Origin of the sequence: Streptosporangium sp. NPDC049376 (assembly GCF_044466505.1) — a bacterium.
Classification (GTDB): Bacteria; Actinomycetota; Actinomycetes; order Streptosporangiales; family Streptosporangiaceae; genus Streptosporangium.
This window is the reverse complement of the sequence record NZ_JBITMT010000009.1, coordinates 1-110,629: the sequence shown is the minus strand read 5'-3', so window position 1 is coordinate 110,629 and position 110,629 is coordinate 1. Positions and strand designations below refer to the sequence as shown.

Here is a 110,629-nt window from a genome sequence, read left to right as displayed (position 1 = left end):
GATCTGGACCGACACGCTGGTGCTGGCCTTCTGCGCCAACCGTCCCGCGCCCGGGGTGCCCAGGGCCCTGGCCGACATGTGGGACGAACCACCGCCCAGGAGACGCGAGTGCATGCTGGCCACGGCCGTCGAGCGCAGCGTCGGGCGCAGGGCCTGGTCGCTGCGGACCATCGGTGACCCGGCGAAACTGACCGAACAGGTCGCGGTGGCGGCCACCCGGCTGCTCGGCCCCGACAGGGAGCCCGGCGAACGCCCCGGACCCGCGTGGGTCATCCCGCAGGTCCGCTGGTTGCACGAGGTGGACAAACTCTTCCCGTACGGCCGGCCCGCCCCCAACCCGCGCGGCGCCGCCCCGGTCATGGAGTACGCCCTGTTCAGTCGCCAGCACAACGGCACCGAACTGCTCGGCCACCGGGCCAAGGCACTGCGCCACCACCCGCTGTCCATGGAGGTCGAACGCAACAGGGCACTGGCCTGGCGGGTCATCCTCGGCGACGACGAGCACGAAGGGGTCGAACGGGACATCCTCACCGTGACGATCGGTATCGACCCCGCCGAACGGCTACGCCATGTGGCGCAGACCATGGGGGCGGGGTGGTTGGAGAGCGTGCTGTCGTGGCCACGGCGCTTCGTGCTGCCCTTCGACGCGGCCTCGGCGGAGAGCGCGGAACTGGCCTTCAGCGAGTGAGGCGGCCCGTGACGGGGAACGCGTTCCCCGAGAGGTTTCCAGGGGTGCCTCCAGGGTGGTTTCCCCAGGTCAATCCGTAATATCGGACAGGTGGCGACCACCTGCTTCGAATAGGGATACGACGGTGCCGCCACCCAACCACGGCTAGGATCGGCGGCATGAACGATTCGGCTATCCCGGGCTTTCCGGCTGCCGGATCGTCCTGCGACGGGTCGCTACGCGAGGAGACGGCATGACTCAGCTTCCGCTGCGGGCGCAGCTCGCGAGCGCTCTCGGCCGGACGGCCGCGACCCTGTCCAGGGCGACGGGCAGAGGCGACGGATCAGTGATCGGCGGCCGGATCGGCCTGGCGCTGGAACCCGACCTGCTGCGCAAGCTCGCGCAGGACCGCAAGCTCGCGCTGGTCAGCGCGACCAACGGCAAGACGACGACCACCCGGCTGATCACCTCGGCGCTGCAGGAGCTCGGCGAGGTCGCGACCAACGCCTTCGGCGCCAACATGCCCGCCGGGCACGTCTCGGCGCTGTCCTCGGCCAAGCACGCCCCTTACGGCGTCCTGGAGGTCGACGAGAAGTACCTCCCCGAGGTGATCGACACCACCGGTGCCGGGGTGGTCGTCCTGATGAACCTCAGCCGCGACCAGATGGACCGGGCGGGTGAGATCTGGCTGCTCGCCCAGAAGTGGCGGCGGGCGCTGGCGAACAGGCCGGTCCACGTGATCGCCAACGCCGACGACCCCCTGGTGACCTGGGGCGCCTCGACCGTTCCCGGCGTGACCTGGGTCTCCGCGGGGCAGCCGTGGAAGGAAGACTCCTGGTGCTGCCCCGAGTGCGGCGGCCCGCTCGACCGCAAGGGCATGGACTACGTCCCGCCGGGCAGCGCGGCCCCCGGCCCCGTCCCGGCCGCCGCCCACGGCGGGATCGTCTCCCGCGCCGCCGAGAACGACTGGGCCTGCCGCGAGTGCGCCTTCCGGCGCCCCCAGCCGAGCTGGTTCCTCGACGACGACGCGGTGATCGACCCGCGCGGGCAGCGCTGGGTGCTGGACATCCAGCTTCCCGGCCGGGCGAACCGGGCCAACGCCGTGATCGCCCTGGCCACCGCGGAGGCCTTCGGCCTTCCGATCCAGCGGGCGCTGCCCCGGCTGCGCGAGGTCACCTCCGTCGCGGGCCGCTACACGGTCGTCCAGCGCGACGGCAGGCACGCCCGGCTGCTGCTGGCCAAGAACCCGGCGGGCTGGCTTGAGGCGTTCGACGTCCTGGACCGCTCCCTGCCGGTGATCCTCTCGGTGAACGCCCAGGGCCCCGACGGCCGCGACACCTCCTGGCTGTGGGACGTGGACTACCGCGTGCTGCGCGGCGGCCCTGTCTACGTCACCGGGGAACGCAGACTCGACCTGGCCCTCAGGCTGGACATCGCGGGCGTGCCGTTCCAGCTGACGAACTCCTTCGAGGAGGCGCTGGCCCTCCAGCCGCCCGGCAAGGTAGACGTGATCGCCAACTACACCGCCTTCCAGCAGATCCGATCGGAGTTCGGTCGTGCCGTCTGACAGCATCCTGCGAATCGTCTGGATCTACCCGGACCTGCTGAGCACCTACGGTGACCAGGGCAACGTGCTGGTCCTCGAACAGCGCGCCCAGCGCCGTGGCATCCCGGTCGAGACCTACCACGTGCGCTCGGCCGACCCGGTGCCCGAGGGCGGCGACATCTACCTCATCGGCGGCGGCGAGGACCGCCCGCAGATCCTGGCCGCCGAACGGCTGCGCAGGGACGGCGGGCTGCACCGCGCCATCGCCCGCGGAGCCTGCCTGCTGGCCGTCTGCGCTGGCTACCAGATCATGGGTACCACGTTCGGCGGCGAGGAAGGACAGCCGGTCGACGGCCTCGGCCTGATCGACATCTCCAGCGGACGCGGCACCGCCCGCGCCGTCGGCGAACTGGCGGGCGAGGCCGACTCCGTGCTCGGCATCCCGACGCTGACCGGTTTCGAGAACCACATGGGCGTCACCCGCCTCGGCCCCGGCGTACGGCCACTGGCCCGCACGACCGTCGGCACGGGAAACGGCGACGGAACCGAGGGCTGTCACGTCGGCAAGGTCGTGGGAACCTACCTGCACGGCCCCGCGCTGGCCCGCAACCCCGGCCTGGCCGACCTGCTGCTGACCTGGGCCGTCGGATTCCAGCTCCCGCCGCTCGACGACACCTGGTTCGACCAGCTCCGCAGGGAGCGGCTGACGGCCGTACTGCCCGGCTGAACGGCACGTGACGTACGGCCCCGTCCTCGCGGCGGGGCCGTACGCGTGAGGACCGTCAGTAGACGAGGGCCTGGACCCCCTCGCCGAGCACCTCCTCGACGAAGGTCGAGGCGCCCGCGATGCGCACGCCCTCGATCACGTCGTCGACCGTGATGTTCCGCCTGGCCGCGCACTGCGTGCACAGCGTCATCCGGCCGCTCGCCAGGACCACGTCGACCAGGTCGCCGAGCTGGGCGGCGTGCGGAAGGGCGAACTCCTTGGCGCGTCCGGGGAGGGCGAACCACGAGGCCTCCCCCGTCAGCCAGAGCGAGACCGGGACCCCGCTCGCCAGTGCCGCCGCCGCGACTGTGAACGCCTGGTTGCATCGCTCGGGCGCGTCCGCGCCGGCGGTCACCTTGATCACCAGTGATCGTGCCATACCCCGAAGCCTATGAGGCCGGTGTCGCGGGCGCGAGCCGTACCGGGGCGGCTCTAGGCTCGGATGCATGGACGTTCCCGAACTGCACTCCGCCCTTGAGCCGATCGCCTTTCTCCTGGGCCGGTGGGAAGGTGCCGGGGTTGGTGGATATCCGACGATCGAGAGCTTCAACTTCGGCCAGGAGATCGTCTTCGGTCACAACGGTAAGCCGTTCCTGACCTATGAGAGCCGGACGTGGCTGCTGGACAAGGAAGGCAACAAGGTACGGCCGCTGGGCACGGAGACCGGCTTCTGGCGTGCCCTGCCCGAGCGCAGACTTGAGGTGTGCCTGTCGCACCCGACCGGCATCGTGGAGATCTACGTCGGCGAGGTCGTCTTCCACAAGATCGAGTTGCAGACCGACGTGGTCGCCCGCACCGCGACCGCCAAGGAGTACACCGCGGGCCACCGCCTTTACGGCCTGGTCAACGGCAACCTGATGTGGGCCTACGACATGGCCGCCATGGGCGAACCCCTCCAGTCCCACCTGTCGGCGGAGCTGAAGAAGGTGTAGCTGTGGTGCTTTGCGGCGCCTTCGGCGTCGCGGGGCTGTGTCTCTTTGCTCCGCCTGCGGCGTCGCGGGCTTGGGCGCCCTGGGTCGGTGCTTTCCCTCGTCTCTCCGTCGCTGCGCTCCTGCGTTCCTCAGTCCAAGCACCGACGCGCCCAAGCCGAAACTCCTCACTCCTGAAGCCGGGTTCCGGTGAATAGGAGGAGGACTAGGGCGCTTAGGGCCAGGAGGGACTGGCCGGTCAGGTTCAGGGGGGTCGTGTCGCCTTCCAGGGACAGCAGGACGAAGCCGCCCCAGACGTAGGTCAGCAGCGCGCCACCGGCCAGGTGGAGCCGGTGTGCCGGGCCCCATCCCGTACGGCGTGACCAGCGGGAGACCGTGACGGCGGAGACGGCCGGCAGACCGGACGCCAGAGCGACCCCCGGCCAGTCCTCCGTCCCGACGAAGAACAGGCCGGAGGCGGCGAAGGCCGCGAGACCGACCAGCCACGGGCGGGGAGCGGCGCCGGGAACCGGGGGACGCGGACGGCGGCCGAGGGCGAAGGCCGTACCGGCCAGGAGGACGACCACGACGGCGGCGCCGATCCGCCGTGGGGCGGGGGCGACGAACCCGCCCTCGGCGAGCATGCTCTGGAAGACGACGAGCGAGCCGAGGACGAACAGGACACCGGTGACGGCCAGGCCGGGCAGGCCGAGCCAGGGGACGGTGCTCCGGCGGGGTGTCAGGGATTCGGCGAGAGCGATCGGCACACCGATGCTCCAGATCACGTGACCGCCGACGAAGCTCAGCGCGTAGTGGGCGCTGACGCCCAGCCACGGGATCGGCGTGACGCTCTGGAAGTCGTGTCCCTCGAACGACGGGTTGAACAGCGACTGGTCGATCAGGCACGCCTCAAGCACGCCGTACGCCGCCGCCAGGAGGATCATCGTGGGCCAGCCACGTCCGGTACGGCGGGCGGCCTCCCTGATCAGGAGGGCGCCGCCGCCGTACATCGGGGCGAGCACGAGCAGGCCGCCGATGTCGGCCACCGGGACGTTGCCGAGCAGGTATTCGGCGACCAGCGGTGCCAGGAGGAACAGTCCGGCGGCGGGTGCCAGCCGCCGTGTCACGCCCTCTCGTGTCCGAGGTGCGCCTTGCCGTGTCACGTGGGAATCCCGCGTCACGTCTGGGCCCCGCTTCGCGTGGCGGCGAGCATCAGGCCGCCCAGGGCGGCCAGGGCGAGGTTCGCGAACAGTTCGTAGCCGGTCAGGAAGTCCAGACGTCCGACGATCACCCGGTCGAAGAAGTTGAGGAAGAAGTTCATGAAGGGCTGGACGGCCACCCGGTCGATGGCCCCGCTGACCCCTTCCAGGAGGAAGAACAGCCCCAGGATTCTGGTGAGTTCGCGCATGTCTGAACGCTAGGAATCCCGGGCCACCTCGCGGATCGGTCGTCGGGATGCTCCACGCCGACGGACGTCTCCCCGGCCGGGCCCGGCGCGCGACGAAGGTGTTCGTCCCGCCGACTTTGGTATCGCGGGGGGCCGGGGCGGGGACGGGCGACCCTAGGCTCGTTGGGGATGGACGAATCGACGACCGCGCCGAGGCGTGGACCGCACGACTGGCTGGTCGACGCCTGCCTGTTCCTGGTGGCGGTGCTCTCCGGGCTGATCCTGGCCGGGCTGCGCCTCGACACCTCCCCGAGACCGCCCAGGTGGCTGTTCGATCTCGACCAGGTGACCGCCGTGGTCGGCTGCGCCGCGCTGTGGCTGCGCCGTGGCCGGCCGACGGAGCTGGCCGTCGTGCTGATCGTGCTCTCGACGTTCTCCGAGCTGATCACGGGGGCGGTGCTGATCGCGCTGTTCACGGTCGCGGTGCACCGCCCGCCGAGGACCACGATGATCGTCTCCGTGGCGGGCCTGGTCGCGGGCGTCGTCTACGTGCTGCTGCGGCCCGAGCCGGACATGCCCCGGCTGGCGCTGTGGGTCATGGGAGGCGCGATCCAGGGGGCCGTGGTCGGCTGGGGCCTGTACGTCCACCACCGGCGCAAACTCGCCGCCGCGATGCGGGAACGGGCGGCCCGGATGGAGACCGAGGCGCGTCTGCGGGCGGAACAGGCCGGTCAGGAGGCCCGTACGGCGATCGCCAGGGAGATCCACGACGTTCTCGGGCACCGTCTCTCACTGCTGAGCGTGCACGCCGGGGCCCTCGAATACCATCCCGACGCCCCGAGCGAGGAGATCGCCCACGCGGCCAGGGTGATCAGGGAGAGCGCCCACCAGGCGTTGCAGGACCTGCGTGAGGTCATCGGGGTGCTGCGCGCTCCGGTCGGGGAACTGCCCCAGCCGACCTACGCCGACCTCAGGCAGCTGGTCGCCGAGTCCGACCGGGCCGGGATGCGGGTGACCATGGTCGAGGAGCACACCGGGACCGTGCCCGACCGGCTCGGCCGTACCACCTATCGGATCGTGCAGGAGGCGCTGACCAACGTGCGCAGGCACGCGCGGGGGGCGCCGGTGCGGGTGTCGATCGCGGGGGCGCCGGGGGCGGAGCTGGTCGTCGAGATCGTCAACGACGCCGGACCGGCCGGGGCCGCCGGATTTTCTGGAGCCCGGCCGGGACGGGGGCTGATCGGCCTGGCGGAGCGGGTCGCGCTGGTCGAGGGACGCCTGGAGTACGGTCCCACGACGTCGGGAGGCTGGCGTCTGGGGGCCCGGCTTCCCTGGCCGGAGTGAAGCGGTGCCGACGTCCGGGTGGGGCGAGCCGGGGCGTCCGGGTGGGGCGAGCCGGGGGCGGCCGACGTGGCGGGAGTCTGTCGCGCGGCCCTGCGGGAGGGCGAGTTGGGGTGCTGTGGTGCGGTCCTGCGGGAGGGTCGGGGGAATACCATCACGGGCATGAGCACTCCTTTCACCCCTGATGTGGTCGAGGCGATCAAGCGCCACATGAACGACGACCACGCCGACGACTCGCTGCTGATCTGCCGGGCCCTGGGCGGCCGGCCCGAGGCGACCAGCGCGGTCACGTCGGGGGTGGACGCCGAGGCGATCGAGTTCCTCGCGACGGTCGAGGGGCGGGAGGTCACGGTCAGGGTGCCGTGGAGCACGACGCTGACCGAGCGCGCCCAGGTCCGCACGGAGGTCGTCAGGCTGTACCGGGAGGCGTGCGCCGCCCTCGGAGTCCCGGCCCGCGGCGAGCACTGAGACGCGGGGAGTCGGAGCCGCTCCTCGGACGGGCCCTGGGAAGCGCGGGGACGCTCTTCGGGAGCGTCCCGGGGCTCCTTGGGAGACGCGGGGAGACCGGGAAGGCTCGAAGGCATTGAGAGGCGCCGGGCTTCGGAAGCGGGGGCCGAAGGAACCGGGCCGGAAAAGGGAAGAACCCCGGGTCTGTTCCTCCCGTGGGTGGGAGGGCCAAGGGGACCAAAGGCGGGAGAGCACTCCCACCACCCTGGCGGACCCGGGGTTCCGGTGATTGCCGTGAATTCGCCGAACGTCACCAGACGTCCGGACGGAGTCCGGAAGCTGGGGCGTCCTAGCGGACAGCCACCTCGCTAGCCCTATGATCAACCATTGTTCGGACCACCTCCTTTCAGCGTGCTTGTACGTTATGAAATCTCCGCAGCCAGGGCAAACGATTATTTTCGCCCGGTTGCCCCCGCCCCCTCGGACACGCCCTGACCTCGGAGGAAGGGCCTCGAAGGCGGCGTGCCGCGAACGGTCTCCGTACCGGGTGGGGTGGGCCCGGTAGGGCGGAGGCGCCGGGGAGGGCTTCGGTGTCCGGGGGCTGCCCACGGGCGGGCACGCCCTCCCGCGCCCTGACCGCAAATAGATCTCTTTTTCGTCACATGGCCTGATTTATCCCGCTTGGAACGGTCCTTCCTGGCACTCTGGTCGCGCCGCCTCACGATCTTCGTGTCCATCCCCCTCTTTCTATGGAGTCTCCACTCATGCGATCGAAGACGCCTGCCGCGCTCTTGGGCGCCGTTGTCCTTCTGGTGGGTCTGTCGAGCGTCACCACCGCCTCGGCGGCCACCTCGGCCGCCGCTCCGACGACCTTCTGTGTCAACAAGACCACGAAGGTCGTCCGTGCGCTCACGAGGTGCAACCCGAAGACCGAGCGGGTGCTGACCCTCCAGGAGGCCCAGCAGGGCATCGCCTCCCAGGGACCGGCCGGCCCGCGTGGCCCGCAGGGCCCCCAGGGTGAGCGGGGAGTCGCCGGCCAGCGGGGTCCCCAGGGCGAGCGAGGCGCCGCAGGTCAGCAGGGGCCGCGAGGCGAGACGGGCAAGACCGGACCCCAGGGTCCCGAGGGCTCGACCGGGCCTCAGGGCCCCGAGGGTCCGGCCGGGCCGCAGGGCCCCGCCGGTCAGGGCGGCGGCCTGCCCGAGGTCTACGCCTACAAGGTCGGTCCCGTCTGGACGACCTGCACGCTGCTGGACGGCTACACGATCGCCGCCTACGACTGCAAGGTCACCAGGGCGCCGGGAAGGACCCCGAGGACCGCCGCGTCGCCGAGCTCGTCTCCCTCGGCCTCCTGATCGTCCGGCGGTAGGGGCGACCACCACCGGACATGTTCGAAGGGCCGCCGTCCGTGGGGCGGCGGCCCCTCGTGTTCACGGGACCTCGGAGCCCGTGGGCCCGGACCCGGGGGCCGGGGTCCTGCCAGGTCTCTCCCGTGCCGTGAGGCCGGTCCTCTCCGGGGCGGTGGCGGTTGCCCGTCCAACCGGATATCCGTCGGCCGATCGTTAGCATGAACCAGGTGATTACCGATCAAGCAGGACGGCGGGGCCGGCTGGCCTGGCTTGACGCCATACGAGGATTCGCGGCGCTGGCGGTGGTCTTCGAACACGTGCTGTCGCCGCTGCTGCCCGAGATCCGCTTTCCTTTCAAGGAGACCTTCGAGCCCGGGTGGTACGGGGTCATGGTGTTCTTCCTGGTGAGCGGCTACATCGTGCCGGCTTCGCTGGAGCGGCGGGGTGACCTGCGGGCCTTCTGGATCTCCCGGGTCTTCCGGCTCTACCCGATGCTGGGCGTCTGCGCGGTGGGGGTGGCGCTGCTGATCGCCGCGGGATGGGACGGCCTGCACCCCTGGTGGGGGAGCCGTCCCCTGTCGCTGACGCTGGGCCATCTGACGATGCTGCAGGACCTGCTGTACATGCCGAACACGGTCAACGTGATGTGGACGCTCTCCTACGAGATGGCCTTCTACCTGCTGCTGAGCTCGATGTTCACCCTCGGGGTGAACCGGGCGAGCCGTACGGCGGCGCTCGGGTTCGCCGTGGCGGCCGTGCTGGGGGCGGGCGTGCTGCCGACCAAGCTGCTCTCGTACGGCGACGGGACGCGGATGCTGACGGTCACACTGACGGTGGTCGCGCTGGTGGTGGTCGGAACGGCCATGACGCTCATGGGGCCCCTCGCGGTGCGGCGGGCGGGCGCCGTCGCGGCCGGGGGCACCGTGCTGGTGCTGCTGGCGGTCAACCAGGAGTATCCCGGCACCTGGCAGGGGCTGCTGATCCTGGCCACGATGTTCTCCGGCACCGTGCTGTACCGGGCGGAACAGGGCGAGATCACCTGGGCGCGGGCCGGGTGGGTGCTCCTGGTTCCGGCGGCCGGGATCTGGCTGACGAGGGACACGCCCGGCCTGTGGCTGGCGCTGGTCGCGGCCTGGCTGACCTTCGCCGTGGGGATGGCGCTGCGCGACCGTGAGCTGCCCCGGGTGCTGCCCTGGCTCGGGCTGGTCAGCTACTCGGTCTATCTGCTCCATCCGCTGCTGTTGAAGGTGGTTCAGATGACCTGGCCGGAGCCACTGGCCGTACCGCTCGGGGCTCGGTTGGTCGCGCTGGTCGGCCTGGTCGGGGCGCTGCTCGGGATCAGTGCGCTGACCTGGCGTTTCGTCGAGGCGCCCGCGCAGCGGCTGGGCAGGCGCCTGGTGAGGGGCTCCTCAGCGGCCGTCCCTCCGCGTCCAGCAGAGGACGCGCTCCGTCAGGGCTGAGGGATCCGCACCGCCGTCGAAGGCCGTCGGGACGAGCGCGCGGGCCTGGGCCGCGTCCTCCGTCGCCTCGTCGATCCGGTTCCGGGGCCGGTTCCTGGCCGTCGGACGGTCGAGCCGTACGGTGTCGGGGCAGTCGAGCAGCGCCCAGTGGGCCGGGGTGCTCCAGCGGGTGCCGGGGACCAGGTCCTCGGGGGAGGGGACCGGGGCAGCCTAACCTGCGGGAAACCGTGCGTAGTGGGCGATTTGTTGGTGTTTGTGGCGACCCCAGTAGGGCTGGTCTGCTCGTAGACTCTGTGCATGGCCGAGACGTCATGGCATGAGCAACTGCGGGCGCACGGTTACCGGATCACCCCGCAGCGCCAGCTGGTGCTTGAGGCGGTCAAGGCCCTTGAGCACGCCACCCCGGAGGAGATCTGCGGCAAGGTGCGGGAGACCGCCCGCGGGGTCAACATCTCAACCGTCTACCGCACGCTCGAACTCCTCGAAGAGCTCGGCATGGTCACCCACAACCATCTCGGGCACGGCGCGCCGACCTACCACCTGGCCGAGGACGCCGACCACGTCCACCTGGTCTGCCACGACTGCGGGGAGCTCAACGAGATCCGCCCCGAGCTGGTCGACGACTTCGTGACCAAGCTGGACGAGGAGTTCGGCTTCGCCGTCAACGTGCACCATCTCACGGTCTTCGGCCGCTGCAGGAAGTGCCGCTGAGGCCTCGTAGGCTTGGAGCCATGCGAAGCCCTCTGCTGGACACCCCGGGCGCGGTCGCGGCCGAGGCCCCCGACGCCGGCGTTGCCGGACACTACGGCGACCCGTTCGCCGAGCAGCGCGCCCTCCTCGCCGGAGAGGCGATGGTCGACCGGAGCAACCGTGAGGTCGTCCGGATCTCCGGCCCCGACAGGCTGAGCTGGCTCAACAGCCTGAGCTCGCAGAAACTCGACGACCTCAAACCCGGTCAACCGACCCAGACGCTGTTCCTGGACGCCCAGGGCAGGGTCGAGCACCACCTCACGCTCGTCGACGACGGCGAGGCCGTGTGGGGGCACGTCGAGCCGGGCACCGGGGCCGACCTCGTCGCCTTCCTCGACAAGATGCGCTTCATGCTCAGGGTCGAGGTGGCCGACGTCACGGCCGAATACGCCGTGGTCTCCGTCGCCGACGCCAGCCGCGTCACCCCGCCGGAGGGGACGATCGTCATCGGCGACGACCTGCTCCTGCCGCGTGACCTGCTGACCGAGCGTCTCGGCGGCATGCGCCCGGCCGGGCTGTGGGCCTACGAGGCGCTGCGCATCGAGGAGCACAGCCCCCGGCTCGGCTTCGAGACCGACCACAAGACCATCCCCCACGAGGTCGGCTGGATCGGTACGGCCCTGCACCTGAGCAAGGGCTGCTACAAGGGTCAGGAGACCGTCGCCCGGGTCCACAACCTCGGGCACCCGCCCCGCCGTCTGGTCTTCCTGCACCTCGACGGCAGCGCCGACATCCTGCCCGGGCACGGCACCCCCGTTCTCAACGGGGGCGAGGAGGTCGGCTTCGTGGGCAGTTCGGCCCGTCACCACGAGCTCGGCCCGATCGCGCTGGCCGTGGTCAAGCGGACCGTCCCGGTCGAGGTCCCCCTTGAGGCGGGCGGGGTCGCGGCCTCCCAGGAGGTCGTCGTGCCGCCAGACGCGGGCCGCAACGTCCAGATCGACCCGGCGCTGCGCCGCCGCATCCGCTGAGCGGACCCGCGCGCCGTGCCCTCGACGGGGTACGGCGCGCGGGCCCGGCGGGAATCAGCCCTTGGTCCAGATGGCGGTGTAGGCGCCGCCCTCGGTGTCGAGCAGAGTGGGCAGGAAGCCCTTGCCCTTCAGCTCGTCGAAGCGCTTCTGGTAACCGCCGGGGGTCATGCCGGTGTACTCGTACCAGGCGGAGCCGGAGTCCTTGACCCAGACGCTCGTGTAGGACTCGTCGGGGCCGACGGTGACCAGCGAGGGCCGTTCGCCCTTCTTGGTCCTGGCGAGGAACTCCGCGTGGTGCTCGTCGAAGGACTTGCCGACGGTGACGGACCAGGACTGCGAGCCCTGCGTCCAGACGGCGGCGTAGCGCGGGTCGTCGGCGGTGCCGTAGGCGTTGGCCGCGGTGAGCACGTAGCCCCGCTTGGCGGCGTCGGCGTTGGCGGCCGTGAACTGGCCGGTGGTGAGGTTGTGCTTGGCGAAGAACTTGCCCGGGACCTTCTCGAAGATCGCGGCGAAGACGGCGTCGTTCCCCGAGCCGGTGGCGCTCACCGAGGTCGGGCGGTACCCCTGGGAGAGGTAGCTGTCGAACCTCTTCTGGTAACCGCTCGCCGACATGCCCTGGATCATCGCCCAGGCCGGGCCGGACCGCTTGACCCAGACGGCGCCGTAACGCGGTGCGGACGCGTCGTCGACCGTGAAGGTGATCGGCCGGTAGCCCTGGCCGCGCAGCGTGTTGAAGCGTTCGGTCTGCTGCTGGCCGGTGACGCCGTGGTAGGCGCTGAACGCGGGCGTGGCCTGGGCGCCGGTCTGGGTGCTGACCTGGGCGCCGGCCGCCGATCCGGCGGTGGTGACCAGGGCGGCGGTGGCGACGGACGCGACGGCGATGGACGCGAAGATGCGCATGACCCTCCCCAAGGGTGCGACTTTTCGGGTGTTTCATCACGGATGAACGGATTCATCGCGGACAAGCGGTTACCCTAGCGGATCATCGCGGTCGGTGATCGTGGTATCGGTCCGGGAATCAGACCTCCAAGATCAGGGTGATCGGGCCGTCGTTGGTCAGGGAGACCTTCATGTCCGCGCCGAAGACGCCCGTCTCGACGTGCGCGCCCAACGCGCGGAGCTCGGCGCAGACGGCCTCGACCAGGGGTTCCGCCACCGGTCCCGGGGCCGCCGCGTGCCAGGTCGGACGGCGGCCCCTGCGGGCGTCGCCGTACAGGGTGAACTGGCTGATCACCAGCAGCGGGGCACCGACGTCGGAACAGGACTTCTCGCCCGACAGGACGCGCAGGCCCCAGAGCTTGGCGGCGAGTTTGGCCGCCTGCTGCCGGGTGTCGTCGTGGGTCACCCCGACCAGCACCAGCAGTCCGGGCTCGTCGATCGCGCCGACCGTCTCGCCGTCAACCGTCACCGACGCGGAACTCACCCGCTGCACCACCGCACGCATGCGTCCATCATCCCGGTTGTTGCGACCGCGCCGGAAACCGGTGTTTCCGCCCTCCGTAGAATCCACGCGAAGGGAGCTGAGGTGTCTGCTGAGTCGCTGGTCGTGGAGGTCGTCCGTTCCGGGTTCGTGGAGTCCACCCACCGGGCCCGCATGCTGGCCGTCGACGCGGCCGGTTCGCCGGTGCGGGTGCACGGGGCCGTCGACGTCCTGGTTTCCCCGCGTTCCTCGCTGAAGCCGCTGCAGGGGCTCGGCATGGTGCGCGCCGGGCTCGGGCTCGACGGCGAACTGCTCGCCCTGGCGTGCGCCAGCCACACGGGGGAGCCCTTCCACGTCGAGGGGGCCCGCCGCGTCCTGGCCGGGGCGGGGCTCGACGAGAGCGCGCTGCGCTGCCCGGCGGACCTGCCGGAGGACGCCGCCTCCCGCGAGCGGGTGCTGCGTTCAGGAGGCGCTCCCTCACCGCTCTACATGAACTGCTCGGGCAAGCACTCGGCGATGCTCGCCACCTGCGCGGCCAACGACTGGCAGCTGGAGACCTACCTGAGCCCGGCGCACCCGCTGCAGAAGGCGCTGCGTGACACGGTCGAGGAACTCACCGGGGAGCGGGTCGCGGCCACCGGGGTCGACGGCTGCGGCGCGCCGCTGTTCTTCGTGTCGATGGTCGGTGTGACCAGGGCCTTCCGCTCCCTCGTACTGGCCGAGGAGGGCACGCCCGAGCGCCGGATCGCCGACGCCTTCCGCGCGCACCCCGAGTGGACCTCGGGCACGACCAAGCCAGAGGCCCGGCTGATGCGGGCGCTTCCCGGGCTGATGCTCAAGTCGGGCGCCGAGGCGTTCGACGCCTTCGCCTTCGCGGACGGCAGGGCAGGGGCCGTCAAGATCGAGGACGGCGGCTACCGGGCCAGGATGCCCGTCACCGTCGAGGCCCTTCGGGCGCTGGGTTTCGAGGCCGAGGTGCTTGAGGAACTGGCCGTCGGCGTGCTGCTCGGCGGTGGCCGCCCGGTCGGCGAGGTACGGCTGCGCCGCTGAGACCCGCGCGGACCGAGGGCCGCGCACGTGGAGCGGGGCGCGCGGGAGTGGGGGACGGGGCCTGACGGGAGCTGGAGGACGGGGCTGAGGGCCGGCGAAGCCGTACGGTCAGGGACGGCAGAGCTCCTCGGCGACCAGGCTCGTCCCGATGCCCAGCAGCCAGACGTCCTTGGCGACGCCGATGCCCTCCTGGGAGGGGCGCAGGCTGCCCTCCTGGCGCAGGCTTGGGGTGCGCAGGTAGAGGCCGACCAGCCCGCCGGCGAAGGCGGTCAGCGCCGCGCCCGCGACCAGTGAGGGCACCACCGGGACCAGCAGGGCCGCGCCCACGGCGATCTCGGTCTTCGACAGCAGCCAGACGAACGTCCTGGGGCTCATCTTCTTCAGGAACGGGTAGGCGTTGGCGGCCATCCCGTGGACGGCGGCGGCGCTGCCCTCGTCCCCGGCGGCCATGGACAGCCCGGCGTTCAGGACGTAGGCGCCGGTGGCGAGCCGTACGGGGAGCTGGTGCGGGCGAGCCAAGATCCTCATAAGTGCTCACAAGGGTTGAATGGTCCGGGAATCATGCTCCTTCCCGTTGTTTGTCCGCTTCACCCGGGAGGTGGTTCTTTCTTGACGGTCCTTGACCCGGGCCGGGGCCAGGTCCGGGAACCGGCCGGGCTCAGGCCTCGGTGGCCTCGCACCAGTGGCTGAGGCAGTTGCCGAGCCAGCCGTCGCCCTCGCCGTTCTTCATCGCCCGCGCCGCGCCGACGAGATGGCCGTGGCGCGCGTTGAGTTCGAGGACAAGCCGGGGGCTGTTCACCCGCGCGTCCTCGGTCGGCAGCTGCAGCGGCGCGCTGACCCGCAGGTCCCAGTCGTCGGAGGCCGCGACCACGTCCGCCGGGACCATCGGCCCGCCGTCGAGCCCGACCTCGGCGCCGGAGTCGGGCAGCACCCGCAGCAGCAGCGGCACGGACCCCTCCTCGGTGCGCACGTGCCCCTCCCAGAGTCCCTGCGGGACCGCGACCGCCCGTTCGGGCAGGAAGCTCGGTGGCAGGGACGCGGACGGGTGGTCCGGCACCAGTTCCGCCATGACGCGGTTGACGACCGAGGTGCGGACCTCGCCCCCGGTCTGGTTGGCGAGCACGCAGATCGAGAGTTCGAGCTCGGGCACGACCGCGAGCATCGCCGAGACACCGCCCATGCCGCCGCTGTGCGCGACCACCTGGTGCGGCCCGCCGCGTGAGACGAACCAGCCAAGGCCGTAACCCTGCTCCGCGGTGATCGGCAGCGCGGTGCGGGTGGCCGCGGCCGTCTCCGGCTTCAGCACCCCGGGGCCGCCCGCCTGCAGCAGTCCGAACATCGCCAGGTCGGAGGCGCTCGCCCAGCCGAGGGAGGCGCCGTGGTGGGTGGTGTCGTAGTCGGGGTACGGCCTGCCGTCGGCCGAGTAACGCAGCGCCCGAGGCCGTTCGCCCTCGTAGGAGAGGCCGATCTGGCAGGCGTTCAGCCCGAGCGGCGCGAAGACCTGCTCGGCGGTGAAGTCGGCGGCGCTACGGCCGGTCGCCTTCTCCAGGACCGCGTCGAGGACGCCGTATCCGAGGTTGGAGTATTCGAACCGGGACCCGGGCTCGCGGTACAGCGTCGAGTAGTGCTCGACGCCGTGCCGGATCGCGGGCAGCCCGGCGTAGGCGAAGTCGTAGTGCCCGCCGAACCCGGCCCGGTGCTGGAGGACCTGGCGCAGGGTCGGCTCGCTGTAGTCGCGGTATCTGGGCAGGCGGAAGCCGGAGAGATACTTCTCGACCGGGTCGTCGAGGTTCAGCAGCCCCCGGTCGGCGGCGACGCAGACCGCGGTCGCCGTGATCGGCTTGGTCACCGAGGCGATCGAGTAGACGGTATCCGGGGTGGCCGCCACCCCGCGCGCCACATCCGCCAGGCCGTACGCCTCGGCGAAGACCACGCGGTCGCGATGGGCGACCGCGACGGAGACCGAGGCGCAGCCATGGGTGGTGAGCGCCTGCGCGCAGTGCTGGGAGAGTCCCTCAAGCATGATCGAACATCCCTTCCGCCGTGCCGACTCAGACTTTAGGCCCCGCGACCGGTGCGCCGGGCATCGTACCGATGACGACGTTCGCCCCCAGTTCCTCGCAGTCGGCCACTCTCGCCGCCAATCCCGCCCGTTCCATGGTCTCGACGGTCCCGGGAGCCTGCCGCAGGCTCGTCTCCACCAGGAGGTGGCCGCCGGGCGCCAGCCACCGGGGCGCCGTCCGCGCCACCCGCCGCACCACGTCGAGGCCGTCCACGCCGCCGTCGAGCGCCACCATCGGCTCGTGGACACGGGCCTCGGCGGGCAACAGCCTGATCGCCTCGGTCGGCACGTACGGCGGGCTGGCCACCAGCAGGCCGACCCTGCCCCGGAGCCCGGCCGGCAACGGGTCGTACAGGTCGCCCTCGTGGACCCGCCCGCCGACGGCGGCGAGGTTGCGGCGGGCGCACCGCACCGCGGCGGGATCGATGTCCACCGCGTGCAGTTCCACGGCCACGCCGAGGGCCGTACCCGGCGCAGTACCCGACACGGTGGTCGGCGCAGTGGTCGGCGCAGTGCCCAGCGCGGTGGCCAGTGCGGCGCCCAGCGCGCCCGAGCCGCAGCACAGGTCGACCACGACGGCCGGTCCGCCCCGGGCCAGGCCGATCGCCTGCCGGACAAGGAACTCGGTACGGCGCCGCGGGACGAAGACCCCGGGATCGACGTCTATCCGCAGGCCGCAGAACTCGGCCCAGCCGAGGACGTGTTCGAGGGGCAGCCCGTGGGCGCGTCGTTCGACCATGAGGGCCAGTTCCTCAGGGGCGCGCGCGGCCGAGACGAGGAGTTCGGCCTCGTCCTCGGCGAAGACACAGCCCGCCGCCCGCAGGGTGGCGGCGACGGTGGAAAGGGAGGCAGCAGGAGACACTAGGAGCCTTTCGGGATGCCGACGGGCGCTCCCTGGGCCACCTGCGTCAGATGGACCGAGCGGTCGCGAGGGAGAGCGCCCGACCTGGTGTGGGAATCGGACTCACCTCCTCGACGCGTTCACCACTGGGGCGGGTAACACTACCCGATCCCCTCGGACAGCGGGCCGTACCCGTGCTCGGCGGAGGCGTCGAACCGCGGTTGGGGTTCGGTCTCGGGCCAGGACGCGGCAGGCGCTACAGCATGTCCAGCAGGACGGGGGCGGCGTTGATCGCGCCGTGAACAGTGAGGATGGGCCACATCAGCCGGTACCGGCTCCACAGGTAGCCGAGGAACAGGCCCAGTACCCCCTGGTGAACGAAGACCGAGGTGAGGTCGGTGAGAAGGTGGCCGGTACCGTGGATGCCGATGTGCCAGGCAGCGAAGGACAGGCTCGTCAACACGATGGCGGGCCAGCGGCCGATGACGTGCTCCCATCGGGTCTGGAGCCAACGCCGGTAGAAGACCTCTTCGAGCAGGGCGTTGACGGCGAAGCCCACGATCATGGTGATCAACAGTGCGGCGGGGCCGGAGTCCGCCGCCCAGGCGTTGTCGCCGGGCGGCCGGGCGAACGGTCCGGCGTGGTGGAGGACGAGCCAGGCCGCCACCGGCACCACCGGCCCGTAGCGGCGCCAGGCCTCGATCCGCCCGCGCACCGGTTCTCGACGGGTGGCGCCGTGGCGTGTTAACCGGAATACCAGCACCGGTACGGCCAGCAGCAGAACGAGCTTCAAGATGGTGTGTGCCGGCTCGGCGTCGTAACCGTTGTCCGTCACGATTCGCAGCGCCGCCGCGAACAGTACGGCCGACGCCAGGAGGGCGCCCGCCTGCCGGTGAAGCTCTCGCGGTGCCGGTGCTCCGTCCACCGGGGCCGCCCGGGATGGCAAAGGCGTCAACCGGGTGAGTGCCAGTCCGACGAGGGCGGGGATCCATACGTGCCACATGGGCCTGGTGCCGGCGTGGTCGGCCGTGTAGCGGATCTCGCCGACGGTGGTCAGCGCCAGCCACAACGCTGATCCGAGGATCACGGCCAGTCCGGCGATCAGCACGCCCAGGCTCGGCGTGCGGTGGTACGGCATTCGCTGCGGCACCTTATTCAGCACACTTGTACTTTATAGTAAACCGTACAACCGTGCGATTATGGGAACATGCCGAAGATCGTCGACCACGAGCAGCGGCGCGACGAGCTCGTCCGCGCCGTATGGGAGGTCATCAGCAGGGAAGGCATCGAGGGCGCCACGGTCCGCAAGGTCGCCGAGGCGGCGGGCGTCTCGGTCGGCGGGCTGCGCCACTATTTCGACAACCAGCGTGGCCTGCTCGTCTTCGCCGCGTACGCGATCGGCAGAAGCGTCACCGCACGTGTCGCCGGACACCTGCACGCGGACCTGCCAGGGCTGGAGCGCGCTCAGCTCATGCTCGAAGAACTTCTTCCGCTGGATGACAACCGCCGCGTCGAAGCCGACGTGTGGCTGGCGTGCCTGGTGCGCTCACGCGTCGAGGAGTCTCTGGCGGAGTCGCGTGGCACCGCCTGGGCGGGCGAACGTCACATCTGCCGTCTTGCGGTCGCCTCCTGCCACGACACACCGTTGCCCGATATCGGGCAGGAGCTCGCCGACGCCGTCCTGGAACGGCAGGCCGTGCGGCTTCACACGTTCATGGACGGTCTGACGTTGCAGACGGTGACCTGCCCGCACAACTTCACCCCGCGAGGCATCCGGGCGATCGTCCGTGAAGAGCTACGTCTGCTGACCGAGGTGTGACGACCTCCGGCCGGGAGGTCCGGGGCCGGTGACCTCCACGGCCTGCCGGCCCCGGACCCCCCGGCCGAACGACCGGCGGTCGCGCACGACGACCTTTTTGCACCGCGGACCACGACGCTCCTGACAGCCCCCTCCTTGCCGTCCCCCGAACTCCTGCACGGATGATCAAAGGGGACATGCTCTCCACCCGCACTGCAACCTCACGTCCTCCCAGGTCCCAGGCCTGGTCACTCGCCGAGCAGGCCCGCCTCGCGGGCGGCGATCGCCGCCTGTACCCGGTTCTCCAGGCCGAGCCGGGTGAGGATGCGGTTGACGCGGCTCTTCACCCCCGTCTCGGAGAGCCCGAGGTCACGGGCGATCCTGGCGTTCGACAGGCCCCTGGCGACCAGCACGAGCACTTCGAGCTCACGCCGGGTCAGCTCACCGAGCGCCCCGGCGCGGAGGGAGGGGGACGGTTCGACCAGCGCGGGCGGCAGCGCGGTGAAGGCGCCGATGAGACGGCTGGTCACGCTCGGCGCGAGCATGGCCTCTCCCGAGGAGACCACCCGGATGGCGTCGGCGAGCTGGTCGGGGGAGACGTTCTTCAGGATGAACCCGGCGGCCCCGGCCCGCAGGCAGGCGTGCACGTACTCGTCGAGGTCGAAGGTGGTCAGCACCAGCACCCGGGGGTGCGGCTGTTCGTGCGGCCACCGCCCGACGATGTGCCGGGTCGCCTCGACGCCGGTCATGCCGGGCATGCGCACGTCCATCAGCACCACGTCCGGGCGCAGGTCGAGGGCGAGGGCGACGGCCTCCTCGCCGTCCGCGGCCTCCCCGACGACAAGCAGGTCGGCGCGCCGGTCGAGCATGATCCGCAGCGCGGCGCGCACCAGCTCCTGGTCGTCGGCGATCAGCACGCGGACGGGGTTCACCCGGCCTCCCCGTAGCGGAAGACGGCCTCGACCAGCCAGCCGCCGTCCTGGTCGCGGGGACCGGCCCGCAGGCTGCCGCCGAACAGCGCGGCCCGCTCACGCATGCCGACCAGCCCGAGCCCGGAACCGGCGAGGGGCCGGTGGCCCGGCGCGGCGGGGCCGTTCTCCACCGTGACGACGAGCTGATCGGCGGCCCGCCGTACGGCGATCCTGACGTCGGTCGCGCCCGCGTGCCGCAGGACGTTGGTGAGCGCCTCCTGGACGACCCGGTAGGCGGAGACCTGCACCGCCGCCGGGACCTCGGGGCCCGGTCCCGTGCTGACCTCGACCCGGCACCCGGCGGCGCGGGCGGTCGTGGCGAGCCGGTCGAGATGGCGCAGCGACGGCTCCGGGTCGCCGGGACCGGCTGGGGCGTCGTCGGCGAGCAGCCCGAGCAGCCGGCGCATCTCGACCAGGGCGGCGTCGGCGGCCGTGCCGATCCCGGTCACCCCCCGCCGGGCCAGATGGGGGTCCTCCGCCATCACCTCCGCGGTCGCCCGCGCCTGCATGGCGATCGCGCTGACGTGGTGGGCGACCAGGTCGTGCAGGTCACGGGCGATCCTGGCCCGCTCGGCCGTGACCGCCCGCCGGGCGCTGACCTCCTGCTCGGCGCGCAGCCGGGCGGTCAGGTCACGCAGCCGGGCGGCGTCGGCGTGGATGTGCCGCTGGGAGACGCCCAGCAGCCACGGCGCCAGCGACAGACCGGCGATCATGATCATCTCGAAGAGGGTGGGCCGGAACTCGGCGGGGAACGGCAGGCCGAGTGGCGAACGCAGCAGGTCGGGGGCCACCACCGTCACCCCGGCCACGACGACGGCCACGACGCTCGCCGGTGGCCGGGCGTAGCGGGCCACGGCGTAGGCGGCGAACATGACGTACAGGCCGTCCCTGAGCGCGACCATGGGGTCGACCAGCTCGTAGACCACGTAGGTGACGCTCACCGCCACCATGACCGGCCACGGGTGCGTCCTGCGCCAGGCCAGCGGTACGGCCTGCGTGAGCAGCAGGGCCGTCACCAGGACGGCGGTCGCCGGGTCGTCGGGAACACCCTCGCTCAGCCTGAGCATCAGCGCCGCGACCGTCAGCGCCAGGGCGAACAGGACGTCGGCGATCCGGGGCCTGGCGGCGAGCCACCGTCTCATCCCGTCGATGTGATCCCGCACCGTCGCACCGCCCCCGTCTCCTCCGCCCAAGGGTAGGCGCGGCCGTGACCTGCACGGAGCCGGAGACAACCAAAGTTGCGCCGTCCGGGGCGGATTCCTCCCCAGGGGGCATCGCGGAGCCGGGCCAATGGCCGATGTCCCGGCGGGCTCCGATTTCTAGGGTTGAAATGTGCGCCGGAATATCCCGGTCTGTCACCTTTTAGGAGGATTTATGCGTCCCTTCGGTGCCCCTGTACGACGTGCGGCGCTGCTGGCCGTGGTCGCGGCCCTGGCCACCACGACTGTGGTCTCCCCTGCCGCCGCGGCGAGCCCTGCGGACGCTCCGGCGCGGGTCTCGACGTACGGCAAGGCCGACCTGCAACGTGACGTGGACGCCCTGCGCGCGATCGGCACCAGCGGCGTCCAAGCGCGCGTGACCACCTCCGACGGCCGTCAGCTGGTCGCGACGAGCGGGGTCGCCGCACTCGGGAGCAGGCGCCCGGTCCCGGCGAACGGCTACGTCAGGATCGCCAGCACCACCAAGTCGTTCGTGGCCACGGTGGCCCTCCAGCTCGTCGCGGAGGGCAAGCTCTCCCTGGACGACACCGTGGAGAGCAGACTGCCCGGCGTGGTCAAGGGCAACGGCAACGACGGCAACAAGATCACGGTCAGGCAGCTCCTGCAGCACACCAGCGGCATCCACGAGGGCTACCCGGCCCACACCTCCGTCGAGGAGTTCCTCAAGCACCGCGACGAGCCGTTCACCAGCGAGCAGATCGTGGCAGAGGCCGTCAAGCACGCGCCGAACTTCGAGCCGGGCAAGAAGTGGATGTACTCCAACACCGGATACGTGCTGATCAGCATGATCATCGAGAAGGTGACCGGGCGTCCCTGGCACGAGGAGGTCGACCGGCGCATCAGCAGGCCGCTGGGGCTCAGCCGTACGCTGTGGTCGGGCCGTTCCCTCGACGTGCCGAACCCGCACGCCAAGGGCTACCTGGTGCTGCCGCCCCGCAAGCCGGTCGACGCCACCCGGCACTTCGACGGGGACGCCGCCGGTGGCCTGCTGTCCACGACCAGGGACGTCAACCGCTTCTTCATGGCGCTGCTCGGCGGCAGGCTGCTGCCCGCCGAGCAGCTCGCGCAGATGCGGAAGACCGTCGTGGCCCCGCTGTGGCAGCAGACCTGGCCGGGGGCCCGCTACGGCCTGGGCCTCAGTTCCCGTCCGCTGTCCTGCGGCGGGGTCTACTGGCATCACGGCGGCGACGACTACGGGTACAAGACGAGGACGGGCGTCAGCGCGGACGGCAGGCGCAGCGTCACGATCTCGCTGACCACGCAGTTCGGCGACGAGCGTTCCGAGCGCCAGGAGAAGGTCGCGGGCGAGGTCGTCGACCGGGTGCTGTGCAGCGAGTAGTCCCTCTCCGGCCGGGACCCCGTCGCAGGGGATCCCGGCCGGACCGGTGTCTCAGAGGCGACCGAGACGGTCGTACAGGACACGCCACCGGTCGGGGTGGACGTGCGCGACGACCGTCCCCTCCGGGACGCCCGCGGCGGCGAAGGCGGCCCCGACCAGGGCGGCCGGGTGCCTCAGCCGCATGGTCGCGTCCAGGGAACCGCCCAGGCCGGTGAAGCCGTAGTCGACGAAGGCCTCGTAACCCGGCAGGTCCGGCGTCTCGGCCCGGCGTTCGATCCGCAGGATCGCCGAGTCGACCGAGGGCACCGGCCGGAACGCCTCCCGGCCGATGTGCCCGAGCATCTCCCAGCGGAACCACGGCCAGGTCCGCACGGTCAGCGCGCTCCAGCGGCCGAAGTCGCCGGTGCGCTTGCGGACGTACTCAAGCTGGGCGACGAGCGTCGCCGAGGTCAGCCCGGGTGCCCCCAGACACCAGTCGACGATCTTCGAGGTGATCGAGTACGGGATGTTCCCGACGACCGCGAACGGCTCACGCGGCGCGCGGGCGGTCAGGAAGTCCCCCCTGACGACCCGGACGCGGGCGTCGTCGCGGGTGCGGACGGTCAGCCTGCCCGCCAGCAGCGGGTCGATCTCGTAGGCGACGACCTGGTCGCAGGTCTCGGCCAGCGCCAGGGTCAGGACGCCCTCGCCCGCCCCCGGCTCGACGACCAGCCCGTGCGCCCCCGCCGCCTCGGCGACGAGCCGTACGGCCTGGCGGTCCACCATGAGGTTCTGCGAGAGGGTGCGCCTGGCCTGGTCGCGGGCTGTCCTGCCGCCCTTGCTCGCGACCTTCTTCTGGGTGTGTGAATGATCTCCGTGTGCGAAAGAACGCGCCACAGTCTTGCCCCTTCGGGTCCGAGATGAAGTGGTCTCGGAAGATCCGGGGCACGCGCGGAGAAGTGAGATTCTCTAGCGGCCCTGGATCGGGCCGCGGCGCATACGGATGTAGTACGAAGGAATACGACACATGTGGCTCACCCTAGGAGAGCCCGGGTGAGCGGCACAAACGGTTTTCCCGCCTCCCCGGAGCAGGGGAGACGGGAAGCGCGCGAGGTGTCTACAGGGAGCGGAACTGCCGGGTCGAGGAGATGGCTCCCGACGTGGTCATGGTGAAGGTCCGCATCGAGTCGGCGAACTTCGACAGGTCCCACTCGGCGGGGCCCTGGTACCAGTACAGGTGGTCGGCCTGCCTGCCGTTGCCGGTGATCGAGGAGACGACACGGGCCCAGCGGTCCACGCTGTCGAAGATCACGGCATAGGGCAGATAACGGGAGAACAGCTCGACCCGCTGGGCGGGAGGGATGTCGCCACCGCCGTCGCCGGAGGCCAGATACTCACGGAAGCCCAGCGTGTGAGCCAGGGCCGCGGCGCCCTTCGCGGTCTTGGCGGGCATGTACTGTCCGCCGACGGCCAGCGCGGCCCCGGCGATGATCACGGCCAGGCCGAGCAGGCCGTACGTGGTGAACCAGGCCAGCGCGACGGTGCCGATGACGCCGGCGACGGTGAGCAGCACGCCGAGGGTCGTCCAGCGGGTCCGCACGGTGTCCGGGCGCCGGGCGAACCAGCCCTGCGCGACCACGTCCCGGTAGAGGGCGTCGCGGACCTTGCTGAGCTTGGAGGTGAAGGAGCCCTTCAGGTGCGAGAGCGGGATCGCGTCGCGGCCGTCGAAGATCGCGTCGTAGAGGGCGCGCTCATAGGACTGCAGCGCCTTGAGGTCGGCGTTGGGCATCCGCACCAGGACCCAGTCGGGTGTGTCGTAGGTCTGCCTGGGCTGCTCGTCGATCCTGAGGTAGCCCCGCACCGCGAGGTCGACGATCGTGGCGGTCACGTCGATCACGTCGGCCTGCTCGTCGATGAGCGTGCCGATCTGGCCGGGCCGTACGCCGTCGGGCGGGGAGAAGTGGCCGTTGCTGACCCCGCTGACCGCGCCCGACTCGTGGCCGACCACCCGGGCGTCACGACCCCGGGTCCAGTACAGCAGGCCGACGCCGCCCAGCAGCAGGACCAGCAGGCCGGCCAGGGCGCCGCCGGTGACCGTGTTCAGGGTGAAGGCGTTGGACAGCTCGAAGCGGCGCTCCAGGATGGGCTCGCCCTTGGTCACGCCGCTCGGGTAGCCGATGACCACCGTGAGGACCTCGTCGACCCCCAGGCCCTGCTGCTCGAACTCGGCCTCGACCCCGGTGTGGTCCGGCGAGGCGGTGGTGCAGCCGATCGCCGAGGTCAGCGCCCCGGCGAAGCAGGACAGGCTCTGCAGCTGCGCGGGGCCGGTCACCTTGGCCTTGGCCAGCTCGACGGGTGCCGACCAGCCGCCCGCGGCGTACCAGCGCAGCTCCTGGACGTCGCCGAGCGGGGTGATGGTCCCCTTGACGTCGTATTCGAACTTGGCGGTTCCCGAGCCCTTCAACGTGATCGTGGAACCGGTCAGGGTGGCGTCGCCCTTGAGGTTGACGACCTGGTAGAGCCGGTCGTTGCCGTCGTCGTAGCGCGTCCGGTCGACCAGCTTCCTCGTCGGCGCGGTGCCGTCGAACGTGACCGTCTCCTTGACGTGCAGTACGCCGTCCTGTCGCAGTTCGATTTCGAGCGCGTCACTCTTGATCTTGCCTGCCGAAGTGGCGGCCTTACCCGGTGACGTGTGCGCCGTACCGGCCGCGAGGGCGGGGGAGGCGCTGAGGGCCAACGCGCAGGTGGCGATCGTGGCCACGCTTCCGACCGCCCGGCACACGTTCGCGGCCGTTCGGTGCAATAGGGATGCCGACATGGCCCGGGAGCCTACCGATAACCACCCACACATGACTGCAGCGACCCTTTCAGGTTTTTCGGACAATCACGTTTATGTGCCGAAATCCGCTAGATTGCCGCCCGGAGATCAGCAGTTCGGAGAGGTGGTCGCATGCGTCCGCGGAGGTCAAGCCCTCTGGCCTTTGGTGTTTTCGGGGTCCTCGCCCTGACCTTCGCGGTGGTCGTCGTGATCGCCGGTCTGGTCAAGGGGAACGAAACAGGGGTTCCGGCCGGGCCGGAGACGGGTCCCGTGGCGACCGGAGGCGGCAGGTCCATGCCGTCCGGCGGCACCGAGGTGGCCCCGCCCGAGGTGAAGCCTCCGTCGCCGATCAAGCTCGGCGACGAGAACGGCGCGGGCGGCACCGCGATCACCCTGGCCTCCGCCCAGTCGGGCACGAGCTTCGACCTGCGTAACATGCGGCGTTCGGACACCACCGCCAGGCTCAAGCGCAACCCCCTATACGGTGCCGGCGTCATGGGATCGGTCGCCTGCCGCGCGCCGCGGCCCTCGACCCAGCCCGCCGCCATGTACAGCTATCTCAACGCCGTCACCGGCTGCCTGGACCGGGCGTGGGCGGGCAAGTTCGCCCAGGCCCGGGCGACCTTCCTGGCCCCGCGCCGGGTCTACTGGAACCGTCCGGGGCGGGGGCCGTGCGGCACCTACCCGTCGTCCGGGGCCGCCGCCTACTACTGCCCGTCCAACCGCGGCATGTACATCGGCCTGACCCACGTCATCAGGCAGAGCGGCGACGTCGACCCGGCGGAGAACCACGTCCCCTACCTGGCCGTTCTCGCCCACGAATACGGTCATCACGTGCAGTCCATGGCGGGCATCGGCGGAGCCTGGTGGTGGGAGGTCGCCAACCGCTCGAAGAGCGCCCAGGACGCGCACTCCCGCCGCGCGGAGCTCCAGGCCCAGTGCCTGTCCGGGATCTTCGTCCGCGCCGTCCGGACTCCCCTGGCCGTCACCGCCGACCGCTGGCAGTCGCTGCTGCGTACGGACTACGGCCGGGGCGACGACCAGAACGGCCTGGGCAAGCGTGACCACGGCAACGGCGACCACTACGCGGGCTGGCTCAACCAGGGCTGGAAGTACTCCAGGCTCGCCTACTGCAACACCTGGAGCGTGCCCGCCTCCTACGTGAGCTGACCGTTAGCCGACGCCGGGGGCTTGGGACGATCTCCGGGTCGTCCCTTCCCACACGGATAGAATGCCGACCTGCTCAAGACGATCTCCCCGGACGGTGATTTCGCCGTGCTCGTCTGGGGGATCGACTCTCATATCGGCAGTCCGAATCTCCCCGGAGTGGCATGCGCGGGCCTGTGCGCCGACGTTCCCGAGCATCCGTGCTCGCAGCTTCTGTGGTGATTTTCTGTCTTATTTCGGGATGTGCCAGCGGGGACGCGGCCGGGCCGATCCCGGTCCTCAACCCACCCACCGCGCAGGAGAACCCGCAGCAGGACAGCCCGGTCAGGGCCCCGGTGGTCATGGTGCTCGGCGACAGCTTCACCGCCGGGTCGGGACCGGTCCCCCGCTGGGAGAGCTACGCGGCGCGGGCCGCCCGTACGCTCGGCTGGCAGCTCGTCACGGCGGGCGCCGCGGGGACGGGCTTCGTCAACCCCGGCCGGGTGCGCAGGACGTTCCAGCAGTCCTTCGACGCGGAACTCTCCTGGCGTCCCGCCCCCGACCTGCTGATCCTCTCCGGCGGGCACAACGACCACACCACCCCCGGCAGGGTGTACGGCGCCGCCAGACGCCTGCTCATGACGGCCAGGACCCGCTGGCCACGGACCAGGGTCGTGGTGATCGGCCCCATCTGGATGGGCCGGGAGCCCCGCTGGGTCCCCGCGGTCAGGGACGCGATCGCGGTCGCCGCCGACGAGGAGGCGACCGTCTTCCTCGACCCGCTCGATCACCCCTGGGGGCGGGGGGCGATCCTGCCCGACGGTGTCCACCCCACCTTCCTGGGGCACAGGAGGCTGGCGAACTGGCTGGTCACGGCACTGCGCGAGCACGGCGCCGAGCCGGACGGCTGAGTTCGGCCAGCGTCGCGGCCACCCCCTCCCGATAGGACGGGTAACGCGGCTCGAAGCCCGTCTCCGTCAGCGCCGAGACGTCGGCGACGACGTCGAGCGTGAGCGTCCGCACGGCGACCCCGCCCGCGAACGCCGCCGTCAGCCACCTGGGCAGCCTGCGGGGCCTGGCCGCGCCGAGCATCCCGGCCGTCTCGTCGAACAGCTCGCCCAGCGTCGTGACCGTGCCGTCGGTCGCCACGAAGCTCCGTCCCGCGACGCCGGGCAGCCCCGCCACGTGCACCAGCGCCCGGGCGGCGTCCTCCACGTGGATGATCGGCAGCCGGTTGCGCCCCGTCCCGGGAACCGGCATCCGGCCCCTGGCCAGGCCGGGCACGATCATGTCGCCGAACCCCTTGCCGGGGCCGTACACCATGTTCCCCAGGCAGACGTGTACGGCGGGCGTTCCCGACGCCTCGACCATCCGCCGCACCGGCAGCCCCACGTGGGCGAACCCCACCGGGACGGAGCGCGGAGGCGACAGGTGCGAGACCGTACGGCCGGGCCCGGGGGCGAGGTCGTCCATCCCGCTGACCGAGACCAGCAGGGGCCGTTCCCCGGCGGGCAGGGAGAGCAGGGTCCGCAGCACCCCCTCGGTGGTCTCCCTGCGGACGGCGGCGATCCGGTCGATGGCCCGCCTCGTCAGCCGCCCCGGCAGGCTCGGCTGGATGAGGTCGAGGACGGCGTGCGCCCCCCTGGCGGTCTCGGCCCAGGTGGCGGGGTCACCGACGGAGAAGTGGCAGGGTGTGCCGCCCGCCCGCCGTACGCGCTGGGCGGCCTCGTCGTTCCTGACCAGGCCGACGACCTCCCAGCCCGCGACGACGGCCTCGCGGACCGCGGTGCGCCCGATGAAGCCTCCGGCGCCGAGAACGAGCAGTTTCATGATCCCTCCAGGGGTGATGCGGTTAGCATTTGCTAACTCAATGGGTGTGAAAAAGGCCCCGGGAGCCGGGGCCGGGTTCTACGGGGTGATCATGCGGGTGACCAGGGGACGCAGGGCGGCCGGCGCCGCTCCCCTGGGCAGTTCGTCGAAGTGACGCATCCTGGCGTACTGCGCCACGGTGCCGGAGAGCGCGGCCACCAGCAGATCGACCGGGATCTCCGCGGTGACCTCGCCCGAGGCGACCCCGTCGCCGATCAGCCCGCGCAGCAGACCGAGCAGGGACGGCCCGCGCTCCTCGGCGGAGAGCCTGGGCAGGTAGAGCCGGAGGTTGTCCTGTGTGAAGAGCAGGACCTCGGGCTCCTCGTCGAGGAGTTCGCCGAAGGCCCGCATCAGCGCGTCGAGCCGCTCACCGAACGGCCGCCCCGGCGCGGTGGCCGACGCGGCCCGCTCACCGAGCCGGGTGTAGCACCTGGCGAACAGGTGCAGTGCGAGTTCCTCCTTCGAGGCGAAGAACTTGAACAGCGCGGGATTGCTGTAACCGCTGGCCGCGGCGATGTCGCGCACGGTCGTGCCGTCCACGCCCCGCTCGACGAACAACCGCAACGCCTCGACCAGCATCCGCCGCTTCGACGGCGGATCCCGGTCGTCCACCAGGAACCCCTCGACCCCTGTCACACCACGAAGTTAGCAACTGCTAACCACCTGCCGCCAGGGCCGAAGGTCCCGGACTCATCGGTACGGCAGGGCGGAGGCGGCCGCGGGAGCCGGGGAGGCCGTGGAGGCGGCGGCGCGCGCGGGCGTCGCGGGAAGGGTGACCAGCACCAGGAAGACCGGCAGGAGCGTGGCGAGCCTCGCGCGTCGTGTTCTCATGACCTACCTCGATGGGGGAGTCGCCGACGGCCCCGGGGCCGCCGGAAGGCCGGGTCGCCTTGCGGAGGTGGTGCCAGGGCGCGGACGGAACACGCCAGGGGCCATGAGAGGCGACAGAAGGCTTCACGAACCCCGATAACGGTCAGAATAGGATCCATCACCCTCCGATGGAAGATGGGAGATCCAATCTCGCCTGGTTTGTGACCCTCAGCCCTGGTTGAGCAGCAGCAGGCTGTAGGCGGCGAGGCTGCAACTCTCCACGATCACTCCCTCACGGATCATGCTCTCCACCTCCCGTCGGGGGAACCACCGCTGCCGCAGGTCCTGCTCCTCGACCTCCCGCTCGGCCTGCCCCTGCCGCAACCCGGTCGCCACGAACACGTCGTAGCCCTGGACGGTCATCCCGGGCGCGCAGTGCAGATGCCCGAGGTGGCGCATGGAGGCCGCCGTCAGGCCCGTCTCCTGGCGCAGCTCCTCCCGGGCGAGGTGCTCGGGGTCGGCGGTCGCCAGGTCGGGCATCGTGCCCTGCGGGAACTCCCACGACCTCCGCCCGATCGGATAGCGGTACTGCTCCACCAGGTGGAAGCCGTCGTTCTCCATCGGGATGACCAGTGCGAAGTCCGGCTTGTCGACGTAGGAGTACACCCCCAGAGACCCGTCGGCACGCCGGATCTCGTCATGACGCAACCGCATGTAACGCGTCTCGTGCACCACGGTGCTGGAAAGCCGCTCGATGTCACCCAACCCAAACCTCCAGAACAGCCCACGACGTCTCCCTGATTCTCACCCGATCCGTGTGGGTCTGGAGGAAGTGACCTCCCTGGGTGCCCGGCCGATGCCCCCCGCATCAGACCGGGCACCCTCACCCCCTACCCGCCTGGCCGGGTCACATCCCGGTGGCGGGCCGGTCGGGGGCCAGGACGGACATCACGACGGCGTCGTGCCAGCGGCCGTCCCACAGGAGGGCGTCACGGCGCACGCCCTCCTCGACGAAGCCGACCTTGCGGTAGACGTGGGCGGCGCGATCGTTGAAGGCGAAGACCTCAAGCTCGATCCGGTGCAGGTCGGTGGTGGCGAAGGCATGGTCGAGCACCAGCCGGATCGCCTCGGTGCCGTAGCCCCTGCCGTACACCCGGGGGCCGGACAGGGCGATGCGCAGATTGCACGAGAGGTTGTGCGTGTCCAGGTCGTTGAGCACGACCTCGCCCACGTAGGCGTCGTCGTCCACGGCGCAGATCGCCAGGTCGAGACGGTCGTCCTGGTCCGCGCGCGTGCGGCACCACAGGTCGATCGCCGCGCGGTCCATGACGCCGTGCGAACCGGTGAGGCGGGTGGTCTCCGGATCGTTGACCAGCCCCCAGAGGCCGTCGGCGTGCTCGGGGCCGACCGGCCTGAGGGTCACGCGGCTGCCGTACAGGGTGGGTTTCCTTGCGAACAACGTCACCCGAGGTTGTCTACCCGGTCCGTACGACCGGGGGCAACAGGTTTCACCAGGGGCCGTAGGGGCCCTGGTTGCCGCCCTTGCCGATCTCGCTCACCGCGGGCTTCACGTCGGCCAGGTAGATCCCGGAGGCGACGACCGACGCGATGGCGAAGATGTTGAGCTGCCCGAGGCCGATCCCGAAGTAACCGACGGCGGAGGCGAAGGAGAACAGCGCCGCCAGCCCCAGGACGATCAGCCAGAACCTCTTGGACTGCTTGCCGGTCACGGCGAACGCGCGGACGGGGGTGCGCGTCGCGTGGAACAGCGCCCAGGCGGACATGCCGAAGGCGATGATGCTGAGAACCCAGAAGATGAGGTCCAGCCCTACGGAAATCATCGTCGTCACTCCACCGTGCTCGCCCTGCTGACAGCAACCACCCTAATGCCGGAAGTCTTCCCGCGGCGGGCCTCCTTCCGGGCGAACCGGCCGGGGCCTTTTCGTACGGCCCCGCACCCGCAGGCCCGCACCGAGAGACCCCGCACCCGGAACCGAGGGGCCGCCCCGGTGCACCGGGGCGGCCCCTCGTGGGGTTCCAGGGAAGACCCCGAGGTCAGGACTTCGCCGACGAGCCGTTCCTGCTCTTCCTGGCGGGCTTGGCGGCCGTGGAGACCTGCTCAAGCTCGCGGGAGGTCTCGCCGCTCGCCTTGGAGACGACCTTGCGGCCCCGGGAGGCGAACTCCTCGTACAGCCTGGCGGCCCTGTCGCTGACCTGGTCGGCATAGCCGCGGGCCCGGCCGGGGAACTCCCTGGCGTAGACCTCGGCCCTGTCGGCCAGCTCCCTCGCCTTCTCCGGCAGGTCCTTGGCGGCCTCCCTGGCGGCCTCGCGGATGTCCTCCTGGCGGCCCTGGATGCGCTGCAGGTGCTCGGGCAGTTCGCGGAGCTTCTCGACCGCGTAGTCGCCCGCGCCCGCGACGGCGTAGAACGGCTTGGTCTCGGCCAGTTTCTTCACTTCGGTGGCAAGAGTCATGGATGTTAACCTTCCTTGGATTCCGGTGTGACGTTCTGGCTGTCCACGGGGGCCGCGTAGGGCTTCAACGCGGCGAGATACCCCTCGGGCAGCGGATGCGCGTCGCCCCCTTGGGGCTCCGGTGCGGAAGGCGCGTTCTGGGAGGTCTGCGCTTCCTCATCCGGGGCCCCGACCCGGTTCTCCCGGCGGAACGACTCGTAGATGTCGATCAGCACCTGGCGCTGACGTTCGGTGATGAGATGGTCTGCCCTGATCGCGGCAAGCACGTCGCTGTCCGGCTCGCGCTCCTCGATGAGACCGGCCTGGACGTACAGGGCCTGCGAGGAGATGTGCAGTCCCTTGGCGATCTGGTTGAGGATCTCCGCACTCGGTTTGCGCAGTCCTCGCTCGATCTGGCTGAGATAGGGGTTGGAGACCCCCGCCGCCGCCGCGAGCTGGCGCAGCGAGATCTTCGCGTGGGTGCGCTGCTCCCGGATGTACTCGCCGATCGAGCCGACCTTCGGTAGTGCCATGCCGGCAGTCTACCCCCGATGCTTGCAATTGCAAACGCGATGGCTAACAGTTGCAAGCGTCAGTGGGGGATCAGCCAGAGCAACGGAGCCGAGGCCGTCAGGGTGACGGAGAAGGCGACGATGGCGTAACGGATCTGCCTGGGAAGGTCGGGGCCGGGGCTGACCAGGCGTTCGACCCGGGCCATCACCGCGGATCCCGCCGTCTCCGAGACGCCGAGGGCGCCCTGCGGGGTCGGGGCGGCGCCCGCCGTACCGAAACGGAGCAGGGCGGTGGCCAGGCGGCGTGGCGAGCAGTAGCGGCGGGCGACGTCGTCGGCGGCCATCTCGACCAGCAGGCCGACCTCGCTCTGCACCCTGCCGACGACCCGTGACCAGGGCAGCGCCCTGTGCAGCGCGGCGAACGGCAGCAGCACCAGGTCGTGGCGCTCGCGGACGTGCGCGGCCTCGTGGGCGAGCACCGCGGTCAGCTCGGCGGGGGACAGCAGCCTGAGTGTCCCCTCGCTGACCACGACCTCGGAGCGCAGTCCGGGGACGCAGTAGGCGGCCGGGCCCGGGTGGTCGACGACCCTGACCCCGGGGACCTCGGGGTCCTCACGGGCGACCAGGGCCAGCAGCGTGCGGTGCCTGCGCCGGGCGCGGAGCGTCTGCGCGCCCGCGGTGAGCAGCACGACGACCAGGATGGTCAGCGCGGTCAGACCGGCGATGAGGGCGAGGATTCTCGGCAGCGTGAAGGACTCGGCGGGGCCGTAGCCCCCGTTCGTCGCCGAGACGACGAAGGCGCCCAGCCCCTGGAGCACGCCCTGCCCGTAGGGTTCGAGGGCGTAGGAGAGAAGCGCTCCCGTCCCGGCCAGACCCCAGGTGACCCCGAGTGCCTGCCACAGGACGATGGCCACGTGCGGGGCGCGGTAGGTCCACCGTGCCCGCGTGAACCGCCAGGCTCCGACCGCGCAGACCAGGGCGAGGGTCGCCAGGGCTGCCGCGGTGATCACTCGTCCTCCAGCTCCGTCAATGCTTTGAGCAGGATCTCGGCCTCGCTGCCCGAGACGGCCTGGGCGAACCGGGTGAGGGCGGCGGACCGGTCTCCGGTCAGGTCCAACGCCTCAAGCATAAGCTCAGCGACGTACGCGTCACGGCTCTCGGCCGGTTCGTAGCGCCAGGCCCGCCCGTCCCGGGTCCGCTGCAGGAACCCTTTGCGGGTCAGCCGGTCGAGCACGGTCATCACCGTGGTCGGCGCGAGGTCGCGATCGGCGATCAGACGCCCTACCTCCCGCGCCGTCACGGGGGATGACTGCGCCCAGATGATGTCCATGATGCTGCGTTCAAGCTCGCCCAGACCCTTCACACAACCAAGCCTAACTCCCGCACCACGAGGGGTAGTACTACGGGTTGTCGAGTGATTTCCGTCACAGCTGAAGAACCATGTAGATCTCGTCGCGGTCGTCCCCGTCGGACAGCCGGATGGCGCCGGGGACCCGGCCGACCTCCGTGTAGCCGAACCGCGCGTAGAAGGACTCGGTCCCGGTGCCGCCGCGCACCGTCAGGTGCAGCGCCTCGGCCTCCAGACCACGGGCCGCCTCCTCGGCCGCGCGCATGAGCAGCGCGCCGTACCCGCGGCCCTGGTGCTTGGGGTGGACCATCACGCGCAGCACCCAGCGCCAGTGCGCGCGCAGCCGGGATCCGGCGTCGGCCAGGACCAGCCAGCACGCCACCCGCCCGTCCTCGTCGAAACCGGCGAGAAGATGGTCGGGGCCGTTCGCGCCGCAGCGGGCGAAGGTCGGCAGGGCCAGCTCGCGGACCTCGGCGGCGGTGACCGGCGGCACGAAGCCGACCGCTCCGCCCGCGTTGCTCACCTCGGTCCAGCACTCGATCAGTTCGTCGACGAGCTCCCCGGTCAGTTCGGGATCTGTCACGAAACGAGGGGACATGCCGACGACCCTAACCGCCGCTTCGGGGCCCCGGGCGCGCGGGGTCAGCGGTCCAGGGCGGACCAGGGGAGAGTGAGTTCGCCGAGCCGCCAGCGGGCCCGGCCGCCCAGCGGAGGGCGCGTCGCGACCGGCCAGGTCCGCGCCAGCGTCCGTGCCGTGGCGATCCACCGCTGGCGGAAGCCGTAGGCCCCCAGGGGGGCGTTGACCGCCCAGGCGTGGTCGAAATCACGCAGGAAGGCGTGGATCGGCTCTCCGGGGACGTTGCGGTGGATCAGCGTCTTGGGCAGCCGCTCGGCCAGGTCGGAGGGGCGTTCGAACCCGCCGAACCGGGCCGAGAAGGTCAGCGTCCTGGGGCCCGTGGCGTCGAGCCCGGCCCACACGGCCCGGTGGCCGACCTCCGAGCAGGTGCCCTCGACGATCACCCCGTCGGGGGCGATCCGCCGGCGGAGCATCGCCCAGTACTCCCACGCCTCGGCCTCGCCGTACTGTCTGAGCACGTTGAAGGCCCTGACCAGGGTCGGCGGCCTGCCCACAGGCAGCTCGAAGCCGCCGAGCACGAAGGACAACCCCTCCCGCCCGTACGGCCTGGCCGCCGCGACCCTGGCCGGGTCGATCTCGACGCCGACGACCTCGACCGAGGGACAGACCCTCCGCAGCCGCGAGAACAGTTCGAGGGTCGTGGTGTGCGAGGCGCCGTAGCCCAGGTCGACCACCAGGGGACGTTCCACCGAGCGCAGCAGGCGGCCGTGCACGGCGACCACCCAGCGGTCGGCCCGCCTGAGCCGGTTGTGGCCCGTCGTGCCCCTGGTGATCTCCCCGATCGGCTTCGGCACGGCTCAGACGCGGTGGATCTTGTGCTGGGCGGCCTGCGCGCGGGGACGGATGACCAGGCGGTCCACGTTCACGTGCGCGGGCCTGGTCACGCACCAGGCGATGGCGTCGGCCACGTCGTCGGCCGTCAGCGGGTCGGGAACGCCCTGGTAGACGCGGTCCGCCGCGGCGGAGTCACCGCGGAAGCGGTTGAGGGAGAACTCCTCGGTGTGCACCATGCCGGGGGCGACCTCGACGACCCTGACCGGTTCGCCGCACAGTTCGAGCCTGAGCACCTCGGTCATCGCGGTCTGCGCGTGCTTGGCCGCGTTGTAGCCGCCACCGCCCTCGTAGGAGACCAGCCCGGCGACCGAGGTCAACATGACCAGCACGCCGTCGCCAGAGGCGACCAGCCGGGGCAGCAGGGCCTTGGTGAGCCGCAGCGAGCCGAGCACGTTCGTGTCGTACATCCGCTGCCAGTCGGCCACGCCGCCGTTCGCCACGGTCTCAAGGCCGATCGCCCCGCCCGCGTTGTTGACCAGCACGTCACAGCGCTCCAACGAGGCCGCCAGGGCGTCTACCGACTCCTGGGAGGTGACGTCGAGGGTCACGGCGCGGACGCCGGGCACCTCGGCGGCCAGTTTGTCGAGCCGGTCCCGGCGCCGCGCCGCGGCCACCACGTCGAATCCCTCGGCGGCCAGCCGGCGGGCGGTCGCCTCGCCGATCCCGCTGCTGGCGCCCGTAACCACTGCTGTCCTGTCCATGACCCCCCATCCTGCCAGGACACCGGGCCACGACGGCACCGCCTCCCAAGCCCCCGGGGGGCGGGAATGACGCGAACTATTGGGTGGTTATATCCCTCTCGGAGGTGGTGCCGGTGATGCGGCGGGGTAGACGACGGGTCAGCCGGGTCGCGACGATCAGCATGCACACGTCCCCGCTTGACCAGCCGGGGACCGGGGACGCGGGCGGCATGAACGTCTACGTCGTCGAAGTGGCCAAACGCCTGGCGGGACTGGGCGTCGAAGTGGAGATCTTCACCAGGCAGACCGCGCGTGACCTGCCTCCGGTCGCCGAGATCGTCCCGGGGGTATCGGTCCGTCACATCACGGCGGGGCCGTACGAGGAACTGGACAAGGGCGACCTGCCCGGCCAGCTCTGCGGCTTCCTGTCCGGCGTGCTGCGCACCGAGGCGATGTACGAGCCGGGCCGCTACGACGTCATCCACTCCCACTACTGGCTGTCCGGGCAGGTGGGCTGGCTGGCCAAGGAGCGCTGGGGCGTCCCCCTGGTGCACACCATGCACACCATGGCCAAGGTGAAGAACCTCCTGCTCGCCGACGACGACAACCCGGAACCCCAGATCCGGGTCGCCGGTGAGCAGCAGGTCGTGGACATCGCCGACCGCCTGGTCGCCAACACCCCCACCGAGGCCAGGGAACTGGTCGAGCTGTACGGCGCCGCCCCCGGCCGCGTCGAGGTCGTCAGCCCCGGGGTGAACCTCACCGTCTTCCAGCCCGCCTCCCAGAGCGCGGCCAGGCACCGCCTCGGGCTGCCGGACGACGCGCACGTGCTGCTCTTCGTCGGCAGGGTGCAGCCGCTCAAGGCCCCCGACGTGCTGCTGCGCGCCGCCGCCCTGATGCTCGCCGAGGACCCGGCTCTCAGGTCGCGGCTGGTCGTCGCCTGCGTCGGCGGCCCCAGCGGCAACGGGCTCGCCCGGCCGTCCTACCTGACCGAGGTGGCCGCCTCGCTGGGCATCTCCGACGTGGTCAGGATCGTGCCGCCCGCTCCGCAGCACGAACTGGCCGACTGGTACCGCGCCGCCGACGTGACCGTGGTCCCCTCGCACAGCGAGTCCTTCGGGCTCGTCGCCCTGGAGTCCCAGGCGTGCGGGACACCGGTCGCCGCCGCCTCGGTCGGCGGGTTGCGCACCGCCGTACGGGACGGGGTCTCCGGGGTGCTCGTCGAGGGGCACGACCCGCACGACTGGGCCAGGGTGCTCAGCCGGTTCGTGCACCAGCCCGCCTGGCGCGACGCCCTGGCCGCGGGGGCGGTGACCCAGGCGGCCTCCTTCGGCTGGTCGGCGACCGCCTCAAGGCTCGCCGACGTCTACGCGCGGGCCATGACGCACCTGAGCGAGGTGCCGGTCGCGGCGGGCTCGTAGGGTGGGCGCATGCGTGAGGTGATCGAGGCGGCGCTGCGGGCCGCCGAGGCGTCCTTCGAGGAGCCCAGGCCGGGCGCCTTCCTGGTACGGCTCCCCGGCCAGCACAAACTCGCGACCATGACCTGGCTCATCGTCGGCGACCACGTCCTGCACGTGGAGGCGTTCTTCTGCCGTCAGCCCGACGAGAACCACGCCGAGTTCTACCGCTGGCTGCTGACCAAGAACGGCTCGACGTACGGCGTGCACTTCGCCCTGGACCCGGTCGGCGACGTCTACCTCGTCGGCCGCGTCCCGCTGGCCGCGGTCTCCGACGAGGAGATCGACCGGGTGCTCGGCTGCGTGCTCACCTACGCCGACGAGGGCTTCGACCGGGCGCTCGAACTCGGCTTCGCCTCCTCCATCCGCAGGGAGTGGGAGTGGCGGGCCAAACGCGGCGAGTCGCTCGCCAACCTCCAGGCCTTCGCCAGGTTCGCCGACCCCGCCCGCTGACCCGCCGCGCCGGGGCCGTGCCGGGTGTCTCGCCTGTTGAGCGTCCCCGGGGAGGTGCCGAGGGGCCCCACTAAGCTTGGCCGCATGGCGACATTGGTGCTGCTTCGGCATGGTGAGAGTGAGTGGAACGCTAAGGGCCTGTTCACCGGATGGGTGGACGCCGGGCTCTCCGCCAAGGGCGAGGAGGAGGCACGGCGCGGCGGGCGGCTGCTGAACGACGCGGGAGTGCGGCCGGACGTGGTCCACACCTCGGTGCTGACCCGCGCGATCCAGACGGCCAACTTCGCGCTCGGCGCCGCCGACCTGCTGTGGCTGCCGGTCGTCAGGTCCTGGCGGCTCAACGAGCGTCACTACGGCGCGCTGCAGGGCAAGGACAAGGCGCAGACCCGCGCCGAGTTCGGCGACGAGCAGTTCATGCTCTGGCGCCGCTCCTACGACACCCCGCCGCCCCCGATCGCCGACGACGACGAGTTCTCCCAGGCGGGCGACGCCCGGTACGCGCTGCTTCCCGGTGAACTGCTGCCGAAGACCGAGTGCCTCAAGGACGTCGTCGAGCGCATGCTGCCGTACTGGTACGACGCGATCGTGCCCGACCTGGCCTCGGGAAGGACCGTCCTCGTCGTGGCGCACGGCAACTCGCTCAGGGCGCTGGTCAAGCACCTGGACAAGATCGGCGACGACGAGATCGCGGGACTCAACATCCCCACCGGCATCCCGCTCGTCTACGACCTGGACGAGAACTTCACCCCGGTGACCAGGGGAGGCCGCTACCTCGACCCCGAGGCCGCGAAGGCGGCGATCGAGGCCGTGGCCAACCAGGGCAGGTAACCCCCGGACAACCTCGGACACGTCGAAGGGGCCCGCCGGTCGGCGGGCCCCTTTCGCGTTGCCTGCGGCCTTGGACGGGCCTGAACGGGGTCTAGGCGAGGTCTGCGAGGTCGGCGGCGTCGGGCGAGCGGGTGCCGGTCACCAGGTACACCACGTCGCGGGCGACGCGCACCGCGTGGTCGGCGTAACGCTCGTAGTAACGCCCGATCAACGTCACGTCGATGGCGGGCTCGACGCCGTGCTTCCAGTCGGGGGCCATCAGGACCTTGAACAGCCTGCGGTGCAGTTTGTCCATCGCGTCGTCGTCGTCCTCAAGCTCAAGGGCGGCGTCCACATCGCGGGAGGCGATGCAACTGCCGGCCTTGGTGACCAGGCGCTCGGCGATCTGGCCCATCTCAACGATCGTGGCGCGAACCTCCGCCGGGATCGCCGACTCGGGGTGCCGCAGCCGCGCCACCTTGGCCACGTGCTCGGCCAGGTCGCCCATCCGTTCGAGGTCGGTACCCATACGCAGCGCCGCGATGACCACCCGCAGGTCGACGGCCACCGGTTGCTGGGTGGCCATCAGGCCGAAGATCGAAGCCTCGATCTCGGAGAAGATCCGGTCGACCTCCTCGTCTTGGGAGATCACGCTCTCGGCGAGTTGAAGATCGGAGTCCAGGAGTGCGGTGGTGGCCCGGGAGATCGCCGACCTCACGAGTCGGGTCATCTCCACCAGCCGGCCCGTGAGGGCGTCGAGCTCATCATGGTAGGCGTCGCGCATGGCCCTCACCGTATGTGTGTAACAGTGAACGAACCTCGACCGTAAAGTGAACTTTGCGGGAAAGGCCTTGGTCATGCCCCCATGAGCTGCCCCAATGGGGAAAGCCCCGCCTACCATCAAGGACGTTGAAGCGGACAGGAGGAGCATGTGAGTGAACTGATGGCGAGTCTGGCCGCCCTGGCCGGGTTCGTCGTGGGGGCGCTGGCCGTGATGGTCGTCCGTCAGAACGTGGGACGGGGAGCTCCCACGGCGTCGGACTCACCCGAGCCCGCCACGCTGCCGCAGGGCGTCGCCTCGGTGCTGGCTGTCCTGCCGTCGTCGGCGGTCGTGCTCGACAAGGAGGACCGGGTGCTGCGGGCCAGTTCCGCCGCGCGGGCGTTCGGCCTGGTGAGGGGCGAGAACCTGATGGCGGCCGAACTGCTCGCGCTGGCCAGGCAGGTGCGCAGGGACGGCGAGATCCGCGAGAGCGAGATCGAGGTCGCCGGCCACAAGTTCGGCCAGGACTCGACGAGCTTCGCCGTACGGGTGGCCCCGCTCGGGTCGCACGGGCAGGTGCTGGTGCTGGCCGAGGACCAGACCGAGCACCGCAGGGTCGAGGCCGTACGGCGTGACTTCGTCGCCAACGTCAGCCACGAGCTCAAGACGCCGGTCGGCGCGCTCTCGCTGCTCGCGGAGACCATCCAGGACGCCGCGGACGACCCCGAGGCCGTCACCCGGTTCGCCGGGCGCATGCAGCACGAGGCCGCCCGGCTCACCTACCTCGTTCAGGACCTCATCACCCTGTCCCGCATCCAGGGGGCCGAACCCATCCCCACCCCGGGCCCCGTCCCCGTGGACGAGGTCGTGCACGAGGCCATCGACCGCTGCAACACCACGGCCGCGGCCAAGGACATCACCCTCGTCGCGGGAGGCGCGGAGGGGCTGCGCATATGGGGCGACGACGACCTCCTCGTCACCGCGCTGCGCAACCTCATCGACAACGCCGTCGCCTACAGCCCCGAGCACACCCGCGTCGTGGTCAGCGCGCGGACCGCCGGGCCGCACAGCGACTCGATCGAGATAAGCGTCAGCGACCAGGGCATCGGCATCCCGGAGAGCGCCCAGGAGCGGATCTTCGAGCGGTTCTTCCGCGTGGACGCCGCCCGGTCACGCGCGACCGGAGGCACGGGCCTGGGCCTGGCCATCGTCAAACACGTCGCCGCCGCCCACAACGGCACGGTGACGGTGTGGAGCAAGGAAGGGTCGGGCTCCACCTTCACACTTCGCCTGCCCGCCTTCGGCGGCGCGGCGGCTGCCGTACCCGGTAACACCACCATCCCCTTGGAGGCCGCGCAGTGACTCGCGTGCTTGTTGTCGAGGACGAGGAGTCCTTCTCGGACGCCCTGTCGTACATGCTGCGCAAGGAGGGCTTCGAGGTCGCGGTCGCGGCCACGGGCCCCGAGGCGCTGGACACCTTCGACCGCAACGGCGCGGACCTGGTGCTGCTCGACCTGATGCTGCCGGGACTGCCCGGCACGGAGGTCTGCCGTTCCCTCCGTCAGCGTTCCAACGTCCCGGTGATCATGCTCACCGCCAAGGACAGTGAGATCGACAAGGTCGTCGGGCTGGAACTCGGCGCCGACGACTACGTGACCAAGCCGTTCTCCTCAAGGGAACTGGTCGCCCGCATCCGCGCGGTACTGCGCCGCCAGGGCGACGTCGAGGAGCTCGAATCGGCCGTCCTGTCGGCCGGTCCCGTCAGGATGGACGTGGACCGCCACATCGTCGCCGTCCGCGGCGACCAGGTGCAGCTCCCGCTGAAGGAGTTCGAGCTGCTGGAGGTCCTGCTGCGCAACGCGGGCCGGGTGCTCACCAGAGGCCAGCTCATCGACCGCGTCTGGGGCGCCGACTACGTCGGTGACACCAAGACCCTGGACGTACACGTGAAGCGCCTGCGCGCCAAGGTGGAGGCCGACCCCTCCAACCCCCGCTGCATCCTCACCGTACGGGGCCTCGGCTACAAGTTCGACCCCGCCGAGGATTAACCAAAAATCCGGAAAGGGGCACAACCCAAACGGGTTGTGCCCCTTTCCGGATTTATCGTTATATTCCCAGGCCTCGAACGCTGAGCGTTTTCCACCCCGTGCTTTACCGGCGCCAAACAGAAGAGTTTCGCTCTTGTGCTTTACCGGCCCTCAGCGTGAGGAGTTTCAGCTTGGGCGCCGACGGCGCCCAAGCCCGCGACGCCGAAGGCGGAGCAGGGAAACCCGGTTCGGGCGCGCCGACGCTTGGACTGAGGAACGCAGGAGCGCAGCGACGAGGGAAAGCACCGACGCGCCCAAGCCCGCGACGCCGAAGGCGGCGCGAAGAGACACGGTTCGGGCGCGCCGACGCTTGGACTGAGGAACGCGGGAGCGAAGCGACGGAGTGACGGAGTGACGAGGGAAAGCGTCGGCTCGAAGCGCCCGAACCCGCGACGCCGAAGGCGTCGCAAAGAGTCAGGGCGCGCTGGTGGCCGGAGCCGTAGGCTCGGCAGGATCGCTGGGGTCCGCGGGCGCGGCGTCGGTCGCGCCGGCCGAGGGACTCGTGCTCGGCGAGGGGCTCGCACTGGCTGAGGGGCTCGCGCCGGCGGTCGAGGCGGGCGCCTGCGGCAGGTCGGCGAACTCGCGGCTGCGGGTGATGACCGGGACCGTCAGGGTGATGACGCCCGCTCTGGCGAACTGCAGCTGCACCGGGATGCTCTCGCCGCCGCTGAGCGGCTTCTTGAGGCCCTCGATCATGATCGTCGGGGTCGGCTTGCCGACGTTGACGCGCTGCTGGACGGGCAGGTTCACCGGGGAGACGACCTTGGCGGTGCCGAAGGCGGGGTCGACGCCGAGGCCCATGAGCTGGTCGGCCTCCTTGGTGGTGTTCAGCAGCGACAGGTAGAGCGGCGTGGCGCCGCCCTCGGCCAGCTTCGAGCCGGAGTCGGGGCCCAGGAAGAACGCCTGGGAGACGGCGATGCCCTTGACCTGGACGCTGAGGGCCTCGGTCGGGGTGTAGGGCATGCTGGTGATCGCGTCCGACCCGGCACCGCAGCCGGCCAGGACCGGGGCGGCTGCGAGGAACGCGGCGGCGGCGATCGCCCAGTGACGGCTGTTGCGGGTCACGGTGCGGGTACTCCTTGTCAAACACGAGGCTATGGCAGAGCCAACCCTATCCGTGGACTTCGCCAGGTTTTCCGCCGACCCGCCCCATCGTGGGGAGGTGTGGTCCGCAGGTCGCGGAGGCCTTTCACAGCGCTGATTCACAGAGTCGAACACTTGTCAAGCCTTAATATGCGGCTTTGACCTGCAGTTATGGTGATTTCACTGTTCCGGGAGGCTGTGGATACGTGGTACTCTTGAGTACAGCGGAAGGGGTACTTGTCACATGACTTTCCAGGTCGGCGACACTGTCGTCTACCCCCACCACGGGGCTGCTCGGATCGAGGCCATCACGACCCGAACCATCAAGGGTGAGGAAAGGACCTACCTGGTTCTCAAGGTCGACAAGGGCGACCTTACCGTCCAGGTGCCGGCTGACAACGCCGAACTCGTCGGTGTTCGCGATGTCGTCGGCCAGGAGGGCCTTGAGCGCGTCTTCGACGTGCTTCGCATGCCTCACACCGAAGAGCCCACCAACTGGTCCCGCCGCTACAAGGCCAACCTGGAGAAGTTGGCGTCCGGTGACGTCAACAAGGTGGCCGAGGTCGTTCGCGACCTGTGGCGGCGTGACAAGGAGCGCGGGCTCTCCGCAGGAGAGAAGCGTATGCTCGCCAAGGCGAGGCAGATCCTGGTAAGCGAGCTCGCGCTCGCCGAGAAGACCAACGAAGACAAGGCCGAGGCCCTGCTCGACGAGGTTCTCAACTCCTGAACACAACATTTCCACGGGTGGGCGTCGGGGTCGACGTCCACCCGTTCGCATCGGGCCGCGAGTTGCACCTCGCGGGACTTCACTGGCCGGGCGAAACCGGTCTGGCCGGGCACTCGGACGGCGACGCCGCGGCTCACGCAGCCTGCGACGCGTTGCTGTCGGCCGCGGGCCTGGGCGACATCGGCGGTCTCTTCGGCACCGCGGATCCTCGCTGGGCGGGCGCCTCCGGCGTCGTCCTCCTTCAGGAGACCGCGAGGCAGGTGCGCGCAGCGGGCTTCGAGATCGGCAACGTGGCCGTCCAGATCGTGGGGAACCGTCCCAAGCTGGCGCCACGCCGTACGGAGGCTGAGAGGGCGCTCAGCGCCGCCGTGGGGGCACCGGTGAGCGTCAGCGCCACCACCACCGACGGTCTCGGGCTGACGGGGCGTGGCGAGGGCGTCGCGGCCATCGCGACCGCGATAGTGGTCAACCACTCTCCGGAGCCGGGCGTCTCCTGATACGGAGCGCGAAAGCGTTCCGGCGGGTGGCGCGTGAAGACCCGTCGCCGCATTCGAGGTGGCCCGTTTACTGGCGCGGTACGGGCCACCTTCTTTTCCGGAATGATCGGCGAATGTCCTGGGTAACCCCTTATTGACCATGTCTCGTCATCGGGGGGAGCCGGACATGATTGGCTCGATCATCGCCGCGATCGTCATTGGTGCCATCATCGGTGCCCTCGCCCGTCTGATAGTTCCCGGGCGGCAGAACCTGTCGATAGGTCTGACGCTCATCGTGGGTATCGTCGCGGCACTCATCGGCACCGCCATCGCGGCGGCGCTCGGACTGACCCACACCAGGGGCATCAACTGGTGGGAGCACATCATCCAGCTCGCGCTCGCGGTGATCGGAGTGCTGCTGGTGGTTCAGATGCAGGCGAGGAAGACGCACTGAGCCGGAATTTTGCCGTTCCTAGGAATATCCGTGACGTAGGGGGTAGCCGATCTCCCGTGAGCGTGAAGGTCACCTCACTGGGAGGTTCACGATATGACCATCGCATCCATTCTCGGGGCCATCGTCATCGGCGCCGTCGTCGGCGCCCTGGGTCGTCTCCTGCTTCCCGGTAGACAGCCGATCGGATGGGTCCTGACCGTCGTGGTCGGCATCGTCGCCGCGCTGATCGGCACAGCCATCGCCCAGGTGCTCGGGGTGGCGACCACGAACGGGATCGACTGGATCGAACTCGTCATGCAGGTCGTCCTCGCCGCCGTAGGCGTCGGCCTGGTCGCGAGCATGAGGCGATCCAGGGTCTGACCCACGCGGGGACGACACCGTCCGCGTCAACGCGGCCCCCAGACCGGGCCGGCTCCTCCAAGGCCCCGGAGCCGGCCCGATTCGCCTGTTCCCGAAGCTATTCCTGCGGCGGGACGGGAGTGCTGCGCATCCGCCCGGAGGGCGGCGCGGCGCTCTCCTCGCCGGGCACGACCTCCAGGTCGGGCATCGTGGTGTCCAGGTCGTCGTCATCGACGACGGTCGCACGCCGCCTCCTGGCGTCGCCGGGCTCATCCGGTTCGTCGGTCGCCGCGGCCATCGGCTGGGTGTCCTCGCCCGGATCCTCGTCGCCGGGCCGCTCGTCCTCCTCTGTGGCCTTCCCCGTGGTCTCCTCCGGAGACTTCTCGGAGGCCTTCTCCGGGGCCTGGCCGGGGTGCTCGGCCTCCCAGGTCTCGACCCGCTCGCTGACCCGCCCTCCGGGCTCCTCCAGGGCGTCCTGTACGGCGGAGCGCGGCGGGTGGACGAGCTGGTCGCCGGGGTGAGGCCGTACCAGATCGCCCCAGCGGAGCGGCCTGTCCGGGTCGGCCTCCGCGCGGGGGGCGGGGACCGGATCGGGGGTCTCCGGCGCGGTGGGGACCTCGGGAGTCTCCGGGGCGGCCGTCGGGCCGACGACCGGGTCGGAGGCGGGAGGCGCGGCGGACGGGGCGTGGTGCGGCGCCGGATCAAGAGGGGGAGCGGCCTGCGGGTCGAGCACCACCTCGGAAGGCCGGTGGTGCACCGGCTCCTCGTGCCACCCCGGGTGGTCCCGATGCTCCGGCCGGGCGAGTGGGACGGGGTACTCGGCGGTCGGCAGGTCTCCGTCGGGGAAGGGCACGATGTCGCCGGTACCGCTCTCCGGCGTCGTGTCCACGGCGTTCGCCGCCGCCCGTCTGGCCGCCGCGTGGTTGATCAGCAGCAGCCAGAGCCACAGGGCGAGCAACAGCGCCACCCAGGGGAAGACGGCCACGACCACTGCGGCACGCCGTACGTCGATCGTGGCCCGTACGGCGGTGGCCGTCTCGGCCGCAACCGCGCCCGCGAAGAGCAGGACCAGGACCGCGCCCGCCTGCAGCCGGATCGGCCAGCGCGCGCCCCGCAGCAGGGGCAGGGCGATCAGCGCGACGGCCAGCAGCGCGTCGAAGGCGGCGGGATAGAGGTAGGCGAGGTCCGCGGGGGCCTCACCGGTGATCGCGAGGGCCCGCAGGTCCTCGAAGGAGAGCACACACGCCGCCGCGGCGAGCGCGGCGACACCGACACCGACCAGGGCGATCCCGGTACGGCGCAGCGCGACGGCGGTCCTGCTCGGCTGGGCGGGCGGGATCGAGGACGGGCGGGAGGCGGGGCCTGCCGCCGCGGGGGATTTCACGTCCATGGCGCTCCGAGCCTACAGAATCGACACCTGGCATGATCTGTGCATCGAAGCACGACAAGGAGGAAAGTTGTCCGAACTATCCGATGGCGTGCGGGCGCTCTTCGACGCGGCGAACTTCGCCACCGTGACGAGTCTGAACGAGGACGGCAGCCCGCAGGCCAGCGTGATCTGGGTGAAGACCGACGGTGACGACATCGTGTTCTCCACGGTCAGGGGGCGGCGCAAGGACCGTAACTTCGCCCGCGACCCCAGGACCGCCGTCGTGGTGATCGACCACGCCAACCCCTACCGCTACGCGGAGGTGCGCGGGAGGGTCACGGTGACGGAGGACCCGACGGGCTCTCTCATCCAGGAGCTGGCGCACAAATACACCGGCAAGGCCTGGGAGGAATCTCGTCCTGACACGCAGCGGCTGATCGTCCGAGTGATCCCGGAAAAGGTGCATCTGCACGGGTGACCGGGGAATGCGTGGGGCGACATTCGCCCTCGTTGCCATAAAAAGTGCCGTCGCTAAGCCCCAACGTCTCGTAACACGGCTTGTGAGGTGAGGTAAGGCGTTAGCCTTTCCTCCGTGAGCCTGCACCTATACGACACCAGCGCACGTACGGTCCGCGAGTTCGTTCCGGTCGAATCCGGCCGGGCGTCGATCTACCTGTGTGGTGCCACCGTGCAGGCTCCTCCGCACATCGGGCACATCCGCTCCGGCGTCAACTTCGACGTGCTGCGCCGGTGGATGATCCGGTCGGGGTACGACGTCACGTTCTGCCGCAACGTCACCGACATCGATGACAAGATCATCAGGGTCGCGGCCGCCGAGGGCGTGCCGTGGTTCGTCGTCGCCGAGCGCAACCAGCGCGCCTTCACCTGGGCCTACCAGGTGCTCGGCTGCCTGCCGCCGACCGTCGAGCCCAGGGCGACCGGCCACGTGCCCGAGATGATCGAGCTGATGGAGCGGCTCATCGCCGCCGGCCACGCCTACGCCTCGAACGGAGACGTCTACTTCGACGTCGTCTCCTACGCCGACCGGTACGGCTCGCTGTCCAACCAGCGCCTGGAGAACATGTGGGCGGCCGGTGACACCGACACCGACTCCGCCAAGCGCGACCCGCGCGACTTCGCGCTGTGGAAGGGCGAGAAGCCCGGCGAGCCGACCTGGCCGACCCCCTGGGGGCGCGGCCGTCCCGGCTGGCACCTGGAGTGCTCCGCCATGGCGACCAAGTATCTCGGCCCGACCTTCGACATCCACGGCGGCGGCGTCGACCTGATCTTCCCGCACCACGAGAACGAGCTGACCCAGTCGCAGGCGGCCGGGGACGGCTTCGCCCGCTACTGGATGCACAACGGGATGCTCAAGATCGGCGCGGAGAAGATGAGCAAGTCGCTCGGCAACTCCCTGCTGATCCCCGAGGTGACCAAGAAGGTCCGCCCGGTCGAGCTGCGTTACTACCTGGCCGCCCCGCACTACCGCTCCGCGATCGAATACTCCGAGGAGGCGCTGGCCGAGGCCGCCGCCGCCTACCAGCGCATCGAGGGGTTCGTCACCAGGGCGGCCGAGGTGATCCACGACGTGGACGCCCACGCGCCGCTGCCCCAGGCGTTCGCCGACGCGCTCGACGACGACCTGGGCACCCCGCAGGCGTTGGCGGTCGTGCACGAGGTGGTCAAGGAGGGCAACGTCGCCCTGGCCCAGGGCAACAAGGAGCAGGTGGCCAGGCTCCTGGCCGAGACGCAGAACATGCTCGACGTGCTCGGTCTCGACCCGCGCTCCGAGCAGTGGCGCTCCTCCGGCGACGACTCCGGCCTGCGTACGACCGTGGACGCGCTGGTCAGGGTGGCCCTTGAGCAGCGTCAGGCGGCCAGGGCCCGTAAGGACTTCGTGGCGGCCGACGGCATCCGTGACCAGTTGGCCCAGGCGGGCATCCTCGTCGAGGACACCCCCCAGGGACCGCGCTGGGAACTTTCCCGGTAGGCGCAGGCCATACCCTAGACACCATGGCTGCTGGCGGTAGAGGGTCCGGACGACCCGCGAAGAAGAAGAGTCCGACCAAGGGCACGGGCGGTAACAAGCGCCGAAGCCTTGAGGGCAAGGGGGCGACCCCGCCGGCGCACATGAGGCACTGGCACAAGGACAAGGCCAGGGCCGAGCGGGTCGAGCGGGAGGAGCGCACCGGCAGGACCACCTCCCAGCGCCCGCAGACGCGTGCCAGGCGCAGCGAGGACGCCCCCGAGTACATCGGCGGGCGCAACCCCGTCCTGGAGGCGCTACGCGCTGGTGTGCCCGCCTCCGCCATGTATGTCGCCCTGCGCATCGACAACGACGACCGCGTCAAGGAGGCCGTACGGCTCGCCGCCGAGCGGGGCATCGCGCTGCTTGAGGTCGGCAGGGAGAAGCTGGACCGGCTCACCGAAGGCGGCATCCACCAGGGCGTCGCCCTGCAGATCCCGCCGTACGAGTACGCCCACCCCGACGACCTCGTGCGCATCGCCCAGGAGGCCGGGGAGGTGCCGCTGATCGTCGCGCTCGACGGTGTCACCGACCCGCGTAACCTCGGCGCCATCGCCCGTTCGGCCACCGCCTTCGGCGCCCACGGCCTGCTGGTTCCCTCCCGCCGCTCGGCCGGGGTCACCGGAGGGGCCTGGAAGACCTCGGCGGGCACGCTGGCCACCCTGACCGTCGCCCGGGCCTCCAACCTGACCTCCGCCCTGCGGGAGTACCGCGAGGCGGGCCTGTTCGTCGTCGGCCTCGACGGCGAGGGCAGCGTTGACCTGGAGAAGGCCAACCTCCTCGACGGTCCCCTGGTCGTCGTGGTCGGCTCGGAGGGCAAGGGCCTGTCCCGCCTGGTCGCCGAGTCCTGCGACCTGGTGGTGCGCATCCCCATGCACGCCGCCGCCGAGTCGCTCAACGCGGGTGTCGCCGCGGGCATCGCCCTGTACGAGGTGGCCCGCCACCGCCGCCGCTGACCTTTCCCAGCCGGGGTGGCGTCCGCCCGTCCTGTACCGCTCCGGCTGTCTCTTGGCCGTCGCAGTCTCGCGGCGGCCTGACTGTACGGAAATCGGCGTTTCGGGGGCTCCGTCGGTGACGTCCACGGTGCGGGCCGACTACACTCATCAGTTGACCATGCCGACGTAGCTCAATCGGCAGAGCAACAGTCTTGTAAACTGTAGGTCAGGGGTTCGATTCCCCTCGTCGGCTCATAGACAGAAGGCCAGGTCGCCGTCATTCGGCTGACCTGGCCTTCTGCTGTTCAGCGGGACTTCATGACCTCCTGTGCCGGAGGGCTTCCCGCGTCCGTTCGTCCGCGCCGTCTCGAAAGTGAGTGATGACCCGATCCTGACCGGCGTGCGGGCGGATCGGCGCCGCCTGGTGGATGGGTGGCCAGTTCGCCCCTCAGCGGCCGCACCAGGGTGATCTCCGGATTCAGAGTCTCTGCGTACGCTCTCGACCATGACTCTCAACACACTTGAGTGGGGCGACGGTGACCGTACGGCGGTGCTCATTCACGGCATGATGGGGGATTCGCGTTCCTGGTGGGAGGTCGGCCCGGCTCTCGCGGAGCGCGGCTACCACGTGGTCGCCGTCGACCTCCCCGGACACGGGAAGTCCGAGCGTAATCCTGACGGTGATATCGAATGGTTCGCCGCCTCGGTGCTGGAGTCAGTCCCCCCACGTCCCGCCTTTGCGATGGGCCATTCACTGGGCGGCTCGGTTTTGGCCGCCGCCGTCTCCAGACTGCGACCGGAGCGCGTTGTCTACGTGGAGACGCCGTTCGGTCCTGGCCGTGCCCATCTCGACGTCGCCGCGTTCGCCGCTGGACTGGAGGAGAGCAAGTCCGCCCGAACGGTGGAGAGCCTGCGGCGGGAAAGGCCCTGGTGGAGCGAGCGTGACATCGAGGTCGAAGCGGATGCGGCCAAGCTGTTCGACGTCGCCACGACCGTGAGCCTGCACGCCAGGCGCGTGGGGGGTCCGGACAACACCCCTCCTCTTGTCGCTCCCTCACTCATGATTCGCGCCGAGCCCAGTCAGTACATCTCTCAGGAGGCCGCTGACCACCTCCGTGCCCGCGGGTTCGCGGTGCGCTCGGTCACGGAAGCCGGCCACAGCGTGTGGTACGGCCGACATGAGGAGTTCATGGCGACTCTGGACGGTTGGGTGTGAGTCACCGGCATCCACCGCCGAATCGCCGCACTACGACAGCATTCACGATCGGCTCATCTGGATCGTGTGGGCGGAGGTGGCGGCGCCCTTACCGAAACACTGGGCGATCGATCGACTACTTTTGATCATGGCTGGTTATGTTCCGTGAGGTCATCCACCTCATGGAAGGACCATCTCGTGCGCCTGACCCGCCCTCTGTTCACCACCGCCCTGGCCACCGTCGTCGCCGCCACGGCCGTGGTCGTGGTTCCGTCCGGCTCGGCCTGGGCGGCGAAGGGCACGCTGTGGATCAACGGCCGTCGCCACCACAACCCCAGCGGCTGCTACACCGTCATGGGGCGGCTCTCGGCGACCAACCGGACCAACACGGCGGCCATCCTCTACAGAGGAGACAGGTGCAACAGCCGGATACTCGGTGCTCTCGGGCCCGAGCAGCGCAACACGTGGGAGTTCATCGGCAGCGTCTCCATCCAGTAGCCGGGAGTCGGTGACGCGTGCCGTAGCCGCCGTTCGGTCAGCGTGCGGGGCGGCCAGGCCCGGTCGGCGGGAACCACACCGGTTCCACTTCCGGAGCCTTCGGCGTATCGGGCGGGCTCGGGGGCGGAGGCTCCGGTCACGCCTGGCCTGGGGAGGGACTCGTCAGGATCGCTCCTTCCTGCCCGACGCGGGATGCCGAGAGACGCACGGCTCATGCTTCGGATCCGGGGCGGACGATCATCATGATCACGACGACCGCCCAGATCAGGTTGTACAGCCCGGCGAGCATGGACAGCCTGCGCAGTGGTGCTGCCGGGCCGGGGGTGTCGAGTGCCGCACGTTGGCGCGGGACGATCTGGGTGACCAGCAGGCCCGCCGCTCCTGCGGTGAGGACCATCGACAGGGTGATCCAGATCTCTCCCGTCCGGCCCTGCACGGCCGCGAGGACGAGACCGGCCACGGGAACGGCGAGACCGGCCACGGCGTAGCCCCGGGTGATGCGGTGCATCGCGGTCGCGACAGCGGGACTGCGTTCTCCCTGGTCGGATGGGGCGTCTGGGGGAACGGCCGCGGCGAGAGGCGCGTAGCGGGGGAACAGGCTCGTCGCGACGGCGGAGCCGCCGACGAACACGATGGCGGCCAGGACATGTACCACCAACAGGACGTCTTCCAGCACGGATGTCTCCCTTCAGCCTTCAGGTTAACTGAAGCCTAGACCATGCTTCAGTCAGCCTGAAAGATGAGGTTCGCAGACGTACGGCGGTCAGGCCGCCGAGGAGGGATCAGCCGGCGGTACGGAAGGCTGCCCGGATGGCCTCGCCCACCCGTCGGCGCGTCGGGTCGGAGTCCGGGCCGAACAGGTGCTCGTCCACCTGGTCTGCCGCTTCCTGCGCCGCTCGTAGCAGGCGCGCGCCTTCGGCTGTCACCTCGATGACCGACGCGGAGCCGGCACGGGCACTGCTGTCGCGCACCAGTCCCGCTCGTTCCAGCGTCTTCACCGCCGTGTGCACGCTCTGCACGGTGATTCCCGACATGCGTGCCAGGTCGCTGAACGACACCCCGGGCACGGCCTTGATGTGCGCCAGCAGCCCCAGCCTGCTCACCGTCAGATCCAACGGCGCCAGAGCCCTGTTCAGCTCCGCCTCGACCTGGTGCGCCAACGTCAGGACCACGATCGAGACGTTGGTCACGGGCGGCGCGGGACGGGAGGTCTCAGACACCGTTCCAGTGTCCCCGGTCGGGCAGGCACTTCGCACGGACATGGGGTCACCGCCGCCGTGTCGGAACGACCTGGCCGCGGGCCGTCGTGGGCGAAGGGCCGAGGACGCCGGGACTTCCCGATCGAGCCGCGACCCGGCCGAAGGGGAGGGCTCACCGGAACGTCCAGAGGGCGGCGGTGGCGTCGTCGTGGGTTTTGTGGCGGGGCCGGTGCGAGCCGTACGGGTCGTCGTGTTCGGCGGCGCGGACCTGGGCGATCAGTCCTTGCGGGCCGTCGCGGGTGAGGAGGTCGAGGAGCTGTCGCCAGGTGGCCAGGCCGAAGAGGTCGGTCAGGCGGGAGGCGCCGTCGCTGAGCAGGGCCGCGGACCGTACCCGTTCGGCGGGGACGGATCCGGTCAGGGAGCGTGCGGCGGCGAGGGGGTCGGCCGAGGCGACCCAGAAGCCGCCCTCACGGTTGCGGTGGCCGCGCATGATCTCGATGTAGCGGCGTAGCGCCTCGGAGTGTTCGGGGGTTCCGTTCGTCAGGGCGTCCAGTTCGGTCCGGTGGAGCACGCCGGTCCGTTCGAGCCGGTCGTCGCTGAGCACGGTCGGCTCCGCCGTACCGGTGTCGATGATGATCACGGAGTCGGCCAGCACCAGCCATTCCAGGGCGTCGTCCGTACGGCGCAGCATCGCGACCGTGGCCGAGGGGGTGCCGGGGTGGGACAGGTCGCAGGTGAAGTCGTGCAGCGAGACGACGGTCTTGATCGACCTGGTGAGCAGTTCGGCCAGGGGAGCGGCGCTCTGGGTCACCTCGGCCAGCAGGGTGGAGCCGAGCGTGCGGGCGTACCAGGCGACCCCGTGTGAGCAGCCGGACTCCATGCCGCTCGGGACGCCCGCCCCGTCCAGGAGAACCACCGCGCCGGAGGTGACCCCGACGAAGTCCTCGTTGGGGCGGTCCGGGGAGGCGGGGTCGGTGGCGAGGGTGAGCCGCATGTCCGTCGTCCTCGTGTCGTGGTCGGATGGAGGCGTACTCGACGCCGGATGGCATGCCCGCGAATAGCGGGAAATATGCGGTTTTGGGGTTCGGGGTAGTCGTGAGGCGAACGCCCCGGAACCGGCTGCGGTGGTTCCGGGGTTCGGGGTCAGGTCGCGGGTGCGGTGCGGCGGCCACGGCGGGCCACCTCGCGCTCCAGATACCACTCCACGATCAGCAGCGGGACCGTCCAGCCGAGCCAGCCGGACAGGCCGGAGATCGTCCACGCCATCAGGTCGGGGTCGCCGTGGAAGACGGTGTCCTGCAGCGGGGGCAGGACGATGATCAGAATCGCGGTCCACACCCGGTTGGTGATGATGGAGTAGGTCAGCACGGTGCTGCGCAGCATCCAGCGCCGGTGACCGGCGTACCGGCGGGCGCGGGCGGCGCGCCAGCCCGCCACGGTGAAGGCGAGCCACAGCAGGGCGAGGATCACGTCGCTGACCGCGAGGAACAGCCCGAACGGGGAGCGCGCCCCGATGACCAGGCCGGTCAGCCCGGCCGGTAACACTCCGGCGAACACGTAGGCCCGTCCGGCGCGCCGGTGCCACACCGGGTGCCGCCTGCGAAACCACGGCCACACCTGGAAGAACGCGGTGACCATGGCGATCGTGGCGAACAGCACGTGCGCCACGAGCAGCGGGTAGTGCAGGCCGAACCCCTCCGGCTGCGGCACCCGGGACTGCGACGGGTCGCCGGTCAGGTACGGCGGCAGCGAGAACGCGAGGAACCCGGCCATGACCAGACCGAGGGGCGCCGTCCAGGGGCGTCTCCACCACGGACGGCGGCGGGCCGGTGCCGGTTGGGGGCTGTCGATCGTCGTGTGCATGACGACTCCAAGGGGGTTGAGTGGGATGCGTATGACATACGCTTATTGCGTACCTTATACGCAAGGCGTATGACCTACGCAAGGCGTATGTCATACGCAAACTGATAGGCTCCTGGAATGCGGGACGACACCGGAAACGAGCTGCCGCACGCGCTGAACGTGTTGTGGGGGCGGGCCAAGCCGAAGGGGCGGGGACGCGCGCCCGCGCTCAGCCTGGAGCGGATCGTGGCGGCGGCCGTCGCCCTCGCCGACGAGGAGGGGCTGGTCGCGCTGTCCATGGCCCGGCTCGCCGAGCGGCTCGGCTGCGCGCCCATGTCGCTGTACCGGCATGTGGCGGGCAAGGACGACCTGCGGCTGTTCATGCTGGACGCCGCCCCCGGCCCGCCGCCGGAGTTCGAAACGGCACCGGCCGACTGGCGCGGCTCACTCACCCGGTGGGCCGTCGAGCTGTTCGGCGTCTACGCGCGGCATCCGTGGATCGTCCAGCTGGTGAACTCCCCGCCTGCCGATCCCGGCCAGCTCGCCTGGCTGGACGCCGCGCTGCGCACCCTCGGCGGCACACCGCTGGACCTGCGGACCCGGATCTCGGTGGTCATGCTGGTGACGCACTACGTGCGTGGCGCGGCCCAGCTCCTGACGTCCATGGCCGCAGAACCGGGGGAGGGGGCCGACGAGGCGTACGCCGTCCTGCTCACCGAGCTGGTCGACCCCGGCCGGTTCCCCGCGCTGGCCGGCGCCGTGCGGGCCGGGGCGTTCGCCCCCAACCCGGGGGCCGGTCCTGACGACGACTTCCGCGCCGGCCTGGACCACCTGCTCGACGGGGTGGGGGTGGCGATCGAACGCGCCGCCCGGAGCTGAGCCGGGTCAGCCGGGGGGAGGGGTCATGGGGCCGGTGATGACGGCGACGAGCACCGTGCCGGGCGGGAAGACGCCGTCCTCGGTCATCGTGAAGATCGCCCGCATCATCTTGGCCACGTATATCCGGTCCAGGCGCAGGCCGTGCCGGGCGGTGAAGTCGGTGACGAACGCGTCGAGGGCGGCGTCGCTCCTGGCGTAACCGCCCGAGTGGAAGTCGAGGGCGATCGACCAGTTGCCGGAGGCGTGGCCGTACGCCTCGGTCTGCAGGCGGGTGACCTCCTCGGTGAGGAACCCTCCGCCGCGCAGCACCGAGACGCCGAGCGCCCGCCGTCCGGGCTCCAGACCTGCGGCGATGCCCGCGAGCGTGCCGCCGGTGCCGACCGGGCAGCAGACGACGTCGTACGGCACGGCGATCTCCCCGGGCAGTTCGGCACAGCCGTGTACGGCCTGCGCGTTGCTGCCGCCCTCGGGCAGCAGGTAGAACCGGCCGAACCGTTCCCGCAGCGTCTCGATCACGGGGGCGGTGTGTTTGGCCCGGTAGGTGGTGCGGTCGAGGTAGGTCAGCCGCATCCCGCGCCCGACGGCGAAGGCCAGGACCTCGTTGAGCGGCAGGTGCTCCTCCCCGCGCACGACCCCGACGGTCCGGAACCCGAAGCGGGCACCGGCCGCGGCGACGGCCCGCAGGTGGTTGGAGTAGGCGCCCCCGAAGGTCAGCAGCGTGTCGTGCCCCAGTTCGGCGGCCCGTGTCAGGTTGTATCGGAGCTTGCGCCACTTGTTGCCCGGAAGATCGGGGTGGATGAGATCATCACGTTTGAGGAGCAGCCGTACACCGGCCCCGGCGAGGCGGGGGTCGCACAGCTCGGTGAGGGGCGAGGGAGCCACGGGCGAGACCCCGGAGGCCGTCGGGAGATCGGTTCCGGAGACGGTCGCGGGGGTGATCCCGGAGGAGGCCGTGGGAGGGGGCGGAGGGAGGGACGGCCTTGGGCGGATCACCGCATCAGGATGCCATCTCGTACGGTGCCCTTCCATTCGGAAGGTGAAAGCCGCAATGTAAGCACCAATCAGCACCTATATCCAGATACACCCGTTGATACGGCATTCCTTTGCCCCGCTGTACGCCGTCATCATGGGGGAACCAGCGGCCCGCACCTCGCCGCGGCCGGTTCGCAGCCCACGTGTGAAGAGAGAGACGTATGACCCACTCGTTGAGAACCGGCCTGTCGATCCAGGAGATGCAGGAGGAGGCGCTGCGGCGCGACGCGGAGGATCCCGGCAACCGGGACCTCTTCCTCGTCCCGCCGGCGGAGGGCGGGGACTACCCGGAGAGCGCCTACCTGGCGGGCAACTCACTCGGCCTGCAGCCGAGGGCGACCAGGACGGAGCTGCTCGCCGACCTGGAGGCCTGGGCGAGACTCGGCGTCGAGGGTCACATGGAGGCCGAACGCCCCTGGCTGCCCTACCACGAACTGCTCACCGAGCCCGCCGCCCGTCTGGTCGGCGCGCTGCCCGAGGAGACCGTGGTGATGAACTCGCTGACGGTCAACCTGCACCTGCTGATGGTGTCGTTCTACCGGCCCGAGGGGCGGCGCACCAAGATCGTCATCGAGGACACGGCCTTCCCCTCGGACAGTTACGCGGTGCGCAGCCAGGCCCGTTTCCACGGCCTCGACCCGGAGACCACGGTGGTACGGCTCCGCGACGGGCGGCAGGTCCTCGACTTCCTGGCCAGGGAGGGCGAGACGGTCGCGCTGGTGATGCTCGGCGGGGTGAACTACCTGACCGGCGAGCTGATGGACATCCCCGCGATCACCGCGGCCGGGCACGCGGCCGGGGCGGTCGTGGGCTGGGACCTGGCGCACGCCGCAGGGAACGTTCCGCTGAGCCTGCACGAGTGGGGGCCGGACTTCGCCGCCTGGTGCTCCTACAAGTACCTCAACTCCGGGCCCGGCGCCCTCGGCGGCGTCTTCGTCCACCAGCGGCACCTGGGCGACCCCACGCTGCCGCGCTTCGAGGGCTGGTGGAGCACCGAGCAGGAGACCCGCTTCCAGATGGCCCCGGTCTCCCGGCCGCCCGCGACCGCCGACGCCTGGCAGATCTCCAACCCGCCGATCTACGCCATGGGCCCGGTGCGCACCTCGCTCGAACTGTTCGACCAGGTCGGGATGGCCGAGCTGCGGGCCCGGAGCGTGCGGCTCACCGGATACCTGGAGAGCCTGCTCGACGTGGTCGTCCCCTCCCGGCCGCTCAGCGTGGTCACCCCGCGGGAGCCGGGGCGCCGGGGCTGCCAGCTCTCCCTGCGGATCGGGAGCGGCAGCGCCGCGGAGCTGGCCTGGCGGCTGCGCCGGGAGCACGGGGTCGTCACCGACGCCCGTGAGCCGGACATCGTCCGGATGGCGCCGACCCCGCTCTACTCGACCTACCACGACTGCTGGCGCGCCGCCGTCGCGCTGGCCGACTGTGTCCAGGAGGAGTCGTGACCGTTGCCGTCGTCGGCGCCGGGCTCACCGGCTGCCTGCTCGCCTGTTATCTGGCCCGTCGCGGCCTCGACGTGACCGTCTACGAGCGCCGCCCCGACCCGCGTACCGGTAAGCCGGAGCGCGGCCGGTCGATCAACCTGGCCATCTCCGAGCGCGGCAGGGACGCCCTGCGCAGGATCGGCCTTGAGGAGCGGGTCATGGCCGACGCGCTGCCGATGCGCGGCCGGATGATCCACCCGGTGAGCGGCCCGCTCGACTTCCAGCCCTACAGCCACGACGGCGAGATGGCGATCAACTCGATCAGCCGGGGAGCGCTCAACAACACGCTGCTGGACGCCGCGGAGGCCGCCCCCGGGGTGAAGGTCTTCTTCGGCCACCGGCTGACCGGGCTCGACCCGGCGACCGGGGCGATGACCTTCGAGACGGCCGACGGGCCGGTCGAGACGGTCGCCGACGTCGTGCTCGGCGCGGACGGGGCGGGCTCCGCCGTACGGGGGCAGCTGCTCGCGCACCGGGACATCGAGGAGAGCCTGGACTTCCTCGACTACGGCTACAAGGAGCTGACGATCCCCGCGGTCGACGGGGAGTTCGCGCTGGACCCGGGCGCGCTGCACATCTGGCCGCGCGGCACGTCCATGATGATCGCGCTGCCCAACCCCGACCGATCCTTCACCTGCACGATGTTCTGGCCGACCGGCGGCACCGGGAGCTTCGCCTCGCTGAGCAGCCCGGCGGCCGTCGAACGTCACTTCCGCGCCAACTACCCGGACGTGGTGCCGCTGGCGCCGACCCTGGTCGACGACTACACGCACAACCCGGTCGGCCTGCTCGGCACGGTCCGCTGCGCGCCCTGGCAGTCGGACGGCAGGGTCGGCCTGATCGGTGACGCGGCGCACGCGATCGTGCCGTTCTACGGCCAGGGAGCCAACTGCGGCTTCGAGGACGTGGTCGTGCTCGACCAGTGTCTCGACGAGACCGGCGGTTCCTGGTCCAGCGCCCTGCCGCTGTTCGAACGGCGGCGCAAGGAGAACGCCGACGCGATCGCCGAGATGGCCCTGGACAACTTCATCGAGATGCGCGACAAGGTCGCCTCTCCGGTGTTCCGGCTGGTCAAGGGGGTCGAGCACCGGCTGGAGCGGGCGCTGCCCGGCCGCTACGTGTCCCGGTACGAGCTGGTCTCCTTCTCCACGGTGCCCTACGCCCAGGTCAGGCGCCGGGTGCGCGCCCAGCAGCGGCTGCTCGCCGGGGCGGCGGCCGTACTGGCCGGGGCGGTCGTCGCGGGCCTGGCCGGGCTCAGGCGCAGGTCGTGAGGCCGTCATGAGGCCGTCGTGAGGTCGTCGTGAGCGAGGACAGGTCGGTCCTCGGGAGGGACGCGCCCGGTCCTGACGAGACCGTCGCGTACGGCCCGGCCCCCGACCAGGTGAGCGACCTGTGGCACGGGCCGGGGCCGACGGTCGCGCTGGTCCACGGCGGGTTCTGGCGTCCCGAGTACGACCGGGTCCACCTGCGTCCGATGGCGAACGCGCTGCGCGAGGCGGGCTGGAACGTCGCCGCGGTCGAGTACCGCCGCGAGCCGGGCCGTCCGGACGCGGCGGTCGAGGACGTCCGTGCCGCGCTCGCCGCGCTCGGTCCCGCGTCCGGTCCCATGGTGGTCGCCGGTCACTCGGCAGGCGGCCACCTGGCCCTGCTCGCGAGCCCGGGGGAGGCCGCGGTCCTCGCCCTGGCCCCGGTGGCCGACCTGCGGCTCGCGCACTGGCTCGACCTCGACGAGGGCGCGGTCGCCGACTTCCTCGGCCGTCCGCCGGACGAGCGCCCCGACCTCGATCCGGTACGGCTGCGCCCCGGCGCCGGGCGGGTGACGCTCGTGCACGGCACCGACGACGAGCGCGTGCCCGTCGAGGTCTCCGAGTCCTACGTCGCCGCCCACCCCGAGGCCTCGCTGGTGCGGATTCCCGGCGCCGGGCATTTTGTGGTTATTGACCCGGAAAGCGAGGCTTGGCCGGTTGTCCTGAGGGAATTGGCGGCCCTCGCCCGTTAACACGATGGTTTTTTGGTGGTTCTCCGGGTTACTGGGGGTTCGATCAGTACGGTGATCTCAGCCCCCAAAGGAGAAACCGCATATGACCTCTCCAACCTCGCAGGAACTGAGAAAGCTCCAGGAACCCGCGTACTGGCTCATCTTCGCGTTGCCCTGGCCCGACTCCCGGCAGGACGCCGCGACCGCGGAGGCCGCCTACGTCGTCGCGCCGCCGCTCGTCCCCAGGAGCCAGGTCTCGGAGAACGCGGAAGGGGTCTTCGCGGTGGCCCACTTCCACGTCAAGGAGAACCCCGGCCGCAGAGGTGTCTGGTTCAGCGACCTCACCCGGTGGCTGGCCGAACGGGACAACAGCTGGCAGGGGGTCGAGGTGGACTGGGAGGCGGCGCTGCGCGAGATCCAGGAGCTGCCGACGTTCGGCATGTTCCTGGAGGTCAGCAGGCGCGGCTACCTGTTCCTGCTGGACGGCTCACCGGAGGGGGCGACGGTGACCTACCCCGGAGGGGAGCGGGAACACCTGACCGCGCGGGAGCGTGAGGCGGTGCACGCCGACTTCGAGAACAAGATCACACGTGACTGGGCGAGGTACATCGAGGAGATGGCCGCCCGGGGGATGATCCACCTTCACTGACCCCGCGGGCGGCGCGGCGTGGACCCGAGGCCCCGGCTCCCCTCGCCGGAGTCGGGGCCGGTCCTTCGGCCGGCCGCGAGGCGCTCGGCCTCGACGTGCAACGCCTCGACGAGGAGCAGCTCCAGAAGGAGGTCCGCGTCCACAAGATCGTCGAGTGCTGCCATGTGCCCTCCTGTTGGAAAAGACGTCCCACGGGTCACACGGGTTTCTTCTCATAACGGAACGGCATGGAAATTCCCGGGCAAGTCACACGGAAACATAAGGATTTTTCGTGATTTTGGGTGAGATGTCGATAGCCGTCCCGGCTCCAAGGCTGTTTCCGGGTGTCCGAGACTTGTTCCATGAACCGTCCCCCGGCGCCCAAGGGCGTCCTCTATGTGATCGTCTGCGCGGCCGGAGCGGCCCCCACGGCACAGGACCTGGTCGCGGCGGCCCTCGATGAGGGATGGGAGGTCCAGGTCGTCGCCACCCCCTCGGCGCTGGGCTTCTTCGACGTCGCCGCCTTCGAGGAGCTGACCGGGCGTCCCGTCAAGAGCCGCTACCGCAGGCCGGACGAGCCCAAGCCGCCCAGGGCCGACGCGATCGTCGTGGCCCCGGCCACCTACAACACCGTCAACAAGTTCGCCCAGGGGATCGCCGACACCTACGCGCTCGGCCTGCTCGCCGAGGCCCCCGGCCTGGGCATCCCGGTGGTCGTCGTGCCCTTCGTCAACGCGGCCCTCGCCTCCCGCCTGCCGTTCCTGCGCGGTGTCGAGACGCTGCGCGCCGAGGGGGTGCGCGTGCTCCTCGACCCGGCGAACGAGGCCTGGAACGGCTCCAAGCCGTGGCGGACGGCGCTGGCGGCGGTCGAGGAACTCGGGAGGCTCCGGCGCGACGACACAGGGTGACGGGCCGGAGGTACCAAAGGGCGACAAGGCGACAAGGCGCGCGAAACGCCAAGCCGTGCGAAGCCGTAAGAAAAAGGGGGTTTTCACCAGGCGCGGTGAGGCCGGGCGAAGGCGGAGAGGGCCAAGAAACCGGATCCGCCCCACACGCGCGGCCCATCGTCACATACTGGAACGCTGCGTGACGTTGAGTAACCGACGGGGGGCACAGCGGTGACGGGGACGATCATTCGAGCGGTCCGTGCGGGAAGCGGTGAGCGGGCGGCCGGAGACGAGGCCGCGGGGCCCGGGCGCTGGGCCGCGCGGGAGGAGACGCAGCACCCCGACATCGACGTCAGCGTCATCGTCCCGGTCCACAACTGCCGCCCCTATCTCGACAGGTGCCTGACCTCGCTGCTGGTGCAGCGGGTCAACAGGGAGATCATCGTCGTCGACGACGGCTCGACCGACGGCGGCGCCGAACTGCTCGATCTCTACGCCGCCCACCACCGGGGGGTCGTGCGGGTCGTCCGCGTGGAGCGCTCCGGCGGCGCGGGCCGTCCCCGCAACGTCGGCCTGGCCCTGGCCAGGGGCAAGTACGTGTTCTTCTGCGACGCCGACGACTATCTCGGCCCCGAGGCGCTCGAACGGATGCTCGCGATGGCCGAGCGCAACGGCTCGGACATGGTGCTCGGAAAGATCGTCGGGCACGACCGCAGGGCCCCCGTCTCGATGTTCCGGGAGAACGCCGAGCGGGTCACGCTGGAGGAGAGCCGCGTCTACAACAGCCTGAGCTGCTTCAAGCTCTTCCGCAGGGAGATGATCGAGCGGTACGGCATCCGCTTCGACGAGACGCTGCTGGTCGGGGAGGACGTGTTCTTCACCACCCACGCCTACTGCCACGCGGAGGTGATCTCCGTCGTCGCCGACTACGACTGCTACCACCTGGTCGCCAGGCCGGACGGCAGCAGCATCATGCAGCAGCCGGGCAGTCGCGACCCGGTCGCCTGGATTCGGATGATCAAGAAGTCGGTCGAGTTGATGGTCGGCCACGTGCGTCCCGGGGCGCTGCGAGACCACCTGCTCGGGCGGCACTTCAGGATGGACGCGCTGAGCAACCTCGGCAGGCCCTTCCTCGACGCCGGGGAGGAGACGCGCAGGCAGATCGCCGCCGAGGTCGCCGACATGTGCGAGCGGTGGCTGACCGACGGCGTCCGCGAACGCCTCAACCCCATCGACCGGGGCCGCGTCGCCGCCCTCCAGGACGTCGACCGCCTGGTACGGCTCGCGCACATCGAGTCGGCCGTGGTTCGCAGGCGGCTGACCGGCCTGGACTGGGACCCGCGGGACGGGCTGGTCGTCACGGGCCGGGTCGCGCTGGACGCCCTCGAACGGGACGGGGGCCCCGACCTCGTCGCGGGCGGCCTCGACCTGGTGCTGCGGCTGCGCGGCGGCGCGGTGGAGGGCGACCGGGGGCGTCCGGTCGAGCGGGTGTTCCCGGTCGGCGGCGACCACGAGGGCTTCAGCGCCGTCGTGGACGTCACCACGCTGTCCTCCGGGGTCTGGGACGTCTATCTGAACGTCGAGTGCGAGGGCGTCACCCGTCTGGTACGGCTCGGCGCCGACCGGGACGAGCCGGTCACCCGGCCCGCCCCCCGGATGATCGGCGGTGTCGTCGCCCTGCCGTACTTCACCAGGTCGCACGGCAACCTCAGCCTCGACGTCGGCGGACACGTGGTGCGGGTGCCGGGCCGCGTCCGGCTGACCGGGACCCGCTGGACGACCGGGAACCGGCTGGCGCTCGACGGGCGGGTCAGCGTCGGCTCGGCGGCGCCGGGGACGCGGGCCGTACGGCACCTGGTGTGGCGGGAGCGGTGGTCGGGGAAGGAGTGGCGCGAGCCGGTCGAGGTCGAGGAGGGGGGGACGTTCGCCATGCGGCAGGCACTCGGCAGACTGGGACCCGGCACCTGGGACGCCTACCTGGAACTCGACCTGGGCGGACCGCCCGCGCGGTTCAGGGTCGAGGCGCCCGCCGAGATCGTCGCGCCGCCGCGCACCTGGTGGCGCGGGCTGGTCAGACGCAGCGTCAGGCCCTACGCGACCACGGGCAAGGGGCGGCTGAGCGCGGTCGTGCGGACGTTCACCCCGAGGTCGTTCGCCCGCCGCGTCCTCCGCTAATGCCACTCTCTTGCAAGTGCAAGCCCATGGCTTAAAGTAAGGAGGATTTCGCATCCCCGGAGGCTTGCCGTGCACGTACCCGATGGCTTCTTCAACGCAGCCGTGTCGATTTCGGCCGGGGCCGTCGCGGCCGCCGGCGTGGGGATCTGTCTGCGGGGGGCTCGTAAGGAGCTCGACGACAAGACCGCGCCCATGGCGGGTCTGGTCGCCGCCTTCATCTTCGCCGTCCAGATGCTCAACTTCCCGGTCGCGGCGGGCACCAGCGGGCACCTGCTCGGCGGCACGCTCGCGGCGATACTCGTCGGGCCGTACACGGCGGTGTTGTGCGTGGCCGTCGTCCTGCTGGTACAGGGCTTCTTCTTCGCCGACGGCGGCCTGACCGCGCTCGGGGTGAACATCACCCTCATGGGCATCGTCGCCGTCCTGGCGGGCTGGGCCGTCTTCCGCCTGGTCACGAGCAGGGCGCGCGGGAGGGGCACGGTGGTCGCGGGCGCCTTCGTCGCGGCGCTGGTCTCGGTGCCGGTCTCGGCGATCTCCTTCGCGCTGCTGTTCTGGATCGGCGGCACCGCGCCCATCGAGGTCGGCACGGTCGCCATGGCCATGGGCGGCGTGCACGTGCTCATCGGCATCGGCGAGGGCCTGATCACCGCGGTCACCGTCAGCACCGTGCTCGCGGTCAGGCCCGACCTGGTCTACGGCGCGCGCGGGCTGGCCGCGCCCCTGGTGCTCAGGGGCGCCGACGGCGCGGCCACCACGGTGGACACGGCCCCCAGGGCGGCGGCCCCGCGCCGCATCGGCTGGTTCCTGCCCGCGGGCGTCCTGGTCGCGGCGCTGCTGGCGGGGATCGTCAGCTTCTACGCCTCCTCCTCGCCCGACGGCCTTGAGCGGGTCGCCGAGGACAAGGGCTTCATCGGCCAGGCCGGGGACCACGCCCTCGGTGACCAGCCGCTGGCCGACTACGGCGAGGTCGGCGGCATCCCGGTCGGTGTCGCCGGCCTGGTCGGCGTCGGAGTGACCCTCGCCGTCGGCGGCGGCCTGTTCTTCGCGGTACGGCGCCGCAACCAGGGCGAGACCCGCGACGACTCGGCGAAGGACGAGGTCACCGCGTAGTGGGGGCGGGCCACAGCCACCAGCTCTACCGGCCGGGGGACACCCTCGTCCACCGGCTGCCACCCCAGTGCAAGCTGGCGGCGGTCGCGTCCTTCGCGCTGGTGGTCGTGGCGACCCCGCGTGAGTGGCTGTGGGCCTTCGGGATCTACGCGGTCCTGCTCGGTGTGGTCGCGTCCGCCGCCCGGGTCCCGCCGGGCTTCGTGCTGCGGCGGATGATGATCGAGCTGCCGTTCGTGGTGTTCGCGGTGGCGCTGCCGTTCATCGGGTTCGGCGAACGGGTGCCGTTCCTGGGAGTCACGCTCAGCGTCGAGGGGCTCTGGGCGGCCTGGAACATCCTGGCCAAGGCCACGCTCGGGGTGGTCGCCAGCGTGCTGCTGGCGGCGACGACCGAACCGAGACTGATGCTGCTCGGCGCCCAGCGGCTGCGGCTGCCGCCGCTGCTGGTGCAGATCGCCATGTTCATGCTCCGCTACATGGACGTGATCGTGGACGAGATGCGTCGGATGCGGGTGGCCAGGGAGTCGCGGGGCTTCACGGCCAGGGACGTCCGGCACATCCCGGCGGTCGCCAAATCGGCGGGGGCGCTGTTCATCCGTTCCTACGAGCGCGGGGAACGGGTGCACCTGGCGATGCTCAGCCGGGGCTACACCGGTTCGATGCCGGTCATCCAGGACCTGTCCGCCTCCTCGCGTCAGTGGCTCACGGCGGGTATGTTGCCGGGCGCGGCGCTCGTGGCGCTGCTCGGCACGACACTCGTGAACGGAGGCCTGTGATGACCGCCTCGCTGGAGGTGCGCCGCCTGGCGTACGCCTATCCGGACGGCACCCAGGCGTTGTTCGGCGTCGACTTCGAGATCGCGCGCGGGGAGCGGGTCGCGTTGCTCGGCCCGAACGGCGCGGGCAAGACCACGCTGGTGATGCACCTCAACGGCATCCTGACCCCGGGGCACGGCACGGTGACGGTCGCCGGGCTGCCGGTCGGCAAGGAGTCGCTCAAGGAGATCCGCAGGCGGGTCGGGCTCGTCTTCCAGGACCCCGACGACCAGCTGTTCATGCCGACGGTGCGGGAGGACGTCGCCTTCGGCCCGGCCAATCTCGGCCTCAGGGGGCCGGAGCTACGGCGCCGGGTCGAGGAGGCCCTCGACCGCGTCGGCATGCTGGAGGCGATCGACAGGCCGCCGCACCACCTGTCCTTCGGTCAGCGCCGCCGGGTCGCGGTGGCGACCGTGCTCGCGATGGAGCCGGAGATCCTGGTGCTGGACGAGCCGTCGTCGAACCTGGACCCGGCCTCAAGGCGCGAGCTGGCCGAGATCCTCAGGGGGCTGGACGTGACCGTGCTGATGGTCACCCACGACCTGCCGTACGCCCTGGAGCTGTGTGAACGGGCGCTCGTCCTGTCCGGCGGCGTGATCGCCGCCGACGGGCCGACCGCGAAGATCCTCTCCGACTCCGACCTGCTCGCCGCCCACCGTCTCGAACTGCCGTACGGCTTCGCCCTCCCGCGAGCGGAGCATTCTCCATGATCGTCGACATGTGTATCGATTCGCTGTGATAGCGGTTTATATGATCTTTGTCCCACGTTATTCGTGATTTTTCCGGTATAAATCGGCGGGGGCGCCGTGGCTGGGCCGTGGCTCCATTGACGGGGAAGCGGAACGGGGTGAGGGTGATGTGTGGCGTTTGCGGTTCTTCCTCCGCCCGGTGCGAATGATCATAGAGTCGCGGGACCTCACATACGGTGATGGCGAAGTAAAGTGGGTCTGCCTCATGGGCGAGGAGGACTGATGAAGCTACGGCTGGCTCGCCGCGCCGTCGGTGACGCCGTGGTGGTGGCCGTCGAGGGCGAACTCGATCTGTTCACCGCCCCCTTTCTGCGAGACGAGGTTCGCGATGCGATCAAGCTCGACGGATCCCGGCTGATCCTCGACCTCACCGCGCTGTCGTTCATGGACTCAAGCGGCCTGTCCGTGCTCATCGAGGCCTGGCGGCTGGCCACGGGCGAGGGGGGCGGCGTCAGCCTCGCGGCCCCGCAGGCGCCGGTGGCCAGGATTCTGCGCACCACCGGCCTCGACCGCCGCATCAAGGTCTATCCCGACGTGGTCACCGCGGTCGGCGAGGGCTGAGATCCAACGGGCACCCCTGATAGAACTTCATTCGGTATCCGCGTTAGAGTCCGCTCATGGACCTGAACGGAGCAGCAGCAGTCATCTCGGGCGGTGCCAGCGGCCTCGGTGAGGCCACGGCCCGTCATCTCGCCGCGCACGGCGCCACCGTGGTCGTCGCCGACCTCAACGAGGAGCGCGGCAAGCTCGTCGCCGAGGAGATCGGCGGAGTCTTCGTCAAGACCGACGTCTCCGACGAGCAGCAGGTGCAGGCGGCGGTCGACGCGGCGGTCGCGACCGGCAGGCCGCTGCGCGTCGTGGTCAACAGCGCGGGCATCGGCTGGGCGGGCCGTACGGTCAACCGGGACGGCTCACCGCACGACCTGGCCTCCTACCGCAAGGTCATCGAGGTCAACCTGATCGGCACCTTCAACCTCCTGCGCATCGGCGCCGCCGCCATCGCCAAGACCGACCCGGTCGACGAGGACGGCCAGCGCGGCGTGATCGTCAACACCGCCTCCGTCGCGGCCCTCGAAGGCCAGACGGGCCAGGTGGCCTACTCGGCCTCCAAGGGCGGCATCGTCGGCATGACCCTGCCCGCCGCGCGCGACCTGTCGCCCGTCGGCATCCGCGTCAACACGATCTGCCCAGGCATCATCGACACCCCGATCTACGCCTTCAACGACAACGCCGAGGAGTTCAAGGCCAGGCTCGTGGCCCCCGTCGTCTTCCCCAAGCGCATGGGCAGGCCGGAGGAGTTCGCCCACCTGGTGCGCTCCCTGATCGAGAACGACTACATGAACGCCGAGACCGTCCGGTTCGACGGCGGCATCCGTTTCCAGCCCAAGTAGTTCCCGGCCCAGAGGAGTCAACCGGTGTCTGATGAGGTACTCGCCGAGGTCGGCGACGGCGTCGCGGTCATCACGATCAACCGCCCCCAGGCCAGGAACGCGATCAACGGCGCGGTCGCCAGGGGGATCGCCGCGGTGCTCGACGAGTTCGAGGAACGCGCGGACGTCTCGGTCTACGTGCTGACCGGGGCGGGTGGCACCTTCTGCGCGGGCATGGACCTGAAGGGCTTCCTCAAGGGAGACCTGCCCTTCCTTGAGGGCAGGGGCTTCGGCGGCATCGTCGAGGCGCCGCCGAGGAAGCCGATCGTCGCCGCCGTCGAGGGCTACGCCCTGGCCGGAGGCTTCGAGCTCGCGCTGGCCTGCGACATCATCGTGGCCTCGGAGAAGGCCGTCTTCGGCCTGCCCGAGCCCAAGCGTGGCCTGGTCGCGGCGGCCGGGGGCGTGATGCGGCTGCCGCGGCGCATCCCCTACCACGTCGCGATGGAGATCGCCCTGACCGGCGACCACTTCCCCGCCGCACGGCTGAGCGAGGTCGGCCTGGTCAACCACGTCACGCCCGAGGGCGAGGCGCTGACCAGGGCGGTCGAGCTGGCCGGCCGGATCGCGGCCAACGCCCCGCTGTCGCTCGCCGCGACCAAGCGGGTGATCGTCGAGTCCGCCGACTGGAGCGCGGGGGAGATGTTCGCCAGGCAGGCGGAGATCATCGACCCGGTGTTCGCGTCGAAGGACGCGCAGGAGGGCGCGGCGGCCTTCGCCGAGAAGCGCGCCCCGGTCTGGAAGGGCGAGTAGTCCCGTTCGAGGCGCCGGGCACGGCCGTACGGGTCGCGCCCGGCGCACTTCCCGCCTGGAGTGCGTACGGTGGAAGGGCGTGGCGACCGCTCCCGAAGGCCAGGAGAGTGCATGGACGACCGATTTCCCCCGGCGGAACGCCCGGCCGGTGAGCGGCTCAGACGCGGGGCGGGTGAGCTGGCGGCGGGCGCGGCCGGAGCCGCGATCCTCGTCATCCTCCTGGTCGGCGGCATGTGGGCGATCGAGGTCGCCGACTACGTCCTGCCCGGAGAGTTCGACGCCTACGGCATCAGGTCGTGGGACGTCGAGGGGCTGGGCGGCATCCTCCTGGCGCCGTTCCTGCACGCGGGCTTCGGCCACCTCATGGCCAACTCGCTGCCCCTGCTGATCCTCGGCTTCCTCGCCGCGCTGCGCGGGATCGGCAGGTTCCTGCTCGCCAGCCTGATCATCATCGTGGTCAGCGGCCTCGGCGTCTGGTTCACCAGCTCGCCGTACGTGGTCACGGTCGGGGCGAGCGGGCTCGTCTTCGGCTACTTCGGCTTCGTGGTGGCCAGGGGCCTGTTCGACCGGAGCGTCCTCGACATCGTCATCGCGGTCGGCGTCGCCGTGGCGTACTACTCGATCATCTGGGGCGTGCTGCCGGGGGAGGCGGGCATCTCCTGGCAGGGGCACCTGTTCGGGCTGGTCGGCGGCGTCCTGGCGGCCTGGGCACTGCGCCGCAGACGGCGGACGCTGCCCGCCTACTGACACTCCACTAGGGTCGGGGGACGGCCTCAGCCGGTGCCAGGAACGCCGTGGAGGAGCTTTCAGTGGGATCTCAGGAGACAGCGGACCCGAGCCGGGAAAGCGGCGCCACGGGCCACAGGACGCCCCGCGTGGTGGTGCGGCGCTCGCTGCCGACCCAGCCCGCCGTACGCGGCTCGGCCTCGCTCTTCATGACCGAGGCCGCCGCGCAGGGGATCACCCCGGGCCGCCGCATGCTGGGCGTCGGTGAGGAGCCGGCCTCCGGTGACGTCGCGGCGGCGCTGCGCGTCGAGCCGGGCACCGACGTCCTGGCCCGCAGGAAGCTGCTGCTGGCCGGTGACGTCCCGGTGCGGATCGCCACGAGCTACTTCAGGCTCGACCTGTTCGGCGGCACCCCGCTGTGCGACCCCGACTTCGTACGGCCCACGCTCCAGGCGGGCATCGAGGCCCTCGGCCACCGCTTCGGCCACGCCGAGGAGCACCTGGTGGCCCGCCCGCCGAGCGGCTTCGAGGCCGTGACCCTGGAACTCGACCCCGGCGAGTGGATCGTGCAGGTGCTGCGCGCGAGCTACGGAGACGACGACACCCCGGTCCACGTGCTGGAGACGATCTGCGCCGCCTCCCGGCACGTCTTCGTCGTCGCCCAGGTCACCGGCGCCGACGAGTTCTGACCGAGGGCCGGGGTCAGCGTCCCGGCGTCGTGTTCCTTCCGCCGAGGTGCCGGGCGAGGAAGCGCTCGGCGGCGGCGTAGAAGGTCAGCCGGTTGCGGGGGTTCACGAACCCGTGCCCCTCGTCGTCGAAGAGCAGGTACTCGTGCGGAACGCCCTTCTCCCGCAGGGCCGCGACGATCTGCTCGGACTCCTGGGGACGCACCCTCGGGTCGTTGGCCCCCTGGGCGATCAGGATCGGGATCCGGATGTCCCCAACGCGGGAGAGAGGGGACCGCGACCACAGGAGATCGGCCTGGGTCTCCGGGTCGCCGATGTACCGCTTCAGGCGGGCGAGTACCGGCCCCCAGTACGGCGGGACGGACTCGACGAAGGTCAGCAGGTTCGAGGGACCGGCCACGGAGACGGCGCAGCGGAACTCCTCCGGGGTGAAGGCGGCGCCGACCAGGGCCGCGTACCCCCCGTACGAGGTGCCGTATACGCCGATCCTGTCCGGGTCGGCGAAGCCCCGCGCGGTGACCCACCGCACCGCGTCGATCAGGTCGTCGTGCATGCGGGCGCCCCACTCGCCGGAACCGGCGTTGAGGAAGTCCTTGCCGTACCCGCTCGAACCGCGGAAGTTGACCTGGACACAGAGGTAACCCCGGGTGGCCAGCCACTGTGACTCGACCCGCAGACCCCAACGGTCGCGGTCCCACGGCCCGCCGTGCACGTTGAGTACGGCGGGCAGCGAGCGCCGGTCGAGGCCCGGAGGGAAGGACAGGTAGCCGTCGATCGTGAGCCCGTCCCTCGCGGTGAAGGAGAAGGGCTCCATCCGGGCCAGCGGGTACCGCGCGAACTCCGGCTGGTGGGTGAACAGGAGTTCCGCCTTCCCGCTCTCGCCGTCGTAGACGTGGTAGCCAGCGGGGGCGTCGTCGACGTTCTCCTGCACCAGCCATGTCCGCCCCGTGCCGTCCCTGCCGAGGGGGATCATGTCGCCGTCGCCGATCGCGCGGATCCGCGCCACGTCGTCGGCGACGGCCGGGTCGAGCGCCTCCAGGTGGTTGCGCTCGCGTTCGACGACGACCAGGTCGGCCTGGCGCGTCAGCGGGTGCAGGTTCACCGTGCGCACGTCGTGGCGGGGGTCCTGGTAGAGAACCTCGGCGGCTCCGGTGGCCACGTCCAGCCTGAGCAGCCGGGTCGTGTTGGAGTCCACGGACGACAGGACGAGAAGGCTCAGGCCGTCGTCGGTGAACCCGATGGCCTGCGAGGTCATGGAGTCCTCGTAGTCCATCACGTGCAGGGTCCGCCAGTCCGCCTCCTCGGTGTCCCGGACCATGATCGACGAGCCGCCGTCGGGGGCGAAACCACGCGCTCCCCTGATCCGTAGCTCGCGGTCGGCGATCCAGCCGGAGAAACCGGTGTTCTCCGCGACGAGCGAGGGTTCGCCGCCCGCGAGATCGACCCGGTACACGTCGTGCCGCCTGGGATCCCTCAGGTTCATCCCCACCAGCACGTACCGGGGGACGCGCCGGTCGATCCCGACGATGTAGGCGCGCACGCCGTCGAAGGGGGTCAGGTCGCGGGTGCCGCCGCCGAACAGGTCGACCGCGTGGACATGGGTCTGCTCGTCGCCTTCGTGATCGCTCATGTACAGCAGGTGGCGGCCGTCGTGCGCCCAGCAGAAGCCGAGGATGCCCCGGTCGCGGTTGTCGGTGACCGGGGAGAAGTCCTTCCCCCTGAGGCCGGCCCAGATGTTGAGCACCCCGTTGTGCGGGGCGAGGTAGGCGATGTGGGTTCCGTCAGGCGACAGCGCGGGGCTCAGGTACGCGGGCTCGCCGAACAGCAGGTCGAGAGGGATCAACTGGGCGTCGGTCATCGTCTTTCCTCGGGGGTCTGTGGGGTTTCCTGGTCCGCTGTGCCGACGTACGCGGAGGCCTGCATGGTGAAGAGCCCGTGGTAGTCGCCCTCCAGCTCCATCAGCTCGGCGTGGGTGCCCTCCTCGGAGATCCGGCCCTCCTTGAAGACCAGGATCCGGTCGGCCCGGCGAACGGTGGAGAGACGGTGTGAGACGTAGACGGCCGTACGCCCCTCTGAACGGCGCCGCAGGTTCTCGAACAGCTCGTACTCGCTGTGCGGGTCGAGGGCCGAGGTCGGTTCGTCGAGCAGCAGGATCGGCGTGTCCCGCATGAAGGCCCGGCCGAGCGCCACCTTCTGCCACTCGCCCCCGGACAGGTTGACGCCCTGGTCGAACCACTTTCCCAGGGGGGTGTCGTAGCCCGAGGGCAGCCCGGAGATCAGCCCGTCGGCCCCGCTCCTGGCCGCCGCGCCCTCGATCCGGGGACGGTCCTCGACGTGCCCGACGTCGCCGAGGCCGATGTTCTCCGCGGCGGTCGCCTGGTAGGTCACGTAGTCCTGGAACATGGCCGCGACGGTGCTCCTCAGCTCCTGGGGGTCCAACCGGCGGATGTCGACGCCGTCCAGCAGGACGCGGCCCTCGTCGGGGTCGTACAGGCGGCAGATCAGGTTGACGGCGGTGGTCTTGCCCGCCCCGTTGCGGCCGACCACGGCGATGGTCTGGCCTGGTTTGACCTCGAAGCTGACGTCCCTCAGGGCGGGCTGCCCCGCCCCGGGGTAGGTGAAGGTCACGTGCTCGAACACGATGTGGCCGTGTACCGGTGTGGGCAGCGGCCGGGGGTTCTCCGGGAGGGCGGCAGAGGGCGTCGCCAGCAGTTCGTACAGGGTGCCGAGATAGAGGTTGTTCTCGTACATGCTTGAGGTGTTCTGGAACAGCCCCTGGACGGCCGTCTGCAGGGAGGCGGCGGCCGCGGTGTACAGCGCCAGGTCTCCCAGGGTGCGCTGCCCCGAGGCCGCCTGCAGCGCGATGAAGAGATAGATGAGGGACCCCGTCAGGGTGCTGATCAGTCCCCAGGCGCCGCCCGCCAGATAGCGGGTGACGACCAGACGGCGCTGACGCTCGTAGAAGACCCCGCCCAGGGCGCGGAAGCGGTCGACGAAGTAGGAGCCAAGGCCGAAGAGCCTCACCTCCTTGGCGAAGGCGTCGGTGGTCACCAGGGTGTTCAGGTACTGCATGCGGCGGCGGATCGGGGAGGCCCACAGCGAGATGACGAAGCCGCGCATGCCGTATCGGGAGTCGGAGACGAAGGCGGGGATGGGCGCGAGCAGGGCGGCCAGGGCGAGGAAGGGGTTCAGTGAGGCCAGCAGCGCGACCACCCCGGCGAAGGAGATGGCGTTCTGGACCAGCCCGAAGGCGCTTGCGATCATGGTGACCGGGCGGGTCGCGGCCTCCTGCTGGGCCTGCCGCAGCAGGTCGTAGGAGCGGGCGGTCTCGAAGAACCCCAGGTCCATCCCGTTCGCGTGGACCATGACCTTGAGCTGGACGGTCTGCGTGAGCCTCTCCTGGAGGAGCTGCCTGGTGATCGTCATGACCACGTTCGCGAGCGCCATGACGACGAAGACCAGGAACTGGACACCGGCCAGGATCACGACGGCGGACGTCGTGGTCGTCTCGGGCGCCGGACCGGGCAGGGGAAGGTTCAGGGCGGTCACGTCCGGCAGACCGGCCGCGCGTACCTGGATGGCCCGCACGATCGTGTCGGTCAGGAGCCCCGCCGTGTACGCCGTGGCGGCGGGCGTCAGTCCGGCGACGACGGTGGCCGCCGCCAGGGCCACAGTCAGCCGGGGACCGGCCTGCCAGGCCAGGTGGAACACACGGGGCAGGCCGCTGATCGTCCCGGTGACCGTACGGCGCAGGCGTCGCAGCCGGGCGTGGAGGCCGCGTTCACTGTCGTCCGGGGGTGGTTCCGGGATGTCGGGGGAGCCGCTGAGTCCGCTCTGGCCGACGCTCGACACCCCTTTGCCTGATTTCTCGGAATAGACGAACTCCATGGGTCTCCGGCTCCGCGTCGCTGTGTCGTCCTGCCGGACCGGTCCGGCGGAGATCGTCCTGGTGGGCACGCCGCGGCGCGCCCACCGGGAATCGGATCGGGGTGATTTCAGGCGAGCGTCAGGAAACCCTCGCGGAGCAGCCGGCGGGTCAGGACCATCCGTCCCGCCTCGTCGAGCGCTCCCGGAATGCCCGCGCCGGTGAACTCGTCGACGGTGCCGAGGAAGTTCAGTTCGTCCTCGACGTGCGCGGGGAAGCTGACCACCTTGCCGTGGAAGGTGAGCATGACCTGCTCACCCTCCCTGGCCAGGTGCCACAGCAGGCCGGGCCGCCGGCGCAGCGGGGTGGTCACGTCGATTGCCCCCACCGCCTCCAGATCCTGGAGGTGGCCCAGCAGGGCGGGCTGCCTGCGCCGCAGCACGGTCCTGGCCGCCTCCTCGACGACCGCGTCGGCCGAGAGGGCACCGCGCAGGTCGTCGAAGAGCTCGCTCAGACGTTCCTTCGCCTCCTTGCGTGTCGTCTCGTCCAGCGCGAAGCCCATCGGAAGGGCCTCCCGGAACCGGGAGTCCGCCGCGACCGCCTGATCGACGGCCTTGCGCAGGAGGGACGCCCAGACGACGGGCACGACTCCGATCGTCAGGTGCAGGGACGCCGCCTCGTTGGCCGTGGCCGCGTGGACGGTCCCCCGCGGCAGGTACATCAGGTCGCCGGGGGACAGGTCGAGTTCGCGTGTCACGACCTCGGGGTCCTCGCCCGTGTGCCGGTAGAGCTGGGACTGCAGCGGCAGACGGGTCTGTGACTCGTACAGGCGCCAGTGCTTGGTGCCGTAGAGCTGCAGCACGAACACGTCGTGCGTGTCGTGGTGCGGTTGGAGCCCCTGTGCCCCCGCGGGAGTCAGGTAGACGTTTCCGTGGACACCGACGGTCAGCTCCGCGGCGAGCGACTGGCACACCCGCTTCAGCGGAAGCCAGCGCTCGTGCAGGAACATCAGATTGACGGTCGCGCCGTTCCGATAACTTTCGTAAAGTGCCTCAAGGCCGTTCGCCCGCCCTTCCGCCTCGTTGGGGAAAAGGTCGGAAAGTGATATCTCACGGCCATTCTCAACGAGCCGGATGTCCGTTGTGAGCAGGCTTGAGGCGGAGAGTATCTCATCGACGTCGGTCAGTGTGAGAATGTCCGCGTAGTAGTGCGGATCCTGCCTCTTCACGTATAGAGGCTGCTTCTCAAGGTAGATTTCCCTGAACGTTTCAAGATCGATCGGGTCGATCAGCCGGGAAAGGCCGAAGGGGGGCCGGTTCTCCGCGCCTGCCCCCCTCGGGCCCTTGTTCTCAGATGACGTCATAATTAGATGCAGGGGTCACTCGGGTCGGGGTTGCAGATGACGACACAAGGGTCGGTCGGGTCCGTGTTGCAGACCGTGAAACCCGCGTTCGAGGTGAGGACCCCCTGCGTGGTGACCGCGATGTCCTCCGACCTAAGGGTCTTTGTTTCCGCCATTTCTCTCCTCCTTGAATTTTTGCACGATTTCGCATCCGCGCTTCAGCGCTTCCCCAGTATGCATGGCGCCCTCTGGTGGAACAAGCCCTATTTCGGGCAATTCAGGAGGAGATGGATCATCGTTTCGAAATGCTTTTTTCGCGGCTCTTTATTTATTTTAACCGGTCTGTATTGGAGATCGTTGACATCCATTAACTTTGCAAGGGCGTGGCGGGGTGAACCCTCCTGTCCCTGGTCGAATTAAAAAGGAAAGGCTTACCTAATCGCAGTGGGTGAGGTGTTCCAAGTGGAGTCGGTTCCCCTTTCTCGGGCATCGTTCCGAAGTCGGGTCATCCGGTGGCGAGCGCCTGGGTCGGTGTGAGCCTGGCCGCCCTGCGCGCCGGATAGAGGCCCGCGACCGCGCCGATCAGCATTGAGGCGACGACCCCGCCGGCCAGGGCCTGGACGGGCAGGACCAACGGCCAGCCACGGGACGCCGCGTAACCCAGCGTGACGAGGACGCCGAGCAGGACGCCGGACAGACCGCCGAGGAGGGACAGCACGACCGACTCGGCCAGGAACTGCAGCCGGATCTGACCCCGGTTGGCGCCGAGGGCGCGGCGGAGCCCGATCTCCTGGCGGCGTTCGAGCACGGAGATGACCATGGTGTTGGCCACCCCGACGCCGCCGACCAGCAGGGCGACCGCGCCCAGGCCGAGAAACAGCGAGTTGAAGGTCGAGGCGGCGGCGAGCTGGGCGGTCAGGGCGTCCGAGGGGCGGCTGACCTGGACCTCCTCGGGGTTGCGCGGGTTCACCGCGGAGGCGAGCACCTCCCTGACCGCCGTGACGGCCTCCTCGTCGGAGCGCTCGTACAGGGTGGTCGGGTGACCGTCGAACCTCAGGAGGCCCTCGGCGACCGGCCAGCCGACCAGGGCCGACCGGTCGATCTCGGGGTTGAGCGGCAGGGAGTTCAGGATGCCGATGACGGTGAACCAGTGCCCGGCGAGATAGACCTGGTCGCCGGGCTGTCCGACCCCGAGCCTGCCGGCGGCGACCGAGCCCAGCACCGTGGCCGGATACATCTCGGTCGCGGAGTTGAGGAAGACGCCCGAGCGTACGGATCCCCCCAGCGTGGTGAGCAGGTTGAGCTTGGTCGCGGCCACCGCGATCCCGCCGGTGTCCGAAGCCGGGATCTTGTCGGTACGGCGCACCGTGCCGTTCTCCACGGCGCCGACCGCGGTGACCGACCGGACCGAGGGGACACGGGCGACCATGCCCACCGACTCCACCGGCAGCCTGGCGTTCTCCCCGAACAGGCTCTGGCCGGGGTGGACGGTGAGCATGTTGGTCCCCAGCATCCGGATCTGGTCCAACAGCTGCTGTCTGCTGGCCGCGCCGATGCCCAGCACGGCGACCATGGCGGCGACGCCGATGGCGATGCCGAGCGCGGAAAGGGCCGCCCGCAACGGCCGTCCGCGCAACCCCACCAGCGACACCCGGAAGACGACGGCGGCGGAGAGCCGAGCCGAAGGAGGAAGCGGTATGGAGCTCATGAGCCCTTCCCGTCGTAGTTGATCCGGCCGTCGAGGATCTCCACCCGGCGCGGCAGGCTGCGGGCGATCTCCAGGTCGTGGGTGACGATGACGATCGTGGTGCCGTCGGCGTGCAGCTCGCGGAGCAGGCTCAGCACGCCGGCGCCCGAGGCGGAGTCGAGGTTGCCGGTCGGTTCGTCGGCGAAGACGACCGCGGGACCGGCGACGAGGGCGCGGGCGACCGCGACCCGCTGCCGTTCGCCGCCGGAGAGCTCGTGCGGCCGGTGACTGAGCCGGTGGCCCAGGCCGACGCGCTCAAGGGCCGCGGTGGCGCGCCGGGCGCGGGTCCCGGCGGATACGCCCTGGTAGAGCAGTCCGGTGGCCACGTTGTCGACCGCGCTGAGGTGCGGTGTGAGGAAGAACTGCTGGAAGACGAAGCCGATCCAGCTCGCCCTGACCGCGGAGATCTGCCGGTCGCGGAGGGTCGCCAGGTCGTGCCCGAACATCCGGACGGTTCCGCTGTCGGGCAGTTCGAGCGCCCCCAGGATGTGCAGCAGGCTCGACTTGCCGGAACCCGAAGGGCCGACGACGGCCAGCAGCTCCCCGCGATGCACCGACAGCGACACCTCGCGCACCGCCGCCACTCCGCCCGGATAGGTCTTGGACACCTTCTCAGCGGTGATCACGGCGGTCATGACGACGGCACCTCGACGCGCACGCCCTCGGTGATCCCGGGGCCGCTGACCTCGACCAGCCCGAGGGCGAAGGAGCCGAGCCGTACCGGGACGGCGTGTCCGGCGCCGGACGCGTCGACGACGCGGACCGCGTAGGAGTCCTTGCCCTGGGCGAGCAGCGCGGCCACGGGTACGGCGAGCACGTTCCGGTCCACCCGGCTGGTGAAGCTCACGGTCACCGGGGCGCCGTCCAGCCCGCCGGCGGCCTTACGCCCGGTGAGGCTCACCTCGACGGGGACGATCGCGTCGCCAGTGGCCTGACCGGGCTGTCGGTCCTGGGCGGAGCCCGACGGGGCGGTGGCCACCGTGCTCACCCGCCGGATGCGTCCCGGCACGGTCCGCCCGCCCGGCAGGTCGACGCTCACCTTGGCGTTCTTGACGGCCAGCTGCCGCCGGTTCACCGGCAGGTCGACGTTGACGACCTGCCGGGTTCCGGTGGCCCTGACGACGACCCCGCCGGCGGTGCCGCCCGAGACGCCGGGCACGGCGGCGATCCGCAGGGCCTCCGGGGCGACGACGGCGTCGCCGGGGTTGACCACCCCGGTCTGTTCGACGCCGAGGTGACGCTGCCAGCGCCGGACGGCACGCCAGGTGGCGTAGCCGAAGTGCCTGTCGACCGTGACGTCCTGCCCGTAGCCCAGCGCCACCAGGTTTCTCTCCAGGACGGCGATGTCCTGCCCGTCGCGCACCCCCTGCCGCAGCGGGCGCCACAGCGGTGTCGCTCCGTAGAAGAGCGGTACGGAGTGCCCGTTCACGCCGTACACCCGCTGCCCCCGGCGTACGGTCCGTCCGGTGGGGGGCAGCCAGGTGAGGGTGCCTCCACTGGCCGAGACGAGGTAGGTGCCGGAGTAGCCCAGCGTCCCGTCGATCTCCTCGTGGTCGGCGAGGTCGGTGCGGACCACCGGGGCGGTGGTCACGGCCGCCTCCCGCGGCGCCGGGGCGCGGGACGGCGGCCGCGTCACGACCACGACGGTCGCGGCCACGGCGACCGCGAGACCGGCGGCGGCCCACAGCAGGCGGCGACGGCGCCGGGGGTGCCGCTTGGCGGCGGGTCCGGGCGCGGTGCCGTCGCCGGGGGAGTCGTCGGAGGAGGGGTCCCTCATCCCGCGCCGCCGGAGGATGACGAGGACTTCTGACAGGCCATCAGCGCCTGCTGCACCTTGGGGTCGTTGAGCCGGTCGCGGATGGTGAGCCCCTGCCCCGGCTGGGGATCCGGCGCGTCGACGCCCTTCTCACGCAGGCACCGGGCGATCGCGACCATCCGGTCCATGTCCTCGGAACCGCCCATCTTCTCCTGCGCCTTGACGGGCAGGTACTGCTGGCACGCCTTCATCGCGGCCTGAAGGGCGGCGGTGTTCCCCGACTTGGGGATGGTGATGGCGCCGGGCCGGTTGGGGTCGGGATCGGGCATGTTCACCCCGTTCTCACGCATGCATCGCGCGTAGGCGACCCCCTGGTCCTGGACGTTCGGCGTGCTCGTACCGGTCTGTGCGTTCTGGCCGGAGTCCGTGCCGCAGCCCGTCAGGACCAGCGCGGCGGCGATCATCACGGCTCCGCTGAGCCGGGGAGTTCTCATGGTTTTTCGACCTTCCGTCTTTCGCGGTACGGCGCGGCCGTGAACGGCGGCGCCGTGCTCCACAGGTCTACAGACGGGGGCGTTCGGCTGACGTTTCCGTCATTGGAAACATCGGCTTTATCCACGTCGTCCTACTGTGGCGACACACCCACCTGAGGAGAGGCGTGCCATGCGCGTGCTGATGGTCGAGGACGAGCGTGTGCTGGCCGACTACGTCGCCGACGGGCTGCGCGGAGAGAACATGACGGTGGACGTCGCCTACGACGGGACCGACGCGCTGAGACGGCTCGCCCGATCCGACTACGACGTGGTGATCCTCGACCGGGGCCTTCCCGGGGTCTCCGGTGACCAGGTGTGCGAGGAGCTCACCAGGGAGGGCGGCAGGACCAGGGTGCTGATGCTCACCGCGGCGGGCAGCGTCCGCGACCGGCTCCAGGGCTTCAGCCTGGGCGCCGACGACTACCTGCCCAAGCCGTTCGACTACTCCGAGCTGCTCGCCAGGGTGTCGGCGCTCGGCAGGCGGACCGGTACGGCGCTGCCCCCGGTGCTGCGGTGCGGCGGTCTCACGCTGGACACCTCACGGCTGCAGGCCTCCCGTGAGGGGGTCCCGCTGGCGCTGTCCCCCAAGGAGTTCGCCGTCCTGGAGGTGCTGATGTCGGCTCAGGGACGGGTCGTCAGCGCCGAGGAGCTGCTCGAACGGGCGTGGGACGAGAACGCCGACCCGTTCACCAGCGCCGTCCGTGTCGTGATGGCCAAGCTGAGGGCCAAGCTGGGAGACCCGCCGGTGATCGAGACCGTGCTGGGCACCGGATACCGGATCTGAGCCGTGGTGACGTCGCGCCGGGCGCCCGCACGGTGGCTCGGCCTGCCGGTCAGGGTCAGGCTCGCCGCGGTGCAGGGCGGGCTCATCCTCGCCGCGGGGACGGTCGTCATCTTCGTCGTCTACTTCCTGCTGGCACGGAGCGTCGACTCCAAGGTCAAGGTGATCTCCTTCACCAACAAGTCGACCGGGAAGCCGCCGGGCGAGTCGGTGGACGTCATCGTCTCCATGGCCAGGTCCTACACGACCGAGGCCATCGACAGGCGGCTGGCGCAGGCCCGCTACGAACTGCTGCACCAGCTGTTCACCACGTCCGCCGCCTGCCTGGCCGTACTGGTCATCATGGCCGCGCTCATCGGCTGGTGGCTGGCGGGCAGGATGCTCAGGCCGCTCAACCAGATCGCGGAGACCGCGCGGCGCCTCTGCCTGGACAACCTGCACGAGCGCATCGAACTCAGGGGGCCGGACGACGAGCTCAAAAGGCTCGCCGACACCTTCGACGACATGCTCGCCAGGATCGAGCAGGCCGCGGACAGTCAGCGTCGTTTCGTCGCCAACGCCTCCCACGAGCTGAGGACCCCCCTGGCCGTCCAGCGCACGGTACTCCAGCTGGGGCTGGCCGGGCCGATGTCGGAGAAGGTGGTCCGGGCCAGACGGGAACTGCTGACCATCAACGAACGCAGCGAGCGGCTGATCGAGGGACTGCTGCTCATGGCGCAGAGCGACCGGGGCCTGGCACGCAGGGAGCCCATCCCGCTCCACGAGGTCGCGGGGGAGGTCCTGGCCCAGTACACCGACGTCGCCGCCTCGGCCGGTGTGCGCACGGAGCTGAGGGCCGCGCCGGTCGAGATCTCCGGCGACCGGGTCCTCATCACGCAGCTCCTCATGAACCTGGTGCAGAACGCGATCCGCTACAACCGTCCCGGCGGTGTGGTCGAGGTGACCGTCACGGCGTCGGGCGGCCTGACGGTCGGCAACACCGGCCAGGACATCCCCCCGGACAAGGTCGACGAGCTGTTCGAACCCTTCGTCCGGTTCGGCGAGGCGAGGTCCGGCCCCAGGGAGGGAGCCGGTCTGGGGCTGTCGATCGTCCGCTCCATCGTCGCCGCCCACCGCGGCGTGATCGTCGCCCGCGCCCGCTCAGGCGGAGGCCTGGAGGTCAGCGCGACGCTGTCGCCCGCCGCGGTGGGCTGCGGCTAGCCGGGCCCGGCCGGTCGCCGGGGACAACCGAGCCGAAAGGGCGTGTCATGTCGGGTTACCTCGACGTCGGGGGCAGGTGCCTGCTCGCCGTCGTCTTCCTGATGTCGACGGTGGGCAAGGCGCGTTCCCCGGCCCTGTTCCGCGCGTTCGCGAAGTCGCTGCGGGACCTGCGGGTGCTGCCCGCGGGCGGGGAGACGGCGGCGGCCGCCCTGATCGTGGCCGCCGAGGCGACAGGCGGTGTCCTGCTGGTCTTCGACGCCACCGCGACCGGGGGAGCGCTTCTGTCCGCGGCCCTGCTGACGGTCTTCGCCGTGGTCATCGCCTGGTCGACGTCCCGGGGCGGCTCGGCCGGCTGCCGGTGCTTCGGCGCCTCGACGCGACCGCTGGGCCGTGCGCACGTCGTCCGCAACGTGCTCCTCGCGCTGGTGGCCGTCTTCGTCGCGGTGGCCAGCCACGACCAGCGGCTGCTCGCACCGGGCACGGCGGTCGCGCTCATAACCGGGGGAGCGGTGGCGCTGGTCGTCGCCCGGCTCGACGACATCGTCGATCTGTTCGGCGCGTCCCCCGATCCCCGCACGCCTCACTGAGAAGGTAGGCAGCCATGTCCGCACAGCTCGTCTTCGTGATTCCGCTGGGACTGCTCGGCATCCTGAATCTGGCGCTCGTGCTGGGCGTGATCAGACGCCTGCGTGAGCACTCCAGACTGCTCGCGGCCAGGCCCGAGGAACCGGGTAAGGGGGAGACGGGCGTCGGAGCCCTTCTGCCCGCGGTGGGGAGAAGGCCCGCCGACTTCACGACCGTCACCATGGACGGGGAGCGGATCTCGCGGGACCGGCTCCCCGGCGACACGCTGGTGGGGTTCTTCTCGGTCGGCTGTGCGCCCTGCGCCGAACTGGAGCCCGAGTTCGTACGGCGGGCCGGCGGGATGCCCGGGGGACGCGAGCAGGCGCTGGCCGTCGTCGTGGGGGAGGAGACGGGGGACACGCTCGCCTACGTGGCGAGGTTGTCCGCGGTCGCCCGGGTGGTGGTCGAGCCCGCGGGCGGCCCGGTCTCCGCCGCGTTCAACGTGACGTTCCTGCCGGTGGTCTGCGTGCTGGACGCCGCCGGAACCGTCGCGGCCTCCGGCTTCACCTTCCACAAGATCCCCGAGCCGCTGGAGCACGAGGGCTCGGGACGGAGCTGAGAGGGCGCTGGGAGCCAGTTTCCCGGCGCGCCCCGAAAAGGGCCCGGCCTCCGGGCCCCACGGGTGTCCGCGTGGTCACCAGGGCCTCCGGTGGGGGAAGGACGTCGCCCTTCCCCCACCGGCCAGGCTCAGGGAAGGGCTAGAGCCGCTCGACCACGTGGTCGATGCACTTGGTCAGCGCCTCGACGTCGTCGGGGTCGATGGCCGGGAACATCGCGATGCGCAGCTGGTTGCGGCCGAGCTTGCGGTAGGGCTCGGTGTCCACGATGCCGTTGGCGCGCAGGACCTTGGCGACCTCGGCGGCGTCGACCTCGGCGGAGAAGTCGATGGTGCCCACCACGTTCGAGCGGAACTCGGGAGCGGCGAACGGCGAGGTGTAGGAGGTCTTCTCCGCCCACGTGTAGAGCCGCTGGGCCGAGTCGGCGGTGCGGGCGGTGGTCCAGGCCAGGCCGCCGTTGCCGTTCATCCACTCAAGCTGGTCGGCCAGCAGGAACAGCGTGGCCACCGCCGGGGTGTTGTAGGTCTGGTCCTTGACGGAGTTGTCGATCGCCGTCGGCAGGCTGAAGAACTCGGGGACGTACCGGCCGCTGCCGGAGATCTCCTCGACCCTGGCCAGCGCGGCCGGGGACATCAGGGCGAGCCACAGACCGCCGTCGGAGGCGAAGCTCTTCTGCGGGGCGAAGTAGTAGACGTCGAACTCGCTCGCCTCGACGGGCAGGCCGCCCGCGCCGGAGGTGGCGTCGACCAGGACCAGCGAGCCCTCCTCGCCGACCCGCTTGATCGGCATCGCGACGCCGGTCGAGGTCTCGTTGTGGGTGAGCGCGTAGACGTCCACGCCCTCTTCGAGACGGGCCTCGGGGTGGCTGCCCACCTCGGACTTGATCACGGTCGGGTCGCCCAGCCACGGGGCCTTCGCCACGACGGAGGCGAACTTGGAGGAGAACTCGCCGAAGTGCAGGTGCTGCGACCTCTCACGGACGAGTCCGAAGGCGGCGATGTCCCAGAACGCGGTGGTGCCGCCGTTGCCGAGGACGACCTCGTACCCCTCGGGGAGGGAGAACAGCTCCCGCAGGCCCGCACGCACGCGCCCGACGAGCGACTTGACGGGCTTCTGCCGGTGGGAGGTGCCCATCAGGGTGGAACCGGAGGCGGCCAGAGCCGCCAGCTGCTCAGGTCGTACCTTCGAGGGCCCGCAGCCGAAACGGCCGTCGGCGGGCTTGATGTCAGAGGGAATCACGATGTCAGCCACCTGAACAGCGTACTGAGCCCGCCGCGCGATCCCGCTCGGGGTCCGTATTTCGAGACGTGCGTGGTGTCCGGAATGAGACTGAAATCACCCGATAAACACGAGACGGCTGCCGCGCGAGAGTGCGTCGCGCGACAGCCGTACGAGACTGATCGGGGGGTCAGAAGGAGGCGAGGACCTCGGCGGCGCCGGGGACGTCGTTGATCGAACGCTGCGGTGGGCCCACGTACTTGGCGCTGGGGCGGACCAGCCTGCCCGTGCGCTTCTGCTCCAGGATGTGAGCCGCCCAGCCCGCGGTGCGTGCGCAGGTGAACATGGAGGTGAACATGTTGGCGGGGACCTCGGCGAAGTCCAGGATGACCGCGGCCCAGTACTCGACGTTGGTGGCGAGCACCCGGTCGGGCTTACGGGCGTGCAGTTCTTCGAGGGCGGCCTGCTCAAGCGCCGCGGCGACCTCGTAGCGGGGCGCGTTGAGCTCCTTGGCCGTACGGCGCAGCACGCGGGCCCTGGGGTCCTCGGCCCGGTAGACCCGGTGGCCGAAGCCCATGAGCCGCTGGCCGTTGTCCAGCTCCTGCTGGACCCACTTCTTGGCGTCGCCCAGCTTCTCGACGCCCTCGATCATGTGCAGCACGCGGGCGGGGGCGCCCCCGTGCAGCGGGCCGGACATGGCGCCGACCGCTCCGCTCAGCGCCGCCGCGACGTCGGCACCGGTCGAGGCGATCACCCGGGCGGTGAAGGTGGAGGCGTTCATGCCGTGCTCGGCGGCGGACGTCCAGTAGGCGTCGATCGCCTTGACGTGCTTGGGGTCGGCCTCGCCCCGCCAGCGGATCATGAACCGCTCGACGATGCTCTCGGCCTTGTCGACCTCGCTCTGCGGGACCATCGGCAGGCCGAGGCCGCGCGCCGACTGGGCGACGAAGCTGAGGGCGGTCACACTGGCGCGCGCCAGGTCGGCGCGTACCTGCTCGGCGTCGATGTCGAGCACCTGGTTGAAGCCGTACGCGGGGGCCAGCATGGCCAGCGCGCTCTGTACGTCGACGCGGATGTCACCGGAGTGGACAGGGATGGGGTACGGCTCGGCCGGGGCGAGGCCCGGCTGGAACGTGTTGTCGACGAGCAGGCCCCACACGTGTCCAAAGGAAACGCGACCGACAAGCTCCTCGATGTCGACGCCCCGGTAACGAAGGGCGCCCCCTTCTTTGTCCGGTTCCGCGATCTCCGTCTCGAAGGCCACCACGCCTTCGAGCCCGGGTTTGAAGTCGGACATTCTCGGCCGCCTCCCTTTCTTGAAGTCAAAGCCTTGATGTCGAGATACCGGCGGGTCATATTCAACCCCCTAGGGCGCGGTGGTGTGCCGCCGGACCCGCCGGAACGCGATCGTCCCAGGTGGGGGCGGTGCGCATGCTCTCCGTCAAGCACGGGAGAATACCGTCCCGTGGATGCCACCTCGCGCCCGCCTTCGCTTGCCGGGCTTCGCCGCACCTACGAAGGTCTCCCTCTGCTTGAGGAAGATCTCGCCCCCGACCCCGTCAGCCAGTTCGCCCGATGGTTCGACGACGCCGTGGCGGCCGAGCTTCCCGAGCCGAACGCGATGGTCGTCGCGACCAGTTCGGCCGGCGGCAGGCCGACGGCAAGGACCGTCCTGCTGAAGGGCTACGACGAGGACGGATTCGTCTTCTACACCAACTACGAGTCACGCAAGGGCCGCGACCTCACCGAGAACCCCAGGGCCAGCCTGCTGTTCCCCTGGCACTCCATCCGCCGCCAGGTGAGGATCGAGGGCCACGTGGTACGGCTGCCGCGGGAGGAGTCGGCCGCCTACTTCAGGTCCCGTCCCTACGGCTCGCGCATCGGGGCGTGGGCCTCGCGGCAGTCGGCCGTCGTGCAGTCCAGGCGGGAGCTCGACGAGCGCTACGCGGAGCTGGCCGAGCGCTGGCCGGAGGACCCGCCGGTGCCCGACTTCTGGGGCGGTTTCCGGGTCGTGCCGTCGGAGGTGGAGTTCTGGCAGGGTCAGCTCGACCGCATGCACGACCGTCTCCGTTACCGCCGTACGGGCGCCTCGTGGACCGTCGAACGCCTGGCCCCGTGACTTGTTACCTGGCCATTACTGATATATCCCCATATGTCCTAAGGGCTGAGGGGGATACGTGGCGGTCAGGAATCTCGTCAGGAGACTCGCGGTGGACACCCGTCCACTGCGAGTCCCGGCCTACCGGCGGCTCTGGATGGGTCAGGGCGTCTCGTTCATCGGCTTCCAGCTCACCTCGGTAGCGGTCAGCGCCCAGATCTACGGCATGACCGGCTCCTCCTTCTGGGTCGGCATGCTCGGCCCGACCAACCTGATCCCCCTGGTCGCCTTCGGCCTGTGGGGCGGGGCCGTCGCCGACGCCGTCGACCGGCGCAAACTGCTGCTGGTCGGTTCCCTGATCGCCTGGAGCGCGACGCTGGCCCTGCTCGCCCAGGCGCTCCTGCAGGTGTCGAGCATCGGCCTGCTGCTGGCCACCGTCGCCGTCCACGCCACCGGGTTCGCCATCACCGGCCCGACCCGGGGGGCGATCATCCCCAGGCTCGTCTCCACCGAGCTCGTCCCCGCCGCCAACACCCTCAACTTCCTGGTCGGCAACCTCGGGACCGTGATCGGCCCGCTGATCGCGGGCTTCGTGCTCGCCCAGAGCGGCGTCGCCGTCGCCTACCTGATCGACGCCCTGCTGTTCGGCGCCGGCTTCTACGCCGCCGTACGGCTGCCGCGCCTCGAACCGGTCGGCGCGGTGACCAGCCCCGGCCTGCGCTCCGTCGTGGACGGCCTGCGCTACATCTCCGGCCACCCCGTGGTGATGATGTCGTTCGTCGTGGACATCATCGCCATGGCGTTCGCGCTGCCCAGGGCGCTGTTCCCCGAGATCGTCGCCGAACGCTTCGGCGGTGACCCGCTCGCGTTCGGCTGGCTCTCGGCGAGCATCTCGATCGGCGCGGTCCTCGGTGGCCTGCTGTCCGGCTGGGTCGGCCGGATCAGCCGCCAGGGGCTCGCCCTGACGTTCGTGATCGCCGCCTGGGGCGTCAGCGTCGCCCTGGCGGGACTGGTCGGCCAGCTGTGGCTGATGATCGCCCTGCTGGCCCTGGGCGGCGCCGCCGACCTGGTCTCGGCCGTCTGGCGGCAGACGATCCTGCAGACCCACGCGCCCGACGACATGCGCGGGCGCATGCAGGGCGTGTTCACGGTCGTGGTCGCCGGAGGCCCCAGGCTCGGCGACCTCAGGGCGGGCGCGACGGCCGTGTGGTTCGGCGCCACGGCCTCCTGGGTCGGCGGGGGGATCGCGTGCGCCGTGGTGGTGCTCGCGGTCGGGCTGGCCGTACCGGCGTTCAGGCGTTACCGTTCCGCCGCCGCGGGGTCCAAGTGATCAGAGTGTTTGGGCAGGTTGGGAAGGATTTACCTGCCCCCGATGTTGCCATCGTTGGCCGCTGTGGGCGGATCTCGCAATAGGGTCAGAGTCCGAGGACTTCAGGTCTGTCGCTGTCCCCAGGGGAGGACGCCGCGACCGGCCTTGGAACGAGATAAGGACGGGAGGAGCCTTGACCGCACACGGCCTGATCGACACCACGGAGATGTACCTCCGCACGATCTTCGAGTTGGAGGAGGAGGGAATCACCCCTCTCCGTGCGCGCATCGCCGAGCGGCTTCAGCAGAGCGGTCCCACCGTCAGCCAGACGGTGGCCCGGATGGAGCGCGATGGCCTGGTCAGGGTTGAGGGAGACCGGCACCTGACGATGACCGACCTGGGACGCACGCTCGCCACGCGCGTCATGCGCAAGCACCGCCTCGCCGAGTGCCTGCTCACCCAGGTGATCGGCCTGCCATGGGAGGAGGTGCACGTCGAGGCCTGCCGCTGGGAGCACGTCATGTCCGAGTCCGTCGAGGCCAGGCTGGTCACGCTGCTGAACCACCCGAAGGAGGACCCGCACGGCAACCCCATCCCGGGCCTTGAGGAGTTGGGCGTCGCGGCCCAGGACGGCGCGGCCTGGCAGTCACTGCCGTCGATGGCGGCGCTGGCCGGACCCAGGGATATACCCGTTGTCGTCCGCCGAATTAGCGAACAAGTGCAAAGTGATCCGGCTGTGATGCTTAAACTCAAGCAAGTTGGGATACAACCCGGACGCGAGGTAACGCTCGCGGCAAGCGACGACGGTGTGCGGGTGACAGGTGACGACAAGGCGGAGAATACTCTGGCGGACCTCCCGCGAGACATCGCCGCGCATGTCTTCGTCTCCACCCGATGACCAAGATCCATCTGCTTGGTTGAAATCCCCCCGGGAGACCCTCCACTCCCCTGCCGAGACCGCAGCAGGAGCAACCGTGGTTCGCTTTGCGCAAAGCCGTCCCCAAGGGGTGGTCGCTGGATGAAACGGTGGGGGGATCTCTCACAGGACACCGCCGACCACCTTTCGGCGCATTCGGTCCTCGACCATGCCGAGATGGCGGTGGTCGTCACCGACCGCTTCAGCAACGTCGTCTACTGGAACCCCTTCGCGGAACGGCTGTTCGGCAGGCCGGGCCCGGCGGCCCGCGACCAGTCACGTTCCCTGGGCATCATGGAGAAGGACCACCCCCTCGCCGTCGAGCTCGCCAAGCACGTGCTCAAGGGCGGGGTGTGGGAGGGCACCTTCGACGTCAAGCGCGGCGACGGCACGATCATCTACGTCCGGGCCCAGGCCGTGCCGCTGCGGCACCAGTCGGGCTCGGTCACCGGCATCGTCATCACCGCCAGGGAGGCGATGCGCAGCAACGAACGCGAGAAGGACCGCTACGGCCTGCTCGAACGGATCGGCGAGCGCCTCGCGGGCTCGCTGTACGTCGAGGAGACGCTCAACCGCGTCGCCGAGATGCTCGTCCCGCAGTTCGCCGACCACTGCTTCATCGAACTCATGGACAACGGCAGGCTGACCAGGAAGGTCTCCAGCCACGTCCCGGGCTGGAGCCCGCCGCCCAACACCTGGGCCCCCATCGGCGCCGACATCAACTACCCGACCGGGCACTACGCCGAGATCGCGCTGCGGCGCCAGGAGACGATCCTCGTCGAGGACTTCTCCCAGACCAACTACCCCAGCCCCGGAGAGGCCAGCACCCGCCTCGCCGCCGAGATCGGGATGACCTCGGCCATCGTGGCGCCGCTGTGCGTGCGCGGTGAGGTCCTCGGGCTGATGTACCTCGGCCTGTCCAACCTGACCGACCGGCGCAGCCCGCACTACGACGCCTTCGACCGTGACTTCGTCGGAGCCGTCGCGACCCGGGTCGCGCTCGCCGTGGACAACGCGCTGCTGTTCGAGGAGGAGCGGCACACCGCCGAGTCCTTCCAGAAGAACCTGCTGCCCCCCGCGCCGCTGCCCGAGCTCGACGGCCTGGAGATCGCGGTCCGTTACTGCCCCGCGGCGCCGCTCGCCTCGCACGGCCAGGGCATCCAGACCCAGGTCGGCGGCGACTGGTACGACGTCATCCCGCTGTCGGCGGGCCGGGTCGGCATCGTCATCGGCGACGTCGAGGGCAGGGGAGCCAAGGCCGCCGCCGTCATGGGCCAGCTCAGGGCCGCGCTGCGGGCCTTCGCCCAGGACGACAAGCCACCTGCGGAGATCCTCGCCAGGCTCGACGACTGGACCCACAGCATCGCCACCCCCGAGTGGGACGACAGCGGTGCCGACATCAGCGTCCCGCCCATCGTCACCTGCCAGTACCTCGTCTACGACGCCTGGTCGCGCCAGCTGTCCTTCGCCAACGCCGGGCACGCCCCGCCGCTGCTCCTGGTCGACGGCACCTGCAGCGAGCTGGAGATCGAGGAGGTCGGCAAGCCCCTGGGCGTCCGCGCCCGTGGCATCAACGCCGACCTGGTCTACAAGGAGGAGACCCGCACGCTGCCCGCGGGGGCCGCGCTGCTGCTCTACACCGACGGCCTGGTCGACCGCCGCCCCCTGCGCGACGCCGACGGCAGGCCGCCGAGCGACGAGGAGACCCTCGCCGCGCTCTTCGGCAAACTCATCGAGGTCTCCGACGACACGGTCGAGAACATCGCCCAGGCCGCGACGGACGCCGTCCCCGGCGAGATCGACGACGACATGGCCATCCTGGTCGTCAGGTCCGCCCGCGACGAGCTCGACGTCGAGGAACGCACCTTCCCCGCCCAGCCCATCATGGTCGGCGAGGCCCGCAGGATGGCGGCGGAGGCCTTCAGCGGCTGGAACGTCCCCGAGGAGCGCGCCGAGCTCGCCTGCCTGCTGGTCTCCGAGGTGGTCACCAACGTCGTGCTGCACGCGGCGAACGCCAGCGTCCCCCGTCGTGACCTGGTGATCGACACCACCACCCCCTTCTCCTTCGACGAGTCGTGGGACATCCCGGGCTTCGAGGACGAGGTCGTCAACGAGAAGGAGTTCACCCTGAGGCTCCGCAGGGGAGGCGAATCCGTCTGGGTCGAGGTGTTCGACCAGGACCTGCGCCTTCCCCGCATCCGCAGCGCGGGGGAGAACGACGAGGGTGGCCGGGGTCTCTACCTCGTCGACCAGCTCGCCAAGCGCTGGGGCTCCCGCCCGACCAGAGAGGGTAAGGCCGTCTGGTTCGAGATCCCCACCAAGTCACGCTGACCAGAATCAAGATCACTGCCAGGTTTCGTGAGCTTGTCCGGAAATTTCCCGCAGGTTACGCGTCCTGAGCCGGTGAGGCGGTCAGGGCATGGCGCCCCCGTCATAGAAGCCGGGGACGATCGGTGCTTCACTCGGGGGATGGATCTGGCCTTCGAACGTCGCGGGACAGGGGAGCCCCTGGTCCTGCTGCACGGAATCGGTCACCACTGGCAGGCGTGGCTGCCGGTGCTCGACCTGCTCGCGGCCGAGCGGGACGTGATCGCCGTCGACCTTCCCGGCTTCGGTGCCTCCCCGCCGCTGCCGCCGGGCTCGCCGTACACGGTGGAGAGCCTCGCCGACGCGGTCGAGACGTTCTGCGCGAGGCTCGGCTTCGGCGAACCCCACGTCGCGGGCACCTCCCTCGGCGGATACGTGGCCCTGGAGCTGGCCTCACGGGGGACGGTCCGTACGGCCACGGCGCTGTCGCCCGTCGGATTCTGGAACCGGAGCGAGCTGGTGTACTCGCGGGCGGTGCTCAGGACGTTCCGGGCACTGGCCTTCGCGCTGGACTCGGAGCGGGGCGAGGCCCTCGCGGCGAACCCGCTGGGTCACACGCTGGCCGCCGGGCTGCTCGTCGGCCACCCGTCCAGGCTCTCCGCACAGGACCTCTCCTCGGCCAGGCGGGCGCTGCGGGAGGCGCCGGGGTTCGACGACACCCTCGACTCGTTCGTCTGGCTGATGCCTCCGGCGCCGCCGAAGACGCCGGTGACCATCGCCTGGGGCGACCGCGACCGGCTGTTCCCCCGTCGGCAGGCCGTACGGGCCGCCAGGTGGTCGGGGCAGCGGGTGCGGCTGCTGCGGGGTTGCGGGCACCTGGCGATGAACGACGATCCGGCCCTGGTCGCGCGGGTGGTGCTTGAGGGGTCACGGAGCTGACGACGGGACCGTCGGCCCCGTTCCGTACGGCGTGCGGGGCCGGCCTCGTCGGGTCGACGGCTCGGTGGGCTAGCGGAAGGTCTGGCCCCAGAGGGCGAGCATCACCAGGATGAAGACGATCATGATGCCGGCGTAGGCGACCGTGCCGAGCCGCATCGCGCGCCGTACCCGGTTGAGCCCCCAGGCGAACAGGAACGCCAGGAAGACCAGCAGGATCAGTCCGCTGTCCATCAACACCGCCTCAGGGGGAGCCTACGGTGACCAGTATGCGTCGACCGTGAGGATCTTGTGGCGATTAACCACGACACCGTTTCTCGTGGAATGGTGCTGTCCGTGAGTAGATGGGTGAAAGTGACACGCGTTCCTTCGGCCGTCCGGGGCTCCGTGCTCGCCGTCGCGCTCGCCGCCTGCCTGGCGGCCTGCTCCTCGGGAGGCTCGGGGACCTCGGGAGCCTCGGGGGAGAGCCCCTCGGCCGCCGCGTCGCCCACTGCGTCCGTCACCGCCGACACGTCGCAGGTGCCGTCCGAGACACCCAGTGAGAGCGTGCCGGACGTTCCGGTGGAGCCGAGCGTCACCCCCACGGCGACGCCGACACGCAGCGGGAGCGTTTCGCGGGTCGACGACGTGACGGGGCGGCTCAGCCCGCTGGGGAAGGAGTCGGTCGTGGTCGACGCTTCCGACGGGCCGCACGAGGTGCACCTCACCGGTGACACGGTCGTGCTCGACACGCAGGGGAGCGTCTGCCAGAAGGGGGCGGTTCCGCACCGCTGCACGTCGGCGGAGCTGTTCAAGGCGCTCAAGGCGGGGGTCACGTTCGAGGCGAGGGTACTGATCTCGGAGGGCGACGCGATCAAGGTCGAGGAGATCGTCAAGGAGTGAGGGACCGGGCCGCCCTTCCGTGGTGGGAGGGCGGTGTCCCGGCGTTCCCGGGGCGTTGCGGCGTCTCCGAGGGGTCATTCGAGGGGTCAGAAGCCGAACGAGCGGCCGATGATCTCCTTCATGATCTCGGTCGTGCCGCCGTAGATCGTCTGCACCCGGCTGTCGATCCAGGCCTTGGCCACGGGGTAGTCCATCATGTAGCCGTAGCCGCCGTGCAACTGCAGGCAGCGGTCGATGACCTTGTTCTGCAGCTCCGTGGTCCACCACTTGGCCTTGGCCGCGTCCACCGCGCTCAGCTCCCCGGCGTTGAGGGCGAGGACGCACCTGTCCACGTAGTGACGGGCGATCTCCAGCTCGGTGTCCAGTTCGGCCAGGACGAACCGGGTGTTCTGGAAGCTGCCGATGCTGCGGCCGAATGCCGTACGGGACCTGCAGTACTCGATGGTCTGCGCCAGGACGGCCTCCGCCGAGGCCACCGCCATGACCGCGATCGACAGGCGCTCCTGCGGCAGGTTGGCCATGAGCTGGTAGAAGCCCCGGCCCTCCTGTCCGCCGAGCAGGTTGGCCGCGGGAACCCGTACGTCGTCGAAGAACAGCTCCGCCGTGTCCTGGGCGTGCATGCCGATCTTCTCCAGGTTGCGGCCCCGGCCGAAGCCCTCCATGCCCCGTTCGACGACCAGCAGCGAGACGCCCTTGGCGCCCGCCTCCGGGTCGGTCTTGGCGACCACGACGACGAGGTCGGAGTTGATGCCGTTGGTGATGAAGGTCTTCTGGCCGTTGACGACGTAGTGGTCGCCCTCGCGCCTGGCGGTGGTCCTGATGCCCTGCAGGTCGCTGCCCGCGCCGGGCTCGGTCATCGCCACGGCCGTGATCAGCTCTCCCGAGGCGAACCCGGGCAGCCAGCGGGCCTTCTGGTCGTCGTCGGTGAGGTCGACGAAGTACGGCGCCATCACGTCGTTGTGCAGGGAGAAGCCGAGACCGGTGGCGCCGATCCGCATGACCTCCTCGACGATCACGGTGTTGTAGCGGAAGTCCTTGATCCCGGCGCCGCCGTACTCCTCGGGCACTCCGAAGCCGAACATGCCGATCTCCCCGGCCTTCTTCCACACCTCGCGGGGAACGATGCCGTCCTTCTCCCACCGGTCGTGGTGGGGAACCACCTCGCGGGCCATGAACTCGCGCACGGTCTCCTGGAAGAGCAGGTGCTCCTCCTGGAAGAGGTCTCGTCGCATGGGCTTGCCTCCTTGGGATACGAGGACAGAATACGATTCTGTTACCCATAGGTACACCCAGGTGACGGGCGTTGTACGGCCTCCGCCGGAGATTCGGGCGGATCACAAGTCCGCCACAGTCTGCTGGGGGTCTTGTCATCTTCCTGCGTCATGCTGGGGCTGGGCAGTACGATCCGGAGCGAGTTGTGACTTTATGACCGGTTTTATGGCTTGGTACCGAGGATCGGAGTGTTGCGGTGTTTCGCTGGGGAGCAAAGCTCAGGGGGACGATCGTGGCCTCGGCCCTTGGGGTGACAGCCGTCGGCATGATGACCATAGGCACCGCGCCGGTTACCGCGGATGTCATGGAAGTCGAATACGTCTACGACTACACCTGTGAGGGGAAGCTTGCTCCGGGAACTGCCGGAGTTGATCCCACCATCGAGGTCCAGCTCACCATTCCGAAGACCGTTTATCACGGTCGGTCGATTCAGTTCGGCTGGAATCTGGTTGACTCGCCTACGAAACCCAGCTTTCTGAACCCGGGTGACTTCCCTGCCGGAGGCAGGGTTTCCGCCGTTGGGACGGTTTCCGTCTCCGGTGCGCTCAACGGAACCATCCAGTCTCTTGGCGCCAAGGACCTCGGGGCCATTGTGGCGGGAAAGCAGTTCCTGCTTCCGGAGAAACTCATCGGTGGGTCCGGCATTGTCGAGGGTAGCGAGATCAAGGTCACGCCGGGTCCGCTGAAAATCGACTTCACTCCGGCCCAGACGGCGCCGGAGATCAATGACGCCTCCAACCACCTGGCCAACGCCACGGCTGAGCCCGAGCACACGCAGGGGCCGGTCAAATACAGCGCCGGCTGGACCTACTCACGTGACCTGACCACGACGCCGCCGGCAGAGGAATGGGAGACGGGAAGCCTTCGGGATCGGAACGCCGACGTTCACTGGGCATCCGGTTCTGGTGTGTGGGCTGAGATGGAGTTCTTCGGAACCGGGGTGGAGTTCGTCGCCGAGCGCTACAAGCAGCATGGGGACATGAAGGTGGAGCTTCATGCGGAGGGAAAGCCAATGGTGTCTGCCACCGCTTATCCCTCGAAACTCCCTGAGGCTGAAGGAGGCGCAGTCGCTGAGAAGCGGCGCGGACAGCAGGTTCTGTGGAAGTCCGGGGATCTTCCTTATGGAAAGCACAAAATCAAGGTGACGAGCCAAGTCGGAACTGGTCAGTACGCGGTGATCGACGGTTTTAACGTGATCTCCGGAGACTCCTCGAAGTCGACCCCGTACTTCGAGACGATCTGTAAACCGCCGACCAACGCGAAGGTCGCGACGGTGAAGGTCGAGAAGGCGCCTACCCCCACGCCTACGGCGACCACCCCGACCCCCACCCCCACCAGGACTCCGACCGTGGTGCCCAGCACCTACTACACGACCGTGCCGCCCCACACCGCCACTCCCAAGCCCACCCTCACCGTCACCGCGACCGTGACCCCCACCCGGCCGACGCCGACCGCTCCTCAGGTGATCGTGACGCCCAGCGGTGGTGCGCAGACGGGTGAGGCTCCCGACGAGAATCGTTCGGGCGCGGGGTTGATCGGCGGCGGGACGGCGATGGTGCTCGCGAGCGTGGTCGGCGGAGTGGCGTTGAGGCGGCGGCGTGCGGCGCACAGCCAGGGCCGCTGACACGAAGCGGGTCGGTAGGGGACAGTAGGCGCATGCGCGGGGACAGGTAAGGAGGCGCCGGATGTATCCAGGGCCTTCACAGGGTCAGGGCCCCTACTACGGCGGCGGCCGTCCGCCCAGGAAGGGCGGCGGCCTCCTGCTGCCCACCCTGCTGGTGGTCGGCTCGCTCGGCGGGGTCGCCGCGATCATGGCCGGGCTGCTGACCTACCTGACACCGGTCGCCGACGACGAGCCGTACGGCCCACCCGTGCCGCGGGCGGCCGACAGCATGATCGTGCAGGACGTTCCCACCCAGGGTGGCCAGGAGACGCAGGCCGTACAGCCGGGGCAGTCGCAGGATCCGCAGCCGCAGGAGCCGGTCGCGGCGGCCCCCGCCGAAGTGGGGCACGGCGGGCTCGACGCGCCGTTGACGGCCGCCGCTCCTACGGCGGCGCCGCCGCTGCCCGTGGTCAAGCCCCCCGCGCCGCTCAAGAGCGCGGGGGTACGGCCGAACAAGCTGGCCATTCCCAAGATCGGGCTGCTGGCTCCGCTGATGACACTGGGTGTCGACGCCAAGAAGGAGATCCAGACCCCGCCGTTGAGCAAGCCGAACCTGGCAGGTTGGTACAAGAACGGCCCGGTCCCCGGGCAGCAGGGCCCCTCGGTGGTGCTCGGGCACGTGAACACCCGCAGTGGGGCGGCCGTCTTCAGCCGCCTGAAGGAGATCAAACGCGGGGACAAGATCAAGGTCTCCAGGTCGGACAGGACCATCGTGGAGTTCACCGTGGACGGGGTCGAGCAGGTCAGCAAGACGTCGTTCCCGTCGAAGCGGGTCTACGGCAACACCGGAGAGGCGACTCTGCGCCTGATCACCTGTGGCGGCGTCTACAACAGCCGGACCCACCACTACACCGACAACATCATCGTCTACGCGACCCTGTCGGCCACCCGCAAAGCCTGACCCGCGAAGCCTGACCCGAGGCCTGGCCTGCGAAGTCTGAGCCGCTCAGTCTGGTCCGTGCAGCCCGCTCCGCGGTGCCTGACCCGCGAGGCCTGGTCCGGGAAGTCCGGCTCGCAGGGTCTGGTCCGTGAGGCCTGACCCGCGGAACCCGCCCTACGGGGTCTGGTTCGCGGTGCCGGGCCCACAAGCCCTGACCTGCGAGGACCGTCCCGGGAAGCCTGGTCGACGGGGCCCGGATCCGTGCGGCCCGACCGGGAGGCGGACCGGCGGGAGGGCTGACGCGAACGGCCGGGGCGGTTACCGTGGTCGTGTCGAAGATCGTTGCGAACCGTCGAAGAACCCCGAAGGGGAGAAGCCGCCGATGCTCCAGCTGCCGACCTACGACGACGTCCGGGACGCCGCCGCCCGTATCTCCTCCCACGCGCACCGCACCCCCGTGCTGCGCTCGCGCCGGATCAACGAGAGCGTCGGCGCCGACGTGGTGTTCAAGTGCGAGAACCTTCAGCGCATGGGCGCCTTCAAGTTCCGTGGCGCGTTCAACGCCCTGTCCCGGTTCACCCCGGAGCAGCGGCGCGCGGGCGTGGTCGCCTACTCCTCGGGCAACCACGCCCAGGCCGTGGCGCTGGCCGCCAGGATGCTGGACATCCCGGCCACGATCGTCATGCCCCACGACGCGCCCGCCGCGAAGGTCGCCGCGACCAAGGGGTACGGCGGGCGGGTCGTCGGCTACGACCGCTACGCCGAGGACCGTGAGGAGATCGGCCGCGCGCTGGCCGTGGAGCACGGGCTCACGTTGATCCCGCCATACGACCATCCGGACGTCATCGCGGGGCAGGGCACCGCCGCCCTGGAGCTGCTGGAGGAGGTCGGCGACCTCGACGCGCTGTTCGTGCCGCTCGGCGGGGGCGGGCTGCTGTCCGGCACCGCGCTGGTGGCCAAGGAGCTGTCGCCGGGCTGCGCGCTGTACGGCGTGGAGCCCGAGGCGGGCGACGACGGCCTGCGGTCCCTGCGCCAGGGGAGCGTCGTCCACATCGACACCCCGGTGACCATCGCCGACGGCGCGCAGACCCAGCATCTCGGCGCCCACACCTTCGCGATCATCAGCCGCGACGTCGACGACATCGTCACCGCGACCGACGCCGAGCTCGTCGAGGCCATGCGGACCTTCTTCGCCACCATGAAGATCGTCGTCGAGCCCACCGGCGCACTCGGCCTCGCCGCCGTCCGCAGGCTCGCGGGAGACCTGGCGGGACGGCGGATCGGTGTGATCATCAGCGGCGGCAACGTCGATGTCGACCGTTTCGCCGCACTGCTGATTGGCCGCTGACCGGCCGGGCGTTCTGGGACGAACCTGTCAGAGCAGTTCCTCAAGCCGGGCGGCGACCTGGCGGTAGCGGGAGACCGGGATCAGGTGAACCCCGTCGAAGGCGCCGGATTCGCGGATCTTGAGGACCTGCTCGCAGGTGGCCTCGACCCCGGCCTGGCGGTCGGCGGCGACCGTGCGGACCAGGTCCTCGGGGATGTCGATGTCCGGGATCGCGGCGGAGAGACGCCGGGCGTGGTTCTCGCTGGCCAGGACCATCACGCCCGCGTAGACGGGGACCTCGACGGGGTTGGCCTCCCGCCACCTCAGCAGGGCCTCCAGGGAGAAGCTGACCTGGACGAAGACGAAGTCGGCCGTGTGCTTCCAGGCGGGCAGCGGGCGAAGGCCGGCGGCCGTACCGACCTGGAAGGGGCGCACCCCGGCGAAGGCGGGGTCGTCCGGCAGGGCACGGACCTCCTCGATCATCGCGCGCACGTTCAGGTCGCCGGTGCGGTTGCCCGTCGCCGGCTTGTCCCCGTAGACGAACAGGAAGCGGTCGACGCCGTAGGCCGCGGCGGTCAGCAGGTCGCGGCGGAACCCCAGCAGGTTGCGGTCGCGTGAGTTGAGGCACGCGATGCTACGGCCTCCCATCGCCTCGACCTCGTGCGCGACCGCCACGCTGGAGACCGTGGCACGGCCGATGTGGTTGTCGGGCACCAGGAAGGTGTCGGAGATCTTGCTCAGGGTTCCGATCTGGTGCCGGACGTGCATCAGGTCGGGCCGGGTCGGCGGCTCGATCTCGCAGATCACCTGGAACGGGGAAGTCGTCATGGACCAAATGTAGGCAGGCCGAAGTGAGGAGGCCACCTGCTTTCCTCGCGTATAAAGCGCCGGGGGAAAACGGAAATCGCATTTCTGAAACGGTTAGGATCCAGCACATGGCGACTACGCGGGCCGGCAACCGTAGAATCCGGATAATCGTCGACCCCGCCCTTCCCGAGGAGACGGCGACCGTTCTCGGTGACAACGCGCTCATGCTCGAAAAGGTGCGAAAAGGCTGGAAGCCCCTGCCGCCGCCCAGGAAGCGGTCGGCCGCCTCCCTCGCGGTCAAGGGAATGCTGACGGCATTGGCCCTTGTCGCCGCGGTTTTCGTCGGCGCCGGTCTCCTGATCGAGATCGTGCTTTCCCTCACGCTGGCCGGCCTCGTCGTCGCCGCGATACGGGCCGCCGGCGACGCGGAGGACCGCCTTTCTCCGGAACACGTCTTGTACGGCCTCGCCGAAGACTGCCGGGAGAGTTATCTCCTTGAGGAGGATTTCGACGACGCGGCGAGAGAACTGCTCGTCAGGACGAGGACGGCGGCCGGTTCGATCCTCGGTTCGCGGGTCAACGCCGAGGGTCTTCTCGACGACGTGCGCAACACGGTGGTCCTGCCCGCGCAGGAGTGGGAGATCGCACGCCTGCTGGCCAAGCTGTCCGCGTTGCGCGCGGAGCACAGGACACTCATGGCCGGTGGGGTGACCCCGGAGGTCTCGGCCGCGGTGCGGCCCCTGGAACGGGTGCTGGCCGAGAGCGAGAAGGCGGTCGTCGCCAGGGTCGAGGCGATCGAACGCTACGCCGCCCATGTCGCGCGGGCGGAACAGGCCCAGCGGGCGCATGACCAACTGCGGGCGTTCGCCGAACGACTGCCGCGCTACGAGGAGCTGCTCGCCGAGTCGGGGGCGGACGCGCTGGCCGTACCCGAGGTCGGGCGGCTGGCCGAGGAGGCCGACGAGCTTGAGCGGGCGCTGCGGGACAGCCTCGGGGCGGCGCGGGAGGTCTTCGGGCATCTGGACGGTTCGGCCGGCGGTTCGTAGCGTGACGGCATGAGCGTTGATCAGGTGGCGTTACGGCCGATCGTCGAGGAGGACCTGGAGACGCTTGGGCGCTTCTCCGTCGAGCCGGAGGCGGCGGGGCTGTTCGGCTGGCTCGGCTGGTCGGACCCCGGCAGGTGGCGCAGGAAGTGGGCGAAGAACGGCTTCTTCGACGCCGGGGGTGGCCTGTTGCTGGTCGTCAACGGCGCGGAGCGGCTGGGCTTCGTCTCCTGGCGCAGGATCCTGACCGCGCAGACCTCACACTGCTGGAACCTGGGGATCGCCCTGCTGCCCGAGGCCAGGGGCCGGGGCTTCGGCACCCGGGCGCAGCGCCTGCTGGTGGAGTACCTGTTCGCGCACACGCAGGTGGTCAGGGTCGAGGCGGTCACCGAGGACGCCAACCTCGCCGAGCAGCGCGCGCTGGAGAAGGCGGGCTTCACCCGGGAGGGCGTGCTGCGCGGTTACTCGTTCAGGAACGGTCACTGGCGTGACGGGGTGATCTACAGCGTGCTGCGCGAGGAGGTCGACCTGCCCGGCTGATCACCCGGCGGCGACCCTGGCGATCTCGGCGAGGACGAGGTCAGGCTGGGCGTTCTGCACGTAGTGCTCGGTGGTCGAGGCCGTCACCAGGCGACCCCGGCTCGACAGCGCCGCCAGGCTCCTGGCGTGCCGGGCGTCCTCCTCCGGCTGTCCCGCCGGGACGATCACCGTGACCGGCAGGTCGTCCCACGCCCCGGGACGAACCGTCGCGGCCACCTGGGCGGCGCTGTCCACCGACGCCCACGCCTCGGCGCGGGCCGCCGCCATGCTGCCCGAGCCGTAGACGACGGTGGCGTTCGCGCGGGCCGTCGGGGTCGCCTCCGGAGGCACGAAGGCGTCGCCGCGCAGTCTGAGCAACCCGACCCGGGCGACGAACTGGTTGACGCCGAGCTGTACGGCCATCAGCGGCCGGGAGATCCGCAGCGCCGTCAGGGCCGTCTCGTCGGTGACGTCGATCAGCACGAGCCCGGCGGTCAGGCTCCGCCGGCGGTCGGCGAAGACCCGTACGACGTTGCCGCCGAAGGAGTGCGCGACCAGCACGTACGGCCCGGCCTCCCCGGAGGCGGCCAGCAGCGCGTGCAGCTCTCCGGCCAGGCGCTCCGCCGTACGGGGGGAGGGTCCCTCCTGGCTCCAGGCGTATCCCGCCCGGTCGTAGGAGCACACCCGGGAGTGGGCGGACAGGCGGCGCTGGATCACCTCCCAGCTCGCGCTCGACTCGGCCAGTCCCGCTTCGAGCACGACGGTCGGGGCGCCCCGGCCGGCGCAGTACAGGTGCAGGCGGTGGCCGCCCACGTCGACCAGCCGCCCCGGTGCCCGGTGCTCCCGCGCGTCGGCCCGTGAGGCGTTCGACTCGTAGGCGAACCCCACCCCAGAGGCCAGCACGAGCAGGACCAGGGCGAGGGCCGCTGCCCGAAGCAGTGTCCGCAGCAGTCTGCGACCTCTCCTGGGGCGTGGTCTCGTGGAGCGTTCCGGGTTTCTGTCCGCCATGTCTCGAAGGTAGGGACGCGGATGGCCCGTTTCCTCCTCCACGCTGGGGGACCCGTCCACGCCCCCTCATCCGGTCGAAGGAGAACTTTGGGTGATTTGTCGGAGGTGCCACCTAAGCTCCGAACCGAGGAAGAGGCCGGTGAGGAGAGGTGCGACATGGGAGCCTGGGATCTGGGACCGTTCGACAACGACGGGGCACTCGACCTGCTGGCGCATCTCGACGGTACGGCGGACCCGGCGGCGGCCCTGTCGGAGGCGCTGCGGGAGATCCTCGACCAGGACGACTACGTCGAGGGGCCGGACATGGCGGGCGCGGTCGCGATGGCCTGTCTCACGATCGCCCGTCTGGCCGGTGCCGAGTCCGTCGCCCTGACCGACCCGGTGGCGGTCAGATGGCTTGAGGGCAACCCGTTCCAGGTGGACGCGGCGTTGCGCGGGCTCGCCGCCGACCTTCTCGACCGGGCGGCCCGCCCCGGGGACAACGAACTGTACGACCTGTGGCAGGACGCGGACTCCCTTGACGAGTGGCTCGCGACCCTGACTCCCTACCGCCGGGCGCTGGCCGGGTGATCGACGGTCACCCGGAGTGATGGTATGGCCCTTTTACCCGAGGGTTCACCCATGCTCACCAGGCGATTTACCAGGAAAACCCTTTTTTTCACGATGAGCCATGAAATATGGACCTATATCGTGATGGCATGGGTGGACCCAGCGCTTTCCCCGGCATCGACCCCGAGTCCGCGGCCCGCAGGGCGTCATCGTTCGGCGGCCAGGCTGAGGCCTACGCGCGGGAGCGGCCCGACTACCCCGACGCCGCCGTGCTGTGGGCGCTCGAACCCGTCAGGGGCTCGCAGCCTCCGCGCGTCCTCGACCTGGGAGCGGGCACCGGGAAGCTGACCGAGGTGCTGCTGAGGCACGTCACCGATGTCGTCGCGGTCGAGCCGGACCCGGCCATGCTCCGCCAGTTCCGGGTGCGGCTGCCCAGGGTCGAGGCCCTGCCGGGCGGCGCGGAGCGGATCCCGCTGCCGGACAGTTCGGTCGACGCGGTCCTGGTCGGGCAGGCGATGCACTGGTTCGACCTCGACCGGGCCGCGCCGGAGATGGCCCGGGTCCTGGCGCCCGGCGGGGTGGTCGCGGGGTTGTGGAACCTCGACGACGACCAGGTGCCGTGGGTGAACGGGCTGAAGGAGGTCGCGCGCAGCACGGTCTCCCGCACGCAGTGGCGTCCCGACATGCTCGAACTCGGAGAGCCGTGGTTCGGCCCGGTCGAGCAGGCCTGGTTCCCGCACAGCCAGCGCAGGACCGCCGAGTCGATGGTCGCCACGATCGCCACCCACTCCCACGTGCTGACGCTTTCCGAGGGAGACCGCGCCGAGCTGCTGGGCAGGATCGCCGACTACCTGCGCTCGACCCCGGAGACCGCGCGGGGTGAGTTCGAACTGCCGATCACCACGGTGGTGATCCGGGCGCTGCGCGCCTGAGAGGTCTTTTTCCTGGCGTGCACTGTCTTGATGAGACAGGACGGAATTTATGCCCGTTTTGCCAAGACACGTGCATCTCTCTGCTTGTGTTCATAGGATCTATGCCGGACTGTGACCATCGCCTGGAATCGTGGGCAACCGCGCCAAAGCGGTCAGCTGTGCCGAAACGGAGAGTAACTGTGCTGAGGTCCAAGACGCGTCGTCGCGTCGCGGCGAAGACGGCAGCCGGAGTGGTCGGCGCGGGCATCCTCCTCGGCGCGGTTCCCGCGATCGCCTCGATGACGGCGGTGGCCAAGCCGGTCACCTACACGTGCACCGCGGCCTCGGGTACCGGCACCGCCGGCACCTACAAGATGCAGATGGACCTGTCGGGCCCCCTCACGACCCCCACTCCGAGCGCGACCGTCGTGGTGACCTGGAAGGCCGGTCAGCCCCCCGCACCGCCGAACCTGGTCGCCCCGGTGGCCATCGCCGCGGGGGACCGGATCGTGATCGAGGCGGACACGTCGATCTCCGGGCCCGTGCCGACAACCACGGGGGACATCCACTCGGTCCTGGCCACGACGACGCCCGGGGTCGTGGCCGTCAACGGAGTGCTGCCCCCGTTGCCCACCGTGCTGGTCACCGTGGTCCCGACCGCGGCCGGGGTCGTCACGGTCCGGCCGGACGCCTTCTCCGTCAGCCACCAGGCGGCCGCGGGCACCGGGACGGAGACCCTCATCTACGACTGCCTGGTCGCCACCCCGGCGGAGGCGACCGCCGCCGCGCTGCTGGTCACCGTCAAGCCGACCGGCGCGGCCACCACCACGCCGACCACGACCGCGACCACCACCCCGACGACGACCACTCCGGCCGACACGCCCACTCCCGAGCCGGTCGTGACCATCACCCAGACCAAGACCGCCAAGCCCCCCAAGCCCAGGAAGTCCGGGCATGTCGCCGAGACCCCCGGTGGCGGCGCCTCGACGGGCGGGGGAGGGGACGCCGGTCCCGACGCCAGGATGTTCGTCCTCGGCGGGACGGCGATGATCATGGCGGCGGGGATCGGCGGGTTGATGCTGCGGCGCCGTACGGCGACCCGGGGCTGACCGGGGCGCCGCATGACCACCCCGCCACCGGAAGGCTGGCCGCCGGAGCACCCCGCGCAGCCGTACGACCAGGGGTACTACCCCTACCCGGAGTACGAGGAGCCGTACGGCGACCGGGCCGGGGGCGGCAGGATCCTGCGCTCGGTGCTCATCCTCGCCGGGGCGGCCGGGGTGGTCACGGTGCTGGTCGGCCTGCTGATGATGGCGGTCTCCCCGGACGAGTACGGCCTGGCCGAGCAGCGCACGACGCTGCCGCCCCGCAGCGCGGTCAACGCCACCGCGCCCGCCGACCCCTACTTCAGGGCCGATCCGACCGCGCCGCCGCCCGAACCGCGTCTGCCTCCCGCCCCCGCGATGCAGCCCTCGACCCCGCTGCGCCTGGTCATCAAGCGGCTGAACATCAACGCGCCGATCACCTCGGTCGGACTCGACAAAAAAGGCGCGATCGAGGTGCCGTCGGTCGGCAATCCGAACCTGGTCGGCTGGTACCGTTCGGGGCCGACGGCGGGCGAGGCCGGTCCCGCGATCATGCTCGGGCACAAGGACACGCGCTCGGGAAGCGCGGTCTTCAGCCGCCTGGCCGAGATCAGGAACGGCGACGAGATCGAAGTCCGGCGGCAGGACGGCATCATCGCGGTTTTCACGGTAGACGGACTCGAACAGGCGGACAAGACGGTGTTCCCGACACAGCGCGTATACGGCGACTCGCCGATACCCCGGCTTCATGTGATCACCTGTGGCGGTACCTACAACCACACGACCGGCCACTACACCGACAACGTCATCGCCTACGCGACGATGACGAGCACCCGCAGAGCATGAGCGCGGTGACCGCGACCGCCGAGGAGCCGGTCGACAGGACGGACAAGGCACGCGACGTCCCGGCGTTCCTGCGCGAGCGGCGACACGGTCTGACGCTCGGCGCGCTCGTCGCCCTGGCCACCGCGGCCTACAGCGTGCTCGGGCTGGTCAAGTTCTCGGCGTTCAAGGCGAGCATCTTCGACCTGGTCATCTTCGACCAGGCGGTGCGCGGTTACGCGAGTTTCGGGCCGCCGGTCGCCCCCTCGGTCGGCATGTTCTACAACCAGGGCATGGACTTCGTCCAGCCGGCCGACCACTTCTCGCCGATCCTGGCCGTCCTGGCCCCGCTGTACTGGGTGTACGACGACCCGCGGACCCTCATCGTCGCGCAGGCGGCGCTGCTCTCACTGGCCGCCGTCCCCGTCTGGCACTACACGAGCCGCCGTCTCGGCCCGGTCCCCGCGCACCTGGTCGCGGTCGCCTACCTGGTCTCCTGGCCGGTCGCGCAGGCCGCCGGGTTCGACTTCCACGAGGTGGCGTTCGTCCCGCTGCTCAGCGCGATCATGATCGAGCGGGCGGACGCGGGCAGGACCCGCTACGCCGTCCTCGCCGCCATCGGCATCCTGCTGGTCAAGGAGGACATGGGCCTGCTGGTCGCCGGGTTCGGGGTCTACCTGTTCCTGATCAGACGCAGGCTTGAGGGGACGGCCCTCGTCCTGATGGGCGGCGGCGCGCTGCTGCTCATCCGCGGCGTGGTGATGCCGATGATCGGCTCGGGCGGCGAGGGCTTCCACTGGGCGTACGGCAGTCGCGGCGCGACCCTCGGCGAGGTGGCGCTGTCCATCGTCCGTGACCCGTTCGGCACGCTGTGGCAGATGGTCAGCCCCGAGGTCAAGGTGGACACCATGGCCTTCCTGCTGTGGCCGATGCTGCTGACCGCGCTGCTGTCCCCGCTGGTCCTGGTCGCCGTCCCGCTGCTGGTCGAACGGTTCCTGGCCGACCGGCCGCAGTGGTGGGGGACCGACTTCCAGTACAACGCCTTCCTCGCGGCCATCCTCGTCTGCGCCGCCGTGGACGGTGTCCACCGGCTCTCCGGACGGCTGCGCGGGCGCTTCCCCGAGCGGTCGCGGGCGCTGGCCGGGCACTGGGCCTTCGCGGTCTGCGTGATCGGGCTCACCCTGGTGCCGCGCTTCGCCCTGGGCAACCTCGTCGAGTCGTCCTTCTTCACCGAGGAGCCGTCCGTCGCGGCGGCGCGCGAGGCCGTGGCCACGGTCCCCGACGGGGTGGTGGTCGAGGCGGCCAACAACGTCGGTCCCGCGCTCAGCGCCAGGACGACGGTGCTGCTGTGGGGTCCGCAGGCGTACGGCGCGCCGTGGATCGTGGCCGACGTGACGCGCTGGACCTTCCCCTTCGGGGGTCCCGAGGTGCAGCAGCAGCGGGTGGACGAGGCGTTGCGCACGGGCTACACCAAGGTGTTCGACAGGGATGGCTACGTCGTCCTCAAGCGGTCCTGACCACCGTCACGCCGACCGAGGTAACCTGCTGGTAACCGAACAATGCTCGGTTCTGTGAGCAGGAGGCACCGTGGCAGAGGCGTACATCGTCGGGGCGGTCCGCACCCCGGTCGGCAGGAAGCAAGGAGGGCTGTCCACCGTCCACCCCGCGGACCTGGCGGCCCACACGCTCAGGGCGCTCATTGAGCGCACCGGCGTCGATCCGTCCGCGATCGAAGACGTGATCATGGGCTGCGTCATGCAGTTCGGCCCGCAGAGCATGGACATCGCGCGCACCGCCTGGCTGTCGGCCGGGCTGCCGGAGGGCGTGGCCGGGGTGACCGTCGACCGGCAGTGCGGCTCCTCCCAGCAGGCGCTGCACTTCGCCGCCCAGGGCGTGCTCTCCGGCACCCAGGACCTCGTGGTCGCCGCCGGGGTCGAGTCCATGAGCGTCGTGCCGATGGGCTCCCCCGTCACCGCCGCCCTGGAGAAGGGCCTGCCCTCACCGTTCGGCGAGGGCTGGGCCGAGCGGTACGGCAGGCAGGAGATCTCCCAGTTCCGCGGGGCCGAGCTGATGTGCGAGAAGTGGGACCTGAGCCGCGAGGAACTGGAGCGCTTCGCCTGCGAGAGCCACCGGCGCGCGCTCGAAGCCGTCGCGGAGGGCCGCTTCCGCGACCAGATCGTCCCCGTCGCGGGCGTCAAGAACGACGAGGGCCCCCGCGCCGACACCACCCGGGAGAAGATGGCGGGCCTCAAGACCCTGCGGGAGGGCGGCCGGATCACCGCGGCGACCTCCTCGCAGATCTCCGACGGCTCCGGCGCCCTGCTGGTCGCCTCGGAACGGGCGCTCCGCGAGCACGGCCTGACCCCCAGGGCCCGCGTCGTCACCCTGACGCTCACCGGCGACGACCCGGTCCACATGCTGACCGCGCCCATCCCGGCGACCAGGAAGGCCCTGGCCAGGGCCGGGCTCACGGTGGACGACATCGACGTCTTCGAGGTCAACGAGGCCTTCGCCCCGGTGCCGCTGGCCTGGCTCAAGGAGATCGGCGCCGACCCGGAGCGGGTCAACCCCAACGGCGGCGCGATCGCCCTGGGGCACCCCCTCGGGGCGACCGGGGCGATCCTGATGACCAAACTCCTGCACGAGCTGGAGCGGACCGGCGGCCGGTACGGCCTGCAGACGATGTGCGAGGGCGGCGGCCAGGCCAACGTCACCGTCATCGAACGCCTCGACGGCTGAGACCCGGCGGTGCCCACCCGGAACGGGGTGGACACCGCCTCCGGCCCGCCGTCAGCGACCACCCCGGCCGGGAATCCGGCGCGGCTGCCGGGTGGGCCGGGCGGGAACGGGCGGCATCGGCACCCGCCTGGGCGCCGGGGCCCGCTCGGGCAGCGGGATACGAGGCGTGACGGTCTGCTGCTTTTTGGCAACGCGAATTCGCATATGGACTCCTTGGAAGATCATGACGACGCGGTCTGTGCCGTGCCGGAACCTCAGCTGCCGCGTCAGACGAACGGGGCCAGAGAGCTGAGCGCGGGCGGACCGGCGACGGCCGGTCAACGCCTGCTTTCTAGGAGTTGATCCACATGCGGACCACCGTACGGCGGGCTCGCCGTACGGTGCAACGGGTTTTTCTACCGGGGGACGCGGGCCACGCAGAAGACGGTCTGACCGAACGGCGGACGCACGAAACGCTCGATGAACCGGGTCGCCGGGACGACCGTACGGTCGTAGATCTTGACCAGACGCGGGTCGGGGTAGCCGACACCGCCCCGGCGGACCGCCACCCACCAGGCGATGCCGCCCAGGAAGTTGATCGGCTTGAGCACGTCGATGTCCAGGCCCGCCTTGGAGACCGTGCTGCGCAGGGTCGCGGGGGTGTAGCGGGTGACGTGGCCGACCTTGCGGTCGAAGTCTCCGTAGAGCTGCATGTAGCCCGGCACCCAGATGACGATCCGGCCGCCGGGCGCGGTGACCTTCGCCAGGGAGCGCAGCGCCTCGACGTCCTCCTCGATGTGTTCGAGGACGTTCATCATCACGACCGTGTCGACCTTCTCACCGATCGGGATGTCGGTCGGCAGGCCGAACTGCAGCACGTCCACGTCGTCGCGTTCGGCGAAGCGCTTGTTGAGCTGCTCGACGCAGTAGGGGTCGAAGTCACTGACCACCAGCCTGTCCAGGCGGGGCAGGAACGACTCGGCGAAGTGCCCGAGGCCCGAACCGATCTCCAGCATGGACTTCCCCACGTGCGGGGCGACCATGTCGAGCTCGTACTGCCGGTAGTTCCTGGCCTCGTCCCCACCCAGGTGGTTCTCCAGGGCCTCGTCACCGGCCGCCGGTTGCACTACGCGGTCATACCCAGACATGCGGTTCCGTCCAGCTCACTCATCGGGGAGCCGCGTCGCCCACGACTTGGAGGGCGTCCACGGCCGGGAAACAGCAAGAGTCTAGTGTCGCTTCCCCCGCGGCGACTCCGGAAACGCCCCCATGACGTCCCTGGGAACCCCTTCGTGACGGCCGGGGAGACACCGGACACCGACGAAACGAGGAGGGGTCCGGAGGAGGAATCCCACCCCGGAGGACTTCGACAAGAGGCCGCTGACCTGCGCGTCGGCGTGAGATATGCGCCCCGGGAGAAGAACGGACAACCGCGGGTCCTCCGTCAGGCCGGGATGGCCGCGCTCCCATGGTTGGCTGGCCATCTAACGCGGAGGGGCGAGGAATCGGTGGAGGAGACGCGCACGCGCCGGGACAACGTGCCGGCGGAGACGGGTGACCTCGTAGGACGGGAGGCGGAGCTCGGCGAACTCGCCGCACTGATCGGCCACTCTCCTCTGGTGACCCTCACCGGGGTCGCCGGGGTCGGCAAGTCCAGGCTCGCGCTCAGGGCCGCGACCACGCTCCGCGGGGACTTCCCCGACGGGGTGTGGGTCGTCGCGCTGTCCGCCGAGCAGAACGGCGCCCTGGTCGGTCACGCCGTCGCCGCCGCGCTCGGCCTGCCGGAGCAGGCCGTGCGGCCCCAGGCGGAGGTCCTCGCCGACTTCCTCGCCGACCGGCGGCTGCTGCTGGTCCTCGACGACTGCGACCACCTCGCAGAGGCGTGCGCGGAACTGCTGCGCCAGGTCCTGGCACGGGCGCCGCACATCCGGGTGCTGGCCACCGGCCGCGGTCCTCTGGGGCTCGCCGGGGAACGGCTGATGCCCGTCGAGCCGTTCGCCGTACCCGAGGGGGCCGAGGCCGCGACCTGCGACGCCGTCCGGCTGTTCACCGAGCGGGCCAGGGCCCTGGTGCCCGGCGCCGCCCTCGACCCCCACGAGGTGGCCCGGCTCTGCCGCGGCCTCGACGGCATCCCGCTCGCCATCGAGCTGGCCGTACGGCGGCTGCGGGCGCTGTCCGTGCCACAGCTCACCGAGCGGCTCGGCGACCGCTTCGCCCTGCTGGAGGGCGGCAGCCGCGCCCCGCTCGGGCGGCACCGGAGCATGCGCACCGCGGTCGGCCTCAGCCACGAGCTGTGCGGCCCGGGGGAACGCCTGCTGTGGGCGCGCCTCTCGGTCTTCGAGGGCTGGTTCGACGCCGACGACGCGTGGGCCGTGTGCGCCGACGGACGACTGGCCACGCTCGCGCTGTCCGGGCTCGCCGACCGGTCGATCCTGGTCGCCGACGTCGCCGGTGGCCCGCGCTACCGGATGCTCGGCACGATCCGCGACTACGGAAGGCAGTGGCTGCGGCTGCTGGGCGAGGAGGAGACCGTTCTCGCCCGCCACCACGACCACTTCCTGGCCGGGGCGCGCAGGGCGGAGGCCGAGTGGTACGGCCCGCGCCAGGCCCGCTGGGCGGCCTGGGCCAGGCGGGCGATGCCGGATCTGGAGGCCGCGCTGGCCCGCGACGAGGGCTTCGACCTGGCCACCTCGCTCTGGTTCGTCTGGTGCTGCCTCGGCAGGGCCGGCCTCGGGCACCGGCACCTGGACCGGCTGCTCAACCGGGAGATCACCCCCGGCCCGGCCCGAACCAAGGCCCTGTGGGTGTGCTCATGGGCGGCGCTGGCCGCGGGCGACACCTCGGAGGCCAGACGCAGGGCCGCCGAGGCGTACGCGGCGGCCACGGCCGAGGGCGACCTCGCCGCGGCCGGATGCGCCAGGCAGGGGGCGGCGGCGACCGCGCTCGCCCTCGGCGACCTCGACGGGGCCGCGCGCCTGGCCGCCCAGGCCGCCGGGCTGTTCGAGCAGGCCGCCCCGGAACGGGCCGCCCACATCGGTCTCCCCGTCGCCGAGACGACGCTGGCGATGGCGCACAGCCTCAGGGGGGAGTTCGGCCCGGCCGTCGAGGTTCTCGTGCGCCAGTGGGCCAGGTGCGCCGAACGGGGCGAACTGTGGGCCCGTTCCCACGGCGACCACGTGCGCTCGCTCGCCGAACTCGGCAGGGGAGAGATCGAGGCGGCCGAGGCCTACGCCCGCGCGGCGCTCGACGCCAAGTGGTGCCTGCGCGACCCGCTCGGCGTGGCCGCGGCCACCGACCAGCTCGCCGCGACCGCCGTGGCGCGCGGCGACGGGCGCAGAGCCGCCCGCCTGCTCGGCGCGGCCGCCCGGATGTGGACGACCGCGGGCCTTCCCACCCCCGACGCCTCGCCGTACGCGACGTCCAGGGCACGCACGGAACGCCGGGCCAGGGCGTTGCTCGGCGACCTCGCCTACGAACGCGCGTTCGCCAGGGGAATGGCCATGGACATCGACACCACTGTCGCCCGCATCCGGGACACAGACGGCTTCGGTCACCTTTAGCATGAATGCCCACGCCGCGAGGAGACTGCGGAATGAGTGCATTCGTCGGTAGGCAGGGCGAGGTCGCGGAGATCACAGCCCTTTTCGAGCGGGTACGGCTCGTCACCCTGTCGGGGGCGGGCGGTGTCGGCAAGACCAGGCTCGGCCTCGAACTCGCCAGGACACTCGTCCCCGAGCCCGCGGTCGTCGACGTCGCGGAGGTCGCCGAGGTCGGCGGGCCACAGGCGCTGGCCCCCGCCGTCACCGAGGCCCTGGCCGTCTCGGCCGGGTCCCTGCTCGTGCTCGACACCTGCGAGGCGCTGGTCGACGAGGTCGCCTCCCTGGTCGGCGAACTGCTCGCCACCGACCCCGAACTCCGCATCCTGGCGATCAGCCGCCAGTCGCTGGCCGTCCCCGGCGAGCACCTGCGGGTGCTGGCCGGCCTCCCCGCCCCGGACGCCTACGCCCTGCTGACCGGTCTCGGCGACACCTGGCCCGCCGGGACGCGCGAGAGCCTCACCGAGGTGTGCGACAGGCTGGACGGCCTGCCGCTGGCGATCGAACTGGCCGCCGTACGGCTGCGCACGATGCCCGTCGCGGACTTCGTCGCGAACCTGGGCGAGCACCTGGCCCTGCTCGTCGACGAGGAGCGGCAGGGCCCCTCAAGGCACCGGGCGCTGGCCACCTGCATCGGGTGGAGCCACCAGCTGTGCACCGAGCGGGAACGACTGTTCTGGGCGCGCGTCTCGGTCTTCCCCGGCGAGTTCGACCTGGAGGCGGCGACCTACGTCTGCCGGGACGAGACGCTGCGCGCCCAGGACATGATCGACGTGGTCACCGGCCTGGTCGACAAGTCCGTGCTGCTGCGCAGGGAGACCCACGCCGGAGTCCGCTTCCTGATGCCCGGCGCCACCCGCGAGTTCGGCGCGGGCTGGCTGGCCCTGCTCGGCCAGCAGGAGGAGGTACGGCTGCGCCACCACGACTTCTACCTGGCCCTGGCCCGCAACGCCGAACGCGAGTGGCCACGCCGCCAGGTGCGCTGGCACCACAGGCTCCGCGTCGAGGCGGCCAACCTCGCCCAGGCACTGGAGACGGGCCTTGAGGCGGGGACCGGTCTCGAACTGGCCGGAGCGCTGTGGATCCTGTGGGTGTGCTGCGGGATGCACGCCGAGGGGCGCGACTATCTCGACCGCGCCCTGGCCACGGACCCTCGGCGGGGACCGGCGCGGACCAGGGCGCTGTGGGTCTGCGCCTGGGTCGCCAGCCTCCAGGGAGACCTGCTCGGAGCCGAGGAACGGCTCTCCGAGTGCCGCGAGGCCGACCCCGGCGGCCACGCGGGCGCCTACGTGACCCAGCTGGCCGCCCAGGTCGCCGCCCAGCGGGGGCAGGCGACCCGCGCCGTGCTCGGCATCAGGGCCGCCCGCGACCGCCACCACTCGGCGGGACGCGCCTTCCCCGGCCTGCTGCCCGGCTACGCCGTGGTGGCCGCCTGCCTGCTGACGCTGGGCGACGTCGAGGCGGCCGTCGGCGTCCTCGTCGAGGGACTCGACCTCTGCGAGACCTATGAGGACCTGTGGACCCGCTCCCACCTGTGCCACCTGCGCGCCCACGCCGACTATCTGCGCGGAGACCTCACCGCCGCCGGGGAGCACGCCCGCGAGGCACTGCGCACCGCCCGCCTGTTCGACGACCGTACGGCGCAGGCCGCCGGGGTCGAACTGCTCGGCGCGCTCGCCGTCGCCGAACGACGGTCACAGGAGGGCCTGGAACTGCTGGCCGCGGCCCGCGACGCCTGGACGGCGCTCGGCGGCGAGCACCTGCGCCCGCCGCTGCTGGCCTCGATCGCCGTCCCGGAGGTCCTCCCCGTCGAGGGCCTGCCCCTCGACGCCGCCACCAGCCTGGCCCTCAAAGAGCCCTAAATCTTGTTGCAGAAGCGTGTGGTTGGGCATCTTCCTTGTATGGGCGGGGTGTTGCGCGCTGATCCTTTATGGGTGGAGACCTTCACCGGACT

General features: G+C 70.6%; 117 protein-coding genes and 1 tRNA gene (1 of these 118 cut by a window edge). 68 read left to right on the top strand and 50 right to left on the bottom strand.

Annotation, left to right across the window (positions count from 1 at the left end; all coding sequences use genetic code 11):
* The 3 genes from ACIBVQ_RS23115 to ACIBVQ_RS23105 all read left to right on the top strand — a co-directional run.
* On the top strand, positions 1-688 hold the 3' portion of the coding sequence (locus ACIBVQ_RS23115) for an ATP-binding protein (RefSeq protein ID WP_352014627.1). The gene continues 2,282 nt to the left of window position 1, outside the view; the window shows 688 of its 2,970 coding nt (coding positions 2,283-2,970); its start codon lies beyond the left edge, outside the window; it ends in the stop codon at positions 686-688.
* A 232-nt stretch (positions 689-920) separates the two neighbouring features.
* Positions 921-2,234, top strand: a complete 1,314-nt coding sequence (locus ACIBVQ_RS23110) for a MurT ligase domain-containing protein (protein ID WP_362781162.1) — start codon at positions 921-923, stop codon at positions 2,232-2,234.
* Positions 2,224-2,940 (top strand): glutamine amidotransferase, encoded by a 717-nt coding sequence (locus ACIBVQ_RS23105; RefSeq protein ID WP_352014629.1) that lies wholly within the window; start codon positions 2,224-2,226, stop codon positions 2,938-2,940. The genes ACIBVQ_RS23110 and ACIBVQ_RS23105 overlap by 11 nt, the downstream gene beginning before the upstream one ends.
* Before the next feature lie 55 nt (positions 2,941-2,995).
* On the opposite strand, the gene ACIBVQ_RS23100 is transcribed toward ACIBVQ_RS23105, so the two are convergent.
* Complete coding sequence (locus tag ACIBVQ_RS23100) at positions 2,996-3,358, bottom strand: DsrE family protein (RefSeq protein ID WP_352014630.1); 363 nt, start codon at positions 3,356-3,358, stop codon at positions 2,996-2,998.
* A 67-nt stretch (positions 3,359-3,425) separates the two neighbouring features.
* On the opposite strand from ACIBVQ_RS23100, the gene ACIBVQ_RS23095 reads away from it, so the two are divergent.
* Positions 3,426-3,911, top strand: a complete 486-nt coding sequence (locus ACIBVQ_RS23095) for an FABP family protein (protein ID WP_352014631.1) — start codon at positions 3,426-3,428, stop codon at positions 3,909-3,911.
* Between the two features lie 164 nt (positions 3,912-4,075).
* On the opposite strand, the gene ACIBVQ_RS23090 is transcribed toward ACIBVQ_RS23095, so the two are convergent.
* Positions 4,076-5,014, bottom strand: coding sequence for a hypothetical protein (locus tag ACIBVQ_RS23090; RefSeq protein ID WP_399179805.1), 939 nt, complete (start codon positions 5,012-5,014; stop codon positions 4,076-4,078).
* 50 nt (positions 5,015-5,064) lie between these two features.
* Positions 5,065-5,295, bottom strand: a complete 231-nt coding sequence (locus ACIBVQ_RS23085; RefSeq protein ID WP_352014633.1) for a hypothetical protein — start codon at positions 5,293-5,295, stop codon at positions 5,065-5,067.
* 168 nt (positions 5,296-5,463) lie between these two features.
* Between ACIBVQ_RS23085 and ACIBVQ_RS23080 the strand changes: the two genes are divergently transcribed.
* The 6 genes from ACIBVQ_RS23080 (at position 5,464) to ACIBVQ_RS23055 (ending at position 11,586) form a co-directional block, all read left to right on the top strand.
* Positions 5,464-6,618, top strand: a complete 1,155-nt coding sequence (locus ACIBVQ_RS23080) for a sensor histidine kinase (RefSeq protein WP_399179803.1) — start codon at positions 5,464-5,466, stop codon at positions 6,616-6,618.
* Positions 6,619-6,777: 159 nt separating this feature from the next.
* Positions 6,778-7,083, top strand: coding sequence for a DUF2470 domain-containing protein (locus tag ACIBVQ_RS23075; protein ID WP_352014635.1), 306 nt, complete (start codon positions 6,778-6,780; stop codon positions 7,081-7,083).
* Positions 7,084-7,826: 743 nt separating this feature from the next.
* Positions 7,827-8,414, top strand: coding sequence for a hypothetical protein (locus ACIBVQ_RS23070; RefSeq protein WP_399179800.1), 588 nt, complete (start codon positions 7,827-7,829; stop codon positions 8,412-8,414).
* A 221-nt stretch (positions 8,415-8,635) separates the two neighbouring features.
* Positions 8,636-9,868, top strand: coding sequence for an acyltransferase family protein (locus ACIBVQ_RS23065; protein ID WP_399179798.1), 1,233 nt, complete (start codon positions 8,636-8,638; stop codon positions 9,866-9,868).
* A 297-nt stretch (positions 9,869-10,165) separates the two neighbouring features.
* Positions 10,166-10,579, top strand: a complete 414-nt coding sequence (locus tag ACIBVQ_RS23060; protein WP_352014639.1) for a Fur family transcriptional regulator — start codon at positions 10,166-10,168, stop codon at positions 10,577-10,579.
* Between the two features lie 20 nt (positions 10,580-10,599).
* Complete coding sequence (locus ACIBVQ_RS23055; protein ID WP_399179796.1) at positions 10,600-11,586, top strand: YgfZ/GcvT domain-containing protein; 987 nt, start codon at positions 10,600-10,602, stop codon at positions 11,584-11,586.
* 54 nt (positions 11,587-11,640) lie between these two features.
* Here the strand turns inward: ACIBVQ_RS23055 and ACIBVQ_RS23050 are convergent, their stop codons facing one another.
* Both ACIBVQ_RS23050 and dtd read right to left on the bottom strand, forming a co-directional pair.
* Positions 11,641-12,486, bottom strand: a complete 846-nt coding sequence (locus ACIBVQ_RS23050) for a hypothetical protein (protein WP_399179794.1) — start codon at positions 12,484-12,486, stop codon at positions 11,641-11,643.
* A 118-nt stretch (positions 12,487-12,604) separates the two neighbouring features.
* Positions 12,605-13,030, bottom strand: coding sequence for a D-aminoacyl-tRNA deacylase (gene dtd, locus ACIBVQ_RS23045; protein WP_399179792.1), 426 nt, complete (start codon positions 13,028-13,030; stop codon positions 12,605-12,607).
* A gap of 81 nt (positions 13,031-13,111) precedes the next feature.
* Between dtd and ACIBVQ_RS23040 the strand changes: the two genes are divergently transcribed.
* The gene (locus ACIBVQ_RS23040; protein ID WP_399179790.1) at positions 13,112-14,056 is read left to right on the top strand and encodes an asparaginase; all 945 of its coding nucleotides are present in this window, start codon (positions 13,112-13,114) and stop codon (positions 14,054-14,056) included.
* Between the two features lie 108 nt (positions 14,057-14,164).
* Here ACIBVQ_RS23040 and ACIBVQ_RS23035 read toward each other — a convergent pair whose 3' ends face one another.
* From ACIBVQ_RS23035 to ACIBVQ_RS23020, 4 genes are all read right to left on the bottom strand, one after another.
* A complete protein-coding gene (locus ACIBVQ_RS23035) occupies positions 14,165-14,584 on the bottom strand; it encodes a hypothetical protein (RefSeq protein WP_352014644.1) in 420 nt (139 codons plus the stop codon).
* A 130-nt stretch (positions 14,585-14,714) separates the two neighbouring features.
* Positions 14,715-16,079, bottom strand: coding sequence for a serine hydrolase domain-containing protein (locus ACIBVQ_RS23030; RefSeq protein WP_399179788.1), 1,365 nt, complete (start codon positions 16,077-16,079; stop codon positions 14,715-14,717).
* Between the two features lie 28 nt (positions 16,080-16,107).
* A complete protein-coding gene (locus ACIBVQ_RS23025; protein ID WP_399179786.1) occupies positions 16,108-16,980 on the bottom strand; it encodes a putative protein N(5)-glutamine methyltransferase in 873 nt (290 codons plus the stop codon).
* A 235-nt stretch (positions 16,981-17,215) separates the two neighbouring features.
* Positions 17,216-18,121, bottom strand: a complete 906-nt coding sequence (locus ACIBVQ_RS23020; RefSeq protein WP_386188372.1) for a CPBP family intramembrane glutamic endopeptidase — start codon at positions 18,119-18,121, stop codon at positions 17,216-17,218.
* Between the two features lie 45 nt (positions 18,122-18,166).
* Here ACIBVQ_RS23020 and ACIBVQ_RS23015 point away from each other — a divergent pair, with 45 nt between their 5' ends.
* Positions 18,167-18,778: a TetR/AcrR family transcriptional regulator gene (locus ACIBVQ_RS23015; RefSeq protein WP_390048173.1), complete on the top strand. Its 612-nt coding sequence runs from the start codon at positions 18,167-18,169 to the stop codon at positions 18,776-18,778.
* A gap of 227 nt (positions 18,779-19,005) precedes the next feature.
* On the opposite strand, the gene ACIBVQ_RS23010 is transcribed toward ACIBVQ_RS23015, so the two are convergent.
* Both ACIBVQ_RS23010 and ACIBVQ_RS23005 read right to left on the bottom strand, forming a co-directional pair.
* The gene (locus tag ACIBVQ_RS23010; protein ID WP_352014649.1) at positions 19,006-19,689 is read right to left on the bottom strand and encodes a response regulator transcription factor; all 684 of its coding nucleotides are present in this window, start codon (positions 19,687-19,689) and stop codon (positions 19,006-19,008) included.
* A complete protein-coding gene (locus ACIBVQ_RS23005) occupies positions 19,686-20,870 on the bottom strand; it encodes a sensor histidine kinase (RefSeq protein ID WP_399179783.1) in 1,185 nt (394 codons plus the stop codon). The genes ACIBVQ_RS23010 and ACIBVQ_RS23005 overlap by 4 nt, the downstream gene beginning before the upstream one ends.
* 232 nt (positions 20,871-21,102) lie before the next feature.
* Between ACIBVQ_RS23005 and ACIBVQ_RS23000 the strand changes: the two genes are divergently transcribed.
* Entirely contained in the window at positions 21,103-22,287 is a 1,185-nt protein-coding gene (locus tag ACIBVQ_RS23000) for a serine hydrolase domain-containing protein (protein WP_399179781.1), read from the top strand.
* Positions 22,288-22,338: 51 nt separating this feature from the next.
* On the opposite strand, the gene erm is transcribed toward ACIBVQ_RS23000, so the two are convergent.
* Complete coding sequence (gene erm / locus ACIBVQ_RS22995; protein WP_386188484.1) at positions 22,339-23,052, bottom strand: 23S ribosomal RNA methyltransferase Erm; 714 nt, start codon at positions 23,050-23,052, stop codon at positions 22,339-22,341.
* A 331-nt stretch (positions 23,053-23,383) separates the two neighbouring features.
* Positions 23,384-25,027, bottom strand: a complete 1,644-nt coding sequence (locus ACIBVQ_RS22990) for a DUF2207 domain-containing protein (protein WP_399179779.1) — start codon at positions 25,025-25,027, stop codon at positions 23,384-23,386.
* Positions 25,028-25,216: 189 nt separating this feature from the next.
* On the opposite strand from ACIBVQ_RS22990, the gene ACIBVQ_RS22985 reads away from it, so the two are divergent.
* A complete protein-coding gene (locus ACIBVQ_RS22985; protein ID WP_352014654.1) occupies positions 25,217-26,254 on the top strand; it encodes a neutral zinc metallopeptidase in 1,038 nt (345 codons plus the stop codon).
* A gap of 197 nt (positions 26,255-26,451) precedes the next feature.
* Complete coding sequence (locus tag ACIBVQ_RS22980) at positions 26,452-27,141, top strand: SGNH/GDSL hydrolase family protein (RefSeq protein ID WP_399179777.1); 690 nt, start codon at positions 26,452-26,454, stop codon at positions 27,139-27,141.
* On the opposite strand, the gene ACIBVQ_RS22975 is transcribed toward ACIBVQ_RS22980, so the two are convergent.
* The 13 genes from ACIBVQ_RS22975 to ACIBVQ_RS22915 form a co-directional block, all read right to left on the bottom strand.
* On the bottom strand, positions 27,101-28,060 hold the full coding sequence (locus ACIBVQ_RS22975) for an NAD-dependent epimerase/dehydratase family protein (protein ID WP_399179775.1): 960 nt from the start codon (positions 28,058-28,060) through the stop codon (positions 27,101-27,103). The two genes, ACIBVQ_RS22980 and ACIBVQ_RS22975, sit on opposite strands and share 41 nt — an antisense overlap.
* A gap of 78 nt (positions 28,061-28,138) precedes the next feature.
* Complete coding sequence (locus ACIBVQ_RS22970) at positions 28,139-28,735, bottom strand: TetR/AcrR family transcriptional regulator (RefSeq protein WP_399179773.1); 597 nt, start codon at positions 28,733-28,735, stop codon at positions 28,139-28,141.
* Positions 28,736-28,789: 54 nt separating this feature from the next.
* On the bottom strand, positions 28,790-28,930 hold the full coding sequence (locus ACIBVQ_RS22965; protein ID WP_399179771.1) for a hypothetical protein: 141 nt from the start codon (positions 28,928-28,930) through the stop codon (positions 28,790-28,792).
* Between the two features lie 207 nt (positions 28,931-29,137).
* Positions 29,138-29,674, bottom strand: coding sequence for an NUDIX hydrolase (locus ACIBVQ_RS22960; protein ID WP_352014659.1), 537 nt, complete (start codon positions 29,672-29,674; stop codon positions 29,138-29,140).
* A 142-nt stretch (positions 29,675-29,816) separates the two neighbouring features.
* Positions 29,817-30,374, bottom strand: a complete 558-nt coding sequence (locus ACIBVQ_RS22955; RefSeq protein ID WP_362781205.1) for a GNAT family protein — start codon at positions 30,372-30,374, stop codon at positions 29,817-29,819.
* 43 nt (positions 30,375-30,417) lie between these two features.
* Positions 30,418-30,750 carry a DUF2516 family protein gene (locus ACIBVQ_RS22950; protein ID WP_352014661.1) on the bottom strand — a complete coding sequence of 111 codons (333 nt, stop codon included), beginning with the start codon at positions 30,748-30,750 and terminating at the stop codon, positions 30,418-30,420.
* 214 nt (positions 30,751-30,964) lie between these two features.
* Positions 30,965-31,381, bottom strand: a complete 417-nt coding sequence (locus ACIBVQ_RS22945) for a hypothetical protein (protein ID WP_399179768.1) — start codon at positions 31,379-31,381, stop codon at positions 30,965-30,967.
* Positions 31,382-31,386: 5 nt separating this feature from the next.
* Complete coding sequence (locus ACIBVQ_RS22940) at positions 31,387-31,893, bottom strand: helix-turn-helix transcriptional regulator (protein ID WP_352014663.1); 507 nt, start codon at positions 31,891-31,893, stop codon at positions 31,387-31,389.
* A 59-nt stretch (positions 31,894-31,952) separates the two neighbouring features.
* Positions 31,953-32,882, bottom strand: a complete 930-nt coding sequence (locus ACIBVQ_RS22935) for a M56 family metallopeptidase (protein ID WP_352014664.1) — start codon at positions 32,880-32,882, stop codon at positions 31,953-31,955.
* Complete coding sequence (locus ACIBVQ_RS22930) at positions 32,879-33,235, bottom strand: BlaI/MecI/CopY family transcriptional regulator (protein ID WP_184712514.1); 357 nt, start codon at positions 33,233-33,235, stop codon at positions 32,879-32,881. Before ACIBVQ_RS22930 ends, ACIBVQ_RS22935 begins: the two co-directional genes overlap by 4 nt.
* Before the next feature lie 61 nt (positions 33,236-33,296).
* Entirely contained in the window at positions 33,297-33,818 is a 522-nt protein-coding gene (locus tag ACIBVQ_RS22925; RefSeq protein WP_399179765.1) for a GNAT family N-acetyltransferase, read from the bottom strand.
* A gap of 44 nt (positions 33,819-33,862) precedes the next feature.
* Positions 33,863-34,651 (bottom strand): class I SAM-dependent methyltransferase, encoded by a 789-nt coding sequence (locus ACIBVQ_RS22920; RefSeq protein WP_362781213.1) that lies wholly within the window; start codon positions 34,649-34,651, stop codon positions 33,863-33,865.
* A gap of 3 nt (positions 34,652-34,654) precedes the next feature.
* Positions 34,655-35,392: an SDR family NAD(P)-dependent oxidoreductase gene (locus ACIBVQ_RS22915; protein WP_399179763.1), complete on the bottom strand. Its 738-nt coding sequence runs from the start codon at positions 35,390-35,392 to the stop codon at positions 34,655-34,657.
* 116 nt (positions 35,393-35,508) lie between these two features.
* Here ACIBVQ_RS22915 and mshA point away from each other — a divergent pair, with 116 nt between their 5' ends.
* The 3 genes from mshA (at position 35,509) to ACIBVQ_RS22900 (ending at position 38,109) form a co-directional block, all read left to right on the top strand.
* Positions 35,509-36,792, top strand: coding sequence for a D-inositol-3-phosphate glycosyltransferase (gene mshA / locus ACIBVQ_RS22910; protein ID WP_352014751.1), 1,284 nt, complete (start codon positions 35,509-35,511; stop codon positions 36,790-36,792).
* Between the two features lie 9 nt (positions 36,793-36,801).
* On the top strand, positions 36,802-37,281 hold the full coding sequence (locus tag ACIBVQ_RS22905; protein ID WP_352014668.1) for a YbjN domain-containing protein: 480 nt from the start codon (positions 36,802-36,804) through the stop codon (positions 37,279-37,281).
* An 84-nt stretch (positions 37,282-37,365) separates the two neighbouring features.
* On the top strand, positions 37,366-38,109 hold the full coding sequence (locus ACIBVQ_RS22900; protein WP_399179761.1) for a phosphoglyceromutase: 744 nt from the start codon (positions 37,366-37,368) through the stop codon (positions 38,107-38,109).
* Between the two features lie 91 nt (positions 38,110-38,200).
* Here ACIBVQ_RS22900 and phoU read toward each other — a convergent pair whose 3' ends face one another.
* Positions 38,201-38,872, bottom strand: coding sequence for a phosphate signaling complex protein PhoU (gene phoU, locus ACIBVQ_RS22895; protein WP_352014670.1), 672 nt, complete (start codon positions 38,870-38,872; stop codon positions 38,201-38,203).
* A gap of 159 nt (positions 38,873-39,031) precedes the next feature.
* Here phoU and ACIBVQ_RS22890 point away from each other — a divergent pair, with 159 nt between their 5' ends.
* Together ACIBVQ_RS22890 and ACIBVQ_RS22885 are read left to right on the top strand one after the other, a co-directional pair.
* On the top strand, positions 39,032-40,210 hold the full coding sequence (locus ACIBVQ_RS22890; RefSeq protein WP_362915252.1) for an ATP-binding protein: 1,179 nt from the start codon (positions 39,032-39,034) through the stop codon (positions 40,208-40,210).
* On the top strand, positions 40,207-40,896 hold the full coding sequence (locus ACIBVQ_RS22885; RefSeq protein ID WP_352014671.1) for a response regulator transcription factor: 690 nt from the start codon (positions 40,207-40,209) through the stop codon (positions 40,894-40,896). Before ACIBVQ_RS22890 ends, ACIBVQ_RS22885 begins: the two co-directional genes overlap by 4 nt.
* 453 nt (positions 40,897-41,349) lie before the next feature.
* On the opposite strand, the gene ACIBVQ_RS22880 is transcribed toward ACIBVQ_RS22885, so the two are convergent.
* Entirely contained in the window at positions 41,350-42,000 is a 651-nt protein-coding gene (locus tag ACIBVQ_RS22880; protein ID WP_352014672.1) for a copper chaperone PCu(A)C, read from the bottom strand.
* A 262-nt stretch (positions 42,001-42,262) separates the two neighbouring features.
* On the opposite strand from ACIBVQ_RS22880, the gene ACIBVQ_RS22875 reads away from it, so the two are divergent.
* From ACIBVQ_RS22875 to ACIBVQ_RS22860, 4 genes are all read left to right on the top strand, one after another.
* Positions 42,263-42,745 (top strand): CarD family transcriptional regulator, encoded by a 483-nt coding sequence (locus ACIBVQ_RS22875; RefSeq protein WP_012887713.1) that lies wholly within the window; start codon positions 42,263-42,265, stop codon positions 42,743-42,745.
* Positions 42,746-42,762: 17 nt separating this feature from the next.
* Positions 42,763-43,242 carry a 2-C-methyl-D-erythritol 2,4-cyclodiphosphate synthase gene (gene ispF, locus ACIBVQ_RS22870; protein WP_362915163.1) on the top strand — a complete coding sequence of 160 codons (480 nt, stop codon included), beginning with the start codon at positions 42,763-42,765 and terminating at the stop codon, positions 43,240-43,242.
* Between the two features lie 166 nt (positions 43,243-43,408).
* On the top strand, positions 43,409-43,675 hold the full coding sequence (locus tag ACIBVQ_RS22865; protein ID WP_352014674.1) for a GlsB/YeaQ/YmgE family stress response membrane protein: 267 nt from the start codon (positions 43,409-43,411) through the stop codon (positions 43,673-43,675).
* A gap of 93 nt (positions 43,676-43,768) precedes the next feature.
* Positions 43,769-44,035 carry a GlsB/YeaQ/YmgE family stress response membrane protein gene (locus ACIBVQ_RS22860; RefSeq protein ID WP_352014675.1) on the top strand — a complete coding sequence of 89 codons (267 nt, stop codon included), beginning with the start codon at positions 43,769-43,771 and terminating at the stop codon, positions 44,033-44,035.
* Between the two features lie 97 nt (positions 44,036-44,132).
* On the opposite strand, the gene ACIBVQ_RS22855 is transcribed toward ACIBVQ_RS22860, so the two are convergent.
* On the bottom strand, positions 44,133-45,404 hold the full coding sequence (locus tag ACIBVQ_RS22855; protein ID WP_399179757.1) for a DUF2637 domain-containing protein: 1,272 nt from the start codon (positions 45,402-45,404) through the stop codon (positions 44,133-44,135).
* A 67-nt stretch (positions 45,405-45,471) separates the two neighbouring features.
* On the opposite strand from ACIBVQ_RS22855, the gene ACIBVQ_RS22850 reads away from it, so the two are divergent.
* The 6 genes from ACIBVQ_RS22850 to ACIBVQ_RS22825 all read left to right on the top strand — a co-directional run bounded on the left by ACIBVQ_RS22850 (position 45,472) and on the right by ACIBVQ_RS22825 (position 50,037).
* Complete coding sequence (locus ACIBVQ_RS22850) at positions 45,472-45,861, top strand: PPOX class F420-dependent oxidoreductase (RefSeq protein WP_352014677.1); 390 nt, start codon at positions 45,472-45,474, stop codon at positions 45,859-45,861.
* Positions 45,862-45,975: 114 nt separating this feature from the next.
* On the top strand, positions 45,976-47,373 hold the full coding sequence (gene cysS / locus ACIBVQ_RS22845) for a cysteine--tRNA ligase (RefSeq protein ID WP_362781224.1): 1,398 nt from the start codon (positions 45,976-45,978) through the stop codon (positions 47,371-47,373).
* A 23-nt stretch (positions 47,374-47,396) separates the two neighbouring features.
* Entirely contained in the window at positions 47,397-48,365 is a 969-nt protein-coding gene (rlmB, locus tag ACIBVQ_RS22840) for a 23S rRNA (guanosine(2251)-2'-O)-methyltransferase RlmB (RefSeq protein WP_352014679.1), read from the top strand.
* Positions 48,366-48,524: 159 nt separating this feature from the next.
* A tRNA-Thr gene (locus ACIBVQ_RS22835) sits at positions 48,525-48,597 on the top strand.
* A 252-nt stretch (positions 48,598-48,849) separates the two neighbouring features.
* Entirely contained in the window at positions 48,850-49,560 is a 711-nt protein-coding gene (locus tag ACIBVQ_RS22830) for an alpha/beta fold hydrolase (RefSeq protein ID WP_399179754.1), read from the top strand.
* 177 nt (positions 49,561-49,737) lie between these two features.
* Entirely contained in the window at positions 49,738-50,037 is a 300-nt protein-coding gene (locus tag ACIBVQ_RS22825) for a hypothetical protein (RefSeq protein WP_362781226.1), read from the top strand.
* 211 nt (positions 50,038-50,248) lie between these two features.
* Here ACIBVQ_RS22825 and ACIBVQ_RS22820 read toward each other — a convergent pair whose 3' ends face one another.
* From ACIBVQ_RS22820 to ACIBVQ_RS22805, 4 genes are all read right to left on the bottom strand, one after another.
* Positions 50,249-50,713 carry a hypothetical protein gene (locus ACIBVQ_RS22820; protein WP_399179752.1) on the bottom strand — a complete coding sequence of 155 codons (465 nt, stop codon included), beginning with the start codon at positions 50,711-50,713 and terminating at the stop codon, positions 50,249-50,251.
* 106 nt (positions 50,714-50,819) lie between these two features.
* On the bottom strand, positions 50,820-51,257 hold the full coding sequence (locus ACIBVQ_RS22815; RefSeq protein WP_352014682.1) for a MarR family winged helix-turn-helix transcriptional regulator: 438 nt from the start codon (positions 51,255-51,257) through the stop codon (positions 50,820-50,822).
* A gap of 151 nt (positions 51,258-51,408) precedes the next feature.
* The gene (locus tag ACIBVQ_RS22810; RefSeq protein ID WP_386188405.1) at positions 51,409-52,230 is read right to left on the bottom strand and encodes a protein phosphatase 2C domain-containing protein; all 822 of its coding nucleotides are present in this window, start codon (positions 52,228-52,230) and stop codon (positions 51,409-51,411) included.
* Positions 52,231-52,379: 149 nt separating this feature from the next.
* The gene (locus tag ACIBVQ_RS22805; RefSeq protein ID WP_399179749.1) at positions 52,380-53,099 is read right to left on the bottom strand and encodes a DUF2306 domain-containing protein; all 720 of its coding nucleotides are present in this window, start codon (positions 53,097-53,099) and stop codon (positions 52,380-52,382) included.
* A 117-nt stretch (positions 53,100-53,216) separates the two neighbouring features.
* Here ACIBVQ_RS22805 and ACIBVQ_RS22800 point away from each other — a divergent pair, with 117 nt between their 5' ends.
* On the top strand, positions 53,217-53,957 hold the full coding sequence (locus ACIBVQ_RS22800; RefSeq protein ID WP_399179747.1) for a TetR/AcrR family transcriptional regulator: 741 nt from the start codon (positions 53,217-53,219) through the stop codon (positions 53,955-53,957).
* A gap of 6 nt (positions 53,958-53,963) precedes the next feature.
* Here ACIBVQ_RS22800 and ACIBVQ_RS22795 read toward each other — a convergent pair whose 3' ends face one another.
* Positions 53,964-54,839: a 1-aminocyclopropane-1-carboxylate deaminase/D-cysteine desulfhydrase gene (locus tag ACIBVQ_RS22795; RefSeq protein ID WP_399179745.1), complete on the bottom strand. Its 876-nt coding sequence runs from the start codon at positions 54,837-54,839 to the stop codon at positions 53,964-53,966.
* Positions 54,840-55,150: 311 nt separating this feature from the next.
* Between ACIBVQ_RS22795 and kynU the strand changes: the two genes are divergently transcribed.
* The 4 genes from kynU (at position 55,151) to ACIBVQ_RS22775 (ending at position 59,100) form a co-directional block, all read left to right on the top strand.
* A complete protein-coding gene (gene kynU / locus ACIBVQ_RS22790; protein ID WP_399179743.1) occupies positions 55,151-56,434 on the top strand; it encodes a kynureninase in 1,284 nt (427 codons plus the stop codon).
* The gene (locus tag ACIBVQ_RS22785) at positions 56,431-57,744 is read left to right on the top strand and encodes an NAD(P)/FAD-dependent oxidoreductase (protein ID WP_352014688.1); all 1,314 of its coding nucleotides are present in this window, start codon (positions 56,431-56,433) and stop codon (positions 57,742-57,744) included. Before kynU ends, ACIBVQ_RS22785 begins: the two co-directional genes overlap by 4 nt.
* Before the next feature lie 29 nt (positions 57,745-57,773).
* Positions 57,774-58,472 carry an alpha/beta hydrolase gene (locus ACIBVQ_RS22780; RefSeq protein ID WP_399179741.1) on the top strand — a complete coding sequence of 233 codons (699 nt, stop codon included), beginning with the start codon at positions 57,774-57,776 and terminating at the stop codon, positions 58,470-58,472.
* An 82-nt stretch (positions 58,473-58,554) separates the two neighbouring features.
* Entirely contained in the window at positions 58,555-59,100 is a 546-nt protein-coding gene (locus tag ACIBVQ_RS22775; protein WP_362915184.1) for a hypothetical protein, read from the top strand.
* Here the strand turns inward: ACIBVQ_RS22775 and ACIBVQ_RS22770 are convergent.
* Positions 59,094-59,264, bottom strand: a complete 171-nt coding sequence (locus ACIBVQ_RS22770; protein ID WP_362915186.1) for a hypothetical protein — start codon at positions 59,262-59,264, stop codon at positions 59,094-59,096. The genes ACIBVQ_RS22775 and ACIBVQ_RS22770 overlap by 7 nt on opposite strands.
* 177 nt (positions 59,265-59,441) lie before the next feature.
* On the opposite strand from ACIBVQ_RS22770, the gene ACIBVQ_RS22765 reads away from it, so the two are divergent.
* From ACIBVQ_RS22765 to ACIBVQ_RS22720, 10 genes are all read left to right on the top strand, one after another.
* The gene (locus ACIBVQ_RS22765; protein WP_362781238.1) at positions 59,442-59,987 is read left to right on the top strand and encodes a flavoprotein; all 546 of its coding nucleotides are present in this window, start codon (positions 59,442-59,444) and stop codon (positions 59,985-59,987) included.
* A 210-nt stretch (positions 59,988-60,197) separates the two neighbouring features.
* A complete protein-coding gene (locus ACIBVQ_RS22760; protein WP_399179738.1) occupies positions 60,198-62,141 on the top strand; it encodes a glycosyltransferase family 2 protein in 1,944 nt (647 codons plus the stop codon).
* 69 nt (positions 62,142-62,210) lie between these two features.
* Positions 62,211-63,251, top strand: a complete 1,041-nt coding sequence (locus ACIBVQ_RS22755; protein ID WP_386188420.1) for an energy-coupling factor ABC transporter permease — start codon at positions 62,211-62,213, stop codon at positions 63,249-63,251.
* Positions 63,251-64,024 carry a cobalt ECF transporter T component CbiQ gene (cbiQ, locus tag ACIBVQ_RS22750; protein ID WP_399179737.1) on the top strand — a complete coding sequence of 258 codons (774 nt, stop codon included), beginning with the start codon at positions 63,251-63,253 and terminating at the stop codon, positions 64,022-64,024. The genes ACIBVQ_RS22755 and cbiQ overlap by 1 nt, the downstream gene beginning before the upstream one ends.
* Positions 64,024-64,773 (top strand): energy-coupling factor ABC transporter ATP-binding protein, encoded by a 750-nt coding sequence (locus tag ACIBVQ_RS22745; protein WP_399179735.1) that lies wholly within the window; start codon positions 64,024-64,026, stop codon positions 64,771-64,773. The genes cbiQ and ACIBVQ_RS22745 overlap by 1 nt, the downstream gene beginning before the upstream one ends.
* Positions 64,774-65,034: 261 nt before the next feature.
* The gene (locus tag ACIBVQ_RS22740; protein WP_352014697.1) at positions 65,035-65,373 is read left to right on the top strand and encodes an STAS domain-containing protein; all 339 of its coding nucleotides are present in this window, start codon (positions 65,035-65,037) and stop codon (positions 65,371-65,373) included.
* A 56-nt stretch (positions 65,374-65,429) separates the two neighbouring features.
* Complete coding sequence (locus ACIBVQ_RS22735; RefSeq protein WP_352014698.1) at positions 65,430-66,203, top strand: SDR family oxidoreductase; 774 nt, start codon at positions 65,430-65,432, stop codon at positions 66,201-66,203.
* 24 nt (positions 66,204-66,227) lie between these two features.
* Complete coding sequence (locus ACIBVQ_RS22730; protein ID WP_352014699.1) at positions 66,228-66,992, top strand: crotonase/enoyl-CoA hydratase family protein; 765 nt, start codon at positions 66,228-66,230, stop codon at positions 66,990-66,992.
* Between the two features lie 111 nt (positions 66,993-67,103).
* Positions 67,104-67,739: a rhomboid family intramembrane serine protease gene (locus tag ACIBVQ_RS22725; RefSeq protein WP_352014700.1), complete on the top strand. Its 636-nt coding sequence runs from the start codon at positions 67,104-67,106 to the stop codon at positions 67,737-67,739.
* Positions 67,740-67,867: 128 nt separating this feature from the next.
* Entirely contained in the window at positions 67,868-68,407 is a 540-nt protein-coding gene (locus tag ACIBVQ_RS22720) for a UTRA domain-containing protein (RefSeq protein ID WP_352014701.1), read from the top strand.
* 13 nt (positions 68,408-68,420) lie between these two features.
* Here the strand turns inward: ACIBVQ_RS22720 and ACIBVQ_RS22715 are convergent, their stop codons facing one another.
* The 7 genes from ACIBVQ_RS22715 to ACIBVQ_RS22685 form a co-directional block, all read right to left on the bottom strand.
* Complete coding sequence (locus tag ACIBVQ_RS22715; RefSeq protein ID WP_399179731.1) at positions 68,421-70,262, bottom strand: S9 family peptidase; 1,842 nt, start codon at positions 70,260-70,262, stop codon at positions 68,421-68,423.
* Entirely contained in the window at positions 70,259-72,292 is a 2,034-nt protein-coding gene (locus ACIBVQ_RS22710) for an ABC transporter ATP-binding protein (protein ID WP_399179729.1), read from the bottom strand. Before ACIBVQ_RS22710 ends, ACIBVQ_RS22715 begins: the two co-directional genes overlap by 4 nt.
* Positions 72,293-72,399: 107 nt before the next feature.
* A complete protein-coding gene (locus ACIBVQ_RS22705; RefSeq protein ID WP_399179727.1) occupies positions 72,400-73,497 on the bottom strand; it encodes a JmjC domain-containing protein in 1,098 nt (365 codons plus the stop codon).
* Between the two features lie 619 nt (positions 73,498-74,116).
* On the bottom strand, positions 74,117-75,319 hold the full coding sequence (locus ACIBVQ_RS22700) for an ABC transporter permease (protein ID WP_399179725.1): 1,203 nt from the start codon (positions 75,317-75,319) through the stop codon (positions 74,117-74,119).
* On the bottom strand, positions 75,316-75,993 hold the full coding sequence (locus ACIBVQ_RS22695; protein ID WP_399179723.1) for an ABC transporter ATP-binding protein: 678 nt from the start codon (positions 75,991-75,993) through the stop codon (positions 75,316-75,318). Before ACIBVQ_RS22695 ends, ACIBVQ_RS22700 begins: the two co-directional genes overlap by 4 nt.
* Positions 75,990-77,135, bottom strand: coding sequence for a peptidoglycan-binding protein (locus ACIBVQ_RS22690; protein ID WP_399179721.1), 1,146 nt, complete (start codon positions 77,133-77,135; stop codon positions 75,990-75,992). Before ACIBVQ_RS22690 ends, ACIBVQ_RS22695 begins: the two co-directional genes overlap by 4 nt.
* A complete protein-coding gene (locus ACIBVQ_RS22685) occupies positions 77,132-77,608 on the bottom strand; it encodes a hypothetical protein (protein WP_390047875.1) in 477 nt (158 codons plus the stop codon). The genes ACIBVQ_RS22690 and ACIBVQ_RS22685 overlap by 4 nt, the downstream gene beginning before the upstream one ends.
* A gap of 169 nt (positions 77,609-77,777) precedes the next feature.
* Here ACIBVQ_RS22685 and ACIBVQ_RS22680 point away from each other — a divergent pair, with 169 nt between their 5' ends.
* Genes ACIBVQ_RS22680 through ACIBVQ_RS22665 form a run of 4 tightly spaced genes read left to right on the top strand, consistent with a single transcriptional unit; the run spans position 77,778 to position 80,811 of the window.
* The gene (locus ACIBVQ_RS22680; RefSeq protein ID WP_399179718.1) at positions 77,778-78,431 is read left to right on the top strand and encodes a response regulator transcription factor; all 654 of its coding nucleotides are present in this window, start codon (positions 77,778-77,780) and stop codon (positions 78,429-78,431) included.
* A 3-nt stretch (positions 78,432-78,434) separates the two neighbouring features.
* Positions 78,435-79,628 carry a sensor histidine kinase gene (locus ACIBVQ_RS22675; RefSeq protein WP_399179716.1) on the top strand — a complete coding sequence of 398 codons (1,194 nt, stop codon included), beginning with the start codon at positions 78,435-78,437 and terminating at the stop codon, positions 79,626-79,628.
* 47 nt (positions 79,629-79,675) lie between these two features.
* Positions 79,676-80,215, top strand: a complete 540-nt coding sequence (locus tag ACIBVQ_RS22670) for a MauE/DoxX family redox-associated membrane protein (RefSeq protein WP_399179714.1) — start codon at positions 79,676-79,678, stop codon at positions 80,213-80,215.
* 14 nt (positions 80,216-80,229) lie between these two features.
* The gene (locus tag ACIBVQ_RS22665; RefSeq protein WP_399179712.1) at positions 80,230-80,811 is read left to right on the top strand and encodes a TlpA family protein disulfide reductase; all 582 of its coding nucleotides are present in this window, start codon (positions 80,230-80,232) and stop codon (positions 80,809-80,811) included.
* Between the two features lie 139 nt (positions 80,812-80,950).
* Here the strand turns inward: ACIBVQ_RS22665 and serC are convergent, their stop codons facing one another.
* Positions 80,951-82,060, bottom strand: a complete 1,110-nt coding sequence (gene serC / locus ACIBVQ_RS22660; RefSeq protein ID WP_362915210.1) for a phosphoserine transaminase — start codon at positions 82,058-82,060, stop codon at positions 80,951-80,953.
* A 157-nt stretch (positions 82,061-82,217) separates the two neighbouring features.
* Positions 82,218-83,324, bottom strand: a complete 1,107-nt coding sequence (locus ACIBVQ_RS22655; protein ID WP_352014709.1) for a citrate synthase 2 — start codon at positions 83,322-83,324, stop codon at positions 82,218-82,220.
* A gap of 168 nt (positions 83,325-83,492) precedes the next feature.
* On the opposite strand from ACIBVQ_RS22655, the gene pdxH reads away from it, so the two are divergent.
* From pdxH to ACIBVQ_RS22630, 5 genes are all read left to right on the top strand, one after another.
* Positions 83,493-84,146 carry a pyridoxamine 5'-phosphate oxidase gene (gene pdxH / locus ACIBVQ_RS22650; protein ID WP_352014710.1) on the top strand — a complete coding sequence of 218 codons (654 nt, stop codon included), beginning with the start codon at positions 83,493-83,495 and terminating at the stop codon, positions 84,144-84,146.
* Positions 84,147-84,237: 91 nt separating this feature from the next.
* Positions 84,238-85,455 carry an MFS transporter gene (locus tag ACIBVQ_RS22645; RefSeq protein ID WP_352014711.1) on the top strand — a complete coding sequence of 406 codons (1,218 nt, stop codon included), beginning with the start codon at positions 84,238-84,240 and terminating at the stop codon, positions 85,453-85,455.
* A gap of 172 nt (positions 85,456-85,627) precedes the next feature.
* Positions 85,628-86,332, top strand: coding sequence for a metal-dependent transcriptional regulator (locus ACIBVQ_RS22640; RefSeq protein ID WP_352014712.1), 705 nt, complete (start codon positions 85,628-85,630; stop codon positions 86,330-86,332).
* A 120-nt stretch (positions 86,333-86,452) separates the two neighbouring features.
* Positions 86,453-88,681 (top strand): SpoIIE family protein phosphatase, encoded by a 2,229-nt coding sequence (locus tag ACIBVQ_RS22635; protein WP_352014713.1) that lies wholly within the window; start codon positions 86,453-86,455, stop codon positions 88,679-88,681.
* A gap of 138 nt (positions 88,682-88,819) precedes the next feature.
* On the top strand, positions 88,820-89,596 hold the full coding sequence (locus ACIBVQ_RS22630) for an alpha/beta hydrolase (RefSeq protein ID WP_352014714.1): 777 nt from the start codon (positions 88,820-88,822) through the stop codon (positions 89,594-89,596).
* A 69-nt stretch (positions 89,597-89,665) separates the two neighbouring features.
* On the opposite strand, the gene ACIBVQ_RS22625 is transcribed toward ACIBVQ_RS22630, so the two are convergent.
* The gene (locus ACIBVQ_RS22625) at positions 89,666-89,827 is read right to left on the bottom strand and encodes a hypothetical protein (protein ID WP_352014715.1); all 162 of its coding nucleotides are present in this window, start codon (positions 89,825-89,827) and stop codon (positions 89,666-89,668) included.
* Positions 89,828-89,947: 120 nt separating this feature from the next.
* On the opposite strand from ACIBVQ_RS22625, the gene ACIBVQ_RS22620 reads away from it, so the two are divergent.
* On the top strand, positions 89,948-90,475 hold the full coding sequence (locus ACIBVQ_RS22620; RefSeq protein WP_399179707.1) for a hypothetical protein: 528 nt from the start codon (positions 89,948-89,950) through the stop codon (positions 90,473-90,475).
* A gap of 86 nt (positions 90,476-90,561) precedes the next feature.
* Here the strand turns inward: ACIBVQ_RS22620 and ACIBVQ_RS22615 are convergent, their stop codons facing one another.
* Positions 90,562-91,707 carry an acyl-CoA dehydrogenase family protein gene (locus ACIBVQ_RS22615; protein ID WP_362781263.1) on the bottom strand — a complete coding sequence of 382 codons (1,146 nt, stop codon included), beginning with the start codon at positions 91,705-91,707 and terminating at the stop codon, positions 90,562-90,564.
* A gap of 272 nt (positions 91,708-91,979) precedes the next feature.
* Between ACIBVQ_RS22615 and ACIBVQ_RS22610 the strand changes: the two genes are divergently transcribed.
* The 3 genes from ACIBVQ_RS22610 to ACIBVQ_RS22600 all read left to right on the top strand — a co-directional run bounded on the left by ACIBVQ_RS22610 (position 91,980) and on the right by ACIBVQ_RS22600 (position 95,638).
* Entirely contained in the window at positions 91,980-93,371 is a 1,392-nt protein-coding gene (locus tag ACIBVQ_RS22610; RefSeq protein ID WP_399179705.1) for a hypothetical protein, read from the top strand.
* A gap of 61 nt (positions 93,372-93,432) precedes the next feature.
* Positions 93,433-94,311 (top strand): class F sortase, encoded by an 879-nt coding sequence (locus tag ACIBVQ_RS22605; RefSeq protein ID WP_399179703.1) that lies wholly within the window; start codon positions 93,433-93,435, stop codon positions 94,309-94,311.
* A gap of 361 nt (positions 94,312-94,672) precedes the next feature.
* Positions 94,673-95,638, top strand: a complete 966-nt coding sequence (locus tag ACIBVQ_RS22600) for a threo-3-hydroxy-L-aspartate ammonia-lyase (protein WP_399179701.1) — start codon at positions 94,673-94,675, stop codon at positions 95,636-95,638.
* A gap of 27 nt (positions 95,639-95,665) precedes the next feature.
* Here the strand turns inward: ACIBVQ_RS22600 and ACIBVQ_RS22595 are convergent, their stop codons facing one another.
* Positions 95,666-96,445, bottom strand: a complete 780-nt coding sequence (locus ACIBVQ_RS22595; RefSeq protein WP_399179699.1) for a methylenetetrahydrofolate reductase — start codon at positions 96,443-96,445, stop codon at positions 95,666-95,668.
* A 107-nt stretch (positions 96,446-96,552) separates the two neighbouring features.
* Between ACIBVQ_RS22595 and ACIBVQ_RS22590 the strand changes: the two genes are divergently transcribed.
* Together ACIBVQ_RS22590 and ACIBVQ_RS22585 are read left to right on the top strand one after the other, a co-directional pair.
* A complete protein-coding gene (locus ACIBVQ_RS22590; protein WP_399179697.1) occupies positions 96,553-97,470 on the top strand; it encodes a hypothetical protein in 918 nt (305 codons plus the stop codon).
* Positions 97,471-97,479: 9 nt separating this feature from the next.
* A complete protein-coding gene (locus ACIBVQ_RS22585) occupies positions 97,480-98,007 on the top strand; it encodes a GNAT family N-acetyltransferase (protein WP_399179695.1) in 528 nt (175 codons plus the stop codon).
* Here the strand turns inward: ACIBVQ_RS22585 and ACIBVQ_RS22580 are convergent, their stop codons facing one another.
* Positions 98,008-98,994, bottom strand: coding sequence for an alpha/beta fold hydrolase (locus tag ACIBVQ_RS22580; RefSeq protein WP_399179693.1), 987 nt, complete (start codon positions 98,992-98,994; stop codon positions 98,008-98,010).
* Between the two features lie 156 nt (positions 98,995-99,150).
* Here ACIBVQ_RS22580 and ACIBVQ_RS22575 point away from each other — a divergent pair, with 156 nt between their 5' ends.
* The 6 genes from ACIBVQ_RS22575 (at position 99,151) to ACIBVQ_RS22550 (ending at position 105,100) form a co-directional block, all read left to right on the top strand.
* Positions 99,151-99,564 carry a DUF4259 domain-containing protein gene (locus ACIBVQ_RS22575; RefSeq protein ID WP_362781276.1) on the top strand — a complete coding sequence of 138 codons (414 nt, stop codon included), beginning with the start codon at positions 99,151-99,153 and terminating at the stop codon, positions 99,562-99,564.
* 128 nt (positions 99,565-99,692) lie between these two features.
* Positions 99,693-100,475: a class I SAM-dependent methyltransferase gene (locus tag ACIBVQ_RS22570; protein WP_362781278.1), complete on the top strand. Its 783-nt coding sequence runs from the start codon at positions 99,693-99,695 to the stop codon at positions 100,473-100,475.
* A gap of 179 nt (positions 100,476-100,654) precedes the next feature.
* Positions 100,655-101,563 (top strand): hypothetical protein, encoded by a 909-nt coding sequence (locus ACIBVQ_RS22565; RefSeq protein WP_399179690.1) that lies wholly within the window; start codon positions 100,655-100,657, stop codon positions 101,561-101,563.
* 12 nt (positions 101,564-101,575) lie between these two features.
* Positions 101,576-102,385, top strand: coding sequence for a class F sortase (locus ACIBVQ_RS22560; RefSeq protein WP_362781281.1), 810 nt, complete (start codon positions 101,576-101,578; stop codon positions 102,383-102,385).
* On the top strand, positions 102,382-103,878 hold the full coding sequence (locus tag ACIBVQ_RS22555; protein WP_352014729.1) for a DUF2079 domain-containing protein: 1,497 nt from the start codon (positions 102,382-102,384) through the stop codon (positions 103,876-103,878). Before ACIBVQ_RS22560 ends, ACIBVQ_RS22555 begins: the two co-directional genes overlap by 4 nt.
* A 70-nt stretch (positions 103,879-103,948) precedes the next feature.
* Positions 103,949-105,100 carry an acetyl-CoA C-acetyltransferase gene (locus ACIBVQ_RS22550; protein WP_399179688.1) on the top strand — a complete coding sequence of 384 codons (1,152 nt, stop codon included), beginning with the start codon at positions 103,949-103,951 and terminating at the stop codon, positions 105,098-105,100.
* 51 nt (positions 105,101-105,151) lie between these two features.
* Here the strand turns inward: ACIBVQ_RS22550 and ACIBVQ_RS22545 are convergent, their stop codons facing one another.
* Both ACIBVQ_RS22545 and ACIBVQ_RS22540 read right to left on the bottom strand, forming a co-directional pair.
* Complete coding sequence (locus ACIBVQ_RS22545) at positions 105,152-105,304, bottom strand: hypothetical protein (RefSeq protein ID WP_362915233.1); 153 nt, start codon at positions 105,302-105,304, stop codon at positions 105,152-105,154.
* Positions 105,305-105,495: 191 nt separating this feature from the next.
* Complete coding sequence (locus ACIBVQ_RS22540; protein ID WP_352014732.1) at positions 105,496-106,227, bottom strand: class I SAM-dependent methyltransferase; 732 nt, start codon at positions 106,225-106,227, stop codon at positions 105,496-105,498.
* Between the two features lie 360 nt (positions 106,228-106,587).
* On the opposite strand from ACIBVQ_RS22540, the gene ACIBVQ_RS22535 reads away from it, so the two are divergent.
* Positions 106,588-108,639, top strand: coding sequence for an AAA family ATPase (locus ACIBVQ_RS22535; RefSeq protein WP_352014733.1), 2,052 nt, complete (start codon positions 106,588-106,590; stop codon positions 108,637-108,639).
* Between the two features lie 32 nt (positions 108,640-108,671).
* On the top strand, positions 108,672-110,537 hold the full coding sequence (locus ACIBVQ_RS22530) for a hypothetical protein (protein WP_352014734.1): 1,866 nt from the start codon (positions 108,672-108,674) through the stop codon (positions 110,535-110,537).
* Positions 110,538-110,629: the final 92 nt, after the last annotated feature.

Bases quoted from the DNA above. Each gene is read 5' to 3' on its own strand.
- ACIBVQ_RS23110 (WP_362781162.1), top strand. From the start codon at position 921: ATGACTCAGCTTCCGCTGCGGGCGCAGCTCGCGAGCGCTCTCGGCCGG.
- ACIBVQ_RS23100 (WP_352014630.1), bottom strand. From the start codon at position 3,358: ATGGCACGATCACTGGTGATCAAGGTGACCGCCGGCGCGGACGCGCCC.
- ACIBVQ_RS23095 (WP_352014631.1), top strand. From the start codon at position 3,426: ATGGACGTTCCCGAACTGCACTCCGCCCTTGAGCCGATCGCCTTTCTC.
- ACIBVQ_RS23085 (WP_352014633.1), bottom strand. From the start codon at position 5,295: ATGCGCGAACTCACCAGAATCCTGGGGCTGTTCTTCCTCCTGGAAGGG.
- ACIBVQ_RS23080 (WP_399179803.1), top strand. From the start codon at position 5,464: ATGGACGAATCGACGACCGCGCCGAGGCGTGGACCGCACGACTGGCTG.
- ACIBVQ_RS23075 (WP_352014635.1), top strand. From the start codon at position 6,778: ATGAGCACTCCTTTCACCCCTGATGTGGTCGAGGCGATCAAGCGCCAC.
- ACIBVQ_RS23070 (WP_399179800.1), top strand. From the start codon at position 7,827: ATGCGATCGAAGACGCCTGCCGCGCTCTTGGGCGCCGTTGTCCTTCTG.
- ACIBVQ_RS23060 (WP_352014639.1), top strand. From the start codon at position 10,166: ATGGCCGAGACGTCATGGCATGAGCAACTGCGGGCGCACGGTTACCGG.
- ACIBVQ_RS23055 (WP_399179796.1), top strand. From the start codon at position 10,600: ATGCGAAGCCCTCTGCTGGACACCCCGGGCGCGGTCGCGGCCGAGGCC.
- ACIBVQ_RS23050 (WP_399179794.1), bottom strand. From the start codon at position 12,486: ATGCGCATCTTCGCGTCCATCGCCGTCGCGTCCGTCGCCACCGCCGCC.
- dtd (WP_399179792.1), bottom strand. From the start codon at position 13,030: ATGCGTGCGGTGGTGCAGCGGGTGAGTTCCGCGTCGGTGACGGTTGAC.
- ACIBVQ_RS23035 (WP_352014644.1), bottom strand. From the start codon at position 14,584: ATGAGGATCTTGGCTCGCCCGCACCAGCTCCCCGTACGGCTCGCCACC.
- ACIBVQ_RS23030 (WP_399179788.1), bottom strand. From the start codon at position 16,079: ATGCTTGAGGGACTCTCCCAGCACTGCGCGCAGGCGCTCACCACCCAT.
- ACIBVQ_RS23015 (WP_390048173.1), top strand. From the start codon at position 18,167: ATGCCGAAGATCGTCGACCACGAGCAGCGGCGCGACGAGCTCGTCCGC.
- ACIBVQ_RS23005 (WP_399179783.1), bottom strand. From the start codon at position 20,870: ATGAGACGGTGGCTCGCCGCCAGGCCCCGGATCGCCGACGTCCTGTTC.
- ACIBVQ_RS23000 (WP_399179781.1), top strand. From the start codon at position 21,103: ATGCGTCCCTTCGGTGCCCCTGTACGACGTGCGGCGCTGCTGGCCGTG.
- erm (WP_386188484.1), bottom strand. From the start codon at position 23,052: ATGGTGGACCGCCAGGCCGTACGGCTCGTCGCCGAGGCGGCGGGGGCG.
- ACIBVQ_RS22985 (WP_352014654.1), top strand. From the start codon at position 25,217: ATGCGTCCGCGGAGGTCAAGCCCTCTGGCCTTTGGTGTTTTCGGGGTC.
- ACIBVQ_RS22975 (WP_399179775.1), bottom strand. From the start codon at position 28,060: ATGAAACTGCTCGTTCTCGGCGCCGGAGGCTTCATCGGGCGCACCGCG.
- ACIBVQ_RS22965 (WP_399179771.1), bottom strand. From the start codon at position 28,930: ATGAGAACACGACGCGCGAGGCTCGCCACGCTCCTGCCGGTCTTCCTG.
- ACIBVQ_RS22950 (WP_352014661.1), bottom strand. From the start codon at position 30,750: ATGATTTCCGTAGGGCTGGACCTCATCTTCTGGGTTCTCAGCATCATC.
- ACIBVQ_RS22945 (WP_399179768.1), bottom strand. From the start codon at position 31,381: ATGACTCTTGCCACCGAAGTGAAGAAACTGGCCGAGACCAAGCCGTTC.
- ACIBVQ_RS22940 (WP_352014663.1), bottom strand. From the start codon at position 31,893: ATGGCACTACCGAAGGTCGGCTCGATCGGCGAGTACATCCGGGAGCAG.
- ACIBVQ_RS22925 (WP_399179765.1), bottom strand. From the start codon at position 33,818: ATGTCCCCTCGTTTCGTGACAGATCCCGAACTGACCGGGGAGCTCGTC.
- ACIBVQ_RS22915 (WP_399179763.1), bottom strand. From the start codon at position 35,392: ATGGACAGGACAGCAGTGGTTACGGGCGCCAGCAGCGGGATCGGCGAG.
- mshA (WP_352014751.1), top strand. From the start codon at position 35,509: ATGCGGCGGGGTAGACGACGGGTCAGCCGGGTCGCGACGATCAGCATG.
- ACIBVQ_RS22905 (WP_352014668.1), top strand. From the start codon at position 36,802: ATGCGTGAGGTGATCGAGGCGGCGCTGCGGGCCGCCGAGGCGTCCTTC.
- ACIBVQ_RS22900 (WP_399179761.1), top strand. From the start codon at position 37,366: ATGGCGACATTGGTGCTGCTTCGGCATGGTGAGAGTGAGTGGAACGCT.
- phoU (WP_352014670.1), bottom strand. From the start codon at position 38,872: ATGCGCGACGCCTACCATGATGAGCTCGACGCCCTCACGGGCCGGCTG.
- ACIBVQ_RS22890 (WP_362915252.1), top strand. From the start codon at position 39,032: ATGGCGAGTCTGGCCGCCCTGGCCGGGTTCGTCGTGGGGGCGCTGGCC.
- ACIBVQ_RS22875 (WP_012887713.1), top strand. From the start codon at position 42,263: ATGACTTTCCAGGTCGGCGACACTGTCGTCTACCCCCACCACGGGGCT.
- ACIBVQ_RS22865 (WP_352014674.1), top strand. From the start codon at position 43,409: ATGATTGGCTCGATCATCGCCGCGATCGTCATTGGTGCCATCATCGGT.
- ACIBVQ_RS22860 (WP_352014675.1), top strand. From the start codon at position 43,769: ATGACCATCGCATCCATTCTCGGGGCCATCGTCATCGGCGCCGTCGTC.
- ACIBVQ_RS22855 (WP_399179757.1), bottom strand. From the start codon at position 45,404: ATGGACGTGAAATCCCCCGCGGCGGCAGGCCCCGCCTCCCGCCCGTCC.
- rlmB (WP_352014679.1), top strand. From the start codon at position 47,397: ATGGCTGCTGGCGGTAGAGGGTCCGGACGACCCGCGAAGAAGAAGAGT.
- ACIBVQ_RS22830 (WP_399179754.1), top strand. From the start codon at position 48,850: ATGACTCTCAACACACTTGAGTGGGGCGACGGTGACCGTACGGCGGTG.
- ACIBVQ_RS22810 (WP_386188405.1), bottom strand. From the start codon at position 52,230: ATGCGGCTCACCCTCGCCACCGACCCCGCCTCCCCGGACCGCCCCAAC.
- ACIBVQ_RS22805 (WP_399179749.1), bottom strand. From the start codon at position 53,099: ATGCACACGACGATCGACAGCCCCCAACCGGCACCGGCCCGCCGCCGT.
- ACIBVQ_RS22800 (WP_399179747.1), top strand. From the start codon at position 53,217: ATGCGGGACGACACCGGAAACGAGCTGCCGCACGCGCTGAACGTGTTG.
- kynU (WP_399179743.1), top strand. From the start codon at position 55,151: ATGACCCACTCGTTGAGAACCGGCCTGTCGATCCAGGAGATGCAGGAG.
- ACIBVQ_RS22775 (WP_362915184.1), top strand. From the start codon at position 58,555: ATGACCTCTCCAACCTCGCAGGAACTGAGAAAGCTCCAGGAACCCGCG.
- ACIBVQ_RS22770 (WP_362915186.1), bottom strand. From the start codon at position 59,264: ATGGCAGCACTCGACGATCTTGTGGACGCGGACCTCCTTCTGGAGCTG.
- ACIBVQ_RS22765 (WP_362781238.1), top strand. From the start codon at position 59,442: ATGAACCGTCCCCCGGCGCCCAAGGGCGTCCTCTATGTGATCGTCTGC.
- ACIBVQ_RS22745 (WP_399179735.1), top strand. From the start codon at position 64,024: ATGACCGCCTCGCTGGAGGTGCGCCGCCTGGCGTACGCCTATCCGGAC.
- ACIBVQ_RS22740 (WP_352014697.1), top strand. From the start codon at position 65,035: ATGAAGCTACGGCTGGCTCGCCGCGCCGTCGGTGACGCCGTGGTGGTG.
- ACIBVQ_RS22735 (WP_352014698.1), top strand. From the start codon at position 65,430: ATGGACCTGAACGGAGCAGCAGCAGTCATCTCGGGCGGTGCCAGCGGC.
- ACIBVQ_RS22725 (WP_352014700.1), top strand. From the start codon at position 67,104: ATGGACGACCGATTTCCCCCGGCGGAACGCCCGGCCGGTGAGCGGCTC.
- ACIBVQ_RS22715 (WP_399179731.1), bottom strand. From the start codon at position 70,262: ATGACCGACGCCCAGTTGATCCCTCTCGACCTGCTGTTCGGCGAGCCC.
- ACIBVQ_RS22710 (WP_399179729.1), bottom strand. From the start codon at position 72,292: ATGGAGTTCGTCTATTCCGAGAAATCAGGCAAAGGGGTGTCGAGCGTC.
- ACIBVQ_RS22700 (WP_399179725.1), bottom strand. From the start codon at position 75,319: ATGAGCTCCATACCGCTTCCTCCTTCGGCTCGGCTCTCCGCCGCCGTC.
- ACIBVQ_RS22695 (WP_399179723.1), bottom strand. From the start codon at position 75,993: ATGACCGCCGTGATCACCGCTGAGAAGGTGTCCAAGACCTATCCGGGC.
- ACIBVQ_RS22690 (WP_399179721.1), bottom strand. From the start codon at position 77,135: ATGAGGGACCCCTCCTCCGACGACTCCCCCGGCGACGGCACCGCGCCC.
- ACIBVQ_RS22685 (WP_390047875.1), bottom strand. From the start codon at position 77,608: ATGAGAACTCCCCGGCTCAGCGGAGCCGTGATGATCGCCGCCGCGCTG.
- ACIBVQ_RS22680 (WP_399179718.1), top strand. From the start codon at position 77,778: ATGCGCGTGCTGATGGTCGAGGACGAGCGTGTGCTGGCCGACTACGTC.
- ACIBVQ_RS22670 (WP_399179714.1), top strand. From the start codon at position 79,676: ATGTCGGGTTACCTCGACGTCGGGGGCAGGTGCCTGCTCGCCGTCGTC.
- ACIBVQ_RS22665 (WP_399179712.1), top strand. From the start codon at position 80,230: ATGTCCGCACAGCTCGTCTTCGTGATTCCGCTGGGACTGCTCGGCATC.
- ACIBVQ_RS22655 (WP_352014709.1), bottom strand. From the start codon at position 83,324: ATGTCCGACTTCAAACCCGGGCTCGAAGGCGTGGTGGCCTTCGAGACG.
- ACIBVQ_RS22635 (WP_352014713.1), top strand. From the start codon at position 86,453: ATGAAACGGTGGGGGGATCTCTCACAGGACACCGCCGACCACCTTTCG.
- ACIBVQ_RS22630 (WP_352014714.1), top strand. From the start codon at position 88,820: ATGGATCTGGCCTTCGAACGTCGCGGGACAGGGGAGCCCCTGGTCCTG.
- ACIBVQ_RS22625 (WP_352014715.1), bottom strand. From the start codon at position 89,827: ATGGACAGCGGACTGATCCTGCTGGTCTTCCTGGCGTTCCTGTTCGCC.
- ACIBVQ_RS22615 (WP_362781263.1), bottom strand. From the start codon at position 91,707: ATGCGACGAGACCTCTTCCAGGAGGAGCACCTGCTCTTCCAGGAGACC.
- ACIBVQ_RS22605 (WP_399179703.1), top strand. From the start codon at position 93,433: ATGTATCCAGGGCCTTCACAGGGTCAGGGCCCCTACTACGGCGGCGGC.
- ACIBVQ_RS22600 (WP_399179701.1), top strand. From the start codon at position 94,673: ATGCTCCAGCTGCCGACCTACGACGACGTCCGGGACGCCGCCGCCCGT.
- ACIBVQ_RS22595 (WP_399179699.1), bottom strand. From the start codon at position 96,445: ATGACGACTTCCCCGTTCCAGGTGATCTGCGAGATCGAGCCGCCGACC.
- ACIBVQ_RS22590 (WP_399179697.1), top strand. From the start codon at position 96,553: ATGGCGACTACGCGGGCCGGCAACCGTAGAATCCGGATAATCGTCGAC.
- ACIBVQ_RS22585 (WP_399179695.1), top strand. From the start codon at position 97,480: ATGAGCGTTGATCAGGTGGCGTTACGGCCGATCGTCGAGGAGGACCTG.
- ACIBVQ_RS22580 (WP_399179693.1), bottom strand. From the start codon at position 98,994: ATGGCGGACAGAAACCCGGAACGCTCCACGAGACCACGCCCCAGGAGA.
- ACIBVQ_RS22575 (WP_362781276.1), top strand. From the start codon at position 99,151: ATGGGAGCCTGGGATCTGGGACCGTTCGACAACGACGGGGCACTCGAC.
- ACIBVQ_RS22570 (WP_362781278.1), top strand. From the start codon at position 99,693: ATGGGTGGACCCAGCGCTTTCCCCGGCATCGACCCCGAGTCCGCGGCC.
- ACIBVQ_RS22560 (WP_362781281.1), top strand. From the start codon at position 101,576: ATGACCACCCCGCCACCGGAAGGCTGGCCGCCGGAGCACCCCGCGCAG.
- ACIBVQ_RS22555 (WP_352014729.1), top strand. From the start codon at position 102,382: ATGAGCGCGGTGACCGCGACCGCCGAGGAGCCGGTCGACAGGACGGAC.
- ACIBVQ_RS22545 (WP_362915233.1), bottom strand. From the start codon at position 105,304: ATGCGAATTCGCGTTGCCAAAAAGCAGCAGACCGTCACGCCTCGTATC.
- ACIBVQ_RS22540 (WP_352014732.1), bottom strand. From the start codon at position 106,227: ATGTCTGGGTATGACCGCGTAGTGCAACCGGCGGCCGGTGACGAGGCC.
- ACIBVQ_RS22530 (WP_352014734.1), top strand. From the start codon at position 108,672: ATGAGTGCATTCGTCGGTAGGCAGGGCGAGGTCGCGGAGATCACAGCC.